The sequence below is a fragment of the Sulfurihydrogenibium subterraneum DSM 15120 genome, assembly GCF_000619805.1.
In the GTDB taxonomy this organism is placed as follows: Bacteria; Aquificota; Aquificia; order Aquificales; family Hydrogenothermaceae; genus Sulfurihydrogenibium; species Sulfurihydrogenibium subterraneum.
Genome location: NZ_JHUV01000008.1, coordinates 173,015 through 288,357, shown reverse-complemented (window position 1 = coordinate 288,357; position 115,343 = coordinate 173,015). Strand labels below are relative to the sequence as shown.

At 32.0% G+C, this 115,343-nt stretch carries 118 protein-coding genes and 1 tRNA gene (2 of these 119 running past the window's edge); 68 read left to right on the top strand and 51 right to left on the bottom strand.

Annotation, left to right across the window (positions count from 1 at the left end; all coding sequences use genetic code 11):
* Positions 1-924: the beginning of a valine--tRNA ligase gene (locus Q385_RS0102220; protein WP_028950104.1), read on the bottom strand. The gene continues 1,998 nt to the left of window position 1, outside the view; only the first 924 of its 2,922 coding nucleotides appear in the window; the start codon lies at positions 922-924; its stop codon lies beyond the left edge, outside the window.
* A 3-nt stretch (positions 925-927) separates the two neighbouring features.
* Positions 928-2,127, bottom strand: a complete 1,200-nt coding sequence (locus Q385_RS0102215; protein WP_028950103.1) for an argininosuccinate synthase — start codon at positions 2,125-2,127, stop codon at positions 928-930.
* Positions 2,128-2,216: 89 nt separating this feature from the next.
* On the opposite strand from Q385_RS0102215, the gene Q385_RS0102210 reads away from it, so the two are divergent.
* The 5 genes from Q385_RS0102210 to Q385_RS0102190 all read left to right on the top strand — a co-directional run bounded on the left by Q385_RS0102210 (position 2,217) and on the right by Q385_RS0102190 (position 6,680).
* On the top strand, positions 2,217-2,846 hold the full coding sequence (locus tag Q385_RS0102210) for an O-methyltransferase (RefSeq protein ID WP_028950102.1): 630 nt from the start codon (positions 2,217-2,219) through the stop codon (positions 2,844-2,846).
* A 223-nt stretch (positions 2,847-3,069) separates the two neighbouring features.
* On the top strand, positions 3,070-4,209 hold the full coding sequence (locus Q385_RS0102205) for a pyridoxal-phosphate-dependent aminotransferase family protein (RefSeq protein WP_028950101.1): 1,140 nt from the start codon (positions 3,070-3,072) through the stop codon (positions 4,207-4,209).
* A 12-nt stretch (positions 4,210-4,221) separates the two neighbouring features.
* Positions 4,222-4,857, top strand: a complete 636-nt coding sequence (gene pspA / locus Q385_RS0102200) for a phosphoserine phosphatase PspA (protein ID WP_028950100.1) — start codon at positions 4,222-4,224, stop codon at positions 4,855-4,857.
* On the top strand, positions 4,847-6,118 hold the full coding sequence (gene hisZ / locus Q385_RS0102195; protein ID WP_211245378.1) for an ATP phosphoribosyltransferase regulatory subunit: 1,272 nt from the start codon (positions 4,847-4,849) through the stop codon (positions 6,116-6,118). The genes pspA and hisZ overlap by 11 nt, the downstream gene beginning before the upstream one ends.
* Positions 6,119-6,197: 79 nt before the next feature.
* On the top strand, positions 6,198-6,680 hold the full coding sequence (locus tag Q385_RS0102190; RefSeq protein ID WP_028950098.1) for an FKBP-type peptidyl-prolyl cis-trans isomerase: 483 nt from the start codon (positions 6,198-6,200) through the stop codon (positions 6,678-6,680).
* 12 nt (positions 6,681-6,692) lie between these two features.
* Here the strand turns inward: Q385_RS0102190 and Q385_RS0102185 are convergent, their stop codons facing one another.
* The 5 genes from Q385_RS0102185 to tatB are packed head-to-tail and all read right to left on the bottom strand — an operon-like array spanning position 6,693 to position 9,514.
* Complete coding sequence (locus Q385_RS0102185) at positions 6,693-7,130, bottom strand: Fur family transcriptional regulator (protein WP_028950097.1); 438 nt, start codon at positions 7,128-7,130, stop codon at positions 6,693-6,695.
* Between the two features lie 5 nt (positions 7,131-7,135).
* Positions 7,136-7,744 carry a flavin reductase family protein gene (locus tag Q385_RS0102180; RefSeq protein ID WP_028950096.1) on the bottom strand — a complete coding sequence of 203 codons (609 nt, stop codon included), beginning with the start codon at positions 7,742-7,744 and terminating at the stop codon, positions 7,136-7,138.
* A 1-nt stretch (position 7,745) separates the two neighbouring features.
* Entirely contained in the window at positions 7,746-8,417 is a 672-nt protein-coding gene (locus tag Q385_RS0102175; protein WP_028950095.1) for an LOG family protein, read from the bottom strand.
* On the bottom strand, positions 8,410-9,171 hold the full coding sequence (tatC, locus tag Q385_RS0102170; protein WP_028950094.1) for a twin-arginine translocase subunit TatC: 762 nt from the start codon (positions 9,169-9,171) through the stop codon (positions 8,410-8,412). The genes Q385_RS0102175 and tatC overlap by 8 nt, the downstream gene beginning before the upstream one ends.
* A 1-nt stretch (position 9,172) precedes the next feature.
* The gene (gene tatB / locus Q385_RS0102165; protein ID WP_028950093.1) at positions 9,173-9,514 is read right to left on the bottom strand and encodes a Sec-independent protein translocase protein TatB; all 342 of its coding nucleotides are present in this window, start codon (positions 9,512-9,514) and stop codon (positions 9,173-9,175) included.
* A gap of 89 nt (positions 9,515-9,603) precedes the next feature.
* Here tatB and Q385_RS0102160 point away from each other — a divergent pair, with 89 nt between their 5' ends.
* A complete protein-coding gene (locus Q385_RS0102160) occupies positions 9,604-10,983 on the top strand; it encodes an RNA-guided endonuclease InsQ/TnpB family protein (protein ID WP_028950092.1) in 1,380 nt (459 codons plus the stop codon).
* A gap of 25 nt (positions 10,984-11,008) precedes the next feature.
* On the opposite strand, the gene Q385_RS0102155 is transcribed toward Q385_RS0102160, so the two are convergent.
* A complete protein-coding gene (locus Q385_RS0102155; protein WP_028950091.1) occupies positions 11,009-13,576 on the bottom strand; it encodes a BamA/OMP85 family outer membrane protein in 2,568 nt (855 codons plus the stop codon).
* Positions 13,577-13,662: 86 nt separating this feature from the next.
* Between Q385_RS0102155 and Q385_RS0102150 the strand changes: the two genes are divergently transcribed.
* Genes Q385_RS0102150 through Q385_RS0102140 form a run of 3 tightly spaced genes read left to right on the top strand, consistent with a single transcriptional unit; the run spans position 13,663 to position 14,944 of the window.
* A complete protein-coding gene (locus tag Q385_RS0102150) occupies positions 13,663-14,067 on the top strand; it encodes a Fur family transcriptional regulator (RefSeq protein ID WP_028950090.1) in 405 nt (134 codons plus the stop codon).
* Positions 14,051-14,641 (top strand): sulfite oxidase-like oxidoreductase, encoded by a 591-nt coding sequence (locus Q385_RS0102145; protein WP_028950089.1) that lies wholly within the window; start codon positions 14,051-14,053, stop codon positions 14,639-14,641. The genes Q385_RS0102150 and Q385_RS0102145 overlap by 17 nt, the downstream gene beginning before the upstream one ends.
* Positions 14,642-14,653: 12 nt before the next feature.
* Positions 14,654-14,944 carry a ferredoxin gene (locus tag Q385_RS0102140; RefSeq protein WP_028950088.1) on the top strand — a complete coding sequence of 97 codons (291 nt, stop codon included), beginning with the start codon at positions 14,654-14,656 and terminating at the stop codon, positions 14,942-14,944.
* 120 nt (positions 14,945-15,064) lie between these two features.
* Here the strand turns inward: Q385_RS0102140 and Q385_RS0102130 are convergent, their stop codons facing one another.
* From Q385_RS0102130 to hemN, 5 genes are read right to left on the bottom strand one after another with little or no spacing between them, the layout of a single operon-like run.
* Positions 15,065-15,922, bottom strand: coding sequence for a YicC/YloC family endoribonuclease (locus Q385_RS0102130; protein WP_028950087.1), 858 nt, complete (start codon positions 15,920-15,922; stop codon positions 15,065-15,067).
* 2 nt (positions 15,923-15,924) lie between these two features.
* A complete protein-coding gene (locus Q385_RS0102125; RefSeq protein ID WP_028950086.1) occupies positions 15,925-17,007 on the bottom strand; it encodes a VIT1/CCC1 transporter family protein in 1,083 nt (360 codons plus the stop codon).
* Positions 16,998-18,182 (bottom strand): 3-deoxy-D-manno-octulosonic acid transferase, encoded by a 1,185-nt coding sequence (locus tag Q385_RS0102120; protein WP_028950085.1) that lies wholly within the window; start codon positions 18,180-18,182, stop codon positions 16,998-17,000. Before Q385_RS0102120 ends, Q385_RS0102125 begins: the two co-directional genes overlap by 10 nt.
* Positions 18,170-18,901, bottom strand: a complete 732-nt coding sequence (locus Q385_RS0102115; RefSeq protein ID WP_028950084.1) for an ABC transporter permease — start codon at positions 18,899-18,901, stop codon at positions 18,170-18,172. Before Q385_RS0102115 ends, Q385_RS0102120 begins: the two co-directional genes overlap by 13 nt.
* Before the next feature lie 9 nt (positions 18,902-18,910).
* A complete protein-coding gene (hemN, locus tag Q385_RS0102110) occupies positions 18,911-20,299 on the bottom strand; it encodes an oxygen-independent coproporphyrinogen III oxidase (protein ID WP_028950083.1) in 1,389 nt (462 codons plus the stop codon).
* A 78-nt stretch (positions 20,300-20,377) separates the two neighbouring features.
* Here hemN and Q385_RS0102105 point away from each other — a divergent pair, with 78 nt between their 5' ends.
* Entirely contained in the window at positions 20,378-21,028 is a 651-nt protein-coding gene (locus tag Q385_RS0102105) for an endonuclease III domain-containing protein (RefSeq protein ID WP_028950082.1), read from the top strand.
* Positions 21,025-21,780, top strand: a complete 756-nt coding sequence (locus tag Q385_RS0102100) for an energy transducer TonB (RefSeq protein ID WP_028950081.1) — start codon at positions 21,025-21,027, stop codon at positions 21,778-21,780. The genes Q385_RS0102105 and Q385_RS0102100 overlap by 4 nt, the downstream gene beginning before the upstream one ends.
* On the opposite strand, the gene dxs is transcribed toward Q385_RS0102100, so the two are convergent.
* The 16 genes from dxs to Q385_RS0102015 form a co-directional block, all read right to left on the bottom strand.
* Complete coding sequence (dxs, locus tag Q385_RS0102095) at positions 21,777-23,672, bottom strand: 1-deoxy-D-xylulose-5-phosphate synthase (protein WP_028950080.1); 1,896 nt, start codon at positions 23,670-23,672, stop codon at positions 21,777-21,779. The genes Q385_RS0102100 and dxs overlap by 4 nt on opposite strands.
* A 109-nt stretch (positions 23,673-23,781) precedes the next feature.
* A tRNA-Leu gene (locus Q385_RS0102090) sits at positions 23,782-23,865 on the bottom strand.
* Between the two features lie 15 nt (positions 23,866-23,880).
* Complete coding sequence (gene infC, locus Q385_RS0102085; RefSeq protein WP_281169357.1) at positions 23,881-24,372, bottom strand: translation initiation factor IF-3; 492 nt, start codon at positions 24,370-24,372, stop codon at positions 23,881-23,883.
* Positions 24,373-24,389: 17 nt separating this feature from the next.
* Positions 24,390-25,967: an L-aspartate oxidase gene (gene nadB, locus Q385_RS0102080; protein ID WP_028950078.1), complete on the bottom strand. Its 1,578-nt coding sequence runs from the start codon at positions 25,965-25,967 to the stop codon at positions 24,390-24,392.
* Positions 25,957-26,952, bottom strand: a complete 996-nt coding sequence (locus tag Q385_RS0102075; protein ID WP_028950077.1) for a gluconeogenesis factor YvcK family protein — start codon at positions 26,950-26,952, stop codon at positions 25,957-25,959. Before Q385_RS0102075 ends, nadB begins: the two co-directional genes overlap by 11 nt.
* A gap of 1 nt (position 26,953) precedes the next feature.
* Positions 26,954-27,976 carry an S-methyl-5-thioribose-1-phosphate isomerase gene (gene mtnA, locus Q385_RS0102070; protein ID WP_028950076.1) on the bottom strand — a complete coding sequence of 341 codons (1,023 nt, stop codon included), beginning with the start codon at positions 27,974-27,976 and terminating at the stop codon, positions 26,954-26,956.
* Complete coding sequence (rimO, locus tag Q385_RS0102065; RefSeq protein ID WP_028950075.1) at positions 27,973-29,265, bottom strand: 30S ribosomal protein S12 methylthiotransferase RimO; 1,293 nt, start codon at positions 29,263-29,265, stop codon at positions 27,973-27,975. The genes mtnA and rimO overlap by 4 nt, the downstream gene beginning before the upstream one ends.
* 286 nt (positions 29,266-29,551) lie before the next feature.
* Complete coding sequence (dtd, locus tag Q385_RS0102055) at positions 29,552-29,995, bottom strand: D-aminoacyl-tRNA deacylase (RefSeq protein WP_028950073.1); 444 nt, start codon at positions 29,993-29,995, stop codon at positions 29,552-29,554.
* Complete coding sequence (locus Q385_RS0102050) at positions 29,992-30,588, bottom strand: TetR/AcrR family transcriptional regulator (RefSeq protein WP_028950072.1); 597 nt, start codon at positions 30,586-30,588, stop codon at positions 29,992-29,994. The genes dtd and Q385_RS0102050 overlap by 4 nt, the downstream gene beginning before the upstream one ends.
* Before the next feature lie 14 nt (positions 30,589-30,602).
* Entirely contained in the window at positions 30,603-31,460 is an 858-nt protein-coding gene (locus tag Q385_RS0102045; protein ID WP_028950071.1) for a DHH family phosphoesterase, read from the bottom strand.
* 279 nt (positions 31,461-31,739) lie between these two features.
* Complete coding sequence (locus Q385_RS0102040) at positions 31,740-32,408, bottom strand: helix-turn-helix domain-containing protein (protein WP_028950070.1); 669 nt, start codon at positions 32,406-32,408, stop codon at positions 31,740-31,742.
* 4 nt (positions 32,409-32,412) lie between these two features.
* Positions 32,413-33,330, bottom strand: coding sequence for a KaiC domain-containing protein (locus Q385_RS0102035; RefSeq protein ID WP_051524376.1), 918 nt, complete (start codon positions 33,328-33,330; stop codon positions 32,413-32,415).
* Between the two features lie 52 nt (positions 33,331-33,382).
* Positions 33,383-35,788 carry an ATP-dependent DNA helicase RecG gene (recG, locus tag Q385_RS0102030; RefSeq protein WP_028950068.1) on the bottom strand — a complete coding sequence of 802 codons (2,406 nt, stop codon included), beginning with the start codon at positions 35,786-35,788 and terminating at the stop codon, positions 33,383-33,385.
* On the bottom strand, positions 35,766-35,987 hold the full coding sequence (locus Q385_RS0102025; RefSeq protein ID WP_028950067.1) for a hypothetical protein: 222 nt from the start codon (positions 35,985-35,987) through the stop codon (positions 35,766-35,768). Before Q385_RS0102025 ends, recG begins: the two co-directional genes overlap by 23 nt.
* Before the next feature lie 4 nt (positions 35,988-35,991).
* Positions 35,992-36,474: a 2-C-methyl-D-erythritol 2,4-cyclodiphosphate synthase gene (gene ispF / locus Q385_RS0102020; RefSeq protein ID WP_028950066.1), complete on the bottom strand. Its 483-nt coding sequence runs from the start codon at positions 36,472-36,474 to the stop codon at positions 35,992-35,994.
* Complete coding sequence (locus tag Q385_RS0102015; RefSeq protein ID WP_028950065.1) at positions 36,465-37,304, bottom strand: NAD(+)/NADH kinase; 840 nt, start codon at positions 37,302-37,304, stop codon at positions 36,465-36,467. Before Q385_RS0102015 ends, ispF begins: the two co-directional genes overlap by 10 nt.
* A 116-nt stretch (positions 37,305-37,420) precedes the next feature.
* On the opposite strand from Q385_RS0102015, the gene Q385_RS0102010 reads away from it, so the two are divergent.
* The 3 genes from Q385_RS0102010 to Q385_RS0102000 are packed head-to-tail and all read left to right on the top strand — an operon-like array spanning position 37,421 to position 40,614.
* Positions 37,421-38,134 (top strand): C40 family peptidase, encoded by a 714-nt coding sequence (locus Q385_RS0102010; RefSeq protein WP_028950064.1) that lies wholly within the window; start codon positions 37,421-37,423, stop codon positions 38,132-38,134.
* Entirely contained in the window at positions 38,121-38,657 is a 537-nt protein-coding gene (gene hslV / locus Q385_RS0102005; RefSeq protein WP_028950063.1) for an ATP-dependent protease subunit HslV, read from the top strand. The genes Q385_RS0102010 and hslV overlap by 14 nt, the downstream gene beginning before the upstream one ends.
* A gap of 7 nt (positions 38,658-38,664) precedes the next feature.
* Entirely contained in the window at positions 38,665-40,614 is a 1,950-nt protein-coding gene (locus Q385_RS0102000; protein ID WP_028950062.1) for a primosomal protein N' family DNA-binding protein, read from the top strand.
* A gap of 88 nt (positions 40,615-40,702) precedes the next feature.
* On the opposite strand, the gene mscL is transcribed toward Q385_RS0102000, so the two are convergent.
* Together mscL and hemH are read right to left on the bottom strand one after the other, a co-directional pair.
* Positions 40,703-41,080 (bottom strand): large conductance mechanosensitive channel protein MscL, encoded by a 378-nt coding sequence (mscL, locus tag Q385_RS0101995; protein ID WP_028950061.1) that lies wholly within the window; start codon positions 41,078-41,080, stop codon positions 40,703-40,705.
* Between the two features lie 146 nt (positions 41,081-41,226).
* Positions 41,227-42,228 (bottom strand): ferrochelatase, encoded by a 1,002-nt coding sequence (gene hemH, locus Q385_RS0101990; protein WP_028950060.1) that lies wholly within the window; start codon positions 42,226-42,228, stop codon positions 41,227-41,229.
* 99 nt (positions 42,229-42,327) lie between these two features.
* On the opposite strand from hemH, the gene Q385_RS0101985 reads away from it, so the two are divergent.
* The 4 genes from Q385_RS0101985 to Q385_RS0101965 all read left to right on the top strand — a co-directional run bounded on the left by Q385_RS0101985 (position 42,328) and on the right by Q385_RS0101965 (position 45,195).
* Positions 42,328-42,816: an HIT family protein gene (locus tag Q385_RS0101985; protein WP_028950059.1), complete on the top strand. Its 489-nt coding sequence runs from the start codon at positions 42,328-42,330 to the stop codon at positions 42,814-42,816.
* Positions 42,806-43,129 (top strand): LapA family protein, encoded by a 324-nt coding sequence (locus Q385_RS0101980; protein WP_028950058.1) that lies wholly within the window; start codon positions 42,806-42,808, stop codon positions 43,127-43,129. Before Q385_RS0101985 ends, Q385_RS0101980 begins: the two co-directional genes overlap by 11 nt.
* Positions 43,130-43,158: 29 nt before the next feature.
* Positions 43,159-43,965 carry a 2-amino-3,7-dideoxy-D-threo-hept-6-ulosonate synthase gene (locus tag Q385_RS0101975; protein ID WP_028950057.1) on the top strand — a complete coding sequence of 269 codons (807 nt, stop codon included), beginning with the start codon at positions 43,159-43,161 and terminating at the stop codon, positions 43,963-43,965.
* A 165-nt stretch (positions 43,966-44,130) separates the two neighbouring features.
* Entirely contained in the window at positions 44,131-45,195 is a 1,065-nt protein-coding gene (locus Q385_RS0101965; RefSeq protein ID WP_028950056.1) for an AI-2E family transporter, read from the top strand.
* On the opposite strand, the gene Q385_RS0101960 is transcribed toward Q385_RS0101965, so the two are convergent.
* Entirely contained in the window at positions 45,192-45,908 is a 717-nt protein-coding gene (locus Q385_RS0101960) for a succinate dehydrogenase/fumarate reductase iron-sulfur subunit (RefSeq protein WP_028950055.1), read from the bottom strand. The two genes, Q385_RS0101965 and Q385_RS0101960, sit on opposite strands and share 4 nt — an antisense overlap.
* Positions 45,909-45,984: 76 nt before the next feature.
* On the opposite strand from Q385_RS0101960, the gene Q385_RS0101955 reads away from it, so the two are divergent.
* From Q385_RS0101955 to Q385_RS0101845, 23 genes are all read left to right on the top strand, one after another.
* Complete coding sequence (locus Q385_RS0101955) at positions 45,985-46,611, top strand: Crp/Fnr family transcriptional regulator (RefSeq protein ID WP_028950054.1); 627 nt, start codon at positions 45,985-45,987, stop codon at positions 46,609-46,611.
* Positions 46,612-46,668: 57 nt separating this feature from the next.
* The gene (locus Q385_RS0101950) at positions 46,669-47,142 is read left to right on the top strand and encodes a nitrous oxide reductase accessory protein NosL (protein ID WP_028950053.1); all 474 of its coding nucleotides are present in this window, start codon (positions 46,669-46,671) and stop codon (positions 47,140-47,142) included.
* Between the two features lie 24 nt (positions 47,143-47,166).
* The gene (locus Q385_RS0101945) at positions 47,167-47,667 is read left to right on the top strand and encodes a c-type cytochrome (RefSeq protein WP_028950052.1); all 501 of its coding nucleotides are present in this window, start codon (positions 47,167-47,169) and stop codon (positions 47,665-47,667) included.
* A 246-nt stretch (positions 47,668-47,913) separates the two neighbouring features.
* Positions 47,914-49,872 carry a Sec-dependent nitrous-oxide reductase gene (nosZ, locus tag Q385_RS0101940; protein WP_028950051.1) on the top strand — a complete coding sequence of 653 codons (1,959 nt, stop codon included), beginning with the start codon at positions 47,914-47,916 and terminating at the stop codon, positions 49,870-49,872.
* A 76-nt stretch (positions 49,873-49,948) separates the two neighbouring features.
* Positions 49,949-50,518 (top strand): hypothetical protein, encoded by a 570-nt coding sequence (locus Q385_RS0101935; RefSeq protein ID WP_028950050.1) that lies wholly within the window; start codon positions 49,949-49,951, stop codon positions 50,516-50,518.
* Complete coding sequence (locus Q385_RS0101930; RefSeq protein ID WP_028950049.1) at positions 50,515-50,994, top strand: nitrous oxide reductase accessory protein NosL; 480 nt, start codon at positions 50,515-50,517, stop codon at positions 50,992-50,994. Before Q385_RS0101935 ends, Q385_RS0101930 begins: the two co-directional genes overlap by 4 nt.
* A gap of 19 nt (positions 50,995-51,013) precedes the next feature.
* Entirely contained in the window at positions 51,014-52,255 is a 1,242-nt protein-coding gene (locus tag Q385_RS0101925; RefSeq protein ID WP_028950048.1) for a nitrous oxide reductase family maturation protein NosD, read from the top strand.
* Positions 52,252-52,956, top strand: coding sequence for an ABC transporter ATP-binding protein (locus Q385_RS0101920; protein ID WP_028950047.1), 705 nt, complete (start codon positions 52,252-52,254; stop codon positions 52,954-52,956). Before Q385_RS0101925 ends, Q385_RS0101920 begins: the two co-directional genes overlap by 4 nt.
* Positions 52,938-53,705: an ABC-2 transporter permease gene (locus tag Q385_RS0101915; RefSeq protein ID WP_028950046.1), complete on the top strand. Its 768-nt coding sequence runs from the start codon at positions 52,938-52,940 to the stop codon at positions 53,703-53,705. Before Q385_RS0101920 ends, Q385_RS0101915 begins: the two co-directional genes overlap by 19 nt.
* 125 nt (positions 53,706-53,830) lie before the next feature.
* Positions 53,831-55,915 (top strand): TonB-dependent receptor, encoded by a 2,085-nt coding sequence (locus Q385_RS0101910; RefSeq protein WP_028950045.1) that lies wholly within the window; start codon positions 53,831-53,833, stop codon positions 55,913-55,915.
* Positions 55,916-56,069: 154 nt separating this feature from the next.
* Complete coding sequence (locus Q385_RS0101905) at positions 56,070-57,068, top strand: malate dehydrogenase (RefSeq protein ID WP_028950044.1); 999 nt, start codon at positions 56,070-56,072, stop codon at positions 57,066-57,068.
* A 17-nt stretch (positions 57,069-57,085) separates the two neighbouring features.
* Positions 57,086-57,931, top strand: a complete 846-nt coding sequence (locus tag Q385_RS0101900; protein WP_028950043.1) for a fumarate hydratase — start codon at positions 57,086-57,088, stop codon at positions 57,929-57,931.
* A complete protein-coding gene (locus Q385_RS0101895) occupies positions 57,931-58,545 on the top strand; it encodes a PDDEXK family nuclease (RefSeq protein ID WP_028950042.1) in 615 nt (204 codons plus the stop codon). The genes Q385_RS0101900 and Q385_RS0101895 overlap by 1 nt, the downstream gene beginning before the upstream one ends.
* Entirely contained in the window at positions 58,538-59,101 is a 564-nt protein-coding gene (locus Q385_RS0101890; protein ID WP_028950041.1) for a Fe-S-containing hydro-lyase, read from the top strand. The genes Q385_RS0101895 and Q385_RS0101890 overlap by 8 nt, the downstream gene beginning before the upstream one ends.
* 17 nt (positions 59,102-59,118) lie before the next feature.
* Complete coding sequence (sucC, locus tag Q385_RS0101885; RefSeq protein WP_028950040.1) at positions 59,119-60,285, top strand: ADP-forming succinate--CoA ligase subunit beta; 1,167 nt, start codon at positions 59,119-59,121, stop codon at positions 60,283-60,285.
* Between the two features lie 3 nt (positions 60,286-60,288).
* Positions 60,289-60,825, top strand: a complete 537-nt coding sequence (locus Q385_RS0101880) for a Uma2 family endonuclease (protein ID WP_028950039.1) — start codon at positions 60,289-60,291, stop codon at positions 60,823-60,825.
* A gap of 14 nt (positions 60,826-60,839) precedes the next feature.
* Positions 60,840-61,724 (top strand): succinate--CoA ligase subunit alpha, encoded by an 885-nt coding sequence (sucD, locus tag Q385_RS0101875; RefSeq protein ID WP_028950038.1) that lies wholly within the window; start codon positions 60,840-60,842, stop codon positions 61,722-61,724.
* A gap of 127 nt (positions 61,725-61,851) precedes the next feature.
* Positions 61,852-63,639: a 2-oxoacid:acceptor oxidoreductase subunit alpha gene (locus tag Q385_RS0101870; RefSeq protein ID WP_028950037.1), complete on the top strand. Its 1,788-nt coding sequence runs from the start codon at positions 61,852-61,854 to the stop codon at positions 63,637-63,639.
* A gap of 25 nt (positions 63,640-63,664) precedes the next feature.
* Positions 63,665-64,570 (top strand): 2-oxoacid:ferredoxin oxidoreductase subunit beta, encoded by a 906-nt coding sequence (locus Q385_RS0101865; RefSeq protein WP_051524375.1) that lies wholly within the window; start codon positions 63,665-63,667, stop codon positions 64,568-64,570.
* Between the two features lie 244 nt (positions 64,571-64,814).
* Entirely contained in the window at positions 64,815-65,411 is a 597-nt protein-coding gene (locus tag Q385_RS0101860; RefSeq protein WP_028950035.1) for a 2-oxoacid:acceptor oxidoreductase family protein, read from the top strand.
* A gap of 22 nt (positions 65,412-65,433) precedes the next feature.
* Positions 65,434-65,739, top strand: a complete 306-nt coding sequence (locus tag Q385_RS0101855; protein ID WP_037919409.1) for a 4Fe-4S binding protein — start codon at positions 65,434-65,436, stop codon at positions 65,737-65,739.
* Positions 65,740-65,756: 17 nt separating this feature from the next.
* Positions 65,757-66,947: a pyruvate ferredoxin oxidoreductase gene (porA, locus tag Q385_RS0101850; RefSeq protein ID WP_028950033.1), complete on the top strand. Its 1,191-nt coding sequence runs from the start codon at positions 65,757-65,759 to the stop codon at positions 66,945-66,947.
* A 2-nt stretch (positions 66,948-66,949) separates the two neighbouring features.
* Positions 66,950-67,984: a thiamine pyrophosphate-dependent enzyme gene (locus tag Q385_RS0101845; RefSeq protein ID WP_028950032.1), complete on the top strand. Its 1,035-nt coding sequence runs from the start codon at positions 66,950-66,952 to the stop codon at positions 67,982-67,984.
* Positions 67,985-67,987: 3 nt separating this feature from the next.
* On the opposite strand, the gene Q385_RS0101840 is transcribed toward Q385_RS0101845, so the two are convergent.
* The 10 genes from Q385_RS0101840 to Q385_RS0101795 all read right to left on the bottom strand — a co-directional run bounded on the left by Q385_RS0101840 (position 67,988) and on the right by Q385_RS0101795 (position 75,988).
* Positions 67,988-68,287 (bottom strand): hypothetical protein, encoded by a 300-nt coding sequence (locus Q385_RS0101840; RefSeq protein ID WP_028950031.1) that lies wholly within the window; start codon positions 68,285-68,287, stop codon positions 67,988-67,990.
* Positions 68,288-68,344: 57 nt separating this feature from the next.
* Positions 68,345-70,483 carry a RelA/SpoT family protein gene (locus Q385_RS0101835; protein ID WP_028950030.1) on the bottom strand — a complete coding sequence of 713 codons (2,139 nt, stop codon included), beginning with the start codon at positions 70,481-70,483 and terminating at the stop codon, positions 68,345-68,347.
* A gap of 142 nt (positions 70,484-70,625) precedes the next feature.
* Positions 70,626-70,856, bottom strand: a complete 231-nt coding sequence (locus tag Q385_RS0101830) for a hypothetical protein (protein WP_028950029.1) — start codon at positions 70,854-70,856, stop codon at positions 70,626-70,628.
* Positions 70,857-70,883: 27 nt separating this feature from the next.
* On the bottom strand, positions 70,884-71,051 hold the full coding sequence (locus Q385_RS09365) for a hypothetical protein (RefSeq protein WP_169733159.1): 168 nt from the start codon (positions 71,049-71,051) through the stop codon (positions 70,884-70,886).
* Positions 71,052-71,122: 71 nt separating this feature from the next.
* Positions 71,123-72,520: a sensor histidine kinase gene (locus tag Q385_RS0101820; RefSeq protein ID WP_037919406.1), complete on the bottom strand. Its 1,398-nt coding sequence runs from the start codon at positions 72,518-72,520 to the stop codon at positions 71,123-71,125.
* Positions 72,501-73,175, bottom strand: a complete 675-nt coding sequence (locus Q385_RS0101815) for a response regulator transcription factor (RefSeq protein WP_028950027.1) — start codon at positions 73,173-73,175, stop codon at positions 72,501-72,503. Before Q385_RS0101815 ends, Q385_RS0101820 begins: the two co-directional genes overlap by 20 nt.
* Complete coding sequence (locus tag Q385_RS0101810) at positions 73,147-74,271, bottom strand: site-2 protease family protein (protein WP_028950026.1); 1,125 nt, start codon at positions 74,269-74,271, stop codon at positions 73,147-73,149. The genes Q385_RS0101815 and Q385_RS0101810 overlap by 29 nt, the downstream gene beginning before the upstream one ends.
* Complete coding sequence (locus Q385_RS0101805) at positions 74,268-74,762, bottom strand: metal-binding protein (RefSeq protein WP_028950025.1); 495 nt, start codon at positions 74,760-74,762, stop codon at positions 74,268-74,270. The genes Q385_RS0101810 and Q385_RS0101805 overlap by 4 nt, the downstream gene beginning before the upstream one ends.
* A 3-nt stretch (positions 74,763-74,765) precedes the next feature.
* Entirely contained in the window at positions 74,766-75,695 is a 930-nt protein-coding gene (locus Q385_RS0101800; protein WP_028950024.1) for an OmpA family protein, read from the bottom strand.
* Complete coding sequence (locus tag Q385_RS0101795) at positions 75,692-75,988, bottom strand: hypothetical protein (protein WP_028950023.1); 297 nt, start codon at positions 75,986-75,988, stop codon at positions 75,692-75,694. The genes Q385_RS0101800 and Q385_RS0101795 overlap by 4 nt, the downstream gene beginning before the upstream one ends.
* Positions 75,989-76,068: 80 nt before the next feature.
* Here Q385_RS0101795 and Q385_RS0101790 point away from each other — a divergent pair, with 80 nt between their 5' ends.
* The 12 genes from Q385_RS0101790 to Q385_RS0101735 all read left to right on the top strand — a co-directional run bounded on the left by Q385_RS0101790 (position 76,069) and on the right by Q385_RS0101735 (position 91,650).
* A complete protein-coding gene (locus Q385_RS0101790; RefSeq protein ID WP_028950022.1) occupies positions 76,069-76,482 on the top strand; it encodes a secondary thiamine-phosphate synthase enzyme YjbQ in 414 nt (137 codons plus the stop codon).
* Complete coding sequence (metH, locus tag Q385_RS0101785; RefSeq protein ID WP_028950021.1) at positions 76,483-80,013, top strand: methionine synthase; 3,531 nt, start codon at positions 76,483-76,485, stop codon at positions 80,011-80,013.
* Between the two features lie 42 nt (positions 80,014-80,055).
* A complete protein-coding gene (locus Q385_RS0101780; RefSeq protein WP_028950020.1) occupies positions 80,056-80,979 on the top strand; it encodes a radical SAM protein in 924 nt (307 codons plus the stop codon).
* A 71-nt stretch (positions 80,980-81,050) separates the two neighbouring features.
* Positions 81,051-81,950, top strand: coding sequence for a glycine--tRNA ligase subunit alpha (locus Q385_RS0101775; protein ID WP_028950019.1), 900 nt, complete (start codon positions 81,051-81,053; stop codon positions 81,948-81,950).
* On the top strand, positions 81,931-83,964 hold the full coding sequence (gene glyS, locus Q385_RS0101770; protein WP_028950018.1) for a glycine--tRNA ligase subunit beta: 2,034 nt from the start codon (positions 81,931-81,933) through the stop codon (positions 83,962-83,964). Before Q385_RS0101775 ends, glyS begins: the two co-directional genes overlap by 20 nt.
* 2 nt (positions 83,965-83,966) lie before the next feature.
* A complete protein-coding gene (ppsA, locus tag Q385_RS0101765; protein ID WP_028950017.1) occupies positions 83,967-86,390 on the top strand; it encodes a phosphoenolpyruvate synthase in 2,424 nt (807 codons plus the stop codon).
* A gap of 105 nt (positions 86,391-86,495) precedes the next feature.
* Complete coding sequence (gene pilM, locus Q385_RS0101760; protein ID WP_028950016.1) at positions 86,496-87,428, top strand: type IV pilus biogenesis protein PilM; 933 nt, start codon at positions 86,496-86,498, stop codon at positions 87,426-87,428.
* The gene (locus Q385_RS0101755) at positions 87,425-88,027 is read left to right on the top strand and encodes a PilN domain-containing protein (RefSeq protein ID WP_028950015.1); all 603 of its coding nucleotides are present in this window, start codon (positions 87,425-87,427) and stop codon (positions 88,025-88,027) included. Before pilM ends, Q385_RS0101755 begins: the two co-directional genes overlap by 4 nt.
* Positions 88,028-88,038: 11 nt before the next feature.
* Positions 88,039-88,731, top strand: a complete 693-nt coding sequence (gene pilO, locus Q385_RS0101750) for a type 4a pilus biogenesis protein PilO (protein ID WP_028950014.1) — start codon at positions 88,039-88,041, stop codon at positions 88,729-88,731.
* Entirely contained in the window at positions 88,728-88,967 is a 240-nt protein-coding gene (locus Q385_RS0101745) for a hypothetical protein (RefSeq protein WP_028950013.1), read from the top strand. The genes pilO and Q385_RS0101745 overlap by 4 nt, the downstream gene beginning before the upstream one ends.
* Before the next feature lie 13 nt (positions 88,968-88,980).
* Positions 88,981-90,777, top strand: coding sequence for a PilQ (locus Q385_RS0101740; RefSeq protein WP_028950012.1), 1,797 nt, complete (start codon positions 88,981-88,983; stop codon positions 90,775-90,777).
* An 84-nt stretch (positions 90,778-90,861) separates the two neighbouring features.
* Complete coding sequence (locus tag Q385_RS0101735) at positions 90,862-91,650, top strand: hypothetical protein (RefSeq protein ID WP_156925193.1); 789 nt, start codon at positions 90,862-90,864, stop codon at positions 91,648-91,650.
* A 2-nt stretch (positions 91,651-91,652) separates the two neighbouring features.
* On the opposite strand, the gene Q385_RS0101730 is transcribed toward Q385_RS0101735, so the two are convergent.
* Genes Q385_RS0101730 through Q385_RS0101700 form a run of 7 tightly spaced genes read right to left on the bottom strand, consistent with a single transcriptional unit; the run spans position 91,653 to position 99,578 of the window.
* The gene (locus Q385_RS0101730) at positions 91,653-92,204 is read right to left on the bottom strand and encodes a thioredoxin family protein (protein ID WP_028950010.1); all 552 of its coding nucleotides are present in this window, start codon (positions 92,202-92,204) and stop codon (positions 91,653-91,655) included.
* A gap of 3 nt (positions 92,205-92,207) precedes the next feature.
* Positions 92,208-94,316 (bottom strand): ribonuclease R, encoded by a 2,109-nt coding sequence (rnr, locus tag Q385_RS0101725; RefSeq protein WP_037919402.1) that lies wholly within the window; start codon positions 94,314-94,316, stop codon positions 92,208-92,210.
* A gap of 9 nt (positions 94,317-94,325) precedes the next feature.
* A complete protein-coding gene (locus tag Q385_RS0101720) occupies positions 94,326-95,333 on the bottom strand; it encodes an Rpn family recombination-promoting nuclease/putative transposase (protein ID WP_051524374.1) in 1,008 nt (335 codons plus the stop codon).
* Positions 95,323-96,483 (bottom strand): aspartate aminotransferase family protein, encoded by a 1,161-nt coding sequence (locus Q385_RS0101715; RefSeq protein ID WP_425427185.1) that lies wholly within the window; start codon positions 96,481-96,483, stop codon positions 95,323-95,325. Before Q385_RS0101715 ends, Q385_RS0101720 begins: the two co-directional genes overlap by 11 nt.
* Before the next feature lies 1 nt (position 96,484).
* Positions 96,485-97,168, bottom strand: a complete 684-nt coding sequence (locus Q385_RS0101710; protein WP_028950006.1) for a class I SAM-dependent methyltransferase — start codon at positions 97,166-97,168, stop codon at positions 96,485-96,487.
* Positions 97,153-98,616 (bottom strand): cysteine--tRNA ligase, encoded by a 1,464-nt coding sequence (gene cysS, locus Q385_RS0101705; protein ID WP_028950005.1) that lies wholly within the window; start codon positions 98,614-98,616, stop codon positions 97,153-97,155. The genes Q385_RS0101710 and cysS overlap by 16 nt, the downstream gene beginning before the upstream one ends.
* Before the next feature lie 50 nt (positions 98,617-98,666).
* A complete protein-coding gene (locus tag Q385_RS0101700) occupies positions 98,667-99,578 on the bottom strand; it encodes a protoglobin domain-containing protein (protein WP_028950004.1) in 912 nt (303 codons plus the stop codon).
* An 89-nt stretch (positions 99,579-99,667) separates the two neighbouring features.
* On the opposite strand from Q385_RS0101700, the gene Q385_RS09360 reads away from it, so the two are divergent.
* Genes Q385_RS09360 through Q385_RS0101675 form a run of 5 tightly spaced genes read left to right on the top strand, consistent with a single transcriptional unit; the run spans position 99,668 to position 105,410 of the window.
* Entirely contained in the window at positions 99,668-99,829 is a 162-nt protein-coding gene (locus Q385_RS09360; RefSeq protein ID WP_012674454.1) for a hypothetical protein, read from the top strand.
* Positions 99,801-100,130 carry a hypothetical protein gene (locus tag Q385_RS0101690; RefSeq protein ID WP_169733158.1) on the top strand — a complete coding sequence of 110 codons (330 nt, stop codon included), beginning with the start codon at positions 99,801-99,803 and terminating at the stop codon, positions 100,128-100,130. Before Q385_RS09360 ends, Q385_RS0101690 begins: the two co-directional genes overlap by 29 nt.
* Before the next feature lie 41 nt (positions 100,131-100,171).
* Positions 100,172-101,332, top strand: a complete 1,161-nt coding sequence (locus Q385_RS0101685) for a TolC family protein (protein WP_028950002.1) — start codon at positions 100,172-100,174, stop codon at positions 101,330-101,332.
* Positions 101,329-102,378 (top strand): efflux RND transporter periplasmic adaptor subunit, encoded by a 1,050-nt coding sequence (locus Q385_RS0101680; RefSeq protein WP_028950001.1) that lies wholly within the window; start codon positions 101,329-101,331, stop codon positions 102,376-102,378. Before Q385_RS0101685 ends, Q385_RS0101680 begins: the two co-directional genes overlap by 4 nt.
* The gene (locus tag Q385_RS0101675; protein ID WP_028950000.1) at positions 102,375-105,410 is read left to right on the top strand and encodes an efflux RND transporter permease subunit; all 3,036 of its coding nucleotides are present in this window, start codon (positions 102,375-102,377) and stop codon (positions 105,408-105,410) included. The genes Q385_RS0101680 and Q385_RS0101675 overlap by 4 nt, the downstream gene beginning before the upstream one ends.
* 15 nt (positions 105,411-105,425) lie before the next feature.
* Here Q385_RS0101675 and Q385_RS0101670 read toward each other — a convergent pair whose 3' ends face one another.
* Positions 105,426-106,034, bottom strand: coding sequence for an SCO family protein (locus Q385_RS0101670; protein ID WP_028949999.1), 609 nt, complete (start codon positions 106,032-106,034; stop codon positions 105,426-105,428).
* Positions 106,035-106,212: 178 nt separating this feature from the next.
* Between Q385_RS0101670 and Q385_RS0101665 the strand changes: the two genes are divergently transcribed.
* Genes Q385_RS0101665 through Q385_RS0101645 form a run of 5 tightly spaced genes read left to right on the top strand, consistent with a single transcriptional unit; the run spans position 106,213 to position 110,263 of the window.
* On the top strand, positions 106,213-106,926 hold the full coding sequence (locus tag Q385_RS0101665) for a transporter (RefSeq protein ID WP_028949998.1): 714 nt from the start codon (positions 106,213-106,215) through the stop codon (positions 106,924-106,926).
* A gap of 55 nt (positions 106,927-106,981) precedes the next feature.
* Positions 106,982-107,335 (top strand): RNA polymerase-binding protein DksA, encoded by a 354-nt coding sequence (gene dksA, locus Q385_RS0101660; protein WP_028949997.1) that lies wholly within the window; start codon positions 106,982-106,984, stop codon positions 107,333-107,335.
* On the top strand, positions 107,332-107,913 hold the full coding sequence (locus Q385_RS0101655; protein ID WP_028949996.1) for a nicotinamidase: 582 nt from the start codon (positions 107,332-107,334) through the stop codon (positions 107,911-107,913). The genes dksA and Q385_RS0101655 overlap by 4 nt, the downstream gene beginning before the upstream one ends.
* On the top strand, positions 107,906-109,666 hold the full coding sequence (locus Q385_RS0101650) for a bifunctional 3'-5' exonuclease/DNA polymerase (protein ID WP_028949995.1): 1,761 nt from the start codon (positions 107,906-107,908) through the stop codon (positions 109,664-109,666). The genes Q385_RS0101655 and Q385_RS0101650 overlap by 8 nt, the downstream gene beginning before the upstream one ends.
* Positions 109,667-110,263 (top strand): recombination protein O N-terminal domain-containing protein, encoded by a 597-nt coding sequence (locus Q385_RS0101645; RefSeq protein ID WP_028949994.1) that lies wholly within the window; start codon positions 109,667-109,669, stop codon positions 110,261-110,263. It abuts the gene before it with no gap.
* Between the two features lie 3 nt (positions 110,264-110,266).
* On the opposite strand, the gene Q385_RS0101640 is transcribed toward Q385_RS0101645, so the two are convergent.
* Positions 110,267-111,247 (bottom strand): GDP-mannose 4,6-dehydratase, encoded by a 981-nt coding sequence (locus Q385_RS0101640; protein WP_028949993.1) that lies wholly within the window; start codon positions 111,245-111,247, stop codon positions 110,267-110,269.
* Positions 111,248-111,305: 58 nt separating this feature from the next.
* On the opposite strand from Q385_RS0101640, the gene Q385_RS0101635 reads away from it, so the two are divergent.
* The 5 genes from Q385_RS0101635 to Q385_RS0101615 form a co-directional block, all read left to right on the top strand.
* Positions 111,306-112,247 carry a dihydroorotate dehydrogenase gene (locus tag Q385_RS0101635; RefSeq protein WP_028949992.1) on the top strand — a complete coding sequence of 314 codons (942 nt, stop codon included), beginning with the start codon at positions 111,306-111,308 and terminating at the stop codon, positions 112,245-112,247.
* Positions 112,248-112,568, top strand: coding sequence for an antibiotic biosynthesis monooxygenase family protein (locus Q385_RS0101630; RefSeq protein WP_028949991.1), 321 nt, complete (start codon positions 112,248-112,250; stop codon positions 112,566-112,568). It begins immediately after the preceding gene.
* A gap of 103 nt (positions 112,569-112,671) precedes the next feature.
* Complete coding sequence (locus Q385_RS0101625; RefSeq protein ID WP_028949990.1) at positions 112,672-113,436, top strand: c-type cytochrome; 765 nt, start codon at positions 112,672-112,674, stop codon at positions 113,434-113,436.
* A gap of 18 nt (positions 113,437-113,454) precedes the next feature.
* Entirely contained in the window at positions 113,455-114,864 is a 1,410-nt protein-coding gene (locus tag Q385_RS0101620) for a cbb3-type cytochrome c oxidase subunit I (RefSeq protein ID WP_028949989.1), read from the top strand.
* Between the two features lie 15 nt (positions 114,865-114,879).
* Positions 114,880-115,343: the 5' portion of a cbb3-type cytochrome c oxidase subunit II gene (locus Q385_RS0101615; RefSeq protein ID WP_028949988.1), read on the top strand. It continues 211 nt past the right edge of the window; only the first 464 of its 675 coding nucleotides appear in the window; the start codon lies at positions 114,880-114,882; its stop codon lies off the right edge, out of view.

The following is a 115,343-nucleotide window of genomic DNA, read 5'->3' as shown; positions in this document are numbered from 1 at the left end:
TCCTTCATCCATAACGATAACCATTGGAAGATTATGCCTTTTTCCTACTTCAAAGTCGTTAGAGTCGTGGGCAGGGGTTATTTTTACAACACCTGTTCCAAAAGCTGGGTCTACATACTCATCTGCTATTATTGGAATTAGGTTGCTTACTTTATTTCCGTTTATGTCTGTCCTTTTTTCTGGAGCTAATGGAAGTATAACTTTTTTACCTATTAGATGTTTATATCTCTCATCGTTTGGATTTACTGCTACAGCTGTATCACCTAACATCGTTTCAGGTCTGGTAGTTGCTACAGTAATGTAACCACTTCCATCTTCTAATGGATACTTTATATGCCATAATTTTCCTTTTCCTTCGTAATACTCAACCTCTAAATCTGATACTGCGGTTCTTTCTTTTGGATCCCAGTTTACGATGTAAGGTGCTTTAAATATAAGTCCTTCTTTGTAAAGTCTTACAAATGCTTCTCTTACAGACCTTGAAAATCCTTCATCAAGGGTAAATCTCTGCCTTGACCAATCACAAGAAGCTCCAAGTCTAATAAGCTGATTTTTTATAGAATCTCTTGATTGGGGTACCCACTGCCAAACTTTTTTAATAAAGTTCTCTCTTCCAAGGTCAAATCTACTAATACCTTGTTTTTGAAGCTCCCTTACAACAACCCATTGGGTAGCAATTCCTGCGTGGTCAAATCCGGGAAGCCAGAGTGTATTAAAGCCTTTCATTCGTTTGTAGCGGACTATTATATCTTGTAGTGTAGCATTAAGGGCGTGCCCTATATGGAGACTTCCTGTTACGTTTGGAGGAGGTAAAACGACAGAAAAGTACGGTTTTTTTCCTGTTTCTCCTTTAAAAATATCAGCTTCTTGGTATATTGAAGACCATTTACTTTCTATTTCAATGTGATTGTACTCTTTCAGCATCTTTTACCTCTTATTTGATCTTGCAAATACTTTTAGTGGTAAAGCCCATACTTTTGTAAATGCACCACCTGCTTTGTGGTCAAAAGCATCTTTAGGGCTGTAAGTTGCAAGGTCTTCACTGTAGAGAGAGTTTGGAGACTGTCTTCCTACTATTTTAAAGCTTCCTTTGTAAAGTTTAACTCTTACTTTTCCGTTGACTATTTTAGCTATTTCATTGTTAAATGCGTCTAAAGACTCTCTTAGTTTAGAAAACCAAAGTCCTTCATAAACTAATTTTGCATATGGATGGGATATGTGGTCTTTTTTATAGTGGTAGGTAAATCTGTCTAAGACTATACTTTCAAGGTCATCGTAGGCAGAGATAAGTATAAGCCCTGCAGGAGATTCATAAACTTCTCTTGTTTTTATTCCTACAAGTCTGTTTTCTACCATATCTATTCTACCAACGCCGTGTTTTCCTGCTATCTCATTTAAATCCCAAATAAGTTTCCAAAGTTGGTCATACTCTTTTCCGTTTAACTTAATTGGTGTTCCTTCTCTAAATTCTATTTCTATATACTCTGGAGTGTCTGGAGCTTTTTCTGGTGATACTGTAATTTCAAAAGCATCTTCTGGAGGCTCTGTCCAAGGGTCTTCCAGTGGACCAGCTTCTATTGCAACTCCCCACAAGTTTCTATCATAAGAGTATGGCTTTTCTTTTGTAGCTTTTACGGGAATACCGTGTTTCATCGCATAATCTATCTCTTCTTCTCTTGACTTAAATTCCCACTCTCTAACAGGTGCTAAAACTTCTATATCTGGGTCTAATGCCCATACAGAAGCTTCGAATCTGACTTGGTCGTTTCCTTTTCCAGTTGAACCGTGAGCCACGTAGTGAGCTCCTTCTTTATGGGCAACTTCAACTAACTTTTTTGCTATTAAAGGTCTTGATAAAGATGACAGTAATGTGTATTTACCTTCGTATAAAGCTGTTGCTCTCATAAGTGGCATACAGTAATCTCTTGCAAACTCCTCTTTTATATCATCAATTATAGCCTTTACAGCTCCTGCTTTTAATGCTTTTTCTTCTATTTCAGAGAGCTCTTCTCCTTGACCTACGTCAGCTGTATAGGTGATAACCTCAAAACCTCTGTCTGTAAGCCATCTAACTATTACAGAAGTATCTAATCCTCCAGAGTAAGCAAGTACAACTCTTTTTTTCATAAAATTTAGCCTCCGATATGTTAAAAATTTTTAAACTATTATACCATTTATGTTATAATCCCGATGTATCCTTATCTGCGAGGTATAGTATGATTTTGTTTGAAGATATTCAAAGGTATATAGATAAATTAAACTACCTTTCAAAAGTAGAAGATGAAGATGTTTTAAAACCAATGGAAGAGTTTGCACAAAAGGTAGGATTTCCAATAGTTGGCAGGTCTGTTGGAAGGTTTTTGTATATAATTACAAAACTCAAAAATCCGAAATTGATTGTTGAAGTAGGTTCAGGATACGGATACTCTGCTTACTGGTTTGCAAAAGCTATCGGTAATGGAAAAGTAGTTTTAACAGATTACAATCAAGATAATTTAGATAAAGCAAGAAATTTTTTATCCAAAGCCGGATTAATTGAAAAAGTTGAAATAAGGTTGGGCAATGGGGTAGAAATTGCAAAAGATTACAAAAATATTGACATTCTGTTTTTTGACCACGAAAAGGCAAAGTACTTAGATAGTATTTTGATGCTAAAGGATAACTTAAATTCTGGTGGAATTGTTATAGCGGATAACACTCTTTGGCATGGTAAAGTGTTAGAGGAAGCTCCTGACAGGCAAACTAAGAAGATTAAAGAGTTTAATGAGTATATGTTTTCATCACCAGAGTTTTTTACAACTCTAATTCCGTTGAGAGATGGTTTGATTGTTGCAATAAAATTTTAGATTTGTCCCAAAAGGGACAGAGTTGTCCTAAAATAGACTTTACATATTTTAAACATTACATATTTACAAATTAAAAATTTGGCATAAATTTTGTATATCTACAAAGGCTCCTGCTGCTAAACCTTTCGACCTACCTCCTCCAAAATTTTGGGAGTTAGATTTAGTCTAACTCCCCCTTTTTATGTTAAAATATTTAAAAATTTTTAGCTTTGGAGGAAATCTTTTGATTAAAGAGAGGCTATTTACTCCCGGACCTGTGCCACTTCCACCGCAAGTTATAAAAGCACTTGGTCAACAGATAATCCACCACAGAACTCCAGAATTTACAAATATATTTTTACAAACAAGAGAGAAGCTCCAAAAGCTCTTAAATACAAATAGAGATGTTTTAATGTTTGCTTCTTCTGGAACAGGAGCTATGGAAGCTTCTATAGTAAACTTTTTTAATGAAAAGGATAAAGTTTTAGTTATAAATGCAGGAAAGTTTGGAGAGAGATGGAGAGATTTAGCTAAAACCTTTGGACTGCAGGTAATAGACTATCAGATAGAGTGGGGAAAAACTTACGATAAAGATAAAGTAAGTGAGTTTGTAAAGAATAATCCAGATTTAAAAGGAATACTCGTTCAGCACTCTGAGACTTCAACTACAACCCTTCACGATTTAAAGTTTTTAGCTGAAATGTCAGCCTCTTTAGAGGACTGTCTTTTAGTTGTTGATGGTATCACTTCTGTAGGCGTTTACAAAGTTTTTCCAGAAGAGATAGGTATAGATATCCTTATAACAGGAAGTCAAAAAGCTTTAATGCTTCCTCCTGGACTTTCTATATTGTACTACAGTGAAAAAGCTGAAAAGAGATTAGAAAAAAGTAATCTACCAAAGTACTACTTTTCTGTAAAAGCAGAGAGTAAAAAGCAAGGAAAAGGTCAAACTGCCTACACACCTGCTATAAATCTGATAATTGCTCTTAACGAAAGTCTTAACCTTATATTAGAAGAAGGACTTGATAACTTAGAAAAAAGACACTTTATTTTAGCCCAGATGACACGACAAGCTATGAAAGAGCTTGGATTAAAACTTCTCTCTGAAAGCCCTTCAAACTCTGCAACAGGAGTATTTACTCCAGAAGGTATAGATGCGGATAAATTTAGAAAAGATTTACTAAAAATAGGTGTAAGAGTAGCAGGAGGACAAGACCACTTAAAAGGAAGAATAATAAGAATAGCCCACATGGGATACTTTGATTATCTTGATATGATAGAAGTTATCTCTGCAATAGAGATAGCACTATATAAAAATGGTTATAAGGTTGACCTTGGAAAAGGTGTAAAAAAAGCTCAAGAAATATACATAAACAGTCTTTAAGGAGATATAAAAGTGGTTAGAATCATCTTTGTAAGGCACGCAGAGAGTTTGTGGAATCCAATCGGAAGATACCAAGGAAGACTTGACCCTGAATTAAGCGAAAGAGGTCATAGACAAGCAAAACTTATAGGAAAGGCTTTAAAAAAGTATAACCCTTCTGCCTTGTATTCAAGTCCACTTAAAAGAACATATCAAACTGCAGAGTATATAAGTCAGGAGCTGAATTTACCAATAATTAAAAATGAAGATATTATAGAGATTGACCACGGAGATTGGTCAGGGTTGTTAGTTGATGAAGTGAAAGAAAAATACCCAGATATGTTTAGACAGTGGATATACCAGCCTCACGAAGTTAACTTTCCAAATGGAGAATCTTTAAAGGACGTTTTTGATAGAGTTAAAAAATTTTTAGCTGATATGCTGTCAAAACATGAAGGTGAAACGGTAGTGGTTGTATCCCACACAGTACCTATAAGAGCATGTTTAACATCTGGTTTAAATCTTGATATGGATAAGTTCTGGAGCTTTGGCTGTGATAATGCATCTTACTCAATATTAGACTACGACCCAGTAAGACCTATATTATACAAACTAAACAATACTTATTATCTTGGGGAAGAGTTTGTTCCCGCTTTAGATGCACTTTAAGGATAGTAAAGTGAAGATAGATTTACCAAAAGGTGTTAGATGTTTTAGCGTAGAAGACAGCTTTCTATTAGATTATATAGAAAAAACTGTAGAAAAAATCTTTAAACTTTGGGGATATGATAAAATTATCCTTCCTACGATTGAGTACTATGATGTTCACAGCCACATTTTCTCTCCTGATATAAGAAAAAATCTATTTAGAATTATAGATAGATTTGAAGGGGAAATACTTATACTACGAGCAGACTTTACAACTCAGATAGCAAGATACATTGCATCTTTAAAAGATAAAGACTTCCCTATTAGACTTTATTATAGTGGAGATGTATTTAGATATACTGTTCCAAAAGGTAATAAACTTTATGAAAGAAAACAGATAGGTATAGAGTTAATAGGTGTTTCACAGCTGGAAGCTGATGCAGAAGTTTTAGCAGTTGCAACCTCTTGCCTAAAAAGCTTAGGAATAGAAAACTTTCAGATAGATATAAACAACGTAAAACTATTGCAAGTTTTAAAGCAACTTTTAAACCTTTCTCAAAGTGAGTATCAAGAATTTTTAAGTTATATTAAAAACAGGGAGATTTATAAGTTAGAAAATTTCGTAAAAGATTTAAACATAGATGAGAAATTAAAGAGTTTTATTATCTCTTTGCCTACATTAAACGGAAGTATTGATATGATAAAAACTCAAGCAGACCAGCTTAAAGATTATCCAGAAATTTATCAAGTTTTACAAGAACTTATAAAAATATACACAATTTTACAAGAATACGACCTTCACAAACATGTATTTTTTGACCTATCAGAACCCAGAGAGTTTGATTACTACACAGGAATGGTTTTTGAGATTTTCATTAAAGATTTTCCAAAGCCAGTTGGCTACGGTGGAAGGTACGATAGACTGTTAAATCAGTATAACGGTAATTATCCTGCTACAGGTTTTGCCTTTGAAACACTGTATCTTTTTGATTACTTAAAAAAGTTAAATTTAGATTTGAACCTTCAGAAAGATTATTACATTATAGATACAACAGAAGATAAGACTTTGGCTTATCAGATAGCTAAGTATTTAAGAGAAAAAGGTTTTTCTGTTGCAAGGGACATAGTTAAAAGAGAAGTTGATAAGTCTATGGATTTTGCATTTAAAAACGGTTTTAAAAAAGTTATACTTATTACCCTTGAAAATTCAGAAAAAAAGGTTTATATTTTTAACAAGAAAAAAGAAAAAGAGATATTTAATCTTGAGGGTATTTTCAAATAAAGGTAGTTCGGGGTTATCTTTATCTGAGAGTATCCGTATAGCACCTTAAGGTGCTAAATATTTTTAAAGGAGTTATAGTATGGAAGTAGGAGACAGAAAAGTTGTGTCTTTTGAGTACACACTCAAGGACAAAGAAACTGGAGAAGTGATTGATGCAAGTGCAGGTCAACCACTAACATTTTTAACAGGTGTGGGAGAAATAATTCCCGGTTTAGAGTCAAGAATGTACGGAATGAAACAAGGAGAAAAAAGAGTTATAGAAGTTCCAGCAGAAGAAGCTTATGGTCTATCTGATCCAAACTTAATTCAAAAAGCTCCAAGAGAGTACTTCCAAGGTATTGACCTTGAAGTTGGATTACCTTTACAAGCTCAAACTCCAGAGGGTCAAATTATTAGTATGGTTGTAGTTGATTTTGATGAAAACACTGTTACAGTCGATTTAAACCATCCTTTAGCTGGAAGAGATCTTGTGTTTGAAATTGAAGTTGTAAATGTTAGAGAAGCTACTCCAGATGAGATATTACATGGACATGCTCACGGAATAGGTGGTCATCATCACTAATAAAAAAGGGGGTTAGCCCCTCTTTTTTAACTTTTTTTGACATTCATTACATATACCAAAAATTTCAAGTCTGTGGTAAGAAGGTTTAAACTTAAACTTTTTACAAATTTTATTTTGAATTTTTTCTATTTTTTCGTCCTGAAACTCAATTATTTTCCCGCAGGATAAACACACTAAATGGTCGTGATGTTCTTTTAAATTTACTTCATAATAGGTTTTATTACCATGTTTTATAACTTCGTTTATAAGTCCAAGATCTTTTAAAATAGACAAAGTTCTGTAAACTGTTGCCCTTGAAGCTTTAATCTTTTTATCTTTAAGTTTGTAGGCAAGCTCTTCTATTTCAAAGTGTCCTTTTATTTTCAATAATTCTTTGAGTATATCTTTTCTTTGTTTTGTTAATTTTAGATTTTTTTCTTTTATTAACTTTTCAATTTGCTCGCTGTTCATCTTTCTTACCTCTTATCAGGTCTTTTTAAAGTAAATATATTTTCATAAGATATATAGCAGTAGTCAGCTCCTCCTAACCTTCCAACTATTTTTAATTTTTTATTATCCACATAACCTTTTTCATTTAAAAGTGAGTCATCTATATGGTATCTTAAAATTTCTCCAAAAATCAGTCCCATATCTGCTATTTCTAAAATCATGTACTTTTTACACTCAATGTTAATGGGAGATTCTTTTATCCTTGGTGCTTTTACTAAATCAGACTGTATAGGTGTTAACTCTGCCTCTTTAAACTCGTCAATCTCTTCGTCAAATGGAAGAGCTGTAATGTTCATTTTTTCTACTAAATCGTATGTAACAACGTTTATAACAAACTCTCCTGTTTCTTCAATGTTTTTCCATGTGTCTTTTTTCTTTTTTTCATCTTTTTTACCAATAGAGATAGCTACTAAAGGTGGAGATGAAGATATACCCATATAAAAGCTAAACGGTGCAATGTTGTATATACCATCTTTTGAGACTGTTGAAATCCAAGCGATAGGTCTTGGAACTATAGTACTAATCATTAACTTGTATATTTTGTCTTCTGATAAATTTTTTGTATCAAAAACCATATTAAAACTCTCCTAACTCTTTTGAATGTTTAATATACCAACTTTCTATGTAATCTACAACTTCATCTATATTATCCATAATTTTAAATATTTCTAAATCTTCTTCATCAATATAACCAATTTCTAAAACATTCTTTTTTAACCACTGTAAAAGTCCGTCCCAATACTCTTTTCCAAATAATATCAATGGAAATGGTTTTAGTTTTTTAGTTTGTATAAGTGTTAAAGTCTCAAATATTTCATCTAAGGTTCCATATCCACCTGGAAAGAGTACAAAAGCAGTAGCATACTTGACAAGCATAACTTTTCTTGCAAAGAAGTAGTTAAAGTTTAATGTTAATGTTAAATATGGATTAGGTTTTTGTTCTTTTGGTAGTTTTATGTTAAGTCCTATAGAGTTTCCTCCTGCTTCAAAAGCTCCCCTGTTGGCAGCTTCCATTATTCCTGGACCCCCTCCTGTGACTATTGTAAATCCTTTCTTTGCAAGTTTAAATCCAAGTTGTCTTGCAGAGTCATAATAATTATTTCCCTCTTTTACCCTCGAAGACCCAAATACAGTTACACTTGGCTGGTAATCTGGCATTACTTCAAAGCCATCTATAAAGTCTCCGATAATTTTAAAAAGTCTCCAAGACTCTTCTTTTTTAAGCTCATTTATGATGTAGTTATTCATTTTGTAGCTCCTTGTACTTTGTACTTTTTGGATAAAGTATCTTTGCCATAATTATGGAAATCTCATAGAATAAAATCAATGGTATAGCAAGCATTAATTGGCTAAATACGTCCGGAGTTGGGGTTAATATAGCTGCAACTATAAAAGCCAGAACGATAAAGTAAGGTCTTGATTTTTGTAAAAACTCTGGCGTTATTAAACCAAGCCTTGCAAGTAATGATAATATTACTGGAAGTTCAAATGTTAACCCAAAAGCTAAAATCATTCTTAAAATAAAAGAGATATACTCTTTTACGGAAAAAATAGCCTCAGCTCCAAGTTGGATATTACCAAAGTTAATAAAAAATCCAATTGCTACAGGTAGAACAAGGTAAAATGAAAACAAACATCCAATAGCAAAAAACAATGTAGTGAAAAATACAAATGGTAATGCTAATTTTTTTTCATGTTCGTATAAAGCAGGTTCAATAAACTTCCAAACTTGATAGAAAACAAAAGGAGAAACTATTATAAACCCTGCTAAAAATGATATTTTAAATGCTGTAAAAAAAGGCTCTGTAGGTGATAGGAAGTATAGTTTTAGGTTAGGGTTAACTTTTAAAAGAGGCTGTTTTAATAATTCAAATAAATAATTTGCTTTAGTGAAGGCTACAACAGTTCCTATTATTAAAGCAAGGACTATTCTTATGAGTCTTGTTCTTAACTCTGCAAGATGTTCTGTTATTGGAGCTTCTGGAAGTTGCTGGTTTTCCATCTTATACCTCTTTTGATTCTTTTTTAAAGCTTATTTTTTCTCTTTCTACTTCTTTTTTATTTTCAGATTTTTTTATCTCTTTTTCAAACTCTTCATCAAAAGAAGTTTTTAAAGTTTCTTCATTTTTCACAGGTTTATAATCTTCTACTTTTATCTCTTTTTCTATATTTTTAACAGAAGACAGGTCATTTACTACAGAAGACTTTACTTCATCAACAGAAGATTTAATTTCTCTATAGAATTTACCTAAGGCTCTTGCTACCTCTGGAAGTCTTTGAGGACCTAAAACTATTAAAGCTACAATCATTATCAATAAAAGCTCTTGAAACCCTATACCAAACACTATATTTTGCCTCCTTGACTCTATTAATAAAAATTCTTATAATTCATTATAGGATAATAAAAAATATTATTCAATTAAGTTCCTAAAGAATGGACACAATAACATTAACTTTAAACATTCAAATAAGCAAAAAATCAGCAGTCAATAAACTATCAAAAGCATCTAAAACATTCCAGCATTTTAAAAACCTAATCTATATCACTGCATACGAGTATTTTAAACACACAAAAAACATAACACCTTTTTTATCTGTAAACTTTTTAGAAAAATACATAAAAGGAAAAGAAAAACTACCATTTGAAAATCAAAAAATAAAAGATATGCAAAAGCAATTAATAGACCTGTGGCAAAACAAAATAGGCTCTGATACAGCAAAAATGCTTATAAACGTAATTGTTAGAGAGTGTAAATCTATAATTGCCAAATGGAAAACAGAAGAAAAAGCAAACCTACCACTTCCAAGAAAATTATCTAAACTACACTTTTACACAATAGAAACAAATCCAAATATGATTATAGATAAAAGAAATCTAAAAAGAGGAAAATCAAACCATATAGTAGTCAGAATAGGAAAATCATTTGGATCGATAAAGATAAAAGTTCCTGAAGGAATAAATACAAACCATTTAAAAATAATCTGGAGAAAAGAAGGGTTTATAGATGTGTTTTTAACATATCAGCAACCATTAGAAAAACTAAAACTCAATAAAGATAATTTTCTATCAATAGACATAGGAATTAACAACTTTATATCTACAATATCAAACAAAGAAAACGTAAGAAGTTTTATAATAAACGGAGAACCATTAAAAGCATTTAATCAATGGGTAAATAAACTATCTGCAAAACTACAATCAGAAAACAAAGAAAAAGAGCACAAATTACTGTGGAATTATAGAGATAAAAGAATAAGCCAATTTTTTGCAAGTGTATCAAACCTATTAGTCTCATTAGCATTAAAAGAAAACATAGGAACAATAGTAATATCAAAAGGATTAATGGAAGAATATCAGAAAGAAAGTGATAAAGGAAAAAGATTTAATCAAACCTTTAGAGCTATTCCATTTGGGAAATTTATACAGATGCTTAAATACAAATGCCAGATAGCAGGGATAGACTTAATAATAACAGAAGATGAAAGCTACACGTCAAAAACATCAAGTATAACTGGAGATTTAAAAGCAAAAGAATTTAATGGAAAAAGAGTAAAAAGAGGTCTTTTCAAAGACCATATTACTAACAAAGTCTACAATGCAGACTTAAATGGAGCGTTAAACGTAGCTATTAAAGGAATAGGTAGAAAGATAAGAGAGCAGTTTTTAAAACTGCCAAACTGGTTAGACAAATTATCAAGACCAATAAAAGTGAATTTATTTAACAAGTATTCGGCGAGTGTTTTAAAAGACATAGCCGATAGTATTTCCCTATCGAAAGATAGGCGAAGGACACCTTTGGAAACAGTTTGTTAGATTTTGTTATGTTTTCAAGGTGTCCTTAAAAATCAAGTCCTATACTAAGCTCTATTCTGTATCCACTTTCTCCCACTTTTCTGTCTAACTTTTTTGCATAGTCTAAAATAAGTGAACCTGCAGGAGTAGGGACATAGATTCCTATTCCAGCTGTTTCTCTAAATTTATGACTTTTATACTCTTTAAAATCTGTATAAACATTTCCTAAATCATAGAATGTAAGTAAATAAATATTATACTTTGGATAAACTAAAAATCTTAAATCGTTGTTTATAAGTATATAGCTGTTTCCTCCAATCCCTTTTTCCCCTGCAACCTCATCTATACCAAAACCTCTTAAAGATGATATACCACCTAAAAAGTATCTTTCTGATGCTGGTAAGTAGTTGTTGTTTTTAAATATATATCCCGTTGAAAATCTTGGAGAGAAAACCACATAATTTAAAAATTCCTGATAAAACCTTAGAGAAAGCTCTCCGGAAAAGTAGTTTACATCTTTAAAAGATTGAGAAATTTTAGATATAAACAGATAACCTTTTTTAGGGTCTATTTTAGAGTTTCTATGGTCGTCAGTCAAAGATAAGGATATTTTAAATTGAGAATAACTTTTTACAGGGCTTGGTAAGGTTAGTTTATCTAAAGAACTGTCTTTACTTTCAAAGGTTATCCTTGATTTTACAAACTTGTTGTGAAACTTTTCTACAAAAAAATCAAATCCTTGTGAAGAAAGGTCAAAGTATCTTCTATACTGTGTGTTTTTATATACAGATACAAAAGAAGTCAAACTATATGGAAGAAGTCTACTGCCAAAACTTAGTCTATAGTTTGTTTGGAAGTTTGACCTTTCCAAATAGATTGAGCTTTCAAGTCCATATTTAAAAAGATTTTTAAGAATTAATGCTGTAGATACTTTAAACTGCTGGTCTGTACTATAACCTACACTACCTTGGAGTAATCCCCTTTTGTCATCGTGGAGAATTATAGCTTTATCTAAAACTTTTTCTTCTTCGTTTTTTAAAAATACAGGATTTACATAATCAAATAGTCTGGAATCGTATAGTCTTGTTATTGCCATATCTAATACCTTAGGATCAAAGGTATCTTTTACTCTTAACTGCCACTTTACTACTTCTGTATTTAAGTGATTACTGCCGTATATAAACGTTATTCCATTTTTATAAATAGAACCTTTTTCGTATATAAAGTTAGCAATTACTTCTACTTTATCTTCTTTTTCTTGAGTTGTAATGTTTAATAACACATCACCATCTAAAAATCCATCTTCTTGAAGACTCTTTTTTAATGTTTTTTGGATCTCTACTATCTCACTTGGATTGTAAACCTTAGGTAGTTTACCATCTATTTTTGTTTTGTAATTTTCTTGATTTATTTTTGTAAGTAAGTATTTTTTTCCTTTGAAAAAGGATATTTCAATATCAACTAAACCTTTATCTTTAATAGTCTCTTTTAAAGAGTAGTTTACAGAAAGATAACCTTCTGAGTAGAATTTCTGTTCTATTTTTTCTAAAAAATCTTTTAATTCTTTCTTGTTATAGTAATCGCTTACTATTTTGCTAATGTTATCTTTAATCTCTGGAGTATCTGTTTTTATTTCTAATTTATCAACTTTATACCTTTTTCCTTCTTCTATGTTTATGTTTATTATAGAAAACAACGAATAAAGACCTTTATAAAGGTCTTCTGACTCTGATACTTCGTAAGACACGTTTACATCTAAAAATCCATTACCTTTATAAAAATCAATAATCCTTTCTTTAGATTGATTTAACTGATAGTAGTTAAAGCCGTTCTCTTCAAGGGTCAGAAGCTTTCTTAATTCATTTTCATTGAAAGTTTTATTTCCTATAAAGTTAACATTGTACTTTGTTCCAAAATTTATAGCTATATAAAGGTTTGCATAATTTTCATTTACTTGTTCTATATCTTGAAGGTTAATAAAAGCATCGTAATAACCACTTTTTCTAATAAATGTCATTAGATTGTCTATCTTTTTTTCTATCTCGTCAAAGTAAAGGTAATCTCCATTTTTTAACTTAAGAACTTTTAAAAAAGTTATTTTGTCAAGCTCGGAAATATTTTGGTCTGAAAGAAAAATTATATCGTTTAGTTTTGTTTTTTTACCTTCGTTTATTTTTAAGTTTATGGTTGCATAGCCTTCTGGAGTGTAATTAGATGTTATATCTACGGTAGCAAAGAGAAAACCCTTATCAGCGTAAAATTGTCTTATTCTGAGAGGTATACTTTGAAGTAAAGATGAGTCAAAAGTGTAGTTTTCATTCAAGCCGGTAATTGCTTTTATTTCTGATTTCCAAAAGCTTTTGTTTCCTGATATATTTAAAGCTTTAAGTATTGGTTTTCTTTTTAAAACTAGTTTGTTATCTTTTATCTCTACACTTTCAAAATCATCTGTTTGTTGGAATAAAGTTTTTAATAGCTCTAAATCCTTTGTTTTTTCGTAAACCTCTAAAGCGTTGTTTTTAGGAAGCTGATAGTTTGAGATTATAATATCATCACTACAATAGGCATCTCCTAAGAACAACATTAGTATAAAAAAAATAGATTTAATCCTCATTAACTCTCCGTATGTTTAAAATCATTTAAAATCTGTTAATAAATTATAATATTATTGTACTTGGAATTTTTGTATGAGGTAAAGTGGTGCAAAGAAGAAACACTAACCAAAGAAAAATTATATATGAGATAGTTAAAAGTACAAATATACATCCAACTGCAGACTGGATTTATGAAAGGGCAAGGTTTTACATTTCAAACATCAGCTTAGGTACTGTTTACAGAAACTTAAAAATATTAAAAGAAGAAGGCTTTATTATTGAAATAAACGACGGAAAACAAAGCAGGTTTGATGCAAGGACTGACAGACACTACCACTTTAAATGTGTAAAGTGTGATGCCATATACGATATTGACCTTGATATAATACAGATTAATATGGATTTAAAAAGGCTTTCAAAAAAAGGTTTTAAAGTAGTAGATGTAAACATAGATATAGAAGGTATATGTCCAAAATGTGCAAAAGGAGATAGGCTTGAGAAGAATAATTAGCCCTATAAATTTTAGACCTGATAGACTTCCACCAGGTCAACATTGGACTGATAAGCTTATTATTTTAGGTATATCAGACCCTCCTGAGCTGAATTTATCTGAATATAGGCTTAAAATATTTGGAGAGGTTGAAAAACCTGTTGTTTTAACATGGGAAGATATACTGGATTTAGAGCCTGTTGAACTTGTTGCTGACTTTCACTGCGTAACAAGATGGAGCTGTAAAGACGTTGTATGGCAAGGATTTCATGTAGATGAATTAAAAAAGATAATTAATATAAAACCAACTGCTAAATCAGTTATGATACATTCTTTAGATGGATATACAACTAACGTTCCCATAGAGTACTTTTTTGATGAAGATGTAATTTTTGCCTATAAACTTTTTGGAAAACCTATACCACCAGATAATGGTTATCCTTTAAGACTTATTGTCCCAAAACTTTACTCTTGGAAAAGTGCAAAGTTTGTATCTGGTATTGAATTTATGCCAGAAGATAGACCTGGCTTTTGGGAAATGAGAGGTTATCATATATTAGGAGAGCCTTGGAAAGAACAAAGATACTCATATTAACGGAGGTTTACGATGGTAAAGCTAAAAGTAGTTGTAGATAGAACTCTATGTGAAGGTATTGGCGTATGTGTTCCTGAAGCTCCTAAATATTTGGTTTTAGATAAAAGACATAAAGCTGTAATATTAGAGCCTGGTAAAGATAAAGAAAAGCTATTTCAAGAAGTAGCAGAAAAGAAAAGACAGGAAGTTGTTTTAGAGTTATCAGATGATGAATCAGAAGATATGTTTAGGGCAGCAGAAGCCTGTCCTGTAAAAGCAATATTCATATATGACCCTGACACAGGCGAACAACTTTACCCTTAGGAGATAAAAATGCTTGATAAAATATACGGTTTATACGAAAGGAACATAAAAGTAGTGCTAATAGTTATACCAGTAATTCTTTTTGCAGTAATGGCTTATCTTTACATAAAAGCTGGATAACTACTCTATGTTTTGAACTTGCTGGCGAATTTTTTCCAGCTGAGTTTTCATCTCAACAGTGTAATTACTAAAGTCTGGCATTTTGTTCCCAAGAGTATTTATCTCTCTATGCATCTCTTGACATAAAAAGTCTAACTTTCTGCCTACAGGTTCATCTAACTTTATTAGCTGATAAAATCTTTCTAAGTGAGTTTTTAACCTTATTACTTCTTCTGTAATATCCATTTTATCTGCAAGTAGTGTAGCTTCTATAAAAGTTCTTTCTGAGTAATTTTCTCCAAGTAGTTGTTTGACTTTTTGATAAACTTTTTCTTTTGCTTTTTCTAATATAACTTCTTTTTCGCTTTCTATTTTTTCTGTGTAATCTTTTATTATGTTTAATCGGTTTTCTATATCTAAAATTAATTTGTCTCCTTCTCTTTTTCTCTCTTGTTTTAAAAGTAAAATACTTTCTTTTACTGTGTTTATTACGTCCTCTTTTAACTGATTTGGTAGTTCCTCAGAATTATTTGAGTTTAATTGATAACTTAAAATATCGTATATTTTGTCGTCTGTAAGGTTTAAGTTTAGATTGTTTATTAAATCCTTTATTTGAGAGAGAATAGTTTTTAATTTTTCTACATCTAAAACGCTGGATAGACTTTGATAGGTTATATTTATCACTACCTGAAAAGTTCCTCTTTCAAAATTTTCTTGAAAAAGTTTTCTAATATCTAAGTCTAAGTACATTACAACATTTTTATCTCCTTTTAGAGACAAATCAAAACCTTTACTGTTTAAAGATTTTACACTTACAGCTATCTCGTAGTTTGAAAATGTTTTTTTAACAAAAGCAAATCCTGTCATACTGTATGGCATAATCACACCTCAATTCCAAAAAAGTATTGGACTATTTTACCAAAAGAAAAAGAAGCTGCAGCTGCCAATGAAGCAGCAACTACCATCTCTGTTATTTTTTTCTTAATAGAAATACCAGAAAATATAGCTACAAAAGAAGCTACAAAACTTAGTATCAATAGTGCAAAAATCAAAGAAAAACCAAGGGCGGTAAAAGAATTACCAAATAAGAAAAACGGTAAAACTGGAAAAAATACACCTAATAGATAAGAAAAACCTGTAAAAAATCCAGATTTTATCTCATTTTCTTCTACTTCTTTTTGAAATACACTTGATAAACTTACATTTTCTTTTTTTAATTTTTCTATCACTTCTTTAACTACGTTATCAGGAATCTCGCTTTCTTTTAACTTCTCTTCAAAGATTTCGTAGCTTTTTTCTGGGAAAATGTCCATTATTATTCTATTTCTTTCGTTAAATGCTTCACTTATCTGTCTTTGAGACCTTACAGATATGTAAGCTCCTATACCCATAGATAAACTTCCTGCTACACCTACTACACAACCGCTGATACCTACTAAAAAAGGATTTGTTGGATAAACTGCAGAAAGACCCGATACTGTTCCTAAAATTTCAACAAGTCCATCGTTCATTCCCAGTATTAAATCTCTTACGTTTGTAAGTCCTAATTTTTCTGCCTCTTTTGAGAAAAATGTCTCGTGCTCTATTTCATCTAATATTATGTTTTTTAAAGAATTTTTTTCATAATCGTTTAAATCAGCTTCTTTTAAAAATGTGTAGTAGTCTTTTAAGGCATTGCTTTCTCCTTGCTCTAAGATAGATATTAAAAGGATAGGGTTAAATATAGTTGCAAAAAACTGCCAGAATTTATTTTTTGTATAACCTTGTGGTATCTCAGGTAAACTATAACCTCTTGAGGTTATAAAGTGTTTCCAAAAGTTTGAATGTTTTTCTTCAGCTTTTGCTATTTTTAATAGATTTTCTTTTAAATCTGGATTTTTTGTTTTACCTGCTAAAAATGAGTAAAAATTATAATCAGAAATCTCGCTTATGTAAAACTCTTTTGCCTTTTCTACTAAATCCATTTCTCTAACTCCTTCTTATAACAGTTATAAATATCTGTTTTTATTTGTTCAATATCAACGTTTAACTTTGAGTCTTTTAAAAGGTCTAAAATAGCGTTTTTTAACTGATTTTGGTCTTCTACCACTACAACAGCTCCCATTTTTTGAGCTTGTAAGACTAAGTCTTTTATTTTAAAGTAATTTTTTCCTATTATAACTTTTTTACCTGTAAGTATAGGTTCAAAGATGTTATGTCCTCCTACTTTTGAAAAAGTTCCTCCCACAAAGATAACATCTCCGTATTTATACAAAGATGACAGTTCTCCCAGTGTATCCATAATATACACATCACTGTCTAATGTGTAAGTTTTAGACCTTAAACTGTATGATAGATTGTGATTTTCAATAATCTGTATAATATCGTTTACCCTTTCAATGTGTCTTGGAGCTATTATTAGGCATGTGTTTGGATAAATCTCTTTTATCTGTTTAAAGACCTTTATTAGTATCTCTTCCTCTGGATGGTGAGTACTTCCTGCTAAGATAACTTTTTTATCTTTTTTATCTAATTTGACTTGTTTTAAATTAACTTTAGACAGTAATTTAAGATTGCCACAAACAGCTATTTTATCCTCTTTTACAATGCTTTTAAGGAGCTGTTTATCTTCTTGAGTCCTTACTATAAAAAAAGAAAATCTTTTAAGTGTTTCTCTGTAGTAGATGCTGTTTACTTTTTTTGGTAGTTTTGTATTTATTGATATAACAGGTATCTTTTTAGATGTGTGATAAATAAAGTTAAACCAGAATTCAGCTTCCTCTATTATCAGTAGTTTAGGGTTGTATACTTTTAAAAATCTTTTTATTAAAAATCCAAAATCAAAAGGTAAAAACATTACTGGAATATCTTTCAAGTTGTTGACTGCAAAGTTGTAAGCTCTTGGTGAGAAAACTGTAAGCAATACCTTTTCTTTTGATTTTATATATTCTATGATAGGTAGAGCTGTATTTATCTCTCCAGTACTTGCACAGTGAATCCATACTGGCTGATAATCTAATTTTTTTGTCCTTAAAACAAATCTTTCTAAAAGTCCAACCTTATAACCTTTTTTAGCGTTTAAAAAGTACCATACAGGGACAAAGAATATAACTGCAAAAAATAAGATTAGATTATAGAAAAATTTAATTAAATAGACCATAGTATTTTTTTATAGCTTAAATTTGTTGCAAAGTAAGATGTTAAAACTGCCACCGCAACCATACTAAACATTATTACAAGCTGGAAAAATACTGCGTGAATAGGGTTTGCCCCTGCTAAAACCATTCCAGCAGTTATTCCAGGAATCCATATTATACCTAAGGTTTGCAGGTTGTTAAGTATAGGTATGAGAGCTGCTTTTATTGAGTTTTTTATCTGAAATCTAAAAGCCTCTTTAAGTGGTAGTCCAAGAGCTATAAGATTTTCTATAAGGTCAACGTTATTTTTTACATCACTTCTAAATCTTTCTATAGTTTGAGTATAGGCATTTAACGAGTTTCCTATTATCATTCCACCTATGGGTACTATCTCATTTGCTTTTAAGCTAAGTACACCTGTTAAAATTAGCGTTCCAATTATTATAAATGATGATAAAAATACAGATAAAAAAGCTATCTTAATTCCGTCATATATGCTTACCCTTTTTACAGCTGTGTAAACTGCAAAAATAACCATAATAAACAAAATCCCAAAAAGTTCAAATACGTTAGACAGCTTTAAAATAAAAATTAAAGCATACCCTAATATAAGTAGCTGAATAAAAGCTCTAATACTGTTTATCAGTATCTCTTTCTCAAGTCCTATTTTTTCTTTATAAGAAATGTAAACAGAGATTAGGATAAGAATGTATGCAAATAAAAACTTATACTCTAAATTCAAATCTTATCCTCATATTGCTTTAGAAAATCTTCTCTCTTTTTTATTTCTAAGATACACGTCAAAGGTTGAAGCTATGTTTCTTATTAAAAGTCTTCCTATAGGTGTAATATCTATTCTGTCTGGATAAAGCTTTAATAATCCATCTTTTTCCATATCTTGAAGCTGATTTAACTCTGTTTCAAAGTATGTATCAAAGTTTATATTGTATTTTTCACTTATTTCTGATTTAACAAGTCTAAAGTGGCACATTAGTTTCATTATAACATCTCTTCTTATTATGTCATCTTGGTTGAGATATACACCTCTTTCTATTGGAAGGTTTCCTGACTCTATAGTTTCGTAGTAATCCCTTAAAACTTTGTAGTTTTGCACATAACCATCGTAAAGCATGCTTATAGAAGTTGCTCCAAAGCCAAAGAGTTCCGCTTGGGCTTTTGTTGTATAACCTTGAAAGTTTCTATGTAAAGTTCTTTCCCTTTGGGCTATTGCAAGCTCATCGTTTGGTTTTGCAAAATGATCCATTCCTATAAATACATACCCAGCATTAGTTAGTTTTTCTATTGTCATTTGAAGGATTTTTAGCTTTTCTTCTGGTGGTGGAAGTGTTTTTTCATCTATGTTTCTTTGAAGTCTTTTAAGCCACGGGACGTATGCAAAGTTAAACACTGCTATTCTATCTGGGTTTAATTTAATGGTCTTTTCTATTGTTTCTGAAAAAGTCTCTAAAGTTTGGTATGGAAGTCCGTAGATAAGGTCTATGTTTACACTTTCAAACCCTGCGTGTTTTAACCAAGACATAACGTTAAATATCATTTCTTCAGGTTGTATTCTGTTTACAGCTTCTTGGACTTTTGGGTTAAAGTCTTGAATACCAAAACTTACTCTATTAAAACCTATCTCTTTTAGTAAGAAGATTCTGTCTTTATCAACGTGGCGAGGATCTATCTCAATGCTTACTTCTGCTTGTGGGTCTATTATGAATCTTTTTTTTATCTCGTTAAAAAGCTCAACTGTTTCCTCGTCTGATAAGTAGTTAGGCGTTCCACCACCCCAATGAAGCTGAACAACCTTTCTGTTGTTTGTATCTATAAGATTTTTGTATAAGTCCATTTCTTTATAAAGATGGTCTAAGTAAGGTTTTACAACTTCTTTTCTTCTGGTTATTATTACGTTGCAACCACAAAAGTGGCAGGCATTTTCACAGAAAGGTATATGGAAGTATAAAGATAAAGGTGTTTTTCTTTCATTTGACTGAATTATCTTTTTAACGTACTCTTTTTTGTCTATATTGTGAGTAAACTCTGTTGCAGGTGGATAACTTGTGTATCTTGGTGCAGGTTTATCATATTTTTTTATCATATCTAAATCAAATTTTACTTCTTGAGTTAAAAATTCCATCTTCATCACCTTTAGGTTTTTGTTAATATTATATACCTTAAATTTTGTTTTTCATTAATTTTTGTCATAGGAGATTTTATGGACGGTAAAACTTTTGTTAAAGTGTTAAACATATTGAAAAAAGAAAGTAAAAACTGGAACGCTCCTGTGGTAGCTTTTATGGGTAGAACGGAGAATAATCCTTATAAAGTGTTGATAGCTACAATTTTAAGTCTAAGGACGAAAGACCAAACGACAGCTCTGGCATCAGACAGGCTATTTAAGGTTGCTGATACACCAGAAAAGATGGTAAAGCTGTCAGAAGAGGAAATTGCAAAGCTTATATACCCTGTAGGTTTTTATAAAAATAAAGCTAAAACGATAAAAGAAATATCTAAGATAATTCTTGAAAGGTATGGAGGTAAAGTACCAGACAACCTTGAAGACCTTTTGTCTTTAAAAGGTGTAGGAAGAAAGACCGCAAATCTTGTTCTTTCAGAAGGTTATGGAAAACCAGCCATTTGTGTAGATGTACACGTTCATAGAATATCAAACAGACTTGGGTTAGTTAAAACAAAAACTCCTGAGGAAACAGAGTTTAAACTTATGGAAATTTCGCCGAAAAAGTACTGGAGAGATATAAATTGGGTTTTAGTTGCCTTTGGACAGACAATATGTAAACCTGTTAAACCTATGTGTGATAAATGTCCTGTATCAAAATTTTGTGAGTTTGGTAAAATAAAAAAATGAGTTTATACGAAAACAGACTGTTTATTATAGGTTTTCAAGTATCTTTGATAATCCATCTTCTTATCTTTATACTTCTTCAGCTTCTTCCTATTAAAGTTTTAGACTTTTCTTTTAATCAACCTATAGAAATAAAGATAGAACAGGAAGAGATAAAAAAGACTGTAGAAGAAAAAGTTCAAGTCAAACCAAAACCTGTCGAAAATAAAGAAGAGAAAAAGTTAGTTTCTTCTGAGAAAAAGATAACTAATAAGCCAGAAAGTCAGGAAGTAAAAGAAAAACAACCTGTTGTATCCAGACAACCTGAAATAAGTAATCAGCAGACTACAAATAAACAGCAGTTAAAACCTTCAAATCCTGACGTTTTAAAGATAGACGATGAGAATCTAAAACTACTGGGACAGCTTCCGTCTGTCTCTACCAATAAGAAAGAGAGTGAAACTTCTACTCAAGAGATATCATTTGGAGAGAGTTTATCTAAAATAGACTCTGCTGTAAGTGGAACTGGGTCTTCAAGGTCTGTGATATATAAGCCTCAGCCTCCCAAAATAACGACTTCAGAAACCTTACCTTCTGTAAAAGTAAAAATATGGATAACCCCTGACGGGTCTGTCTCAAAAGTGGAGCTCCTTACAACCACAGGAGACCCCGAAATAAACTCAGCTGTTATATCTTATATGAAAAGATGGAAGTTTAACAAAATCTCATCAACGGAGCTTCAGTGGGCTATCGTTACTATAAAGTTTAATCATTAAGCTGTATTTAAAGCAGGCTGTTTTTTCACTATAAACTCAGATATTCTCTCTGTCATAGAGGAAACGTCAAGTCCAAGGTCTTTTTCTAATATTTCTACTTTTCCATGTTCTATAAATCTGTCTGGAATACCAAATCTAAGGAGTTTATTTGAAAAACTTTTATCAAGTATGTATTCTGCAATAGCAGAACCAAACCCACCGTTTAAAACACCATCTTCCATCGTTATGATAAACTCGTGAGTTTTTAAAATTCTTTTTAAGAGTTCTTCATCCATTGGTTTTATAAATCGTGCGTTTATAACTGTTGGGTTGAAGCCTTTTAGTTTTAGATTCTTTTTAACTTCTAAAGCCCTGTAAACGTATTTACCTACTGCCAAGATAGCTATATCTCTTCCACTTACAAGCTCTTCCCACGAACCTATTTTAATTTCTTTAAAATCTTCAAGTTTAACACCGTATCCATTTCCTCTTGGATACCTTAGTGCAAACGTTTTTCCACTGTTTAATCCTGTGTATAATAAGTCTCTAAGTTCTTGTTCATCTTTTGGAGCTGCTATTATTATGTTTGGTACTAATCTTAAGAATGCTATGTCGAAAACGCCGTGGTGTGTTGGTCCATCATCTCCTACTAACCCTCCTCTGTCTATTGCAAATAAAACAGGGAGCTCTTGAAGAGCTATGTCGTGTATAACTTGGTCGTAAGCTCTTTGTAGGAAGGTTGAGTAGTAAGCTGCCACTGGTTTGAAGCCTTCTAATGCAAGACCTCCTGCAAAGGTTGCAGCGTGTTGCTCTGCAATTCCTACGTCAAAAAATCTGTTTGGAAATCTTTTTGCAAACTCTACAAGTCCTGACCCTTCTTTCATAGCAGGTGTAATGGCTACTATCTTTTCATCTTTTTCTGCAAGTTCTACCAGAGCATCTCCAAATACTTTACTGTAAGAAGGAGCTGTAGATGTTTTGTTAAATACTCCTGATATTTTGTCAAAAGGAGATACACCGTGGAACACTACTGGATTTTCTTCTGCAAATTTGTATCCTTTTCCTTTTTGAGTGATTACGTGAATGAGAATAGGACCTCTCATAGATTTTACATTTTCTAATGTTTGCTCAAGGTCAAACAAGCTATGTCCGTCTATAGGTCCTACGTAAGTAAATCCAAGTTCTTCAAAAATGATGCCAGGAGCAAATAAACCTTTTGTATATTCTTCAATCTTTCTGAAAATTTTGACTCCTTGTTCTCCGAATATTTTGTTTATAGCATCTTTTAGTTTTTGTCTTGGTTTTTGAAATACTTGCTTTGTTATTATTTTGTTAAAATAGGTGTATATTGCTCCAACGTTTGGAGATATTGACATTTGGTTATCATTTAAAATAACTATAAATCTTGAAGGGTCAAGCCATCCAGCGTTATTTAAACCTTCAAAAGCCTGACCTGCAGTCATCGCTCCATCACCGATAACTGCAATAGTGTATGCATCATCTCCTTTTAAATCTTTACCTACTCTCATACCAAGAGTTGCAGATATGGAAGTACTGCTGTGTCCAGTTCCAAAGTGATCGTACTTGCTTTCTTTTATCTTAGAAAAACCTGATATTCCTTTGTACTGGCGGAGTGTTTTGAAAGACTCTTTTCTATCTGTTAAAATTTTATAAGTGTAAGTCTGGTGTCCTACATCCCACACTATCTTGTCTTTTTCAGGGTCAAAAGCAATAAGGAGTGCGATTGTTAATTCAACAGTTCCTAATGATGGTCCTATATGACCTCCATTTATAGATGTTACTTCTATAATGTAATCTCTTATCTCTTGACATAGAGTTGTAATCTCTTCTTTTGTTAAATTTTTCAAATCTTTATAATTTTTAATCTTACTTAAAACTCTAAATTCACTCATATTTAAAAACCCCAAAAAATATTTAAAAACATAATTTCCATTATACAGATTTTTTCAAGGATTTTTTTGAGATTTAGAATAGATAGGTTTTAATTTAAACATGTTGATATGCCGAAGGCGGGAGTCGAACCCGCACGCCCTTGCGGGCGGGGGATTTTGAGTCCCCTGCGTCTGCCAATTCCGCCACTTCGGCTTTATATCTATTATACTATTTTTTAGGAATGAGTGTAAACATCATATTTCTACCTTCTTTAACAGGTGCTTTTTCTACAACTGCTATATCTGTAACATCTTCTATGATTTTTTGAGCTAGTTTGTCTCCAAGTTCTGGATGGACGTTTTCTCTTCCTCTAAACCAAATCCAGACTCTTACTTTATCTCCGTCTTGTATAAACTCTCTTATGTGTTTAATCTTCGTTTCATAGTCGTGTTTTTCTATATTGAGTTTAAACTTCATCTCTTTAACTTCTTGAACGTGTTGCTTTTTCTTTGCTTCTTTCTCTTTTTTCTTCTGCTCAAACTTATATTTGCCATAGTCCATTATTTTACATACAGGTGGATTTGCGTTTGGAGATACTTCTACCAGGTCTAGATTTTTCTCTCTGGCACGTCTTAGAGCTTCTTCAATAGGAACTATTCCTACGTTTTTACCTTCTTCATCAATAAGTCTTACTTCCCTTACTCTTATTTGGTTGTTTATTCTTAGTTCCTGAATGGCTAAAACCTCCTAAAATTTATTTCAAAGTTTTTTTCTAAAATAGTGTGTCTTAAAAATTCGTCTGATTGAGTTGGATAATCTTCTCTAAAATGGACTCCTCTGCTTTCTTTTCTTGCCATTGCAGACAAAATTATGCCCTTACATAAAATAGTTAAATCTTTTAGGTATCTAACATTACAGTATGGTGATAGAGCATCATATACAGATTCTATTTCTCTTATGGCTGTTTCTAAACTTTTTTGGGACCTTATTAAGCCTACGTTCTCCCACATTATAGTTTTAATTCTTTTTAAAATATTTTCTCTTTCTGGTTTATCCATCTGTTTTTTTGCGTCATTATCGTTATCTATGTTAGTATAATCTATTCTACTACACATATTATTTATGTAAACATTATATGCCGTTTTGTATCCAGATACAATACATTCAAGTAATGAGTTGCTTGCAAGCCTATTTGATCCATGAACACCACTACAAGCAGTCTCTCCAACTGCAAAAATACCTTTTATGTTAGTTCTTCCATCTAACTGGGCTTTTATTCCACCGATAGTGTAGTGGGCAGATGGACTAACAGGTATTTTTGTAGAGTTTTCTAAACCAAACTCTTTTAACATATTAAAAATATTTGGAAATCTTTCTTTAAAATCTATGCCTTTATCAATAAGAGGTTTTATGTCTAAAAATACTTTGTGTCCTTCTTGATATTTTTTTAATATAGCTCTGGCAACTTCATCTCTTGGTCTTAGCTCATCTATAAATCTTTCTCCGTTTTCATCTACAAGTATAGCACCTTCTCCCCTAACGGCTTCTGATATCAGCCAACCGGGTTTTCCTTCTAAGTAAATAGCGGTAGGATGGAATTGGATAAACTCTAAATCCATTAGTTCACAACCTGACCTGTATGCAGCTGCTATACTATCTCCCGATACATTGTATGCAGAAGTGTTTCTCAAGAAAACTCCACTATAACCTCCCGTTGCTAAAACGAGAGATTTAGACCTTACAACTTTTTGATTCTTTCCGTCTGATAAAAGGATTCCTACATATTTATCTTCGTCTGTAAGTATTTCCTCTAAATAAAAACCTTCTGCTAAAAATACGTTATCTTTTACATGCTCTAAAAGTTTTTTACCTATCTCGTAGCCTGTTTTATCTTTAGAGTGTAGCACTCTGTTTATACTATGAGCTCCTTCTCTTGTAAGTTTAAAAAAACCGTTTTCGTCTCTGTCAAACTCAACACCAGCTACTATCAGGTCTATTACTCTCTCTAAACCTTCTTCTACCAGTATTCTGACATTTTTTTCTATACAGAGTCCCTTTCCTGCATTGATAGTATCTTGAAAGTGTAAATCTACAGAGTCTAAACATCCTATAGCAGCTGCTATTCCTCCTTGAGCTAAGAAAGAGTTAGATATACCAGGTTTTTTCTTTGTTATAATTAGGGGTTTTATACCTAACTTTAAAAGGTAGTAAGCGGAAGATATTCCAGCAAGTCCACTTCCAACTATTATAGTATCAACAACTTCGTTAGGTATATTTTTTGTGTCAAAACAAGTTAAATATCTGTCAATGTGCATTTTTTACTTTTAAGTTTTGAATTATTTCTAAAATTACGTTGTTCAGTTTTTCTGGGCTGTGTCTTGCATAATTTCCTTCATCTAACAAGTCTTTTGCATAGACAGTTAATCCCATTCTTGATAAATTTCCTGCATCTGCAACAACGGGTTCAGAATTTTCTTTAAGGTATCTTTTAAGTACTTCATCAGGTGGTATTGTAGTATTGAGTATAACTGCATTTAAAAAGTTTGTATTGGGGTCTCCTGTTACTACTTCGTTTAAAGCTTTCACATGGTCAGAAGCTGTAAAGTCATCTGTCTCTCCAAATTGGGTCATAACATTACAGATGTATATTTTATAAGCTTGACTTTTTAATATAGCTTCTTTGATATCTCCTATTAAAAGATTTGGAATAATGCTTGTAAATAAACTACCGGGTCCAAGTATTATCATATCAGCTTCCATGATTTTTTCTACAGCCTCAGCTGGTGCTTTTATGTTTTGAGGTTCAAGCCATATTCTCTTTATTTTGGCTACAAGCTTTCTTCCGTATTCTGTTATTTCTACTTCTCCCTTAATTATCTTACCATCTGTAAACTCTGCAACAAGGTTTACCATAGAGTCTGTTGAAGGTATGATTTTACCTTTTATCTTAAGAATTTTTGACGTTATCTCTATGGCGGTTAAAAAATTGCCGGTTATTTTTGTCAGTACAGTTAAAAAAAGGTTTCCAAAACTATGTCCTTTTAATCCTTCACCTTCTGTAAATCTATACTGCATAACTTTTGTAAGTATGTCTTCATCTTCTGCCAATGCTGTTATACAGTTTCTAACGTCTCCAGGTGCTGGAATGTTCATTTCTTTTCTAAGTATTCCAGTACTTCCACCGTTGTCCGATACTGTTACAATTGCTGATAACTCATCCATATAATCAGGTACAAAGTGTTTTAAACCCCTTAAAAGTGTAGATAATCCAGTTCCTCCTCCTATAGCTATCACTTTCATATCACTTTCTCCCAAAAAATTTTAAAATCTTTTCTTTATTAGGTTTATCGATTATACCTTTTTCTGTTATGATGGCGGTTATGTTATCAGCTGGAGTAATATCAAAAGAATAGTTTAAGGCTTTTGAGCCTTCCGGAGCAACTGGACAGCAATGGCAGTTTTTTACCTCTTCTTCCTTTCTTTCTTCTATATGAATATCTTTTCCACTTTCTAACGATAAATCAAATGTAGATGTAGGAGCTGCGACATAAAAAGGAATGTTGTGATGTTTTGCTAATACAGATAAAGAGTAAGTTCCTATTTTGTTTGCCACATCTCCGTTAACAGTTATTCTGTCCGCACCTACTACAACCGCATTTATAACACCTTTTGACATTAAAAATCCAGCTGAAGAGTCTGTTATTATGTAGTGGGGTATTCCTTCTTCTAAAAGTTCCCAAGCAGTTAATCTTGAACCTTGTAGATAAGGTCTTGTTTCATCTACATAAACAGTTAAGTTTTTACCATTTTCCCAAGCTGACCTTATTATACCTAAAGCAGTACCCCATCCTGCTGTTGCCAAAGCACCTGTATTACAGTGGGTAAGTACATTTGAGTTATCAGGAATTAAAACTTCACCATATCCACCTATCATTCTATTGGCGTGATAGTCTTCAAGCTCTATCCTTTGAGCTTCTTTTAAAAGTTTTTGTAAAATATCAGAATCTTCTTTGTATTTATTATAAAAGTTAAGAATTCTATCTAAAGCCCAGAAGAGATTTACAGCTGTGGGTCTTGTATTTTTTAGTCTTTGATAGACTTCTTGAGCAGGCAAACCGTCTTTTATACCTTGATAAAAACCGTAGGCTCCTACTATTCCTATAAGTGGAGCTCCCCTTACTATCATATCTTTTATAGCTTTTTCGTAATCTTCTAAATTAGAGAGTTTAAGCCACTGTATTTCATGGGGAAGTTTCAGTTGATTTATAACAAACAAAAATCCATCTTTAAACTCTAACGGTCTTATATCTTTTAATTTCCTCAAACCTCTACTCCAACTAAGTCATATTTGTCTGCTACTTCTTTAATTTGGACTTTTATTATATCACCAGTTTTTAAAGGTTGAGTAGTTTCTATGTAAATTATTCCATCTATATCGTAAGCTGACCTGTATGACCTTCCAATAGGCAAGGTTTCCCACTCTTCAGAAAAGCCATCAATAATTACCTCAAACTCTTTTCCAACTGTTTGAAGGTTTTTTTCGTAAGTTATATCTTCTTGAAGTTTAACAACTTCGTTAAATCTTCTCAACTTTTCTTTTTTAGAAATTTTATCTTTGTGTTTCTCATACGCAGGCGTTCTTTCTTCGTGGGAATATGTAAATACTCCAAGCCAGTCAAACTTTGCCTCTTTTAGAAACTCAAGCATACTTAAAAAGTCTTTTTCTTTTTCTATTGGATAACCTACTATTACAGAGCTCCTTACTGCCATATCTGAAGTGTACTTTTCTTTCCATTCTAATATCTGATAAAGTTTTTTCTTTCTATAACCTCTCATCATATCTTTTAAAATGTGGTCTTCTGTGTGTTGAATAGGCATCTCTATGTAAGGTAAAACTTTTTGACTGTCTTTTACGAATTTAAAAAAGTCTTCGTTAACTGTTGTAGGATAAAGGTAGTAAAGTCTTATCCATTTTATACCTTCTATTTTTTCTATCTGTCTTAAAAGTTCAAAAAGCATAGGTTTGCCATAAATATCCGTTCCGTAGTAGCTTGTATCTTGAGATACTACATTTAGCTCTTTTACTCCTTGGTCTGCTAAATATTTTGCTTCTTCTACAAGGTCTTGGATAGGTCTGCTTTTATGCTTTCCTCTAATGTTTGGAATAGCACAGAAAGAGCAAGTATGGTCGCATCCTTCTGATATTTTTAAGTATGCTAAATGTTTTGGTGTTGATATAATTCTTTTACTTTCAGGTTTTACTTCTATTGATAGTTTCTGTGGAATAACTGTCTGATTTTTTAAATCTATAAACTCATCAACTTCAGGAATCTCTTTTTCTAACTCTTGTTTGTATCTTTCTACTAGACAACCAGTTACTATTATCTTTTTGTCTGATTTTTCTTTTAAGGATACAGCTTCTAATATTGTGTTTATAGACTCTTCTTTTGCTGCATCTATAAAACCACAGGTGTTTATAAGTATTACGTCAGCTTCTTCACTACTTGGCGTAAACTCTACATTTGTGGTATTTAATGTTCCAAGTATATTTTCTGTATCTACCAAATTTTTAGGACATCCTAAGCTTATTACGTTTATCTTTAACCTTTTCAGTTTTCCCTCCTTGAAAAAAGTTTAAAATAAGATATACTTTTTATTAGAAAACTGCAAGGGTGGAAGTAGTTATGGTTGACCCATCTGCCTTTAATCAAATGGAAAAACAGGCAACGGAGTTATTAATAAAAATTCTTATTCCTTTGTGGATAGTTCTATCTGTGTCTGTTTCTATTTGGGCTTATAAATCCACACGGGCTAAAGTTTTTTGGAAAAATTTGTATAGAAGTATATTCCCTCCTCGAGAAGCCAAGGGTGAGAAAAAACCTTGGTTTAGAAGGTAAGTTTAAAGTAGTTTTGAATCAAGTATAAATGTGACAGGTCCATCGTTTAAAATATACACTTTCATATCAGTTGCAAATATTCCTGTTTTTGTAGGTGCAAATTTTGAGATTTTTTTCACAAACTCTTGGTAAAGAAATTTGGCTTTTTCTGGGTCTGCTGCATTTTCAAAAGACGGTCTTCTGCCTTTTTTTAAGTTTGCAAGGAGTGTAAATTGAGATACAACCAATATCTCTCCTTTTATATCAAGTAGTGAAAAATTCATCTTTCCTTTTTCATCTTCAAATATCCTTAAATTAACAATTTTATCAACAAGTTTATTTATATCTAAGATTTCATCTTCTTTTCCAATGCCTAAAAGTATATTTAAACCTTTTCCAATCTCTCCTACTACTTTACCTTCAACTTCTACTTTTGAATGCAAAACTCTTTGGACAACTGCTATCATCTTTTCATAATTCCATAGAATAACTCTGATATTAAGCCTTCTGGATTTCTTATTATTGGACCTTCTCTGTTTTCCATCACGTATGCAAATACTTTTGCCTGTATTAAACCAACAAAAAGCATTGCAGTTTCTTTAGGGTCTATATCTTCCCTTACTATTCCTTCTTTTATACCTTTTTCTATAATCTGAGATAATTTTTCTTTGTAACTTTCTACAAATCCATGGAGTATATCAAAGAATTTTTTATTTCCAGAACGGCTAAACTCAAAACATAAAACAGGTACAGCGCCTTTTGTCTCTTCTAAGACTTTTATATGCTCTCTCATAACCTGTTTTAACGTCTCTTCTGTAGACAGATTCATAGATACTGCTCTATCTACACTTTGAGAACATCTTGATATATACCTGTTTATAATTTCAATAATAATTTCATCTAAAGATGTAAAATGCTTGTAAATAGCTGCATCTGTAATTCCAACTTTATTTCCTATGTTTTTGGCCGTGAACTTTCTTATTCCTTCCTTTATTATGATTTCTGCACCTGCTAATATTATTTTTTCTTTTGTTGAAAGGTCTTCACCTGCTTGAAGCATAACTACACCTCACTTTATATTAGTAATATATTACAAAACTCTCTTAAATTTATAGAAGCTCCAGCTGCATTTCTGTGCCCGCCACCATTTAACATTTTTGCTAAATCGAGTGCAGAAGGATTATGGTGGTCTAGGCTTCTAAAACTTAGTTTTACATAGTCTCCGTTAATAGAAAACAGACAGACGGCTTGGTCGTGTAAAGTTGCTAACTTGTTCCCTATCTCTGATTGGAATAGTCCTGTGTTGTAAGCTCTTACTTTATAACTTCCAATTTGTATATAAAGGTCTTTTGATTTTTCTACAAAGCTATCTATAAGGTATGTAGTATATTGATTTATTATCTTACCTTTTTCTGTAATTTCGTTTACATCTTTGTCAAAAAATTGTTTTAACTCTTCTGGTTTATTGGTATATAAAAATAGGTAATCGTTGACGTATTTTGTTGTATCTCCAAAAGTCCATTTCCATATATCTTTATCTTCAACATACTTAACAATAGGTGGTGGTTCATTGCCAAACAAATAATACCAAGTTAAAGATGCACCTGATTTGTCGTTATCAAAAACTAATTTAAAGTTATTATATTTTTTAGTAAACTCTTCTAACATATCTTTTGCGCTTATGTGGTGGTCTATATTTATAACTTCTTTTGCCTTACTTATCAGCTTTTCAAAGTATGGTTGTTTAATTGAAAAATCTACTATATAAACTGTAGTGTTTTCATCTACTTCTTCTAATATTGGTTGAAACTCTTCATCTCTATAGTTGTGGTCTAATGGGAATGCTTTACAATCAGGATATTTCAGCAGCAATATTGCAGCTGCTGTAGTTCCATCGGTACAGTTTTTATGATAAATACAAACAGTTTTCATTTTAAACCTCCATACAATATTTTAAGTTAATAATTGCTAACTGTAAAGTATTTAATTCTAACATTATTATAGACAATTATAGACATGGCATAGATTATATAGGCATATCTATATATGATTTTCCATAGTGAAATTAAGAAAGCTTAAAATAAATACCTAAAGTTTTTTATTATCAAGTTCTTAGGGTTATAAAACAGGATTGGATTAACTAAGATTAAAAATCGGCAGAGGTATATAAACCCCACCATTATTGATTAAGAAGCTGATTTTGATATCTATTTAGATACCGTAAGTAGCTTCTTCTTTACTACTTAATACTTGCTTTATTTCGTGTAAAAGTGTAGCTGGATTTTTAATTGGATACTGTAGTTTATTTAAAATTTCAGCTGCGTCATGACCTTTTATTTTTACGTCTTTTAATCTTTCTAATAACTGATTAGCTTCAGTTATTGGATACTTTATACCTTTTATATGTTTTAGTACCATATAAGCCCATGGAACATCTAATATTTGTGCAACTTCTGTAGATACAATTTGACAGTGGTGAACAAGTGTTTCTGCGTCTTGACCTTCTTTTATCATTTTGTATGCAAGTTTTGTTATACCACCTGCAGTGTGAACTTTCATTCCTTTAAGCTCTTCTTTAGCAAGCTCTTCCAACTTTTTAATCTTTTCTAATGCTAAAGTAGGGTCTGCTCTGAGTATGTTTCTTACAGTGTTTTTAGTAAGCCCTACTTTTTCTGCTATCTCTTCTTCTGTTTTTAGATACTCTTCTCTTAAAACAATAACATAAGAAGCTCTTGCCAATGATGGAAGCCAAGTTAACGTTCTAAACTCCGCTAACTTACTTAATCCTCCCAGTAGGTCAATTGATTTGAAAAAAACTCTACTTACTAAGTGTTCTACATCTTGTGTGTTTTCTGGGATTGATGTGATTTGAATGACCATTTTTTCAACCTCCTATAGGTTGTTTTATTTTTACTAATCCTGTTTGTGTTATTTCTAAAAAGTGTGTTTTTGTATCGTGTCCAGACATTCTACAACCATCTATTCTAAAAAGTCTTACAATATCTCCTATCTCTTTTTTGTACATTTTTGCTTTAAATGGAGAGTCTATCAGCTCTTTTGCCAATACCATAGTTCCATCTACTATGTGTCCTACCGCATAACCACCTGCAGCTTCTGCTGTTAATTCTTCGTGTCCACTTCTCTTTTGAGACACAAATAAAGCAGTTTGATACCATTTTTTCATAAAGTTAAACAATCTTCTTACTATGGCTCTTGCCATCATCTCTTTGTTTTCAAAAAGTCCAGTTACTGAGTCTATTACTGTAAACTTTACTTTATACTGCTGGATAACGTAAGCAAGAGTTGCAAGTAAATCAGGAACATTTTCTCTTATTTTAGTAGAAGAAGCTGCATCTATTAGAATAATATTATCTTGAAAGTCGTCAAAGTTTAATCCCATTGCAGAAGCTCTGAGTTTTAAAGAAGCTACTACAAAGTTAGCAGGAGATTCAACTGTTATAAATGTAACTTTATTTCCTTTACTTGCTTGGTGGACTGTAAATTGCTCTACCATAAGAGATTTTCCTGTATCTGATACACCTGTAATATTCATTACAGAGTAAGCTGGAATGCCACCTAACGTTTTCTTAACGATTTTTCCTCCTTCACTTGTTACAATAAAAAATAAATCATCTAACCCTTCAACCCCCGTAGATACACCATAAATCTTAGGAGCTTTTTTTAGAGCTTCCGATCCTGTAAATACAGCTTCTAAATCTGGTTCTGGTTTGTGATATTCCTGCTTTTCTGATTCTTCAAACTCTGTTTCTTCTATTGTTTCTACTTTTTTTCTTTTATCCATTTGTCCCCCCGATATTTGATTGATTTAATTAATTATAGATTCTGTGTTTTAACTATGCAATATTTACCAAGTCAAATCTATCAGCATACATTTTGTAAATTATATCTTTTAACTCTTTATATTTACTAAGTGTTGGGTCTTGGTTTATAATCTCTTGAGCTTCTTTTGTAGCTATCTCTAATAACTCTTCATCTCTTTTTAAATCTGCTAACATAAAGGCACTTTCTCCAGACTGTCTTGTTCCCGCTATATCTCCTGCACCTCTTAGCTCTAAATCTTTTTCTGCAATTTCAAAGCCATTACTGGTTTTAACTAATATTTTCAACCTCTCTAACGCTTTTAGTCTTGATTTTTCTTTTGAGGAGTCTTGCTGTGGTTGAGACAGTTCATCTGGAGCCATTAAAAAACAGTATCCTTCATACTGTCCTCTTCCTATTCTACCTCTTAACTGGTGAATTTGAGAAAGTCCAAATCTGTGAGCTTCTTCTATAACCATTACTGTTGCGTTTGGTATGTCAACTCCTACTTCTATAACTGTTGTTGATACAAGTATATGAGCTTTTCCTTCTTTAAACTCTTGCATTATTCTGTCTTTTTCTTCCTGTTTCATCTTACCATGTAGTAAAACCACCTTATAATCTGGAAAAGCCTCTTGATAGTGTTTAAATCCTTCTTCAGCTGATTTTAAGTCTGTCTTTTCTGACTCTTGGATTAAAGGATAGACTACAAATACTTGTCTTCCTTTTTCTAACTCTTGTTTTATAACACTGTAAAGTTTATCCCTTTCTCTTTCAAAAAGAATAACTGTTTTTACAGGTTTTCTACCTTTTGGTAGTTCATCTAATTTAGAGATGTCCAAGTCTCCGTAGTATGCAAGGGCTAATGTTCTTGGTATTGGTGTAGCCGTCATAACCATTACGTGAGGTTTTTTCTCTGACCTTTCTATTAAAGACTTTCTTTGCTCTACTCCAAATCTATGCTGTTCGTCAACTACTACTAAAGCTAAATCTTTAAATTTAAGTTTTTCTTCAAGTAATGCGTGAGTTCCAATAACTACTTTTACTATACCACTTTCTACAGCTTTGTATATCTTCTTTTTTTCCGATGAAGAGAGACTACCTGTTAAAAGTGCTATTTCATAGTCTTTTAAGAAAGGTTTTAAGAAGTTTTTAAAGTTGTTATAGTGTTGCTGTGCAAGTATTTCTGTTGGTGCCATTACTGCTGATTGGTAATTATTTAAGGCAGCTGCCAAAGATGCTATTGCAGCTACAACTGTTTTCCCACTTCCAACGTCTCCCAGAATCATTCTGTTCATTGGTATGTCTTTTTCTAAATCCGATAAAATCTCTTTTATCGTTCTTCTTTGAGCGTTTGTAAGCTGGAAAGGAAGGTTTTTTTCTACCTCTTGAAGAAAATTTTCTTTTACCTTTATACTATAAGATGGGTGTCTTTGTAGAAGAGCTTTTCTGTATTTTTGTGCAAGTTGCAGTAAAAATAACTCATCAAATATAAGTCTTTTTTGGTGTATATCCTGAAAGTTGTTTAAATCGTCAACGTCAGCGTTTTCATCTGGATGGTGGACAAATTTTAACGCTTTTGATAGAGGTGGAAATCCATATTTTTCTAAGATATAAGAAGGAATGAAATCTTTTACGTCTGAAAACTTTTCTACTATCTTAAATATTCCTCTTCTTAGATGATTTATAGTCTGTCCTGTAGTTTTTATGGAGCTGTCTCCACGAAGTGAATAAACAGGAGCTATAGTATCTATAGAGTCTTCTTTTACTTCAAGCAATTCTGGCTGAACTAAAGAGTATGTTTTTTTATAGACATTCACTTTTCCAAAAAGTTTTACAGTTTTGCCTTTTCTAAAATATGTGTAAAGGTATGGTTTGTCGTAGAAAAACAAAGCAGAAAATGAGACATTGTCTTGTTTTAAAATAACTTCAACTTTCAGCTTTCCTCTGTTTACTCTTTTTATATCTTCTACCTGTGCGTAAAACGTCCCTGTCTCTCCATCTTTAACTTTAAGTATTTTTTTAACTCTTCTGTCTTCATACTTTTCAGGAAAGTTGTAAAGAGCTTGGTAAACATTTTTTAACATGATTTTTTTAAAAGATTTTTTTTCTAAAGTTGTGAGAGATGAGAGGTTTTCTATCTGATACTTTTCAAGGTCAAAAATTGTAAATCTATTTTTAGGTTTTTCTTCTGTTTCCGTGGGTTTAACTTCCTTATAAGGTTGAGAGTTTAGATGAGAGAGTATTATTCTTAAAAAATTTCTTTTTTTAGTTGGGTTCATACTGTCTAAGAAATGTAAGTCTTGAATTATACCCTCAGGAACTTTCCCTTTTAACAGTGTAGTTAGAGTATCACTTAAATTTTTTACTCTACTTAAATAGGTATCGTCTGCATTTATAAGTTTTTCTATAAGATTTTTAGCTGGATTGTTGTTTTCCATACTCTGCTATAAACTGCTTTAACTCCTCTACAAATTGTTTTGGGTCATGACCGTAGTTTATTGCAGCTATCTGCAGTCTTTCGTGAGGTTTACACGCACATATATTACAGTACATATTTTTAGATTCAAAAAATCTTCTTGTAAATGGATACTTCCTTAAAACTTGCTCAACTGTTGTATCTAAGTTTATATCTTTCATAATATTAATCCTCCTTTTTTAATAATACCACAACATAACAAGCAGCTGACTCTCGTCTTCCTATACTGTCCATCTTTTCGTTAGTCTTTGCTTTTAAAAATATTCTCTCTTTTTCGATTTGTAGTATTTTTGCTGTATTTTCTATCATTTTTTCTCTGTAAGGCAATAATTTTGGTTTTTCTATTATTATAACGCCATCTATATTAACAATTTTATATTTTTTATCATCAATAATCCTCTTTGCTTCTCTTAAAAATATCTCACTTGGAGCATTTTTAAACTTTTCATCACTGTCAGGGAATAGCTGTCCTATATCACCATAACCGATAGCACCTAACAGAGCATCTGTTAAAGCATGGAAAAATATATCACCATCGGAATGGGCTAAAAATCCTTTATCAGAGGGAATCTCTACACCTGCTATTATTAACTTTCTTCCTTCTTCAAGTTTGTGTAAGTCGTATCCTATTCCAACTCTTATTTCCAATTTAGCTTCTCTCTTAGTATGTCAAAGTAATTTTTGTAAGGAGTTCTAACTATGAAAGTATAGTACGGAGATTGTTTTACTATTATTTCATCACCGTAAAAAAGTTGTGTTCCTTCCTGACCGTCTAATGTAAGCCAAGCGTCTTTTTCTTCGGATACTATTTTTATTGTAATTGGCTCTGTTGTTGGTAGTATAATAGGTCTATCTGTTAAAGTATGTGGACATATAGGTACTAAAACAAACACTTCCAAAGGAGGATATACGATTGGACCTCCTGCAGAAAGAGCGTAAGCAGTAGAACCATTTGGCGTAGCTACTATAATACCATCGCCGTTATAGGTTGTTATATATCTATCTCCTACGTAAACTGCTACATCTACAATCCTTGCTAAAATTGCTTTATTTACAACAACATCATTCAGTACATCAGCTGTTAAAATTTCTTTACCGTTTCTTTTTAATGTTGCTCTAAGCATCATTCTTTTTGATACACATAAAGGTTTAGAGAAAAGCTCCTCTAATTTTTCGTAAGCTTCTTCTTTATTTATCTCAGTTAAAAAACCTAATCTTCCAAGATTTATTCCTATCAGTGGAATACCATACTTGGCTACTCTTCTTGACGCTATTAAAAGAGAACCATCTCCACCTACAACTATTAATGCATCTATATCTTTAATCTCTTCTTTTTCTAAATCTTGAACATTCTCTATTATTTGAGATTCTATTCCTTTTTTTATGAGCCAATCGTTTAAATTTTTGGAAAAATATTTAGCTTCTTCACTTTGTTTAGAAAATATTTTAAGTTTTTTATATATAGGTAGCATTACCATTATTTTAATTAACTCCGGGATTTTAATAGTTTTATTATAATTTAAAGTAAAAAAGTTTACAAACCGAAAATAGAGTGTTATAATTTTTGAGAGGTAGAAAGAATAGGGGGAAGCAGATGAAAGCATTAAGAAAAATTATAGGTATTTTCCTGACTTCTGCAATACTAATAGTACCATCGGTTGCAGAAGCTAAAACAAAAAAAACAGGAAAAAAGCACACTAAAAGTGTAAGTTATAAAAAGTCACATAATATCTCAAAACATTCAAAACATTCAAAATTGGATTTAAAAGTTAGAAAAGTTTCTTACTCTTATGGACCAAGAGTTTACGGAGATGATTTAGAACCAAACAAAGATATATACAAGTACGCAATAGGATTGTTAGGTACTAAATACAGTTTTGGTGGAAATAGTATAGATGGTATAGATTGCTCTTCATTTGTTCAGCACGTTTTTGAGCTTGCAGGCTACAAAATGCCAAGAACTGCAAGGGAGCAAGCACTATATGGATACTTTGTGAGAAGAGAGAACCTAAAACCGGGAGACCTTTTATTTTTTGCGACATATGCTAGTTATCCTTCCCACGTAGGTATATATATAGGTAATGGAAAAATGATTCACGCTTCATCAAGAGGAAGAAGAGTTGAAGTTGCAGATATAAATCAAGACTACTATATAAGAAGATTTTTGTTTGCTAAAAGGATACCTGCAAACATGAAAGAGTTAATTACGCAAGATTCAATGGAAAGTATTCAAGAGTATATTTCTGAAAATTCAAAAAAAGAAGACCCTATAGCAAAAATTATAAAGGAAAAAGATGGAAAAAATTAGAAGTACAACTATATTGGTTGTCCGCAGAAATGGTAAAACCGTTATGGCAGGAGATGGACAGGTTACACTCGGCTCTTCTGTAATGAAACAAACAGCTAAAAAAGTCAGAAAATTAAACGAAGGAAGAGTAGTTGTAGGATTTGCAGGTAGTGCTGCAGATGGATTAGCACTTATGGAAAGGTTAGAAGAAAAGTTAAACAAACACAGAGGTAATCTTATAAGAGCTTCTGTAGAACTTGCAAAGGATTGGAGACTTGATAAATACTTACGAAGGTTAGAAGCTGTTATGATTGCAGCTGACAAAGAAAATATACTGCTTTTATCAGGAAACGGAGACATTATAGAGCCAGATGAACCAGTTTTGGCTATTGGGTCTGGAGGAGATTATGCAAGGTCTGCAGCACTTGCACTGTATAGAAATACAGATTTAGACGCAAGGAAGATAGTAGAAGAAGCTATGAAGATAGCTGGAGAAATCTGTATATACACAAACACAAACTTTATTATTGAAGAGATTCAGTAGAGAAATCTTGGAAGAAATTTTTGTAGAAGTTGCAGTCCCAGTCCCTATTTTTAATGCTTTTATTTACAAAATACCTTTACACTTAAATAAAACAGACCTTATAGGCAGAAAAGTAAAAGTCCCTTTTAAATCAAAAAAACATTACGGAATAATTTTAGATGTAAAAAGTCGCTCTGATTTACCTCAAATAAAAAATGTTTTCTCTGTAGAAGATAAAGTTTTTACAGAAAAAGAGATAAACATAATAAAAGATATCTCACAATTCTATATTTCACCGATAGGTTTAACAGTTGATTATTTTGTACCAAATAAAATAAGAGAAAAAAATATAAAAGACCCTTTTATCGGAAAAGTTTTTTTCTTAAAAGAAGATTTTGAAGTAAAAAAATTAAGTTTAAAACAAAAAGAGTTGTTAGAATTACTCTCTGAAAATGACTATCTAACCTATGAAGAACTTAGAGAGTTAGGATTTGATAAAAAAACTATAAAATCTTTGATGGATAAAGGATATATTGAAGTAAAAGAAGGTTTGAGTATAGTAAAAGATTCTTTTGTCTTTTCTGAATACAAAGAAGTTTATGATGGGATTAACATACTAAAAGACAAAATCTATCTTTTTGATGAATTCTATCCAGAAAAAAGGTTGAACTACTATTTACAGCTGGCACATAAAATAAAAAATGGTAGTATTCATATAATACTTCCTTCTGTTGAGCTTTGTAATATTTATTATAAAGTTCTTTTTAAGAGTTTTAAGAATGTTTTTGTTTATAATGACTCAATCTCTCCTTCTATCCAGTGGCAGATATGGAAAAGAGCTATGGAAGAAAATGTTATTCTTATAGGAACCGTTTCATCTGCACTTGTACCTGTAAAAAACTTGAAAGTCTTAATCATAGAGGAGGAAGAGTCAAAAGTCTACAAAACCAAAAGAACGCCTAAAATAGACATCAAAAGAGTTGCCTATTATATTAATAAAGAGAAAAAAATTCCAATTATATTTGCATCTTCTACTCCATCAATAGAAAGCTTTTTATCTTTACAAAAAAAGCAGATTTTACATTTAAATAAGAAACCCCAAATAAATCCACTTAATATTCAAACTATACCTCATAAAAATATAAATAACGATTTATACATAATAAAAGACTTTATTACAAAAAGCAGAAGCTGTCTAATTGTGGCAAATAAAAGCTACTATTCAAGTTTACTTGTATGTGAAAGATGTGGCTGGCAAGCTGTTTGTCAAAAATGTGGTTATCACCTAAATGTTCATCTAAAAGATGGAAAGAAATACTTAGAATGTGGCAGATGTAAAGCAAGGTATGAGTATTTTTCTTTATGTCCTGAGTGTGATTTTAAGACTACAGAAACAGGATTTGGAAAAGAAAAAGTAGAACTTTATTTAAAAAAATCTCTTCCAGCTAACTTATGGAATAAGTTTAAGGTAATCAGCAGTTTAGAACTGAAAACTTTAACGATAGGAAAGTTTGAGACAGTTATAAATGTTTACCCAGATTTTGTATTAGATTTTCCAGATTTTAGGTCAGAATATGAATTTTTCAAAAAAGTAATGCTTCCTATAACAGTTTGTGAAAAAAATTACGTTATAATTACAAATCAAGAGAAGGAAATAAAGAATTTTAACTTTGATATTTATAAATTTTTGACTTGGGAGTTGAGGAAAAGAAAAAAACTGAATCTTCCTCCGTTTATAAAAACTATAAAATTAGAAATATTTACAAAAAATTTAAAAAGCTCATTATTTTCTAATTATGTAGAAGAGTTTTTTAAAGGGTTAAAAATTATCAAAAAAGTAGTTTTAGACAATTATCTTATGTACGTATTTGAGTACAAAACTGAAGAGGATAAAAAAGTATTTAAAGATTTTTATGAAAAAACACTTAATAAGTCAAATGTTAGGGTAATAATAGAAATAAACCCAAGTAGTTTTTAGATAAAGAACTAAGGATTAAAAAATAAAGTTGCTACCCGTTTTAGTGGGTAACAACCTGTATAAAAAAACTTGGATATATTATTCCTTTTTATTTCTTTCTTAATTCTTCTAATATTTCTCTTAAAAGCTTTACTTCTTCTGATGGCTCAGGTGGTGGAGGAGGTGTTTGTTCTTGTTCTTTCTCTCTTCTTTGTTTAATAGCATTCATAGGAACTACTACAAAGAAGTATATTGCTCCTGCTACGATTAGAAAGTTAACTACTGCGTTGATGAATTTACCTAACGCTATCGGTCCTAATTTGATTGCTGAAAAGTCTGGAGCTCCAAATAAAGCTCCTATTAATGGAGTTAAAACGTCTGCAACCATCGATTCAACAATTTTGTTGAAAGCTGCACCTATAATTACTGCTACTGCCAAGTCCAGAACATTCCCACGCATAATGAACTCTTTGAATCCTTTTAACATTTTTTTAACCTCCCATAGTTCATTTTTTCATTTTAATGAATAAATATTATATTAAAATTTTTAAGAACTTGCACTTGTTTTTCATAATTTACTAAAAATACTATTTATAAACTTTTATAACATCGTATTAGTTTAATATTTAGTTTTTAACCACACTGTAAAACTAAATTTTTTAATGTTTGTATAAATTTAGGGTGGGTTTTTAGGGTTGGAATTCTTATATAGTTTTCTATGCCTAATTCTTTGGCAAGGTTGCCGTACTGATAATCAAGTTCATACAGCGTTTCAGAATGTTCGGAAACAAAGCTTACAGGTATTACAACTAAATTTTTTACTCCTTCTTTTGCTAACCTTTCTATTTCTTGGTCTGTAAAAGGCTCTAACCACTTTACTGGTCCAACTTTAGACTGATACGCCAGAGAGTAGCTAACCCCTTTAAAGTTTTCCATTATCAGCTTTACAGTTTCTTCTGTCTGATGTTTGTATGGGTCTCCATCTAAAATTATCTTTTCTGGAAGGCTGTGGGCACTAAATAGAAAGTAATATTTTTGATAATCTTTTGGCAGATTTTCTTTTATATTTTCTACCATAGCATTTATATATTCTGGATTGTTGTAATAACAGTTAATTTTTTTGATGGGAATGTTTGAAGGGTAGTAGTAAGAGTTTTTTACACCTTTTAATGTTGATAAGACGGTGTATTTTCCTGCTTTTATATACTTTTTTATCTGTCTGTCAAACTCATTAAAAGATGAACCAGTGGTTGTCCTGCTGTATTGAGGGTATAGAGGTAGCAGTATCATTTTCTCTAAATCATACTTAAATAATTCTTCCAATGCTTCGTGTGTAAACGGATGCCAATATCTCATTGCAACAACTACCTTGTAATCTTCTCCAAGAGCTTCCTGTAAAGCTGAAGCTTGCTGTAAGGTTTGTTCCTTTTGAGGAGATTTTCCTCCTATTATTTCATAGTATTTTTTTGTCTTTTTTGACCTTATCTTTGATATTAAAAAAGCAACTGGTTTTTGTATTGGTTTTGGTATCTGTATAATGTCGTGGTCGGAAAATAGATTGTATAAGAATGGCTGTATAGCATCTAAGCTATCAGGACCACCCATATTGAGTAAAATTACACCTATCTTTTTCATTGCTTACCTCTTATTTTTGTTGTTATAATTTATACCATACAAGATAGTTTAAAAACATACAAAATGTAAAAATTTGTATATGAAACGGAGGTTTATGAGATGGAAAGGCTGTATTCTCCTTGGAGGTCTCAGTACATAGAAGGTCTTAGTAAATCTGATGAATGTTTTCTCTGTAGAGCTTTTAAAGAAAATGACGATGAAAAAAATCTTGTGCTTTACAGAGGAAAAAATGCCTTTGTTATAATGAACCTTTTTCCTTACAATGCAGGGCATTTGATGGTATGTCCAAACGACCATATAGGAGATTTTACGCAAATAGATAAAGAGACTATGTGTGAAATATCTTTGCTAACTCAAAAAATGGTAAAACTGCTTAAAAAAGTACTTAATCCAGATGGTTTTAACATTGGTTATAATATAGGAAGGTCAGCAGGAGCAGGTCTTGAGACCCACATTCACAATCACATAGTCCCAAGATGGAACGGAGACACAAACTTTATGCCAGTTTTAGGGGAAGTTAGAGTTATATCACAAGATTTAAAAGAAATTTATTACAAATTAAAAGAAGGGTTAAAAAATGTTGAGTAAGATAAGATTCGTTATATGGCTGATTATTTTATTGTTGGTGGCGTATTTTGTGGCGATGAATACTACTTCTGTAAGTGTTAACCTTATTCCAGGATACCAAACCGTCCCTATGCCTTTATCTATAGTTATTATTTTTAGTGCTGTTATAGGTGCAATATTTGCCTTAACTTTAACAATAGGAGACTGGATTAAGTTTAAAATGGAAATAAGTAAACTAAACAAACAGCTTCAAAACTGTGAAAAAGAAAAGCAAGTTTTAATGCAAAGCAAGAATTTAGCAAATCAACAAGAAAACTCTCAAAGTAGTGTATAATAATAAAAAAATCATACATGGAGGAATAAATGTCCATAGGTAAGAGAGTTAGATTAGAAAGACTTATAAATAGAGATACAGGAAAAACTGTTTTAGTTCCTATGGACCATGGTGTTAGCTCTGGTCCAATGAAAGGAATTGTAAACTTAAAAGAAACAGTTCAAAAGATAGCAGAAGGTGGTGCAAATGCAATAATACTACATAAAGGTATGGTAGAAGCAGGACACAGAGGTAAAGGTAAAGATTTAGGTCTTATCATCCACATGTCTGCATCTACTGATTTATCCTTAAGAAAAAATGATAAAGTCTTAGTATGCACTGTAGAAGAAGCTATAAAGTTAGGAGCTGATGGAGTTTCTATACATGTAAACATAGGTGCTGAAGATGAAAAACAGATGTTAAAAGATTTTGGAGAAGTATCTAAAAAATGCCTTGAATGGCAGATGCCTCTTCTTGCTATGATGTACTATAGAGGTCCAGAAGTAAAAAACCCTTATGACCCTAAAGCAATAGCTCATATAGCAAGAATAGCAGCAGAGCTGGGAGCTGACATAGTAAAAGTTCCTTACACAGGAGACCCTGAATCTTTTAGAGAGGTTGTGGAAGGATGCCCTGTTCCAGTTGTGATAGCTGGAGGTCCTAAAGTAGATTCTGATGAAGCTCTTTTAAAAATGGTTTACGATGCTGTTGTAGTAGCTGGATGTGCAGGACTATCTATAGGAAGAAACATATTCCAGCATGACAACGTACCTTTAATAACTTCTGTGTTGGCTAAAATAGTTCACGAAGGTATAAGTGTAGAAGAAGCTTTAAATTTTATGAAAAATGTTGCTTAAAAAGTAATTATGAATTATAATTTTGAGTAAATATTCAAGGAGGTGTGTGTGATGGAAGCTTGGTTAGCGTTTATCATTATGACAGCTTTTACAATCTTAACAGGTATTATTGCTTTTGTTGGTGGAGCTTTAAAGAAAGGAGAAGAATAATAAAAAGGAGATTGATTGTTTTCTAATTATGAGAAGTTAGGAAATATATTTTTTATTATTTCCTTTCTTCTTTTTCTTTTTTTAGGTTATATTATATTTAGTCCTTTTGTAGGATTAATACTTGTATCTCTTCTTTTTGTGGTAATCTTCTATCCATTTCATCTTAAAATTAAATCGAAGGTGAAAAATGATATTTTATCTTCTTTGATATCAACTTTAATAATTTTAACTTTTATACTTCTACCTTTAAGCTTGATTGTGTTTTTCTTGACAAAAGAGATAATAGACTTATACCCATTGGTATCTGAGTATATATCCAATTTAAACTATTTTGTTGAAAAGTTAAAATCTGTGCCATATTTATACGATTTATATTTAAAAGTTCAAAATGAATTAGTTAATAAGGTAAATAGTAATCTATACGAAAATTTTATAAATTATCTAAAAGGTTTTGCTTCTACATTTTTTGATATTGCAAAAGGATTTTTAACAAACTTAGTATTGTTTTCCATAGGTATTTTTATTTTGATTTTAAACATTTTCTTTCTTTTTAAAGACGGTGAGAAGCTCTACAAGTTGGTTTATTCCGTAATACCATTGGATAAAGAAGAAAAGGATTATCTGTTTAAAAATTCTTACTTAGCAGTTCAGGCTGTTATCTTAGGAAGTGTTTTTGTTGCAGTAGCTCAGGCTGTTGCGACGTTAGTAGGTTTAATAGTAGCTGGAGTAGATTACGCAATAATAATTGCTTTTATCACATTCTTGGCTGCTTTTATACCTTTTGGAGGAGCTTCTTTAGTATGGATTCCTGTTTCAATTTACCTTTTTACTACTAAAAGCTTTATTACAGGATTATTATTTTTCTTATATGGAACTTTTGTGATAAGCACAGTTGATAACATTATAAGACCTATAGTTGTAGGAAGTAAGATAGATATTCATCCTATGATTTTGTTTTTCGCTATATTAGGTGGCTTAAAGGCGTTTGGGTTTTTAGGAATATTTATAGCTCCTGTTATAGTCGCGATAATAGATGCTTTTATAATGCTTTATAAAAAAAGGTATAACATTTCCGATTAAAAACCAAAGTTAAATCCGAAGTTATCTTGTGATTGTATAATCCCTTTTTGTTTTCCAAAAAACTCTATCTGCATTATGTCTGATTCTACTGGAATTTCTTTTGGGCAGGAAAAAGTACAGTACTTACAGTGTATGCAGGAAGTAATGTTGTTTTCTTTTGCAATCTCAATTCTAATGTCGCCAAGAGCATCATTTTTATCTTTCCAAAATCTAAAAATTTTTACAAAGTTAATAGGTCCACCAAAATTTTTATCATTTTGAAATGCAGGGCAAACGCTGTAGCATATTCCACACAGGATACAGTCTGTCTCTTTTTCAAACAAAGATAAATCTTCTGGATATACTTTTTCAAAGTTATCTTTAGGCTCTAACCACGCTTTTGCTTTTTTTAGTTTGTTTAGGTACTCGTCTTGGTCTACAACCAAGTCTTTAATAATTGCCATGTTATCAACAGGTTCTATCTGTAAAGTGTTATTTTCTGCTAAATCTAAAGCTTTTGTTTTACATGCCAAAACAGGCTTACCGTTTACTTTTACAGCACAAGTTCCACATATAGAAGCCCTACATTGAGACCTGTAAGATAGACTTGTGTCTAAGTAGTTTTTTATGTAATCTAAAACCTCTAAAATTGTTGTTCTTTTTTCTATATTTGTTATTTCATAATTGAATGTTTTCTTTACGTTTCCATCAGACCTTAAAATTTTAACTATCAAACCGTCCTCTTGAAATTAATTTGTATTAATATAAATTAACCAAAAATATTAACTTATATGTTAAAATAATTTTATGATGGAAATCATTAATGAATTTTTAGACAAAGCAAAAACTATAGGAAACATAAAAATCTTTGAAAAAAACGAGGTTATTTTTAGGGAAAACGACAATTCTATCAATGTTTACATACTTTTAGAAGGTTTGGTTAGCCTGCATAAATTAAGGTTTGATGGAAAAGAAATAGTTGTAAACTATCTTTTACCAATTTCATTTGTAGGGGAATATTGTAATTTTTTAAATATTCCGTATAATGTTTCGGCCAGATTTGAAACTAAAGGTAAAGTTTTAGTAATAGAAGATTCTCAATTTAGGAAAGTATTTATGAATGACGTTAAAAATCTAATAAATATTATAAAAATAATGTCTAATGAAATCAAGTACGTTTACTCTTATACAGAGGAAAAATCTTTGAAAAATGCAAAAATTAAAATTGCTAGATTTCTTATAGGTCATGGAGATATTTACTCAAAACTTAATAAAAGTAAACTGGCATCAATTCTTGGATTAACACCTGAAACTTTGTCTCGAACGCTAAAAGAGTTTAAAGACAGAGGAATTATAAAAAACAAAACATTTATAGATAGAAAACTACTTTACGAATTCATCAAAGAGGAATTAGAGGAAATTGACATTAATCAATGAAAAAACAGTTTATATGAATTAAAGTTAGTTTAAAATTTATTTCACAGGAGGAGAAACATGAAAACTCTAAAAAGTTTAATCTTAATTTTAATGTTCATCGTTATAGGAAGTTTTGCGGGAGAAAAAATCCTAATTGACTATGGAAAAGACAAATGTAGCTTTTGTTCTATGCCTGTAAAAAATGGAAAAGTTGGAAGTTTGGCAATAACTGCTGATGGGAAAAAATTAACATTCTGTACCATTGAATGTGCAGTAGGCTATTATATTCAAAATAAAGACACTATAAAACAGTTGAAAGTGCCAAATTATCTAAATCCTTCTGAGTTTTTAGATGCTAAAGATGCTGTATATCTTCAAAGTGAAAAATTAAAAACCCCAATGGGGATGAATATATCAGCATATAAAACAAAAGAAGATGCATTGAAAATGCAAAAAGAGTATGGTGGTAAAATAATGAATTGGGAAGAATTACAAAACGCAATAAAAGAGGGTTTTTTGCCAAGATTCCAACATAAGATGCATCATCACTGAAAAATTATTTGCAGGAGGTATACTATGAAAAAAATTCTTATTAGTGCTTTATGTTCATCTATCTTGTTCCTTTCGTGCCAAAAGAAAGAAGAAACAACACAACCAAAAGAACCCGAAAAACCTTCACAAACACAAACATCTCAACCCTCTACATCTCCTACTTCACAAACACAACCACCAACATCGGATATAGGAATTGGTCCAATCAAAAAAGTTGAAATAAGTACCTCCATAGACAAAGAGATGGTTAAAAAAGGCGAAGAAATATTTAAAATGAAGTGTAGTATGTGCCATAAAATCGATGAAAATTATGTAGGACCAGCACTTAGAGGAGTCACCTTAGCAATGAAACCAGAATGGATAATGAATATGATCCTTAATCCTGTTGAGATGACTCAAAAAGATCCTGTTGCAAAAGCACTATATGAAACATACTTAACCCAAATGACACCTCAAAACCTTACAGAGCAAGAAGCAAGAGCAGTTCTTGAGTATTTAAGATCGATTGACCAACAGTCAAAATAATATCCTTATCTCCCACCTTATGGTGGGAAATTCACTTTTTAACTCATAAATAACATTTTTAAATACTGTAATACTAAGGATTCCTAAGATTATTATCGTTATGTTAAATTAACATGAATTTAAAATATATATTTTTCAATAATTTAATGTTGAATAAAATCTATGATTTTTGACATAAATCAAGGTAAATTTGCTTTTATAAAAGTAAATTGATACTAACTATTAACATTAGGAGGTTTATGTGCCATGAAGAAATTGATTTTAGGAGGTGGGATATTAGCCCTCTCCTCTTTATTCCTTTTTGGTTGTCCAAAAAAGGAACAGGTGCAGTCCGGAGCAGGTGCAGAAGATGCAGCAAGAAAGGTTTATGTACCGCCAGGTCAGTATGATGAATTTTACGCATTTGTTTCTGGGGGTTTTTCTGGACAGCTTACAGTTTATGGATTACCTTCTGGTAGGTTATTAAAAATTATACCGGTTTTTTCACAGTTTCCTGAAAATGGATATGGATATTCAGAAGAAACAAAGCCTATGCTTATGACATCTTGGGGATTTGTTCCATGGGATGATTCTCACCATCCAGAATTGTCTCAAACTAACGGTGCTCCCGATGGTAGATGGGTTTTTATCAACGCGAATAACACCCCAAGAATTGCAAGAATTTCTTTAGATACTTTTGAAACTGAAGAAATTATAGAAATACCTAATTCAGGTGGTAATCATGCCTCATCCTTTACGACAGAAAATACAGAATATATAACAGCATCAACTCGTTTTAGTGTTCCAATATCTCAAAAAGATGTTTCTATAGCATCTTATGCAGAAAATTTTAAAGGAACTATCTCTTTTATAAAAGTAGATCCAAAAGAGGGACATATGAGTTTGGCTTTCCAACTTCTTGTACCGGGATATAACTATGACCTTGCACACTGTGGTAAAGGACCTTCCCATGATTGGTGTTTCTTTACATCCTATAATACAGAACAGGCACATACGTTACTTGAAATAAACGCTTCTAAAAATGATAAAGATTATATTGCTGCAGTTAACTGGAAAAAACTTGAACAGTGTGTTGCAGAAGGAAAAGGAAAAGATTTTCCTGCTGAATATTATCATAACATTTATGACCATACAAAACATATGGCTAAATCCGAAGTACTTAAATCTGTTAAAATGCTAACTCCACAAGATTGTCCTGGATCTATATATTACCTGCCTACTCCTAAATCTCCACACGGTGTTGATGTAGATCCAACCGGAGAATATATAATAGGTGGTGGTAAACTTGCAACAGTTTTACCAATTCATTCATTCTCTAAAATGTTAAAAGCAATAGAAAATAAACAGTTTGAAAAAGAAGTGGATGGTATTCCTGTTATAAAGTATGAAGCTGTTAATTATTGTGAGGTTCCAAAACCATGTCTTGGTCCATTACATACCGAATTTGACGGAAAAGGATATGCTTATACATCTTGTTTCGTATCATCTGAAGTAATTAAAACCGACTATAAAGCTTGTAAAGTGGTTGATAGAATACCTGTTTACTACTCAATAGGCCATTTAATGATCCCGGGTGGAGATTCAGCTAAGCCATGGGGTAAATACCTTCTTGCTATGAATAAAATAACTAAAGATAGGTATTTACCAACTGGTCCGGAATTAAACCAATCAGCCCAATTGATTGATATTAGTGGAGATAAAATGAAAATGCTCCTTGATTTCCCTACAATAGGCGAACCTCACTATGCTCAAGGTATAGCTGCTGATTTAGTTAAAAATAGATCTTTAAAAATTTATGACTTGAAGACAAATGCACACCCAGAAGCAGTTAAATCTGAAGCTGATGCAAAAGTTGTAAGGAAAGGACCTAACGAAGTTCATGTTTACTTAACAATGATAAGATCTCACTTCACTCCCGACAACATAGAAGGTGTAAAAGTTGGAGATAAAGTTTACTTCCATATTACAAATTTAGAGCAAGATTGGGATATACCTCACGGTTTTGCTATTCTTGGAAATAATAACGCAGAATTACTTGTTAAACCAGGGCAAACTCAAACATTGGTATGGGAGCCTAAAAAACCAGGCGTATATCCATTCTACTGTACTGACTTCTGTTCTGCTTTACACCAAGAAATGCAAGGCTATGTGAGAGTATCTCCAGCTGGAACAAATCCTGAGATAAAATATTCAACTGGAAAGTAAATTATCTAAGAAGGGGAATTTTCCCCTTCTTTTTTTTTATTTTAGGTTAATATATACTAACCAAGGAGGATTAAAAATGATTAAAAGAATATTGATTGGATTGGCAGGTTTCTTACTTATAGGAGTTTATTTTTTTCCTTTATGGATAATAAAATTTTATGCACCTCAGTATCCTGAAGGTTTAGGAATGCTTATTTATATAAATAAAATTGGTGGATTACATGAACATGATATTGAAATTATCAACGATTTAAATCATTATATAGGTATGGCAATCATAGACGAGAATTTGATTCCGGAATTGAAAATAATGCCATACATAGGTGCATTTTTAATCTTTTTTGCTTTTGTAACTGTCTTAATTAACAAAAAATTTGTTGCTTTAATGTGGACATTAACAACCACGATACTTGGAATTGCTGGTTTGGTAGATTTTTATATATGGGAGTATAATTATGGACATAATTTGGACCCTTCCGCGCCTATAAAAGTTGAACCTTTTCAGCCAGCCTTTATCGGACATAAACCTTTTTTAAATTTTGATATTTACTCTTATCCTCACATTGGTGGTATTTTACTTGGTATTGCTATAATACTTGGTTGGATCTCTGTATTTCTATATTTTAGAGAAGGTAGAAAAAAATGAAGAAGGTTCTTATATTTGCCTTTTTTATGAATTTTATCCTGCTATTTTCATGCTCACAAAGAGGTCCTGAGCCTGTAATTCCGGGTAAAGATGTATGTGAATACTGTAAAATGGTAATAACAGATATAAAATTTGCTGCTGAAACAATAACCAAAACTGGTAAAATTTATAAGTATGACTCTATAGAATGTGCAGGAGCAGATTACTTGGCAAAAAAAGACAGTATTAAACATGTATATGTTCCAAACTATCTTAATCCTAATGAATTTTTAGAAGCAGAAAAGGCTTACTATTTAATAAGTGATAACCTTAGAAGTCCTATGGGACTTAATGTTTCAGCATACAAATCCTTAGACGATGCACAAAAGATGCAAAAAGAAAAAGGTGGTAAAATATATGATTGGGAAGGACTTTTGGTTGTAATTCAAACAGATTATATACCAAGGTTTAGCAATATGCATTTACATATGCATTAAATTTATATAGAGAAAGGTTATGTATAGGTATAATCTAACTTTGATTGTTTTTTGTATTTTGGTTATGTTAGGATATGGAAATGAGATTACTGTCTGTAAATCTGGGTGTGATACAGATAGTATACAATATGCAATAGATGTTTCTATGCCGGGAGATAAAGTAATAGTAAAAAAAGGTATCTATAAAGAAAAGATATTATTAGACAAACCTGTTTCTTTAATAGGAGAAGATTATCCAATAATAGATGGAGAATTAAAGTATCAAAATATAACAGTTAAAAATGTATACGGTTTTAAAATAATAGGTTTTGATATTAGAAATTCAGGGATGAGTTATGTGGATGATATTGCAGGATTGAAGATCGAAGAAAGTGGGAATTGTGAAATTTCTAACAATAAATTCTATAACAATTTTTTTGCTTTGTATCTTGCAAGTGTATACAATTGTAAATTAATAGGAAATAGGATTATAGGTCAAGCAAAATCAGAAGGATCTTCTGGAAATGGAATTCACATTTGGAATTCGAAAAATATTTACGTTTTTAATAATTATGTAAAAGGACATAGAGATGGGATATACTTTGAATTCGTCCTTGATAGTAAAATTGAAAACAACTTTTCTGAAAAAAACTTAAGATACGGTCTTCATTTTATGTTCTCAGATAACGATGTATATATTAACAACACTTTTAAAAACAATGGAGCAGGTGTTGCTGTTATGTATTCTAAAAACATAAAAATGTATAAAAATAAATATATATATAACCGAGGACCTGCCAACTATGGGTTGTTGTTAAAAGAAATAGTAAATAGTGAACTTAAAGAGAATCTTTTTTATAAAAACACTATTGGTGTCTATATGGAAGATTCAAACCGAAGTTATTTTGAAAGAAATACATTTAAAGAAAACGGTTCTGCTGTAAGATTACTTGCAAATTGTGAAAATAATGTTTTTAAGAAAAATAATTTTATTAATAATATATTTGATGTTACGACAAACAGTAGGCAAAATTATGGAAACGTTTTATCGGAAAATTACTGGAGTAGTTATGAAGGATTTGATTTGAATAAAGATGGATTTGGAGATTTACCTTATAAGCCTGTTACTTTATCATCTTATCTATTTGAAAAATATCCACCTTTATTTATCCTCCTAAAAAGTTTTTTCATGTATTTGTTAGATTTGTCCGAAAGAGTTGTTCCAACTTTAACACCAACTACATTAAGTGATGATAAACCATCGTTAAAGGTGATAAAATGATAAAAATACAAGATTTACAAAAACGATTTGGAAAATTTGTTGCTTTAGAAAATATAAATATAGAAATAGAAAAAGGAAAAATAACTTCTATCATAGGACCCAACGGGAGTGGAAAAACAACACTGATAAAATCAATTCTTGGTCTTGTAATACCCACAAAAGGGAAAATATATATAGATGGAGTAGATATTAAAAAAAACTATAACTACAGAGAAAAGATAGGTTATATGCCGCAGATTGCTAATTTCCCTGAAAATGTAACTGTCAGAGAATTCTTTAGTATGATGCAAGATATTAGAAATAAGAAAAACGAAAAAAAATTAAGTGAGTTAATAGAAATTTTGGATTTAATACCCCATTTAAATAAAAAAATAAAAAATTTATCTGGTGGTACTAAACAAAAAGTAAACGCTATTTTATCTTTAATGTTTAACCCAGATATATTGATATTTGATGAACCAACTGTCGGTTTAGATCCTGTTACGGCTATTAAATTAAAAAAAATAATATCTAAAGAGAAAGAGGAAGGCAAAACTATAATATTTGTTTCCCATATTGTTAATGAAATAGAGTCATTGGCTGATAATATCGTTTTTATGGTAGAAGGAAAATTAACATTTGCGGGTACAATTATAGATTTAAAAGAAAAAACACAAAGAGAAAGTCTGGAGGACGCAATAATATGTTTGTTAAACTCTTAAAATACGAAATTTATAATATTACTCGTAGTTTTTGGATTCTTTTTTATACAGTTTTGGTTGGATTGATAGAAATGGTTTTATTAAAATCCTCCGATGATCTTGACAAAGTAGTTGTTAGTTTAACAAACATAGATATAATTATAGTACCTTTGATAAGTTTAATTTTTTCATTAACTTATTTCTATTCAAATAGACAATTTATAGAAGTTCTTTTAACACAACCTATAAATAGAAAAATAATATATTTATCTGACTATTTTTCTGTAGCACTCTCTTTATCTTTAGCTTTTGGAATTGGTAGCATAGTTCCTTTTGCTTTTTATGGATATATATATGATAAATTTATAATTTACTTTATTAGTCAGATAGTATTAACGTTTATATTTACTTCTATCGGCTATTTTATTGCTATTTTAAATGACGATAGAGTGGTTGGAATAGGTGTTTCACTGATTTTATGGTTTTTCTTTTTGGTAATTTTTGATTCTTTGATTTTTTACATAGTTGTTTTCTTTTCAGATTATCCTATTGAAAAATTCATTGGATTTTTAATAATGTTTAATCCTCTTGATTTAGTTAGAATCTATATTTTTTACAATCTTGGTCTTTCTGAACTTTTGGGTGTATCAGGGATTATCTTATCTGAATTTATTCAAAAATATCCATTCTTTCCAATATTTTTACTTTTAGGATGGAATATTCTTTTTATTACTCTTTCCCTTCTCAAGTTTCTTAAAAAAGATTTCTAAATTTATTTTTTGATTTAAATCAATGATTTTTATTTAAAAGAGTTTTACAATTTTGTTTAAAATTTGTTTATTTTTATTATATAATAAATTATAATTTTTAAGTTAAATTAACAAGGAGGTTTGCCATGAAAAGGTTGGCTTTAGGAGTGTTGTTGTCTACTACAGCAATTGTGTATTATTCACAGGCAGAAGGTATTAGAATTGAAAAAATCACAGTTGAAGAGAAAGTTTCTAAGGAAGAAGTTGCATCTAAAAAAGAGCTTACCCAAGAAGAGGCGAAAATTACAAGGCAGATAGACCTTGGTGAGATTTTGTCTGAGTTTTATCCAGAAATATGGTTCATGAGAAAGGCAGGAATTGCTAACGACCTGTACATAAGAGGATTTTCAAAGGATAACATTAACGTTTTAATTGATAACTCAAAAATCTACGGTGCATGTCCTAACAGAATGGACCCACCTGCTTTTCACGTTTCAAGTCCACAAATAGATAAAATAACAATTAAAGAAGGTCCATTTGATGTAGAAAACGCTGGTTCGTTGGGAGCTGTTGTAAACGTTAAGACAAAAGACCCCAAAGAAGGAGTAGGGGGAGAGTTGGGGGGAACTTATGGAAGCTGGAGTTATAGGACGCTTTACGGCTGGGGGTATGCTGGAAATAAGTTTATAAAAGTGTTAGTAGGAGCTTCTAACCAGTACTCTAAACCTTATGAAAGTGGAGAAGGAAAGAAATTAACTGAGTATGCCGTTTATTCTACACCTGCTGGACCAACTGCGGGAAGATATAAACCACAATACATAAATGATAAAGCGTTTAATATAGACAGGGTTTGGTTTAAAACTATTTTAACACCTAACGATAACGCAGAAATTAAATTTTCTTACGCTTTTGAAAATGCAAGGAATGTTTTATACCCAGCTTTAAAGATGGATGCTCTTTATGATAGAACAAATAGGTTAAACGGTGATTTTACATTAAAAGATATAGGATTAAAATTTAGTATCTATTACAACGAAGTAAAACACGATATGAGAGATACCTTCAGAACTACTTCTAATCCTTTCCCTGCTCTTGGATACAGTATGAAAACCTATGCAGAGTCTAAAATGTTTGGCTGGAAACTGTCTAAAGATTTAAATCTTTTTGGAGTTGATGCTACAGTAGGACTTGACTCTTATTTAAGAAACTGGCTTGCCGATAACGTGCAGAATGGTGGTTCTAACGTAAATAATGGTATGATTCCAGACGTTAACATTAAAGATATAGGACTATTTGTAAAAGGTAGTAAAAACATAGATAGATGGACTTTATCAGCAGGATTAAGGTATGATTATAACTATTCAAAAGCAGACCCTAACTCTATGAGTGCAAGTAACAGAAATTTATTTATCTCTAAAAACGGTAATAAATTTTCCAACAGTGATAACTATCTATCTGGATATGTAATAGGAAAGTATAACTTTAACAAAAAAGATAACGTTTACGTAGGATTAGGACACACTGTAAGAGCTCCTGACCCTGAAGAGAGATTTATAGCATTATCAGGAATGTCTCCTTGGTATGGTAATCCAGATTTAAAACCTACTAAAAACACAGAGCTTGATTTAGGTGGAGAGTTTTTCCCTGTTAACAATTTAGGTATAAGAGCTAATCTCTTTTACAGTAGTTTAAAAGATTACATTTATTTGTATCAGTATAAAATTGGTACTACTACTTACACAACTTATAAAAACATTGATGCAGCCATATACGGCGGTGATATAAACGGCGTTTATGGATTTAACGATAAAATATCGGCAGAGCTTGGACTTGCGTATCAAGTAGGTAAAAAGACAAGTAAAAAAGGTATATATACAGATAGTGATTTAGTTGAAATGCCACCTTTAAAAGTGAGAGCTGCTGTTAAATACGATGATGGAACATTTTACGGACTAATAGAAGGAATATACTCTGGAAAACAATCAAAAGTAGACTCTGATTTAAAAGAGCAAAAAACAGGAAGCTGGTTTATAATGAACGTAAAAGCTGGATACACTTATGCTAACAGACTTTTTGTTGGAGTTGGTGTTGATAACGTATTTGACAAGTTTTACTACAACTACCTCTCTTATGTAAGAGACCCATTTAGAGGAATTTCTCAATCTGGAGTGCCTGTTAAAATACCAGAACCGGGAAGATTTATATACGCAAACGTATCATACAGGTTTTAGCCTGCTGCGGCTAATAACCTCCTAACTTGATTCAAGGGAGCAAAAGCTCCCTTTTTTATTTTTCTGTTTAAATAAAAATCAAACACTGTTTGATTGACAAATTTATAATGTCGTTATATTCTAATGTATGCAAAAATCATCAAGGAGGAATTTTATGGCAGACTATAAAAGACCTACAGTATCAATAGTAGGAGCGGGGAACGTAGGTGAACACGTGGCAAACTTAATAGCCATAAGAGAACTTGCAAACGTTAGACTTTTTGATTTACCAAGGAAAATAGATGATAAAACTTTTGAAGTCGTAAAAGGAAAAGCTTTAGATATAAAACAGATGGCTGCAGCAATAGGAGTAGATGTTGACGTTAGAGGCTATAACGTAACTGCTGATGGGCAAGGATATGAACCTTTAAAAGATTCAGATATAGTCGTTATTACAGCTGGATTTCCAAGAAGACCGGGAATGAGTAGAGATGACCTTTTAACCGCAAATGTTAACATTATTAGAGTAATCGCAGAGAGAGTTGCTCTTTACGCTCCTAACGCTGTTGTTATTGTAGTTTCTAATCCGGTTGATGTTTTAACTTATGCAGCATTAAAAATAACGGGATTTTCAAAAAATAAAGTTATTGGAATGGCAGGAGTTTTAGACACTGCAAGGTTTAAAACTTTTATATCTCAAGAGTTAAAAGTATCTATATCAAATATTAACTGTTTTGTAATAGGTGGACACGGTGATGATATGGTTCCACTTCTTTCTGTATCAAACGTAGGAGGAACTCCACTTAAAGATTTATTTACAAAGGAAAAGTTAGAAGAGCTTATAAATAGAACAAAATTCGGGGGAGGGGAGATTGTTAACCTAATGGGAACTTCCGCTTACCATGCTCCGGGTGCATCTGTGGTTCAAATGATTGAAGCTATTTTGAAAGATAAAAAAGCTATTATGCCTTGCTCTGTATATCTTGATGGAGAAGATGCAAGATTTTATGAGGCTTACGATGTTTGTGTAGGACTACCGGTAAAAGTAGGAGCTCACGGCTGGGAAGAGGTTATTAAAATAAATCTTTCAGAAGAAGAAAAACAGATGTGGCAAAAGTCAGTAAAATCTGTAAAAGAAGGCATTGAAAGAATAAAAGAGTTAAAATTAATATAAAAACTTTGAGGTAAAAGATGAGAGAAGTGCATGTTGATGAAATAGTAGAAAAAGTAAAAAACTTAGTAATGGACAGTGAGTATAATCTCCCTCAAGATTTTATTCAGGCGATAAAAGTAGCCGTAGAAAAAGAAGAATCACCACTAGGAAAAGAGATACTTCAAGAAATACTTAAAAATGCAGAAGTGGCAGAAAAGGAGCAAGTTGCATACTGTCAGGATACAGGTTATCCAGTTTTCTTTGTAGAAGTAGGACAAGACGTAAAAATTGTAGGTGGAAGTCTAAGGGAGGCTATAAACGAAGGAGTAAGAAGAGCAACAAAAGAAGGCTATTTAAGAGCTTCTCTGGCATACGACCCTATTTTTGATAGAAAAAATACTCAAGATAACACACCTGCCTTAATATACTTTGATATTGTAGAAGGAGATAAAATAAAGATAAAATTTGCAGCAAAAGGTGGAGGTTCTGAAAATCAAAGTAAGCAAGCAATGTTAAAACCTGCTGATGGTCTTGAAGGAGTTAAAAAGTTTGTTTTACAGACTATAGCAAATGCAGGACCAAACGCCTGTCCACCATTTACAGTAGGAGTTGGAATAGGCGGAACTTTTGACTACTCTGCAGTGCTTGCAAAAAAAGCACTTTTTAGACACATAGGAGAAAGACATCCCGACCCAAGAATAGCGGCATTAGAAGAAGAACTTTTAAACCTTGCCAATCAACTTGGTGTAGGACCATTAGGATTTGGTGGAACTACTACAGCTGTAGATGTTAAGATAGAAATTGCACCTTGCCATATAGCATCTTTACCTGTTGCTGTTAATATTCAATGCCACGCAGCAAGACATAAGGAGATAGAAATTTAATGGAAGTTTCTACAAAAAAGAAACTTTTAAATAAGAAAAAAACAGGAATTCCCAGAGCTCTTATATACGAGATGCGTTATGGCTCCCCTATTTATTACAAGGACTATGATAAAGTGCTAAAAGGAGAAATTTCATTAGAGGCGGTTATGGGAAGTAGTGGATTACAGGCATGGTTGATAAAGATTATTTTAAAGTTCTTACTCAAAGGTTTAAATAAACAATACGAAGTTCTTTCAAACGAAGTAGGATTTAAGTTTGCTAAAAAAAGTTGGTATAACCTTGATATAGCAATTTGGGAAAAAGAAAAGATAAAACCGTATTTAAAAGAAAATAAACTTATTCCCGTTCCTCCTGAATTAGTAATAGAAGTAGATACAAAAGCAGACTTGAGAAAGTTTGAAAATTCACAAGACTATTTTCATAAAAAAACTCAAGATCTATTAAATGTAGGAGTTAAAAAAGTTATATGGATATTTACTCAGGATAAGAAAGTATGGATAGCTCATCCGAATGAACCATGGCTTATTGTTGATTGGAATTACGACATTCCAGTTTTAGATAACTTGAAAATGAATATAGAAAAACTAATAAAAGAGGAAGAAGAAAATGGGTGATGTAAAAAGAATAACTACCCCTTTAACAGATGAAGTGATAGAAACATTAAGAGCTGGAGAGAAAGTTTTAATAACTGGTTGGGTTTATACCGCAAGAGACGCAGCTCACAAAAGAATGCTTGAAGAGTACGAAAAAACTGGAAAACTACCTTTTGATATCAAAGGTCAGATTATATACTACGTTGGACCTACTCCTGCAAAGCCCGGACAGGTTATAGGCTCAGCTGGACCTACTACAGCCTATAGAATGGATAAATATACTCCTAAACTTTTAGAGCTTGGTCTAAAAGGAACAATAGGAAAAGGATGGAGAGGATCTGAAGTAAAAGAAGCTTTGAAAAAGTATAAAGCAGTTTATTTTGCAGCGTATGGCGGAACTGCAGCTTTACTGTCAAAACATATAACAAAAGTTGAGATGGTTGCTTACGAAGATTTAGGACCTGAAGCTATTAGAAAACTTTACTTTGAAAACTTTCCAGTTATTGTAGCAAACGATATTTACGGTGGTGATGTTTTTGAAGAAGGGCAAAAAAAATACAGAAAATTAGTAATATAACAGCAGGAGGTTAACAGATGAAAGTACACGAGCATCAGGCAAAAGAGATTTTTAGAAAGTATGGTCTTCCAGTGCCAAGAGGTTATCCAGCTTTTGATGTAAAAGAAGCGGTAGAAGCAGCTGAAGAGCTTGGAACTTGGCCAGTAGTTGTAAAAGCTCAAATCCACGCAGGAGGAAGAGGTAAAGCTGGAGGCGTAAAACTTGCAAAATCTATAGAAGAAGTTCAAGAGATAGCATCTCAGCTTTTAGGAAAAAGGTTAGCTACGTTCCAAACAGGTCCTGAAGGTTTACCAGTAAGCAGATTATACATCGAAGAAGGAACAGCTATTGATAAAGAATATTACGTAGCAATTACATTAGATAGAAGTAAATCAAAGCCTATAATAATGGTTTCAGCTGCAGGTGGAATGGAAATAGAAGAAGTTGCAGCAACAAACCCAGAAGCTATAATAACCCATACAATAGAACCTTTTATAGGACTTAGAAGTTATCACGCAAGAGAGTTAGCCTTAAAGTTAGGACTTCCTAAAAATCTTTTAAACAAAGCAGCTAACTTATTCATGACTTTATACAAAATTTATATAGAGCTTGACGCTTCAATGGTAGAAATCAACCCGTTAGTACTTACAAAAGATGGTAATTTAGTAATTTTAGACGCAAAAATAGATTTTGACGATAACGGACTGTTTAGGCATCCAGAAATAATGGAGATGGATGATCCAACCCAAATATCATCGTTAGAAGTAGAAGCTAAAAAGTTTAACCTTAATTACATAAAACTTGATGGAAACATCGCTTGTATGGTTAACGGTGCAGGACTTGCAATGTCAACAATGGACACAATTAAGTTGGCAGGAGGAGAGCCAGCTAACTTCCTTGATGTAGGCGGGTCTGCAAACGCAACACAAATAGCAAACGCATTTAAAATAATACTCTCTGACCCTAACGTAAAAGCAATCTTTATAAACATCTTCGGTGGAATCTTAAGATGTGATAGACTTGCAGAAGGTATCATTACAGCTGCAAAAGAAGTATCTATAAATGTTCCTGTTATAGTAAGAATGGAAGGAACAAACGTAGAATTAGGTAAAAAGATGCTCCAAGAGTCAGGTTTACCACTTATAACTGCTGATACAATGTGGGAAGGAGCTTTAAAAGCAGTGGAAGCTGCAAACAAAGGGTAAAAAATGGGATATTTCACAGATAAATACCTTCCTTACTACACGGTTGAAGAGAGAGATAAATGGGAAGGAGACTGGGAACTCATAGAAGGTATTCCTTACGCCCTTGCTTCTCCTTCTATTATTCATCAAAGAGTGTTGACTAACATAATTTATCAAGTTAGAAATAGCTTAGAAGAATGTTCTAATGAATGTGAGGTACTTGCTGATATAGATTATTACATATCTCAAGACACAGTAGTTAGACCTGATGCTGTTATAGTATGCCAAAAACTTGAAGATAGATTAACATTAGTGCCAGATGTCATATTTGAAATTGTTTCACCATCATCTGTAAAAATGGATGAGCGTATTAAATATGAGTTATATCAACGAGAAAAGGTTAAGTATTACATTTTGGTTTATCCTCAAGGGTTGAAAAAAGTTAGAGTTTACAAACTTGAAGGAGATGTTTACAAAAAAGATTTTGAAGGTTTTGAAGGAGTTTATCAAGTAGACTTACAAAAATGTAAGATTAATTTAGATATGTCTAAAATAATTTAAACAAGGAGGTTAAAATGAGCGTTTTAGTAAATAAAAATACAAAAGTAGTAGTACAAGGAATAACAGGAAGAGAAGGGTCTTTTCACGCTACACAGTGTAAAGCATATGGAACTCAAGTAGTAGCAGGTGTTACACCGGGAAAAAAAGGAGAAAATGTAGAAGGAATTCCAGTTTTTGATACAGTAAAAGAAGCAGTATCAGAAACGGGAGCTGATTGCTCTTTAATCTTCGTACCACCACCATTTGCAGCAGATGCAATATTAGAAGCTGTAGACGCAGGAATAAAAACTGTTATCTGTATAACAGAAGGAATACCTGTAAACGATATGCTTCCAGTTAAGCAGTACATTAAAAAGTACTATCCAGACACAGTTTTAATAGGACCAAACTGTCCCGGCGTTATAACTCCAGAAGAAGCTAAAATAGGCATAATGCCAGGACATATATTTAAAAAAGGAAACGTTGGAATAGTATCAAGAAGTGGAACACTTACCTATGAAGCTGCTTACCAGCTTACAACAAGAGGAATAGGACAGTCAACAGCAGTAGGAATAGGGGGGGACCCTATACCGGGAACAGTTTTTGCAGATGTACTAAAATGGTTTCAAGACGACCCAGAGACAGAAGCTATCGTTATGATTGGAGAAATTGGTGGAACAGCAGAAGAAGAAGCAGCAGAATTTATAAAATCTTACGTTAAAAAACCAGTTGTGGCTTACATAGCAGGAGTTACAGCACCACCAGGAAAAAGAATGGGACATGCGGGAGCTATAATAGCTGGAGGAAAAGGAACAGCTGCAGAAAAGTACAAAGCCTTAGAATCAGCTGGCGTTATCACTGTTAAAAACCCATCAATAATAGGGGAAACTGTTGAAAAAGTTTTAAAAGGAAATACTTGATAAATCAATAGAATAAGATAAAAATCATAGTTAAAAATATAACAGCGTTATAAAATTCTTGACACAGAGATTAAAACAGTGTTATATTCTTTAAGTAGTAAGTGAAATTTAATTAGGAGGATTTACGATGGCGTTTGATTTAACAATTAAGTTTGCAGGTGAAGGTGGAGAAGGTGTAATATCTGCAGGTGACTTTACTATGAGAGCTGCTACCTACCTTGGGCTTGAGGTTGTAACATTTAAAAGCTTCCCAGCTGAGATTAAAGGTGGATATGCGCTTTCACAGGTAAGAATGTCTGATGAAAAGATATTATCTCAAGGTGATGGATTTCAAATACTTTTTGCATTTAATGGTGAAGCATATGAAGTAAATAAACCCTTATTAAAGCCAGGAACAGTTTTAGTATGGGATGGTCCAGAAGGTGGAGATTTTGAACCTGAATTTGATTGGTTAGAAAAACAAGGTGTAATAGCTTATGCAGTTCCTATGTCTAAGTTGGCAAAAGAAGAAGTAGGTGCATACATAACAAAAAATATGGTAGCCTTGGGAGCAGCTTCAGAATTATTTAATATTCCAATAGATGTTTATAAACAGCAAATTATTTCTAAATTCTCCAAAAAAGGACAAGATGTAGTTGATTTAAACTTTAAAGCTTTAGATGCTGGTATTAACTGGGTTAAAAACAATATTAAAAAAGTAGACCCTTACAGATTACCAGAAAGAAGACCACAAAAAGATGTTATTATATTAGAAGGTAATGAAGCGATAGCTTTAGGTGCAGCTGTTGCAGGTTGTAAAGTGTTTGCAGCATATCCTATTACACCAGCTACAACGGTAGGTAACTATTTATCTGAAATTATATTGAAGGCAAACGGCTATGTTTATCAAGCAGAGGACGAAATATCTTCTATGGCGATAGTGATAGGTGCTTCCTTCTCCGGGGTAAAAGCTATGACAGCAACTTCTGGACCTGGTATATCATTAATGCAGGAATTGATAGGTCTTGCTTCAATGACTGAAATTCCGTGTGTGGTTGTAGATGTTCAAAGGGGTGGACCATCAACAGGAATGCCTACAAAACACGACCAGGCAGACCTCTATGCTGCAGCAATAGGTGGTCACGGCGATGGTCAAAGAATAGTTATAGCTCCTACTAACGTTGAAGAAAACTTTTATTTGACTATAGAAGCATTTAACCTTGCAGAAAGGTACCAATGTCCAGTTTTATTCTTAACAGATGCTTCATTATCTCTAAGGGCAGAAGCTATTTCTACTCCTAAAATAAAAGAAATTCAATCTAGACTTATAAATAGACCTCTTATAACTAAAGATATGGATGTAAACTTAGATGAACTCCTCAGATATAAAGTAACAGATACAGGAATATCTCCTATGCTTGCACCAGAAGTATCTCCTAAACCTTATACTGCAACAGGATTAGAGCACGGAGAAGACTCCTCTCCAAGAACAAGACCTGATGTTAGAGTAATGATGATGGAAAAAAGATTTAGAAAGTTAAAAAATATAGAAGATGAAAATCAACATCTTTTAGAATGGGATTTAGGAGATCTTCAAGAAGGGGAGAAAGCAGATATATCTGTTATTGCTTGGGGTCTAACAGCATCAATTACTAAAGAAGCAATCCAAAGGTTAAGAAAGAAAGGATACAAGATAGCTGCCCTCTATCCTAAATTACTATATCCAGTTCCTGTAAAAGCTATTGAAAAAGTTGCAAGTATGTCAGATATTGCTCTAGTTCCTGAGGCTAACTACACAGGTCAGTTTGCAAGATTTATTAGAATGTATACCGATGTTAAACCAGTTCAGTACAATATTTACAGAGGAGAGCCATTCATACCTGCTGAAATAGAAGCTAAAATAGAAGAGTTAGTTGGAAGTAAAGTAAACGCTTAATTAATTTTAAAAGGAGGTAAATATCATGTCATATCAGTTTATAAAACTACAAGAAAAGCTACAACCAAAAGACTACAGAAGTAATATTGAGCCTACATGGTGTCCTGGTTGTGGAGACTTTGGTGTCGTTTCTGGACTTGCCAAAGTTTTTAGTGAAGAACAGTTTGATCCAACTGCTTTAACTCTCGTATCTGGAATTGGTTGTTCGTCAAGATTGCCTCTTTGGATGAACGCTTTTGGTATGCACACTTGCCACGGAAGAGCTATTCCAGCTGCAGTAGGAGCAAGACTTGCAAAGCCTGAAATTCCAGTTGTAGTTACAGCTGGTGATGGAGACTTATTCTCTATAGGTATGGAACACTTTCCTCACGCTGCAAGAAAGAATTTTGACTTAACTGTAATATGTATGGATAACAGAATGTACGCTCTTACTAAAAATCAACAATCTCCCACTTCAAGAAGTGGATATAAAGGTTCTTTAACACCTTACGGAAACATTGAAGAACCTATAAACACAATTGCTTTTGCTATTGCTTGTGGTGCAACGTTTGTAGCTCAAACATATTCAGGAAATCCAAAACATGAAGCAGAAATTTTACAAGCCGCTGTTGAACATAAAGGATTTTCATTTGTTAATATACTATCTCCTTGTCCAACTTTCAATAAAATTGATACATTCCAATATTATAAAGGAAGAACTATTGATATAAATAAAGAATTAGGACACGATCCTTCAGATTATGTAAAAGCGGTTGAACTTGCAAGTCATGCATTAGACCACGATAAAGATCCAAACGCAAAAGTACCTTTAGGTATATTCTTAAAGATAGAAAAGCCTACTTTTGAAGATAAAGTCTTGGCGTTAAAACAAAAATACGGTGCTTCTGATAATCCTGATTGGGATAAAATTTTAGAGAAATATAGACCATAACACATCAAAGCCCCCTTTCTGGGGGTTTTCTCTTAAATCTTATAGTTTTCTCGTTATATTATATTCTATTTTCAAAAAATATCATCTTTTTTAAGATAATACTTTTTTTTATGCTTTTTATCATTACTTCAAGGAAAAAATAGGTTATAATTTTAATACGTAAGACCAAGAAATAAGTTGATTTTTTATTGTTTTAATGATAAATTATTAAAACACTGTTTTATAAATTTTAGGAGGTTTTACAATGACAACCGCAACATATAAAGCTACAAAAGAAATCAGATGGCACGGTAGAGGAGGACAAGGAACAGTTACTGCTGCTAAAATGCTTGCTTCTGCAGCAATTATTAGAGGTAAATACGGACAAGCAATGCCAGAATTCGGACTAGAAAGATCTGGAACACCTGTTAAGGTTTCAACAAGAATATCTGATAAACCTATAAATACGAGAGCGCCTGTTGACAATCCAGAAGTAGTTATTATAACAGATCCTTCTTTGATATTTACTATAAGGGATATAATAGTAAGTGGAACAGATGAAAATACTGTTTTCGTTGTAAATACAAACTTTCCACCAGAAAAAGTTAGACAAATTTTAGGAATAGGAAATAATGAACTTTGGATAGTAGATGCTTCAAAAATAGCTCTGGAAGAGTTTGGAAGAAATATACCAAATACTGCTGTTTTAGGAGCTGTAGCAAAAGCAACAGGTATAGTTGATTTAGAAGCCTTAGAAGAAGAAATTAAAGATGCTTTTGGTGCGAGTTCTAAGTTAAGAAACGTGTTAGATCAAAACTTAAAAGCTTTAAGAAGAGGATACGAAGAGGTTTACAAAACCTAATTAAAACAGGAGGTTGATTATTATGTATCAGTTAAAAAAGTGGTTTGAAATTCCTATAGGTTCAATAGTTTCAGAAGCTGGTTCAAGTATGATGAACAATACAGGCTCATGGAGAATGCTTAGACCAGTTTTGAATACAGAAAAGTGTACAAACTGTCTTATCTGCTGGATATTCTGTCCTGATGACAGTATACCTGTTAACAGAGAACAAAGATTTGAAACTGATTTTCAATACTGTAAAGGTTGTGGAATATGTGCAGTAGAATGTCCTTACGATGCATTAGAAATGGTTCCAGAAATGGAAATTAAACTAAAAGAGCTTGAGTAATATTAGGAGGATTAAATATGTCAACAAAAGTAATTGCGTTAACAGGTAACCAAGCTGCTGCTGAAGCTATGAGACAAATCAACTTTGATGTTGCAGCAGTTTATCCAATATCTCCTCAAACAGAACTTATGGGATTTTTTGCTGAGTATGTTGCAAATGGTGAAGTAGATACTGATATGGTTGCAGTCGAAGGTGAACACTCAGCTATGGCTGCTTGTATAGGTGCTGCTGCTGCTGGAGCAAGGGTTATAACTGCATCTGCAGGTCCTGGAATTGCTTACATGGTAGAAAACTTATATATAGCCTCTGGAATGAGACTTCCTATCGTTTTAATAGATGTAAATAGGGCTTTATCAGCACCTTTATCAATACACTGTGATCATGGCGACTCAATGCTTACAAGAGATTCAGGCTGGATATCTCTATTCTCAGAAAATGCACAGGAAGCTTATCATAACCTTATAATGTCAGTAAAAATTGCAGAAAAAGCAATGTTCCCTGTAATTGTTAACTACGATGGTTATATAGTGTCCCACTCAATAGAAAACGTTGAAATATTTGATGATGAAACTGTAAGAGAGTTTGTTGGACCTTCAGGAATACATAGAATTCCTTATCCTTTATTAGATGTCTCAAAACCAGTAACTTATGGTGCAACAGCACAGCCAGATTATTATACTGAATGTAAATATCAACAACACGTAGATTTCTTAAAAGTTTACGATATAGTAAGAGAAGTATTTAACGAATTTGAGTCAATAAGCGGTAAACGTTATGACTTTATAGAAGAGTATATGACAGAAGATGCAGAGTACATTGGTATTTCTATGGGATCATCTTTCGGGACATTAAAAGATGCTGTTAATACTCTTAGAGCTCAGGGAAGAAAAGTAGGGGCAATTAAAATTAGATTATACAGACCATTCCCTGTAAAAGAGTTAGCACAGGCTTTATCTAAAGCAAAAGGTATTGCAGTTTTAGATAGGGCAGATTCATTTGATGGTATCGGTGGGCCATTATTTAAAGACGTATGTACAGCTATTTTACATAATCAAAATAGATCACTTGTTCATAACTTTATATACGGTCTTGGTGGAAGAGAAATACACGAAGAAGAATTTATAAAAGCCTTCGATAGAGTTGAAAGATTAGAAAAAGGTGTTGAAACAAGAGATAATTTAGTAGAATACTTACAAGTGAGGGCGTAATCATGGCAAAAAAAGTAACTATACAAGTTTTAGCAGATTTAGCTCAAGAAAGAGATGAAAAGTTCCACGGTCATAACCCACTTGCTCCTGGACACAGAATGTGTATTGGATGTGGTATTCCACCTATTGTAAATGAGGTTCTGCTTGCTATAGATAAACCAACTGTTGTATCTACTGCAACAGGATGTCTTGAAGTTACAACAGGTGTTTATCCTTATACTGCATGGAATACTCCATGGATACACGTTAACTTCCAATCTGCAGCAGCTGCAATAGGTGGTGTAGAAGCAGCTTACAAAGTTTTAAAGAAAAAAGGTTTGATAAATGAGGACATAGCATTTGTAGCATTTGGTGGAGATGGTGGAACATATGATATCGGTTTCCAATCACTTTCTGCTGCTGTTGAAAGAGGACATGACTTTTTATACGTATGTTATAACAATGAAGGATATCAAAACACAGGATATCAAAAATCTTCCGCTACTCCAATAGGAGCATATACAAAAACAACTCCTGTTGGTAAAGAAAAAATAGGAAAGCAAGAGCCTAGAAAAGATCTTACTATGATTATGGCTGCACATGGAATACCGTACGTTGCTCAAGCATCACCACATATTTACAGAGACTTAACAAGAAAAGTTAAAAAAGCAATGACGTTTAAAGGTCCGAAGTTTATAAATACGTTACAGCCTTGTACACTTTCATGGAGATTTGCTCCAGAAGATACAATGAGACTTGCAAAATTAGCAGTTGAGACAAGATACTGGCCTGTTTATGAAGTTATAAATGGAAAGTACTGGAAAGTAAATGTTAAGCCAAAAAGACCAAAACCTATAGAAGAATATATAGAAGCCCAACCAAGATGGAGACACGTTTTAAAATATCCAGAAATTGTAGCTCAAATTCAAAAAGAAATTGATGATAAGTGGAATCATCTCTTAGCTTTAGAAGAGATGTCTAAAGCTTTAGCTGAGAAAGAAGGTATAGATTACGAAGCTTTATTTGCCAATCCTGAAGATAAAAAAGGAGAAGAATAAATTTTACTGGGAGCTTTTATGCTCCCTTTTTTCTTTCTCTGCATTTTGAATTTTTTCTTCTAATTCTAAAAGATCTGTTTTTGGTTTTTCTATATTTCTAAAAGCACCTCTTAAAAACAATGCGGACATTATAGCCAAAAAACCCAGTAGTGTAGAAAGTCTGGCAAAAACTACTACTAAGAAAGGTGCAAGATCTGAACCTTCTTTAAATTCTTGTAAAGCTCTTATAACTATTGCTGTTCCTATAGAGAAAATTATTAAGAAAATGATAGTAAAAATTAAAATCTTTTCACTTTTTCTCATAGTTATCACCTGATTAATAATTTAAGATTTAGATTGATTATTTCAAGGTGGTTAATTTCAAATTCTTTCTACTTTAATTACATCAGAGAAACTTTTTATTGAGTTTAATATGGTGTTTAAATGGTTTTTGTCTTTTACTTCTAATGAAAATTTTATTAATGCCTTTTTATCTTTTAAATCTGAAACTTTAACGTTTTTAATATTTGATCCTGCAGATGCTATAGCATTAGATATATTTGCTAAAACTCCTGGCTTATCTTCAGCTATTACTTTTATATTTGTCAAATATTTTATTTTTTCATTTGGGCTCCATACAACGTTAACTAATCTTTCAGGTTCTGTGTTTTCAACAACTTTAACATTATTACATTCCTTATTGTGAATGGCTATCCCTTTTCCCTTTGTTATTATACCTACAATATCATCTCCTGGTATAGGATTACAACATTTTGCTATAAAGCTTAAAACATTATTTATTCCATCTACTTCTATAGATATTTCTTTTTTTGATTTTTCTTGAGTTGTTAGTTTTTCTGGTGTTTGACTTTGTTTTTCTTCTTTAAATATGTTTACTATTTTTATTGGTGATATTTTTCCATCACCTACTGCAATTAATAGGTCTTCAAAGCTTTTGTAGTTATACTTTGATAGTATTTTCTGCTTATCTTCCTCTGTTAAAGAGGAGATTTTCAAGTTAACCTTTTTTAAAAATTTATCTAGTAGTTTTTCTCCAAACTTTAAGCTTTTCTCTCTTTCTATTTTTGATAGGAACTGTTTTATATTTGTTTTTGCCTTAGAAGTAACTACAAATTTTAACCAATCTCTTGAAGGGTAATGTCCTTCTTTTGTTATTATTTCTACTAAATCACCACTTTTAAGTTTAGTATCAAGAGGAACAAACTTTCCGTTTACTTTTCCTCCAACTGCTTTATGACCTACCATTGTGTGAATGGCATAAGCGAAATCAACAATCGTAGAACCTGTAGGTAATTTTATTAAATCTCCTTTTGGAGTGAATACATATATCTCTTCTGAAGATAAATCTGTACTAATATCTTCTAAAACTTTAGAGTCTTTTGTTTCTTTTAAGGTTTCTACTATATTTTTTAACCAGTTAAATGCTTCAACGTCTTTTTCAGTTAGATGATTTCCCCCTTTATATCTCCAATGGGCTGCTATACCTTCTTCTGCGATTTTGTGCATTTGATAAGTTTTTATCTGTATTTCAACAAACTTACCATCTGGAGCTACTACAGTTGTATGAAGGGCTTGATAAAAGTTTGATTTAGGAAGTGAGATGTAATCTTTAAACTTTCCAGGAACAGGTGTCCAGATAGAATGTATAAGTCCAAGTGCTAAATAACAGTCCTTTATATCTTCTACTAATATTCTTACCCCAAAAATGTCATAAATATCGCTAAGTTTGAGATTTTTTCTTAAAGTTTTTTCGTATATACTGTATATGTGTTTTGACCTATACTGGATTGTTGCATTTATGTCATGTTCTTTTAACACTTTTTCTATCTGAGGAATTACTTTTTCTTTTAGATACTTTTCACTTTTTTCTTTTGAAGTAGCAAAGTAAGAGACTACTTTTTTATACTCTTCTGGATGAAGATACATAAAAGACAGGTCATCAATTTCTCTTTTTATATTCCATAGACCCAATCTTCCTGCTAAAGGTGAGTATATTTCAAGACTTTCTTTTGCTATCCTTTTTTGTTTATCCTCTCTAAGATAATGAAGCGTTCTTAAATTGTGTAGTCTATCTGCAAGTTTAACAAGTATCACTCTAATGTCGTTTGATGTTGAGATTATTAATTTACGAAAATTTTCTATTTTTGCATCTTCTAAGTTTTCAAAGTTATACTTTCCTATTTTCGTAACACCGTTAACTATCTGTGCAACTTTCTTACCAAACTTTTCTTCTATATCTTGAATGGTTGTATCTGTATCTTCAACTATATCGTGTAAAAGTGCTGATATTATTGATATTTTATCTAATTTTAAATCTGCTAGTATTTTTGCAGCTTCTATTGGATGAATGTAGTATGGTTCTCCTGATTTTCTGTATTGATCTTTATGTTTCTCCACTATAAAGTCTATAGTTTCTATTACTTCTTCTTTTTCATTGTCAGGTAAATAATTTATCTTATCAATAAGCTCTTTTGCTTCTTTAAATTCTATTGTTTTCATTTTTTAAACCTAAAGTTTACTTATAAAGATAATATACCGATTTAACAGAATTATCAAGGATTTTTTTGGATATCTTAAGATTTATGAAGATGATTATGGATTATATGATTTGAAAACAGGGGCATAAAGCCCCTGTATGAGATTACTTCTTCTCTTCTTTCTTTTCTTCTTTTTTCTCTTCTTTCTTTTCTTCTTTTTTCTCAGCTTTTTTCTCAGCTTTCTTTATGTGTTTCTTTTCAGCTTTTTTCTCTTCTTTAGCTGGAGCTTCTTGTTTTGCTCCTTCTGCTGCTGGAGCTGCTTTTTCTTCAGCGATAGATGCAAATCCAAGACCTAAAACTGCTACTGAAAGTGCTGATAATACTAACTTCTTCATACTACTACCTCCTATAAAAGATTTAAATTATTTGCCTGCTGGTTGTTGAGCAGGTTGTTGCTCAGCTGGAGCTGGTGCTGCTTGTTGCTCAGCTGGTGCTGGTTGCTCAGCTGGTTGTTCTTCTTTCTTTTGGCAGCTGAAAAGTAAAGATGCTGATAATACAGCTGCTACAGAGCCAAGTACTAATTTTTTCATTACAGTACCTCCTTTTTTAATTTACATTAAATACTTTACTTTAAAAAAATTACAAATCAATTAAAATAAAATTACAAATTTGTAATTTTTGGAAAAGTAATTATAAAAGTTGTTCCAACATTTTCTTCACTAAAAACTTCTATTTTTGCATCGTGTTGAGTTAATATCGCTTTTACTAAACTAAGTCCAAGACCGCTTCCAGCATATACTCCTCTGCTTTCGTCAACTCTATAAAACTTTTCAAAAATTTTGTCTATCTTCTCCTGTGGTATTCCTATTCCTGAGTCTTCTATTTTAAGGACTACTTCTTTTTCGTTCTCAAGTAGGTTAATTTTTACATAACCATTTTCTTTATTAAACTTAATTGCGTTGTCTAACAAATTAGCTATTGCTCTTGAAATATACTTTTCATTTCCATAGATGTAAATATTTTCTTGAATATCTAGGATTATGTCTATCTTTTTTGTTTGGGCATAATCTTTAAAAAGGTTGTATATTTTTTTTACTATTTTAGACAGGTTTATCTTTTCTTTTTGTAGCTGAAATGTTCCAGATTCTAACTTTGAAATGGTAAGTAAATCTTCTATCATTTGAGTCAAAGAGTCTGTCTCTTCTATAATGTAAATTAGCAAGTTTCCGCAATCGTTAGATAAATTACCTTTCATTAAAAGATTTTCTGCAGAGCTTCTTATTCTTGTTATGGGTGTTTTTAAGTCGTGAGCTATACTTTCTGTAGTTTCTTTTAAAGTTCTTATAAGTGTCTCTATTCTATCTAACAAATCATTTATAAGCAAAGCTAAATCATCTAACTCATCTTTACTGCCTGTAATTGCCACTCTCTTGTCAAGTTTCATACTAGATGTGATATCTTTTGCAGTGTTTGATATGTTTTTTATCTTCTTTGTTATTGAGTTTGTTATAATAATTCCACCTGTAAGAGATAAGAAAAATACAATAATACCTGATACGTAGAATATTTCCATAAGACGATTTAATAGTTTGTTATTGTCTAACTTTGATTTTCCTATTACAAGTATATACTTGTTAGATAATTTATATATTATTACATCAAAGTACTCTATGGTTGCTAAAGTGTATGTATCAGGTTTTAGTTTTCCATAGTTTTCCAAATTTATGACTAAGTCCCTTGTACGAATCCCAGTGTTTGTATTTAGTATAACATCGCCTTTTTTGTCGTAAATTTTAAAAAACAGCTCAACACTTTTTATTATTTCAGCTTCTTTTGTTATTTGGTTTTTAAGTCCGTTTATTCCTTCTTGTTTGAATAATATTTTATAAGCTTTTGCTTTTTCTATAAGTTCTTCTTTTGTTTTATTTTCTAAGTAAAGTTCAAAGAAAGAGTAAACCATAAAAAAAGATATTAAAAGGGAGATAAGTAATGTAAGAGAGTATAGAAGAATTATCTTTATAGATATTTTGTTAAAAAATTTAATCAGATTTGAAAACATAACCAAATCCACGGACTGTATGAATAAGTTTTTTTTCAAATCCTTTATCTATTTTCTCTCTTAATCTATGGATATGAACGTCTACTACGTTGCTATCTATATCAAAGTCTATATCAAAAACATTTTCCAAAATCATATTTCTGGTAATAATCCTTTCTGCATTTTCAACTAAGTATTTTAAAAGTTCAAATTCTTTTGCTGTAAGGTTTATCTTTTTTCCATTACGGTATACTTCTTTTTTTAGTAAATCTATGGTAATGTCTGCATATTTAAGCTTAGATATCTCTTCTATGTTTTTTGTTCTACGGATAAGTGCGTTTATCCTTGCTATAAGCTCTGGGAAGCTGAAAGGTTTTGTAAGATAATCATCAGCTCCAAGCTGTAATCCTTTTACTTTGTCTTCTATTTCTCCTTTTGCACTTAAAACTAAAATAGGGGTTTTGATTTTCTTTTTTCTTAACTGTCTTATTACTTCATAACCTGACATTTTAGGAAGCATTATATCTAAGACTATAACGTCGTACTCTTCGTAAGTAGTATAACTTATACCTTCTTCTGCATCAAATGCCTGCTGAACGGTAAAACCTTCTTCTTTAAGTCTTTTTGCTATAAGATGGGAAAGCTCTTTATCGTCTTCTATGATTAGAACTTTCATTTATATCCCTCAAAAATCTTGTTATTATATCTTCTATATCTGATCTTCTTAGTATTCCTAAAAATGTATTGTTGTACTTAACAGGAATTTCTTCAAGATTGTTTTTCCTCATATAGCTGTATGCTCTTGATAATCTTTCATCTGGTGAAACATATATATCTATAGGTTTTGCAACATCGGTTAAGGTTAATTCTTCCTGTTTGTAGTAAGGTATTGTAGTTAAATCTCTTGTATCTAAAAATAGTATTCTTCCATCTTTCAGTAAAACGGGATAAAGTCTTGTAATAGGTCTCTCATATGTGATAAACTCTAATAAAGGCAGCTGGGCAGGTACAGGATTCATAACGTTCATTATATTCTCTACTCTAAATTTTGATAGTATGTAATTTAATTTTGTTGACATTAGAGCTTCCCTAGAAGCTCTCTTTATAAAAAATCCTAAAAATGAAAGCCATATACCATTTACTACATTTCCTGTAAATAGGCTAAAAATTCCAATTAGAATAAGAATTATTCCAAAAATATTTCCTAACTTTGATGCTATCTCTGTAGCTTTTAGTATGCCGTATTTGTGCCATAGTATTGACCTAAAAATTCTTCCACCATCTAACGGAAAAGCTGGAATAAGATTAAAAGCTCCTAAAAAAAAGTTAACCATAAATACATAGTTTAAAAAACCGTTAAAAAGGTCATTTTTAGGGTAAAAAGAGACTATTGTAAAAAACAAAGATGCTAAAAAAAAGCTCATTAAAGGTCCTGCTAAAGCTATTTTAAATTCTTGGGAAGAGGTTTTAGGTTCATCTTGAAACAGAGCTACTCCACCAAATATAAACAGGTATATGTCTTTTACTGGTATTCCATACCTAATTGCTACTAATGAGTGGGAAAGTTCGTGAAGAAGTACAGATATAAAAAGAGCAAAAGCTGATAATATAGAAACTAAATAATAGTTTAATTTTGGTGAATCAGGATAGATTGAAGGATAGAAGCCTTCAGCTAACGTTATTGTTATTAGAAAAAAAGCAATAAACCAGCTATAATCCAGATTAATTTCTATTCCAAAAATTCTAAAAAGCTTTATTCCGCTAAAATTCATCTTTTCCTTCTTTTAGGTAAAAACTTTTTAAATGTAGAGTAAATTATATCAGTAAATATATGAACAATTTCTGCTAAAACTATACCTGGAAAGAAAGATAGAGTAAATTGATTTAAAAGTAGAGATTTAAAATCGTTTAAATTAAAAAAGAACCGTTTTTCTGGATAAATTTGCTCAAATAAGTATTTAAAACCGATTAAAATTAGTAGAAAAATAGCTGACAAGTACAATATCTTAAAAACTGTTCCGTAAATAGGAATGTGAGAAACACCTCTGTGTTTAAAAATTTTTGTATAAGGATACCATACTATCTTTAAAATGTTCCATCTTTTGTTTGGTTTTGATAAGTATATATCGTTATCTGGAGTTAAAAAAAAGGTACCTACTAAGTATCCTGCAGTAAAACCAAAAAAATCGTTAGGTTGGAGAAAATAAACAGCGGGAGGCAAAACTAAAAGATTTACTATATCGTGAGTTTTCCCGCTTGCCAAACCTCACTCCGCTAAGTTTATAACGTAAAATTCTGTCCTTCTATTTGTAAATCTATCTATTTCGTTTTTGTTAGACACTATGTATTTATCTTTTCCAATACCTTCTATAACTATTCTGGTTGGCTCTACACCCATCTTAACTAAATGTTTTTTAACAGCTTGAGCTCTTTTTAAAGCTAATTTATCGTTATAAGATTTAGACCCTATGTTATCTGTGTACCCTACAATTTTAACTTTAACATCAGGATGTGTTTTTAAATATTTAGCTACTAAATTTAAGTAAGGAAGGTACTCTTTTTTAATTGAAGCTTTGTTAAAATGAAAGTGAACTCTTACAGGTTCTTCTATAGCTTGAGTTTGCTTTAATTTTTCTTTAGTTTTAGTTTCTGTAATGACTTCTGTTGATTTTGTCTCTTGTGGTTCTTTTACTACTTTGACTTCATTTTGTAATTTATCAGGTGTATTTGGATTTAAACCAAGCTCTATCTCTTTATAACAAGGAATACCATCACCATCTTTATCACTGTTTATGTTTTTTTCAATAACAGACAATAAATATTTTATCTTAACTGGATAATTTACAGTGCTAACTCCTTCTATTTTTATAAATCTTGAATCTTGAGCGTTTTTTTTCACTTTATATTCTTCTAAACAGTGTTCAACATATCTATTTTCTAATGGATTATCACATTTTTTTATCTTTGATTGGACAGTATACGTCTCTACTTTTCCATTTTCTATCTTTTTTTCATCTTTTAAACTCTCAATATAACTTTCAAGCATACCAACTTCAGTAGGAGAGCATTCAAGGGCATGTTTTTCTTTTAAGATTTCTAACTTTTTTTCTACTTCTTCAAGGTTAAAATCAGTATCAGCAAAGGAAGGAAAGGTTAAGCAAGTTAATAATCCAGTAATTAAAATTCCTTTTCTCATTTTATCTCTCCTGTATTTGTTTTTTCTAAGGCTTTTAATGACCACTCAATTGATTCTTTAGCAGCTTCTATTGCATTTTCTGTTTGAAAGTCTGAAGCCTGTTCTTTTGCTATGTTATAAAATCCAAGAGCTTTTCCGTATTCATACTGAGCTTTTATGTGAGCTCCCGATTCGTATGCTATCTTTAAAGCTTTCTGAGCTTCATCAAGATACTCCGACATTGTTATATTCTTTTCTAAGGCAAAACTAAACCCAAAAATAACCATTAAAACTGCAACTACCTTTTTAACCATTTCTCTCACTCCTAAATTTTTATAATATCTTTTCGGCAAAAGTTTAAAATATATTATACATTTATTTTAGGAGGTTTGATTTGAAAACTTATACAAAGTATTTAACTTTCAATACAAAATATAGAAGGGAGTTGATAAAAATAACTAAAGATGTTGAGCAGGCTGTAAAGGAATCTACAGTGCAAGAAGGTTTATGCTTAGTTTCTGCCATGCATCTTACTGCATCTGTAATTATTCAAGATGATGAAGAAGGATTACACGAAGATATATGGAAATGGCTTGATACTCTTGCACCTTTTAAACCAGATTACAACCATCATAAAACTGGCGAAGATAACGCAGATGCACACTTAAAAAATCTTCTTACACATCTTCAAGTAGTTTTACCTATAACAAATGGAAGACTTGACCTTGGACCTTTGCAGGAAATATTTTATGCAGAGTATGATGGACAAAGACCTAAAAGAGTAATAATAAAAATTATAGGAGCATAAATGGATTTAAGAGAGTTAATAAAAGAGAGAGTTTTGGTTATAGATGGTGCAATGGGAACTATGATACAGTCTACCCTTATCCCTATGTCTGCTTGGGATGGAAAGGTAGGCTGTAATGAGATTTTAAACATAACTGCACCCAAAATAATACAAAACATCCACGAAAAGTACTTACAAGCAGGAGCTGATATTATAAAAACAAATACGTTTGGGGCATTATCGTGGGTACTTGAGGAGTACGATATTGCTGATAAAGCCTATGAACTTGCAAAAGCAGGAGCTTCATTAGTTAAACAGTTATGTGAAAAGTACTCAACAAAAGAAAAACCAAGATTTGTAGCAGGTTCTTTAGGACCAGGAACAAAGCTTCCTTCGCTTGGTCATATAGATTACGATACTATGTATGAAGGATATAAAGTTGCAGCTTACGGGTTAATAAATGGTGGTGTAGATGTTTTTCTTGTTGAAACCTGTCAAGACCCTCTTCAAATAAAAGTAGCACTTCACGCTCTTCAAGATGCTTCAAGGGAAAAAGGAAGAGATATACCTATTATGGTTTCGGCAACAATAGAACTTACAGGAACTATGCTTATAGGAACAGATGCACAGACGCTGGCAACTATAATGGAACCTTTTGACATTCTCACCCTTGGTTTTAACTGTGGAACAGGTCCAGACCAGGTAGAACAACATTTAAGAAAGTTGTCTCAAGTATGGAAAGGATATATATCAGTACACGCAAACGCTGGACTTCCAGAAAACAGAGGAGGACAGACATACTATCCAATGAATGCTGAAGAGTTTGCGGAAAAAGAAAGTAAGTTCTTAGATATAGATGGAGTTGCTATAGTAGGAGGATGTTGTGGAACAACTCCTGCACATATAAAAGCACTTTATGAAAAGGTAAAAGGTAGAAAGCCAAAGAAACCTGTAGGAAAACAACCTAAATCTCTTGCTTCACTATTTATGACACAACCTTTAAAACAAGACCCACCACCATTTTTAGTAGGAGAAAGGACAAACGCAACAGGCTCTAAACAATTTAGGGAGCTTCTATTAAAAGAAGATTATGATGGAATATTATCAATAGCTCAGGAACAGGTAAAATCAGGTTCCCACGCTCTTGACGTCTCTGTTAACTATGCAGGTAGAGATGAAATAAAAGATATGAAGGAGATTATAAAACGATTTAACGAAAAAATTCCTATACCTTTAATGGTAGACTCTACCCAGCCAAAAGCTGTAGAAGCTGGATTAAAACATATAGGCGGAAAACCAATCATAAACTCAGCTAATTTAGAGGACTCAGAAGAGAAGTTTGATAAAATCTGTCAACTTGCAAAGAGATTTGGAACTTCTTTAGTCCTTTTAACCATAGATGAACAAGGAATGGCAAAGACAAAAGAAAGGAAGTTAGAAGTTGCAGAGAGAATGTATGAAAGAGCAACAAAAGTTCACGGGTTAGACCCAGAAGATTTAGTTTTTGACTTACTTACATTTACAGTTGGAAGTGGAGACCCAGAGTACAGAGATGCAGCAGTTCAAACAATAGAAGCTATCAGAGAGTTAAGAAAAAGACATCCAAAAGTTGGAGCTGTTCTTGGGATATCTAACGTTTCTTTTGGTCTTGATATGCATGCCAGAAAGTACTTAAACTCTGTCTTTTTACACCACTGTGTAGAAGCTGGCTTAACTATGGCTATAGTAAACCCAAAACATCTTATTCCATTTCATAAAATATCAGAAGAAGATAGAAAAATCTGTGAGAACCTTCTATTTAATGTTTGGGAAAACGGAAAAGACCCACTTTTTGAATTTATCAACTACTTTTCTAAAAAGAAAGAAACAACATCAAATGAAGAAAGTAAAGACTTTGAAAATCTTCCTATAGAAGAAAAAATAAAAAAACTCTTGATAGATGGAGAGAAAGAAAAACTTATAAAAGCTGTAGAAGAAGCAAGACATAAGATTCCACCAGAAAAGATTATTAATGAAATACTTATAGATGCGATGAAGACTGTAGGAGACCTTTTTGGAGAAGGAAAAATGCAGCTTCCTTTTGTCCTACAGTCGGCAGAAAGCATGAAAGCAGCGGTTGATTACCTAAATCAATATTTACCAAAAACAACCAAAAAGAAAAAAACCACCCTTGTACTTGGTACAGTAAAAGGAGACGTTCATGATGTAGGAAAAAATCTTGTTGATATAATACTAACAAATAATGGTTTTAATGTGGTAAATCTTGGAATAAAAGTAGAACTTGAACAGTTTTTAAAAGCAGTTGAAGAGCATAAAGCCGATGCCATAGGAATGAGTGGATTACTTGTAAAATCAACCCTTGAGATGAAAAACAACCTTGAAGAGATGCAGAAAAGAGGAATAAAAATCTCTGTTTTACTTGGAGGAGCTGCTTTAAACAAAAAATTTGTAGATGAATACTGTAGACCCGTTTACGATGGTACTATCTTTTACTGTAGAGATGCCTTTGATGGAATAGAGGCAATGACCAGAATAGAAAAAGGTATTTTTGATGCAGACTTAGGTTATAAAGAAGAGGAAGAGTCTAAGGTAAGAGTTGAAGAAAAAGTAGAGATACCTCCTTTAAAAGATATAAAAATGCCCCCTATGGACATTGTTGTACCAACGCCTCCTTTTTGGGGTAGAAAAGTATGGATACATCCAGACAGTCCAGAATACGAGGAAATAAGGGAACTTGCTTTTAGCTGGATAAATAAAGGATCTCTCTTTAAAAGAGCTTGGGGATACACCAGAGGAGACAAATCAAGAGAAGAGTATGAAAGATTAAAAAAAGAAGAGATACTACCTAATTTTGAAAGATTGAAAAAATTATTGATAGAAGAAGATTTATTTACACCAATAATAATATACGGATATTATCCTTGCAGGTCTGACTTTCCTATAAGGTTAAAAAATAACGATAATAAAGAATCATCTTTACTTGTATTCTCTCCTCAAGAAGGTTGGAAGAGTGAAGAAGGTTTAAACAGAGAACCTTTAGAAAATATTTTAGATAGAGTTTACAAAAAAATAGATTTTCCAAGGTCTTCAAAACCTTCTTACAGGTCTTTACCTGATTACTTTCACTATGATAGACACGACTTAGTCGCGTTTACGGTGGTTTCTGCTGGAATAAATCTATCAGAATACGAAAGGGAGCTATTTAAACAAGGTAAATATAAAGATTACCATCTTATACACGGTCTTGGAGTTGAACTGGCTGAGGCTCTTGCTGAGATAGTACATAAAAAAATCAGAATTGAACTTGGTATTGCAAAAGAGGAAGGAGAATCTTTATACGATGTTAACTGGCAAATAAGAAACTATCAAGGTGCAAGGTATTCTCCTGGTTATCCTGCTTGTCCTGACTTGTCTATCAACGATATAATCTTTGATATACTAAAACCGCAGGAGTACGGAATAACCCTTACAGAAAACCACCTCATAGTTCCAGAGCAGTCTACAGATGCTATAGTTGTTTACCATCCTGAAGCAACATACTTTAGCGTTTAAATTAAATTTAGCATATATTAAAAGGAGAATAAAAGTTTTAAAATGAATGTTATGTATAAATACATATTTGGACCTGTTTTATCAAGAAGGTTTGGTTTATCTCTCGGGATAGACCTTTCTCCCGAGAAAAAAAGTTGCAACTTTGACTGTTTATACTGTGAGCTTGAAAAAGCAAAACCCGTTGATAAAATAGAAAAAGAGCCACCACCAGATGATATTATAAAAGAAATACAGGACTATCTTTCTAAAAATCAGTATCCTGACGTTATTACAACAACAGCAAATGGAGAGCCTACTCTTTACACCAGATTAAACGAGCTTATAGATAAGTTAAATAAGATAAAAGGTTCATCAAAAACTTTAATTTTATCAAACGGTAGCACAATAAATAACCCTACTGTAAGAGAAGCTCTTAAAAAGTTTGATATAGTAAAACTTTCTTTAGATGCAGCAGACCAAAAAACATTTGAAAAAATAGACAGACCATTAAAAGGAATAAAGATAGATGATATTATTAAAGGAATGATATCTTTTAGAAAAGAGTATAAGGGAAGCCTTATCTTAGAAGTCCTTGTAGTAAAACATATTAACGATAAAAAAGAAGTGATAGAAAAGATAGTAGAAACTGCTAAAAAGATAAATCCAGACAGAATAGATATATCTACAGTGGATAGACCTCCTGCTTACAGAGTTTTTCCAGTGGACAATCAAACCCTTTACGAAATTGCTAAAATGTTTGAAGGTTTAAACGTAAACGTTGCAACAAGAAAAGCAGGTGGATTAGTCCAAAAAGTTCACTTAGACAAAGAAGACATTATAAAAACTTTTAAAAATAGAGCTTATACCGAAAACGATATAGAAACATTGTTTGATGAGGAAACGAAAAAGTACATATCAGAGCTTCTATCTCAAAATCAGCTTAAAATCTACTCTGTAGCTAACTTAAAATTCATAAAAGCAGTTTAACATATCAAAATCATAAAATCTAAATGTGTTAAAATATTTTAAAAGTATTTTGAGAATCTTGGAGAAAAATTATGACATTTCAGGATATTATACTGTCATTACAAAGGTTCTGGGTGGATAAGGGATGTATCTTATGGCAACCTTACGATATAGAGGTAGGAGCTGGAACGATGAACCCAGCTACCTTTTTAAGAGTGTTAGGACCAGAGCCTTGGAACGTTTGCTACGTAGAACCTTCAAGAAGACCTAAGGACGGAAGATACGGAGAAAATCCAAATAGATTACAACACTACTACCAATTTCAAGTTATTTTAAAACCAGCTCCTGAAAATCCTCAAGAGTTATACTTAGAAAGTCTTACACACCTTGGAATAGACCTTACAAAACACGACATTAGATTTGTAGAAGATGACTGGGAAAGTCCAACTCTTGGAGCTTGGGGACTTGGATGGGAAGTTTGGCTTGACGGAATGGAGATAACCCAGTTTACGTACTTCCAACAAGCAGGTAGTTTAGACCTTCCTCAAATTAGTGTAGAGATAACTTATGGTCTTGAAAGAATAGCAACTTACCTACAAAAAGTTGACAGCGTTTACGATATAGTCTGGAGTGAAGGACTTACCTACGGAGATATTTATAAAGAAGCTGAAAGACAGTGGTCTATTCATAACTTTGAAGTTGTAGATATTGAGTTTCTGTATAAGACTTTTGATATGTACGAACAGCAGGGCTATAAACTTATAGAAAAAAATCTTCCAATACCTGCATATGATTATGCTTTAAAATGTTCTCATACGTTTAATCTTCTTGATGCAAGGGGAGCTCTATCTGTAAACGAAAGGGCAAGGTATATAGCAAGGGTTAGAAACCTTGCAAAAGAGTGTGCAAAAGCCTTTGTATCCCACAGAGAAGAACTTGGTTATCCTTTAATAAAAAAGTCAAGGAGCAGTAATGAAAACGTACCTGCTTGAAATAGGTTGTGAAGAATTACCTCCAAAAGTAATTCTAACATATAAAGAGTTTTTAAAACAATATGCAGAAGAATCTTTTAAAGAATTTTTTGAGTATGGTTCTCCAGAGAATATAAAAATTTTTGCAACTCCAAGAAGATTAGCAGTCTTAATAAAAAACCTAAAAGAAAAACAACCACCAAAACAGCAAATAATACTTGGACCTCCTTATAAAGTAGCAGTTGACCAAGAAGGTAAGTTTACAAAAGCAGCTCTATCCTTTGCCCAGAAAAACAACATTCCTCTTGAAAATCTTCAAAAAATCCAAAACGAAAAAGGTGAGTACTTAGGAGCTGTAATACTGCAAGAAGGTAAAGATTTAAAACACCACGTATCAGAAGTTATCCCTAATCTGTTTAAAAGTTTTCCACAACTTAAATCTATGGTTTGGAACGATTCAGGATATAGATTCCCAAGACCGATTAGATGGATTGTGTCCCTTTTAGACGATGAAGTTATTCCCTTTTCTGTTGCAGGTGTAAACGCAGATAGATACACGCATCTTCACAGATTTATGACAGCTTCCGTTGGAAGAGGAGAGAAAAAACAGATAAACCACAGTCTTGAGTATGAAGAGATAACAAAACTTGGATTTATAATAGCAAATTTTGAAGATAGAAAAAACGCTATAAAAACCCAATACGAAGGTTTTGCAAGGTCTTTAGACGCTCAAATTATAGAAGATAGCGATTTAATAGATGAGATAACCTGCCTAACAGAATTTCCAGTAGGTATATTAGGAGATTTTTCTCCAGAGTATCTTACATTGCCTGATGAGGTTATTATAACAGTGTGTAAACACCACCAAAGATACTTAAATTTTAAGAAAAATGGAAGATTAATTCCAAAATTCTTAGCCTTTTCAAACATAGCTGTAAAAGATAGGGATATTATAAAAAACGGATATGAAAAGGTTTTAAGAGCAAGACTTGAAGATGCATTATTCTTCTACAAAGAAGACCTAAAAGTAAAGCTTGAAGAAAACATAGAAAAGTTAAAAGGTATTCAATTCCACGAAAAGTTAGGTTCTCTTTACGATAAAGTGTTAAGGAACCTACAGCTTGCTAAAACTATAGCAAAGGAGCTGGGTTATAAAGAAGAAGCAAAAATAGAAAGAGCTGTTTTACTTTCTAAAGCAGACCTACTTACAAATATGGTTAAAGAGTTTGATGAGCTTCAAGGAATAATGGGAATGTACTATGCACTAAAACAAGGGGAAGATGAAGAAGTTGCAAAGGCAATATACGAGCATTATCTACCTAAGACAGCAGATGATGACCTTCCTCAGACAATCCTTGGAACAATCCTTGCCCTTGCAGATAAAATAGATACAGTGGTGTCATTCTTTAGTATAGGTGAAATACCAAAAGCTTCAGCAGACCCATTTGCAGTCAGAAGAAATGCAATAGGTATAGTTAGACTACTTGTAGAAAAAGAAATAGATATAGACTTATCTAACATCATAAAAGATGAAAAAGTTTTAGACTTTCTAATAGGAAGACTTGAAAGCTATCTTCAAGGTAAAGGCTATAGAACTGATATTATAAACGCAGTCATATCTTTGAAAGATGCTAACCTTTACAGAAATTATCTAAAGGTAAATGCCTTAAGTAAAATCACAAATCTACCTGATTATGAAAGTATTATTCAAGTGTTTAAACGAGTTGGAAATATAATTCCAGAAGGTTTTAAAGCAGATTTGGATAAATCTTTACTACAAAATCCTTATGAAAAAGAACTCTCCGATAAAGTATCAGTTGTAAAAGATGAATACTTAAAATTAATTGAAAATAAAAACTACGAAGAAGCCTTGGGAAAGTTGATAGAGTTAAAACCGTTTATAGACAGATTTTTTGACAACGTTATGATTATGGTAGAAGATGAAAAAGTAAAGCAAAATAGATTAGCCCTATTAAAACAGATAGACGATTTATTTAAATACATAGGAGATTTTACAAAAATAGTAGGAGGTTGATTATGAAAAAGTTAGTAATGTGGCTTAATGAAGTAGGAATGGAAGATATAGAGCTTGTTGGTGGTAAAAATGCTTCTTTAGGAGAGATGATTAAAGGTCTTTCTTCTATCGGAATCAAAGTTCCTATGGGCTTTGTCGTAACTTCAGCGGCCTACTGGCATTTTGTTGATCACAATAATCTCAGGGACAAAATTAGAGAAATTTTAACGGGCTTAGATCCAAACAATATAGGAGATTTGTCAAAAAGAGGGCTTACAATAAGAGAGCTTATAAAAGGTGGAACTTTTCCTGAAGATTTAAAAAATGAAATTTTAAAAGCTTATGAAGAGTTAAGTAAGATGTACAACCAATTTAGAGTTGATGTTGCTGTTAGGTCTTCCGCCACAGCTGAGGACTTACCAAACGCATCTTTTGCAGGTCAGCAGGATACTTACCTTAACATAAAAGGAGACGAAACTTTACTGTCTGCCATTAAAAGTTGTTTTGCATCTTTATTTACAGATAGAGCTATCTCTTACAGAGAGGCATTTAAGTTTGACCACTTTGCAATAGGTCTTGCTGTTGGCGTTCAAAAGATGGTTAGGTCAGACCTTGCATCTTCTGGTGTATCTTTCTCAATAGACTCTGACAGTGGATTTAAAGACGTAGTCCTTATAAACGCTTCTTACGGACTTGGTGAGATGGTAGTTCAGGGTGCTGTTACTCCAGATGAGTTTTTAGTATTTAAACCAACCTTAAAAGAAGGTTATGAAGCAATTATAGAGAAAAAGTTAGGTAGAAAAACCCATAAAATGGTCTACGGAACAACTCCAGATGAAAGAACAAAGATAGTAGCTGTTTCAAAAGAAGAACAGATGAAGTTTTCTCTTACAGACGAAGAAGTTTTAAAACTTGCCAGATGGGTTATGGCAATTGAAGAGTATTACTCTAACAAGTACGGAAAATGGACTCCAATGGACGTAGAATGGGCAAAAGATGGAGAGTTAAATGAGTTATTTATAGTTCAGGCAAGACCAGAAACAGTTCATTCTCAAAAAGACCACTCTAAAATAGTAACATACAAAATAACAGAGCCTTACGAATCAAGGATAAATAAAAGAGTTATAGAAGGAATAGCTGTTGGAGATAAAGTAGCCTTTGGTAAAGTTAGAATACTTCATGACTTAGAAGATGCGAAAGATTTTCAACCAGGAGAAGTATTAGTGACAGATATGACAGACCCAGACTGGGAACCTATAATGAAAAAAGCTGCTGCAATAGTTACAAACAAAGGGGGAAGAACGTGCCACGCAGCTATTGTTGCAAGAGAATTAGGTGTTCCAGCAGTTGTAGGGGCTGGTAATGCAACTGAAGTACTTGAAAATGGAGATAAAGTAACCGTATCATGTGCAGAAGGTGAAAGAGGATATGTATATAGAGGAAAAGTTGAGTATGAAATAGAGGAATTTGACTTAAGAAATCTTCCAAAAACAAAAACTCCTATTATGATGAACGTTGCATCGCCAGAAGGAGCATTTGACTTTTCATTTTTACCTAATGCGGGTGTAGGACTTGCAAGGGAAGAATTTATAATAAACAACTACATATCAATACACCCTCTTGCTCTTATTAAGTTTGACGAAATAAAACAAAAAGACCCACAGTTAGCAGAAAAAATAGAAGACTTGACATTTGGATATGAAAACAAAGAAGAGTATTACGTTAAAAAACTATCTTACGGTATAGCAAAAATAGCAGCAGCATTCTATCCAAAACCTGTAATAGTAAGATTCTCTGACTTTAAATCAAACGAGTATGCAAACCTTTTAGGTGGAAAATATTTTGAACCAGAAGAAGAAAACCCAATGATAGGATTTAGAGGAGCTTCAAGGTATTATTCAGACTTCTTTAAACCAGCTTTCGGATTAGAGTGTAAAGCTATTTTAAGAGTAAGAAACAAGATGGGATTAAAAAACGTTATAGTTATGGTTCCTTTCTGTAGAACTCCTGAAGAAGCAAAGAAGGTCCTAGAAGTAATGGAAGAGTATGGTCTCAAAAAAGGAGAAAACGGTTTACAAGTATACGTAATGTGTGAGCTTCCATCTAACGTTATACTTGCAGACCAATTTGCAGAGTATTTTGATGGATTTTCAATAGGCTCTAACGACTTAACACAGTTAACTCTTGGATTAGACAGAGACTCCTCCTTAGTAGCTCATTTATACGACGAGAGAAACGAAGCTGTTAAAAGAATGATAGCACAGGTTATAAAAGTAGCAAAAGAAAAAGGTAAAAAGATAGGAATATGTGGTCAAGGACCGTCTGACTATCCAGAGTTTGCACAATTTTTAGTAGAGCAAGGAATAGATACTATATCCATAAACCCAGATTCAATAATAAAAACAACAATCGCAATTCACGAGATAGAACAAAAGTTAGGAAAGTAAATTTAAAGGAGGGTAAATATCCCTCCTTTTGTAAAGTTTACAGAAATTTTGACGAAAGTATAAATAAGATTAAAAAAATAAAAATAGAATAGAGGATATGCAAAAATGATTAATCTACCTAAAATAGGATTAGGGAGATCCAGTGATTTTTATAACGGTATAGAAGTTGATACTGATTATGTAAGAGTAGGGATCTTAAAAAAAGAAAATGAAATCATAGAAATCCCTATAATGCCTTTTGAGTTTGAAGTAACTGGAGATAATAACCAAGATGGTAGAATCTTAAAAGATGAGTTGGAAAGAAGAGGTTTAAAGATAAAATCTGCATCTTTTAGTATACCTATGTCATCTGTTTTATATAAAACCTTACATCTTCCCAAAGTTAGTGAGAAAGAGTTAATCGATGCTATAGAATGGAATATAAAAGAAGACATAGAAAATTTTAAAGCGGAAACCCACTATGATTGGGATATTATTTCATCAGATAGTGAATTTTTGAATATTTTAGTAGTTATTACTAAAAAAGAAGCCATAGAAAGAATTATAGAAATTTCTGAAGTTTCTGGTGTTGGTGTAGATATTATTGACACTGTTGGTACTTCTTTATTAAATTTAGCATTAATGCAAAAAGGGAAGATTGAAAAAAATAGAGAAGAAAAAAATATATGTATTATTCATCTTGACAAAAATGACTCATTTATGATTTTTTCTAATAATAATTTAGTTCTTCAACCTTTGGATTTTAATCCTAGAATGTATGAAAACTTTAATCCGGATGAAAAAGAACAGGAGGTTATAAGACTAATAAACGAAATTAACTATTTTTTCTTAACTATTAACGAACCTAGAATAATATATACATCCGGATACTTTGCAAAGTACCCTGAGATAAAAGCGTATATGCAACTTAAATTTTCTACAAGGTTTGTATTAGAAGATTTAGATCCGGTTTTAGCTTTGAACATAAACTATCAAGGTTCATTTCCTTTAGGGATTTATAACAACGTAATAAGTTTAGCATATAGAGGTTTGCTATGATAAAAATAGATTTAAATCCAAAAAGAAAAAAGAAAGCAATTCCTTTAAAAAAAATCCAAATACCAGCTCTAAAACTACCAGAAATAGGAAAAAATAGTTTTTTAATTGTAATTGTTGGAGGAATATCTTTTATATTAATGGAATTTGCTTATCTATTTTATTTAAGTAATAGGATATCTTCCTTGCAAGAGAAAAAAATACAAATAGGATCAGAAATTAGTAAATTAAAAGAATATGAAAAAAAATTAAAAGAAATAGAAAAACTTGTTTCTTCATTAGAACAACAAAAAGAAAAACTTTTATTGAAAATCAAAACTTTTGAATACGTTTCTCAATATAAAAAACCTTTAACTCCTAAATTAAATTTATTAGTACAAAGTTTACCGGATGGAGTTTGGTTAGAAAATATAGAGTTAGCTTTCGCAGAAGCAAAAGTGAAAGGTAACAGTCTAAATCCAGAAAACATATCTGTTTATTATAAAAATTTAAATGCTTTTTATAACATCATTAGTTTTAACGGAACTGAAAAAAAAGTATCACCTATTAATAATATTTATTATAGCTTTGAATTTAATTTAAAAGGTTTTAAACAGAAGTGAGGTGAATAAGTATGGATATAAAGCAACAATGGGAATCAACACCACAATGGCAAAAGATTTTCTTAGTATTGGCCACCTTTGGAGCGATAGCGTATTTGATTTTCGCGTCTTTTATTTCTCCAAAATTAGAAGAATACTCGAACTTAGAACAGGAAGTAAATAATTTAGAAAGTACTCTTAATAATTTAAAAGCTATTTCTAATGTAAAAAAAGAAGAAGCTCTTAAATTAAAATTAGAAACTTTAAAAAAAGAAATAGATGAAAACAATAAAAAATTAGTTGATTTATCAAAAATAATACCCTCTGATCCAAAAATAGAAGATGTGTTGAGATCAATAACAAATTTTGCATTGTCATCTGGTTTGGTAATAAACTCTTTTAAAATAGAAAAAGAAGAAGATGTTTACTTGTTTTATGATAAAGAAAGTGATACTTTAAAAACAGTTTCTAAAAAACAAGAAACAGGGAATGCTAAAGAGTCAACTCAACCAATTCCAAAAGAGGCTTTAACTGTGAAAAAAGTTTATCTTTCATCAAACTTAAGTGGAGGAATAAATCAGGTTAGGAACTTTTTGAATTATTTATCAAACTCTGAAAGGCTTATAATAGTTGAATCTCTATCTATTAAAAAAGAGGTTTCTAAGTCATTAAACTTTAATGTAAACTATGTTATTTACTATATGCCTGAGGAGGTAAATCAATGAAATTAAAATTCATTCTATCTATAACGGCTTTTTATTTTTTAATTGGGAAAGCTGAAAATCTGAATTTGCCACCAATTCAGGATGTGACTCCTTTTGTTGGTTTGGAAAATGCTGTTGGTTATATTCAAAAAGAGAATGGAGAAAAATTTATTGTAGTAGAAACTCCAGAAGGAACAAAGTTAGTTAAAGTAAAAACAAACCCTAAAAAATTGATAGAAAAATCCGAAATAAAGTAAAATGGAGAGAGTCATGAAGAAAGTAAAGAATTATTTATTAGCCCTAGCAATAGGTTCAGTAACACCATTATCTTTATCTTTTGCAGAAAAAATCTCTATAGAACTTAACAATGCCAAGTTATCAACAGTTGTTGATGCTATTTCACAAGTTTCCAGTATAAATGTAATCTGGGATAAGGATGCTATAGCACAAAAAGATAAGTTAGTGTATGTATCTATAAAAAAGCCTTATGATGTAGAAAAGCTTTTAAATTTAATTTTGATAGAAAATGGACTTATTGCAATTAGAGAAGGAGATGTTTATAAAATTAGATTATCTGATGAATATTTTGTATCTATTCCTCCAGAAGTTATAAAAACATTAGGAAAAGATATTTTTGATGAGATTGTTTTAACTATTAAAAAGAATGCTTCTTCATCTGCTTTGATAGAGGCAGATAGGAATACTTATACGGTGTATTTAAAAGATCAAAAAGACAACGTCTATAAGATAAAGAATATAGTTTCAGCATATTTAGATAATTTAAAAAAGCAAGCTGAAGAGATTGCAAAACTGCAAAAAGAGCAAGGTCAACTTGTAAAAAAAGAGTTTAATATATCTTATGAAGATTACAAATTAATTGAAGATAAAATTATTGAAAATATTGGTCCTTTTGGTAGATACGATTATAATAAAGAGAAAGGTATCTTAACTATTTTAGATACAAAGGATAACATTCTTAACCTCACGAGAGTCATTGGGAAGGCAACAAAAGAAAAAATTGAAACAAAATGTTTTTATGCTAGAGGACTTGAGCCCGGGGAAATTATTATGAATATTAAAGAAAATTATTTATCAGAAAACGGAACAGTAATATTTAAATCTAAAGAATCATTGGAAGTTGGGGGAACAGAGTCAAGGCAATTATCTACGACAGGTGGAACTCAGACAGGTATAACAGCTGGTTTAACTAAATCAACTTCTCAACCAGCAACAATAATAACATCATTACCAAAGATATGTATTACAGATAGACCTGATATTGTAGAGAAGATAAAATATAAGTTCTCTGAATTTCTTTTAGATAGACCATACCAAATATCTATTGAAGCAAGAATTGTTCAAATTGAAAGTAAAAGCATAAAAGATTTAGGAATTCAATGGGGAGGACAAGTTCAAAGTACAAATATGGTTTTAGGTGGTACTAATTCTCCAAGCGTAATGGGAATGCCTAGTGGTTATGCGGTAGATTTTCCTGCAACAAGCTCTGTTCCACTAGGAGGTTTTTCTTTTGGTTTTGTTTTAGGAAATTTGAATAACTATTTAGATGTTAGATTATCAGCATTGCAAAAAATTGGTAAATCTAAAATTTTATCAAAACCATCAGTTATAACAATAGATGGGGAAACAGCAGAAATTTCACAAGGTTATGAAATACCTTATACTACAGCTGTCGCTGCTGGTGGTGGAACTGTTTCCTCAGTATCGTTTAAAAAAGCAGTATTAAAATTAAATGTGACTCCAAGAACCACAGCAGATGGAAATATTATCATGGATTTAATTATAACTCAGGATATACCAGATTTTAAAAACCTATTACTTGGTAATCCACCTATACAAACAAAGACTGTTACTAGTAAAGTTGTTGCAAAAGATGGTTCTGTATTAGCAATAGGTGGTATTTTAGAAAAAACAGAAGATGAACAAAAAACAGGTGTTCCAGGACTGATGAATATTCCTTTATTAGGTGGGTTTTTTAAAAGCAATTTTAAACAATTATCAGATAAAGAACTTTTAATATTTCTTTCACCCAAAATTTTATATGAATAAAAAAGGAGGACAAATATGTTAACTAAAAAAAGTTTAATTTGTGGTTTAATATCTTCAACTTTTTTAATATCGTGTGGTGGAGGAATGAGTTCCCCTGGTGCAAGTGCAAAAGGATTTTATAGCTTATCTATGAATATAACATCTGCGCAGATTATTTCACCAGCTATAGACGATACTACAAATCCAATATCTTTTCCAGTGGATACTATATCTGGAAGTTTATCGTTATATTACAATGGACCTACAAATACAAACCCTTTAGACGGTATGATTGATAATGCGGAGATTTGTTTTGAAGAACCTACAAATAAATGCTTCCTTGTTCCTCTTTCTGGTATAGTTAAACCGGGGGATAGTTTAAAGTTTGATATTTCATTAAAAGTTCATAAATTTGAATCTCCTTGGATTATATTAAATCCATATGAAGATTCAACTGTAATACTTAATCCGGTTAAGGTACAAATAGGAACAGGAGATGGGAATAAAACTATTTTCGGTTATACTTTACCGCAAAACGTTAGGGATACTGATTTAGGATATATAACCTACGGCGATGAAATAACTGTTTATAATAATGGAAGCTTTGCTTGTTCTTTGAATAGTTCGTTGGAATGTACTATAACAAAAAGTGGACAGAATATTACCGTTACTTTTAGTAATCCACCGGCGAATGGAAATAATATAGAATTAGAGTATTCTGTACGTAAACATTATGATTGGAACCCTTCTGTAAATGCAGGAAATCATTTATATAATGGAAAGAATTATACTATAGTTAATGCAATACTTAAGGTAAGAGTTAAATTTTACAACGGTGACCACTTAGATGTAAATCAACCTATACAATTCCAAGTAGTACCCAAAGTTATGTAATCTTAATCTCTCCACTTTATAGAACAGCCCATAGACGGATACTGAACAGGGTCTATGGGTTTTCCTTTTGCTAAGTTTGTAATAGCTTCTTTTAACTCCTCTCTTTTTACTTTTGTTTCATCTAGCCAGTTATCGTCTATCCTTCCGTGATAGACGAGTTTATGGTCTTTGTCAAAAAGGTATATATCTGGAGTACATTGAGCTTTAAAGGCTTTGGCAACTTCTTGAGTCTCATCTACAAGATAGGGAAATGGTATTCCCCATTCTTCAATCTTTTCTATCATCTTTTCTGGAGCGTCGTCTGGATAGTTTGGATGGATGTTTGGGTTTATTGCAACTGTATTTATTCCAAGTTGTTTAGCATATTGGGATAGTTTTATTAATCTTGGCCATACTGCAATAGCATAAGGACAGTGATTGCAGGTAAATACTACTAATAACCCTTTTTCTCCATACAACTCATCACTTTTGTATAATTTTCCAAAAGGGTCTTTTAGTTCAAAATCTGGCATTTTACTTCCAAGGGGAATGTCTACAGAGTATGTTAAAGCCATTTTTCATACCTCCTTACTGACAAATTTTAAATCTATTTTTTTACTGTCTTCATCTACTTTTGCTATTTTAACTTTTATTTTATCACCTAATCTAAATCTTATTTCTTCACCTACCAACTGATGATTTTTTTCGTCATACCTCATCTTTTCTGGTAAGTCAGAGATGGATATAAGTCCTTCTATTATGTATCTTTCTATCTCTACAAACAGACCAAAAGGCATTACACCGGTTATTATTCCTTCAAACTCTTCTCCAATTTTTTCTTTTAGTATTCTAAGTTTTAGGATGTCAAGGGCATCTCTTTCTGCATCATCTGCAACTCTCTCCATCTGTGAACACTGCTGGGCTATAATCTCTAATTTTTTTGGTAATTCTTCTAAATCTTTTTTAGTAAACTTTTTCTTGATAGATTTTTTAAGCAGTCTGTGAACCCAAACGTCAGCATACCTTCTTATTGGAGAGGTAAAGTGAGTATAACACTCAGAAGCAAGTCCAAAGTGTCCTATGTTATAAGGAGAGTACTTTGCCTGTTTCATAGTTCTTAAAGCTAAAAATCTTACTAAAGATTCTTCTGGAGTACCTACAGCCATCTCTATAAGTTTTTGTATAAATTTTGGTTCTACTTCACCTTTTGGATATTCTACTTTATAGCCAAGACCTGCCATTATGTCTACAAAGGCGTTTACTTTTTCTATTTTTGGTTTTTCGTGGACTCTGTAAATAAACGGAAAGTTATGTTTCTCCATGTGTCTTGCTACTGTTTCGTTTGATATAATCATAAACTCTTCTATAATTCTGTGTGCCAAATGTCTTTCGTAAGGAACTACGTCGTATGGGTCTCCTTTTTCGTCAAACAGTATTTGAGATTCTGGCATATCAAAATCTATACTGCCTCTCTCTTCTTTTGTTTTCATAAGTATTTTAGCAAGCTCTTCCATATGTTTTAGAGGCTCTACTAAATCTGGAAAAGCTTTTACATGTTCTGGTTCTCCAAGTATTATTGCCAGCGCTTGGTCATAAGTTAATTTTGCTTTACTTTCTATAACGCTTTCATAGATTTTATAATCTATAACTTCTCCTTTTTTGTTTATTAACATTTCACAGGTAAATGCGTACTTTTTTTCATAAGGTCTTAAACTACAAAGATTAGATGCAAGTCTTTCAGGGAGCATATGTAGAGCTCTTTCTGGAAGGTAGTAAGTATTTCCTCTTTGGAATGCTTCTTTATCTATTGCTGATCCTTCTTTTACGTAATGAGAAACATCTGCTATGTGAACATAAAGCCTGTAGTTTTCTCCTTCTTTTTCTATTGCTACTGCGTCGTCGTGGTCTCTAGCACTTTCAGGGTCTATTGTAAAACATATCTGTTTTGTTAAATTTTTTCTGTTTTTTGTTATTTTTACAGTTGAAGATAAGCTTTCAGCTTCTTTTATCGCTTCTTCACTATGAGTTAAAGGTAAATCATATTTTCTTGCTACTATTTCTGCAACTGTCTGTGTATTTTTAACATTTCCAAGGTCTTTAATTATTCTTCCTTTTGCTTCTACATTTCTATCTGGATACTGTGTTATTTCAACAACTACATAATTTCCAAGAGGATACTTTTTAGCTTCTTTTTTGTTAACATAAATTTTGTGAGGTATTACAAAATCTAAAAGATAGATAAAATACCTGTTTTTTTCTTTTTGAAGTTTACCTACAGCTGTCTTAATCCTTCTTTCTAATATTTTAACTATTTTAGCTTCTTTTTTTCCTCTGTATATCTTTTCTTCTGCTAAGACTACATCTCCATCAAAGAGATAATCCATTTCAATTGGAGGAATGAATAAATCTGGCTCTCCATCTTCTCTTATTAAAAATCCAAATCCACTTTCGTGAGCTTCTACTTTACCTTTTATGAGATTTTTATCTTCTTTTAATTCGCCTTTGATTTTATATAAACCTTTTGAATAGACTATTGTTTTGTTTTTCTGTAATTTTTTTAATATTTTTTTCAGCTGCTTTTCTTCTTTTTTTTCTAAATTAAAACTTTTGGCTATCTGTTTAAAAAATAAACCTTTTTTATTTCTTTTTAATAATTCTAATACTTTTTCTTGTGTTAATTCCAACATTTCCCCCTCTTATAGGTTATTTATGTAATTTTCTAATTCTTCTAAACTAGATGCCTTTATAATACTTCTGTAGATGTTTTTTAATACTTCAACAGAATCTATACTATCAATTTTCTTGTAAATATCTTCTATCACTTCTCCAAATTTTATTTCTATAGCTTCCTTTATATCATCTTTAAGCTGTTTTTTGATTCCTTCCTCTAACCCTTGCTTTAGTCCTTGTTGTAGTCCTTGTTGTAGTCCTTCTTCCCATCCTTTTTTTAATCCTTCCATTTTCCACTTTTCAGTTAAGGTCATCATTTTTTCTTTCCCTCCTACTTCTTCAAGGATGTTCTCAACAGTTTTTAAATCTTTCTTTGCAAGTACGATGTAATCAATAATAATATAAATACACTTTTTTGTTTCTGCAACAAGTAAATTTTTTAGAATAGGTTTTAAGTCTTTGAAATCTCTAAAAATATTCTTTAGTGTTAAAACAGCTGATAACAGGCAAATGTCGTCGTAAAATTCTTTAACTATCCTTTTAGAGCTTATCTTATTTAAGTCCACTAGGACATAGTCCAATGAATGTATGTATAATTTCATGTTAGATGGATAAGGCTTTAAATCTGGTATAGATTTAGGAATGTTCCAGTCTTTACTTCCGTGATAAAAGACTATAGGTATTACTGGTGTGTATGGTCTGGACTTTTTTTCATCTTCTTCCATTATTAATGCTTTATAGTATGCTATCTGTGAAGGAGTTCTTTTATCTGGAAAAGATTTGTGTTCAAATACAAAATAAAGTATAGCGTTGTTATTTGGTGAGTTTATGTTTAGTTTACACTCAAAGGATAAATCTAAGAAAAATTTTTCTCTCTTATCACTTTGTTTTTCTGTAGGTAAAAGTTTTAAAGAATTTGGTTTTATTATCTTATAAATGTTAGGTAGAAAGCCTTTTAAAAATCTCTCTGTGTTTTCTTCCTTAGAGAAAATTGTTTTAAAAAACCAGTCGTGAGGAGATTTTTCAATAGACATTCAAAACCTCTTTTAGTATATCTACAGCTTCATCTACTTGCTTTTCTGTTATTATTAATGGTGGAACAAATCTTAAGGTATTTTCTCCAGCCGTTCCTACTATTAATCCTTTTTCTAAAGCTTTTTTCATAACTTCTTTTGCAGGAATATCTTTTGGTAAATCCATACCTACCATAAGACCTAAACCTTTTACAGGGTATCCAAATACTTTTAAAGACTCTTTTAGATAATCTCCTACTTTTTGTACTTTATCTAAAAATCCTTCTGATAAAACTTCTTCTAAAACTACTTTTGCTGCAACTGTTGATAAGTAGTTTCCTCCAAATGTAGATGCGTGAGTTCCTGGGACAAAAGATTTTGCTATTTTATCTTTTGCTATGATAGCTCCTATAGGTACTCCTCCACCAAGTCCTTTGGCAAGAGAGATAATATCAGGTTGTATCTCAAAATGCTGGTAAGCAAACAGTTTTCCTGTTCTTCCTATTCCAGTTTGAACTTCGTCAACTGTAAAAAGTATATCTTTTTCTTTGCAGAGATTATAAAGATCTTTTATAAACTCCTTATCAGCAGGATTTACGCCACCTTCTCCTTGGACTAACTCTATTAAAATAGCAGCTGTTTTGTCTGTTATAAGATTTTTAACTGAATTAATATCATTAAACTTTGCATATTTAAATCCTCCCACTAGTGGATAAAATCCTTCATGGTACTTAGGCTGAGCTGTTGCTGTAACTGTTGCAAGGGTTCTTCCGTGGAAACTTCCTTCAAAGGTTATTATCTCATATTTGTCTTGTTTTTTATCGTAAAAGTACCTTCTTACAAGTTTTATAAGAGCTTCGTTGCTTTCTGCTCCAGAGTTGCAGAAGAAAACTTTTCCTCCAAAGCTGTTTTCAGACAGTATTTTTGCAACTTCTATCTGTGGCTTTATGTAAAATAAGTTAGATATGTGGATTATCTTACTTACCTGTTGACAGATGGCATCGGTAAGTTTTGGATGGTTGTAGCCAAGTGCATTTACGGCTATACCTGATAGCATATCTAAGTACTTTTTCCCTTTTTCGTCATAAAGGTAGCAACCTTCACCTTTTTCGAAAAAATAAGGTAATCTTCCATAGTTTTGAAAAAGATATTTATTAGCTTCTTCTATCAAATTAATCCTCCGTATATTTTTTGAAAACTGCTATATGAATAAGCCCTAAAAATCTTGACTGATAAAAATGTGTATCAAATCCGTTTGATTTAAAAAACTCTAATAACTCCTGTTTTGTCATGCTGTTTTTGATAGAATCTACAAAGTAATCCCACTCTTGTTTTGAGAATATTAGCCTGCCAATAGGTCTAAAAATCTTATCTGCAAATAGAAGTATAAAACTGTATAAAATTTTACTCTTTGGTTTTGCGATTTCTAATATTGATACATAACCGTCCTTTTTTAGGACTAATTTCAGCTGATTTGTTATATCCTGAGGTGGAAGATGTCTAAAAACTAACGAAAAATATACATTATCTAAAGATTTGTTTTTAAAAGGGAGCTTCAAAGCATCTGACTTTATAAAGAGAATATTTTCACTGTTTAACTTTGATTTTGCCACTTTTAACATGTTAAAAGATATATCAAGGGCGTATATGTAAGAATTTTCGTTAACTTTTTGATGTATTTTTTTAACTATCTCTCCTGTTCCTGTACCTACATCTAAAATGTTTTTTCCGTTTGGTGTAGCGTTTATTAAAGTTTCTTGCCAGCTGTTAATTTTGTTAAATGTGGCAAGATTTAAAAATTTATCGTAGGCTCTATGTACACTGTCAAATATTTTTTCTGCTACGCTTTTTTCCATTTTGTTCCAAAAGGTGTGTCTTCTATTACTATTCCTTTTTCTGCTAACTTATCTCTTATCGTGTCTGCAATGGCAAACTGTTTTTCTTTTCTTGCTTTATCTCTTACTTCTATCAGTATGTTTATAAGGTCTTCGTCTAACTTTTCTTCTTGTTTTTCTATTTTCATTTCTTCAGTTTTTGTACAAGGTTGTAAGCTGTCAAAAAATCCAAATATGTCTCTACCTATATTGTGAAGTGTGTCTGCAGCTTCTTTGTAGGAGTTAAGTGCTTTTTTTGATATTCCACCTTGTTTTATAGCTTTATCTTTCAATATGTTCATCTCTCTAACAAGTCCAAATAAAGATGCTAATGCTTCAGGAGTGTTAAAGTCATCACTCATTGCAGAGTAAAATCCAGACTGTGCTTTTTGGATTGCTGAGTATAAATCTCCTTCAAAGTTTTCATCTACAGGTAGTTTTTGCAGTATTTCATACTCTTGTATTGCATTTTTTAATCTTTCGTAGGCTTTTTTAGTCTCTTCCATCTTTTCCCAAGAAAAATCTAATGGACTTCTGTAATGTACTGATAAAACAAGGAGTCTTAGAATGTCTGGCTCATACCTTGAGTAAATCTCTTTTAAAGTAACGTAGTTTCCTAAGGATTTTGACATTTTTTGACCATTAACAGTAACAAGCCCGTTATGTATCCAGTATCTTGCAAAAGGTTTTCCTGTTAAGCTTTCAGCTTGAGCTATCTCGTTTTCGTGGTGTGGAAAAGTTAGGTCTAGACCGCCACCATGTATGTCTATTGTTTCACCTAAATGTTTAAATATCATTGCACAGCATTCTGTATGCCATCCTGGTCTTCCTTTCCCCCAAGGAGACTCCCAGTATGGCTCTCCTGCTTTTGCTGACTTCCACAGAGCAAAATCAAGAGGGTCTTTTTTCTTTTCTCCTGGCTCTATTCTTGCACCTGCTAAAAGCTCATCTATACTTCTTTTTGATAACTTTCCGTAATCTTTAAACTTTCTAACAGAAAAGTAAACATCTCCGTCAACTTCGTAGGCATAACCTTTGTCAATCAGCTCCTGAATAAATTTGATTATATCTGGAATGTGAGTTGTTACTCTTGGCTCTATGTCTGCAGGTTCTATTCTAAACTTTTCAGCATCGTCAAAGTACTCTTTTATATATTTATCTGATATTACTGTGAAGGGAAGACATTCGTTTTTTGCTCTGTTTATAATCTTATCATCAACATCTGTAAAGTTTCTTACAAAGATAACATTGTATCCTAAGTATCTTAAATATCTTCTTATCATATCGAAGACTATAAGACTTCTTCCGTGTCCTACGTGGTTGTAATCATAAACTGTAACACCGCAGGTATATATCTTTACTTGTGGTGGTTTGATAGGGGCAAAATCTTCTTTTTTTCCAGTTAAAGTATTGTATATCTTTAAACTCATAGTTGACAGCTCCCCAAATTAAATTAAATTGTAAAAAAATTTTATCACACTTACTCTTTTGATTCCCGTTTAGATATAAGCCAAAATACAATTCCAAGAGACAGTATTACAGCACTGTAAGACAGCAGGTCTATAGCTTTTTTTTCAGAGTCCGAGCCTAAAGATGCTATAAACAGTTTTCTTATTATCGCTGCTAATGCGATACCAACAAACACGGTGATGGCAAACCTACCACCTTTAAGGTGTCTTAGCTCTTCCGTCATAAGCTCTCCAACAGCCCAAAGAATTAATAGACTACCTAAAATAGATAGAATACCTTCTTCCAGTTCAACGATGTTAAAAGTAAGTTTATACAAATCATATCCAAAAAGGAAAAATACTGATAGAGCTACTATAACTAAAGCCATTAAAATAAATAAATCTATTACATCGGAAAACTTTTTAGCAAAACCGTATATCTTTTTTTCCATTGCTGTCATTTCAGCATACTTTGAAAGTTCTTCTTCTCTGTAAGAAACAGTTAAAATATCAAGATTAATATCAAGAAGTTTTCCTATTGAAGCTACATATAAATTCCTTTCTTTTCTGTCTTCAACTTCTTTATCAATAACATCAATTATGTATCTTCTTACGAAATTCATACTGGCATTTACGTAATGAGTAGGAAGCCCTATTTGAACGTGAACTTCTCCTATTCTTTTTAATTTTAAAAAGTACTCTAAATCATAATTTCCACTAAAAAGATCTAAAAACCACTTTTTTACTTTTTCTCTGTGTCTTTTTATAATTTCTTCGTTTTTTAAAAAATCTTTTGCTTGAGGGAATCTTAAAATAAATTCGTAGAATTTTTCTATAAAATCATCAGGGTACTTTTCAAATATAGGTTTAAGTTTTACTATATTCTTTACATCTTCTTCTGTAAATTGAAAATCTTTTTTTATCTGAGAAAACTCTTCAATCATACTACAGCTCCCTTTTTTATAAAATTATATCACTTGAATTTAAATTTTTGTAAGCATATACTTATAAATATATTTTTGTGAGGATTAAAATGGAAGAAAAAGAATGTTTAAAGTGTGGTAGTAAAATAGATTTGAAAGAAGACCCTAATATTCCCGATATTTACTTTTGTGCTGTGTGTTGGGAGGAGAGAGAAAAAACTGAGATAAATGAAAAATGGGGTTATGATGAATCTCTTCCAGATGATGGTTAAACATAAAAGCAAAATTTTGTTAACTTTTCTACTTGCTATTGTATTTAACACTTTCCACGACTATTTTCTTCAAGCTTTAGATGATAAAAAAATAGATGTAGTGCTTTTGGAAGATTTAAATCACAGCTGTGATAAAAATGTAGATATCCATAAAATTTTACATTCTCCATTTTTAGTTTTAAATAACCAGATTAAAATAGATTTTAATCAAGAAACATCAAAAAATATATACTCTCCAACTTTAGCTCTCAAACCTTCTGTGAAAGAAATCTTTAAACCCCCAATTTTTCTATATAACTAATCAATTTTAGTCTCAATCTCAAATAAATCAGGAGGTTTAAAATGCAGTATGTTATTTTTATACTAATATTTTTTGTATTTGCCAAAGCAGAGACTTTTGATGAAATTGTAAGCAGAATTGATAACAATCCTTACATATTAAGCAACAAAAGTTTAGTTGAGTCTTACGAAGGAGAAGTCATAAAGGCAAAATCTTTTTCTAATCCAGAAGGATACATACAGTTTGGAAGACTTGTAGGAGGAAACTCTTCTGCTACAATTACAGAGTTTTACATATCACAACCCCTAAAACTTTACAATCAGAGAAGGTATAACATAGAATCTGCTGTAAGTGAGAAGCTGTATCAGTCTTTACAGTTTGAGTCTCTTAAAAGAAAGTATTTATCAGTATTATATCAATCATTCTATGAAGCACTCTATAACAAAGAGCTTTTAAAAATAGCCGAAAATGAGGCTAACTTGTCTAAAGAGATTTTTAACTTTACAGAAAAAGTTTATAAGTTAGGAGAAGCTTCTAAACTTGATTTACTTAAAGCTCAAAGGGAATATCAGCTTTCAGTCTCAAAGTTAAATCAGCAAAAATTACTTTACCTTGAAAGTCTTAAATGTTTGTCTTCTTTGGTTGGGTATGAAATTAAAGACGTAGAAGGAGATTTTTATCATGTTAGAGATATCAAAGAAATAGACTTTTTATCCCTTCCAGAAGTTAAAAGCTTTGATGAGAAGATAAGGTCTCTACAAGCTTTAGAAAAGTATTATAAAGCATTGTCTTATCCACAGATCAGCGTAGGAGTAATAGCTAAAGAATACTCTAATAACAAGTATGAAAGTGGCTTAGTGGTTAACTTTACACTGCCTGTCTTTTACAGAAACCTTGGTGAGATAGTGTCTGTAAAAAGTCAAAAAGTAAGCTATACTTCTTTAAAGGATTACACAGTAAACAGTTTAAAAATTAAGTATTCATCTATTTTAGAAAGCTACAAATCTGACCTTGATTTAATCTCCCAGCTTAACGAGAGTATTGAGACTGCTAAAAACGAGTTAAACTTAGCAGAAAAAAGTTATAAGTTAAAAACAATCTCTCTTTTTGAATTTTTCAATACAAAAACCCTTTATTTTGAGACTTTAAAATATAAGCTGGAAATCTACAAAAACTTACATCAGCTGTACAGTAAATACTTAGAAATAGGAGGTTCATTATGAAAAAGGCACTTTTATTAATTGCATTGCTATTTTCTTTTAGCTTTTCTCAAGAAGTTGTTGTAAGTAAAGATAAAGCTGAAAAACTTGGCATAAAAACTGTAGTTGCAAAGTATAAAGAATATTCTTTAACTAAAACCTACCCAGCTGTAGTAAACGAAGACCCAACACTTTCTTACAGCGTATCTTCAAGTGTGGATGGTATTGTTGAAAATTTATACGTAAAGCAGGGAGACCTTGTTAAAAAAGGTCAAGTTTTGCTTACTTTATACTCTCCAAAGATAGTAGATATTCAGGCAAACATAGAGATGGCAAAAGTCAAAGTAGATACTGCAAGACAAGTTTTAGACAGAGAAGAGATGCTTTATAAAGAAGAGGTTATTCCATACGTTAGGTATTACAACGCAAAAATAGAGTATCAAAAAGCTGTGGGAGAGTTAAACGCTTTGAGAAAAATACTGTCTTCTTACGGAGAGATTAAGGGAAATTCTGTCATTTTAAGGAGTAAAATAAATGGTTTTATAGCTGATTTAAAAGCTATAAAAGGAAGTCCTGTAAATGTAGGTCAGGAGATAATGTATATCCATTCCCACGAAAGACTTTGGGTTATAGCTCAGCTTCCTTTCCAAGATGCTCAAAATCTTAAATTAGGACAGAAAGTTTATATTAAAACGCCTACTGGGAAAAAGGTTGAAGGAATCCTTACTTACATAAACCACGAAATAGACCCTAAAACAAGAAGAAACGACGTTAGAATAGTAGTTAACAATGTAGGAGATTTATTGAAACCAAATCTCTTTGTAGATGTTGAAATTCCTGTTTCTTCTGTAAAAGGATTAGTTATACCTTCTTCTTCTGTGTTTAAAGAAAATGGTAAAGATTACTGTTTTGTAAGGGTGGGAGATAAATTTGTTTTAAGGGAAGTTCAGATAGGTAGTAGAGACGATAAAGAAACAGTTATTCTGTCTGGAATAAAAGAAGGTGAGGAAGTTGTTTACAGTGGAGTTATTTTCTTAAGGTCTTCTGTGTTTGGAGGTGGTGGAGAATGATAGACTTATTGTTAAGATACAGAATTTTTGTTTTATTTTTGCTTGTTTTAATAGTTTCTTTTGGATTTTACTCTTATAAAACCCTTCCTATAGATACTTTTCCAGACCCTACGCCTGTTCAAGTAAACATATACACAGAAGCTCCAGGACTGTCTGCAGAAGAAGTAGAATCACTCATAACAAAGAAGATAGAAACAGTAATGTCAGGAATTAAAGACGTAAGTACAGTTAGAAGTGTTTCACTGCCTGGGCTGTCTTACATATCCGTATTTTTTAAAGATGGGACAGATATTTACTTTGCAAGAAGGTTGGTTATGGAGAAGCTCTCTGATGCAAAATCCCAAATACCTTCCCAGTATAATCCTGTTATGGGACCAAACAGCTCAGGACTTGGAAATGTTCTGATATACGCATTAACTTCAAAAGATAAACCTTTAACAGATTTAAGGACTATTCAGGAATGGAAAATAAAACCACTTATAAAGTCTGTTGACGGAGTAGAAGAAATAAGCCAGTGGGGTCCAGAAAAAGCTTTTTTAGTGAAGATATATCCTGATAAACTTTTATCTTATGGACTTTCTTTTAATGATGTAAGCGATGCAGTTGAAAAATATGGAATAGTAACTCCTGGAGGATTTTCAAAAACACCTCAAGGAGATTTGATAGTTAGAGCTGTAAATTACATCACTTCTGTGGAAGATATAAAAAACATAGCTATTAAAACAGAAAACGGCTCTTATCTTAAACTTTCAGACGTGGCAGATGTTGAAGAAGGAGAGATTCCAAACAGAAGAGGAGCTTTTACACTAAATGGTCAAGAAGTCCAAGGTAATATAATCTTAAAAAGGGTTAACGTAAATACAAAAGAGCTTGTTGACAGGCTTTACAAACAGTTTGAAGAAATTAAAAAAATCCTTCCTAAAGATGTTGATATAAAAATTCTGTACGACCAGTCTTATCTTACACAAAAAGCTGTTTCAACGGTAGAAAAAGCGTTAGTTGAAGGTATAATCTTAGTATCCATTGCTATGATTTTTTACCTTGGAAGTGTAAGGTCGGCTATTTTAGTTGTTTTGTCTATTCCAATTACTCTTTTAATGGCGTTTATATTTATGAAAGAAATTGGACTTTCTGGAAATCTTATGTCTTTATCAGGACTTGCAATAGGAATAGGACTTTTTGCTGATGCAACAGTTGTTGTAGTAGAAAACACATTCAGACATATGTTTCACGGCAAAGAAGCATCAAAGTTAGAGGTTATAAAAAATTCTGTTAAAGAAGTTTTCAAACCCGTTGCTTTTGCAATATTGATTATAACAGTTGTCTTTATACCTATATTTAGTTTTGAGTCAGTTGAAGGTAAGTATTACAAGCCCCTTGCCCTTACAATTATATTTGCCCTTGTATCTTCTTTAATAGTTGCTTTTGTGTTTATGCCTGCTTTATCCTACTACTTTTTAAGTAAACCAAAATCAGAAGAAACAAAAGCGATGGAAATTTTAAACAAAGTTTACCACAAAATACTTAACAAAACTTTAAAACATGGTAAAACCGTTCTTATTTCTGTTGTTATTGTTTTTTTATTCTCTCTATTCCTTTTTACACGAATAGGTACAGAGTTTGCACCAACTTTAAATGAAGGGTCTGTTTTAGTAAAAAGTTTTCTAAATCCTAATGTAAGTCTTGATGAAGCAAAAAGAGTTGCAAGTATAGTTGAACAAACTGCAAAAGATTTTCCAGAAGTAGAAAATGCCTTTTCTAACATTGGTAGAGCTGAAAAAGGAGAGCCTGAAGAGGTAAATTATATAGAAACATTTATTATTTTAAAACCTTACGAAGAATGGAAAAACTTCAAAAAAAGAGAAGAGTTTGAAAACATTTTAAGGGAAAAGTTAAAAGACATTCCTGGAGTTAGCTTTGGATTTACACAGCCTATTCAGATGAGGATAGATGAGCTCTTATCAGGAGTAAAGTCAACTGTTGCTATAAAAGTTTTTGGAGATGACCTTGAAAAAGTAAATCAAATAGGACACAAAATAGAAGAAATTGTAAAAAATACAAAAGGGTCTGTTGACGTAGAAACAGAGGCACAATCAGGAAAATTACAACTAAAAATAACCCCTAAAAAAGAAGTTTTAGCTAAGTACAACATCAAACCCGAGGAGCTGTTGTCTATAGTTGGTAGATACTTTACAGGTTATGAAGCAAACTACTTAAAACAAGGTTTAATAACTTTTCCTATCATTCTTAGACTTCCACAAGATACCATAAACAGCATTGAAAAACTGTCTCAAATTCCAATAACAACAAAAGATGGTTATCTTTTGAGCTTATCAGAGTTGGCTGATATAGAGATTACAGAAGGTTTCTTTAAAATAAGACATGAAAATGGCTTAAGATACGCTTTAGTTCAATCAAACCTTGAAGGAAGAGACCTTGGAGGATTTATACAAGAACTTAAACTGAAAATAGAAAAAGAAGTCAAACTTCCTCAAGGGTACTTTATACAGTTTTCTGGGCAGTTTGAAAATCAAGAAAGAGCAATGAAAAAACTTTCAATAATCATTCCTATCGTTATACTTTTGATTTTTATGATCCTTTACTTAAACTATAACTCTATAAAAGATGCCTTAATAGTTATACTAAATGTTCCATTTGCTACTATCGGAGGAATAATCTCTTTATATTTATCAGGTTTTAATTTATCTGTTCCTGCTGCGATAGGATTTATAGCAGTTTTTGGAATAGCCACTTTAAACGGAGTAGTTTTAATATCCTACATAAGGCAACTTATAGCCGAAGGAAGAAACATAGACGATGCTATTAACTTAGCCACAAAACTAAGGCTCCGTCCTATACTAATAACAGCAACAGCTGCATCTTTAGGACTACTTCCGATACTGTTTAGTGGAGATATTGGTTCAGAAACTCAAAAACCAATAGCAATTGTCGTTATAGGCGGAATTTTCACTTCTACAATGCTAACTTTACTTATCCTTCCAGTTGTTTATAGAATGTTCAACAGGGGCTAAAAGCCCCTTCTTATGCTAATTTTTTATGAGATATTCAATATCCTGTATCATTTTGTCTTCTGGTAGGTATATTCCTTTGTAATCTTCAACAATTTTACCATTTTTGTCTATTATAAAGGTTATAACAGGAGTATGAGAAATCATTTTGTGCTTCATAATGTGGTCTCCGTGTTTCATCTCCATTTCTTTCTCTTTGACTTCTATACCGTAAGCTTTCCAAACTTTTTTTAGGTCTTCTTCTTTACCTGTTAAAAATGTGAAGGTGTCAAATTCGTGAGATTTTTTATACTCTTTTAAAACTTCTGGAGTATCTCTTTTAGGGTCAACTGTTATAAAAACAATCTGAAACTTGTCTTTTAATCCTTTTTGAACTAATGCATCAGAAACTCTTTTTAACGATGCACTTACTGTAGGACATACGTGTTGACAGTTTGTAAATCCAAAATAAAGTATAACAACCTTTCCTTTAAAGTCTGAAAGTTTTGTAGGTTTACCTTCTTCATTAACAAGATTCTCCACTTCAATCACAGGTTTAGGGTATCCCTTTGTACTTCCCTGTAAAGTATAAGCCATAGATAAAGCAGATAAAACAAAAACAAGCAGTAAACTTTGGAGCTTCTTCATCTTCACACCTCCTGAATATTTATTGATTTAAATCATATATTAATTTTGTGTTAATTTCAACTTGAAATTTAACATGATTAACTTTCTAATTTTATCATTGAAATTAAGTCTCAATTACAATAGAATAAAACTCAAATTTTTGAGGGTTAATTTAAAATATTTAGGTAGGAGGTTTTACATGAATAAAAAATTAATATCAGGGTTTCTAGTTATTTTAACTCTATCTATAAATGCTTTTGCAGGTAAAAAAGCTTTAATATGGGATGACACGGAAACCCTTGGAACAGGCAACTATCAAAATGAAAACTACTTCTTTTATAAGAAACATACGGATGAATCAGATGGTAGCTACATATTTAACTTTACTTACGGCTACAACGACAAAACAGACTTGGCTTTAAATATACCTTTTGGATATTTAAAAAACTATGAAAACGCATACTCTGACATATCTGACCCGTTTGTAGAAGTTAAATACAGATTTTTCGAAAAAGATGGATTAAAATTTGCAATAAAACCTTTTTTAGGTATTCCTGTAAAGAAAGACAGTGATTTTAGCGAACATCACCTTAGCTATGGTATAACTCTCGTATCTCAAGCAGATTTTGAAAGATTAACTTTCTACGCTAATACGTCTTTTATGGTACATAAAAATAGAATATCGGGGCAGAATGAGTTTTTTCAATCTATTTCCGCAGAATACTACTTAACAGATGCTTTAAGTGTAATTACAACTTTCTACCTAAGTTCCTATGATAAAACAGAAAAAGGTGGATTGATAGGAATAGGATATAGTAAAGGAAAAGTAGAAATTGGTATAGGGTTAGGAAAGATTTTTAATCCAGATAATAATTACTCATTTTACGGTGGAATAACTTTTAAATTTTTCTAAATTTATGTTATAATTAGCCTCTTAGTATAAAAAAATTTAGCTAAGAGGTAAAATTATGAACCACTTAACACCACAGCAGATAGAAGAGTTAAAAAATATACTTATTGAGTGGAAAAATAAAATCATAGAAGATACGAAACAAAATACTGGAGAAGCTTTATCCTTTGAAGGTGCAGATGAAATGGAAAGAGCAGAAGCTGAAACCGAAAGAATCCTTACATTAAGGACTTTAGATAGAGAAAGAAAACTCCTTAAAAAGATAGAAGATACTCTTTTGAAAATAGAGTATGGTGTTTATGGTATATGTGAGTCTTGTGGTGCAGAGATTCCTTATGAGAGATTAAAAGCACGTCCTGTTGCATCTTTATGTATTAACTGTAAAGTTAAGCAGGAGGAAGATGAAGAATGAAAGTAAAGATAACAGACAAAGATGCTTTAATAGTGGTTGATATGCAAAACGATTTTATGCCTTATGGCGTTCTTCCTGTAAAAGATGCTGATAAGATAGTACCTACTATAAACAGTTATATAGAGCTTTTTGAAAAAAAATTAAACCCTGTTTTCTTTACAAGGGACTGGCATCCGGAAAATCACATATCTTTTAAAGGTTTTGGTGGTATCTGGCCTGCCCATTGCGTTCAAAACACAGAAGGTGCAAAATTACATCCAGATTTAAAAATACCTTCTGACAATAAATTTATAATTTCAAAAGGGATAAGTCCAGATTTTGACGCATACTCTGGATTTCAAGGTACAAATCTGCACTCTCTACTACAAGAAAGGGGTATAAAAAGAATTTTTGTTTGTGGTGTTGCAACTGATTTTTGTGTTAAAAATACTGTAATCGGCGGTTTAAACTTAGGTTATCAAGTTTTTATATTAACTGATGCAGTAAAAGCAGTATTCCCAGAAAAAGAGCAGGATATTATTAAAGACCTTTTAGAAAAAACTGCTACGGCTTTAACTTTAGAAGACATAGATGGTTAACTATATAACACAGTCTCAACAGCTTGAGCCATTAAAAGAAAAATTAAAAAACGTTCCTTTCATTTACTTAGATACTGAAGTAGCTGTAAAAGACTTTGAAAAGGTAGATTATTTTAACGATAGAGTAAGACTTATCCAGATAGGAACAGAAGAAGACATCTTTGTTATAGATGCTTTTAAAGTAGAAAAAGAAGCTCTTACAGATTTTTTAAAAGAAGTTTTAGAAAGTAAAGGTATTGTAGGGCATAATCTTAAGTTTGATTTAAAGTTTTTAGCAACTAATTTTAACGTGTATCCTAAAGTTGTATTTGATACATTTATAGCCTCTAAAATCCTTGCTAAAGGAGATAACTCTCAAAAACATTCCCTTTCTGCAGTAGCAATGAGATTAACAGATGAAGAAGTAGATAAATCTTTTCAAACTTCACCTTGGTGGATAGAAAACCTAACAAAAGAACAGATAGAATACGCAGTAAAAGATATAGAAGTTTTAAGGTCAATTTTTAAAGAACAAGTCGTAAGACTTAATGAGGAACAATCTAATTTAAAATCCTCAGGAGACACTTATAAAGTCTTTGGAGTAAAAAATGGGACAGCAGCTTTAGAAATGGCTTTTTTACCATGTTTAGTATCGATAGAGCTGTCAGGAATACCAATAGATGAACCAGAGCTAATCAGTCAGATAAAAAAGTCTAAAACTAATTTTCAAAACCTTTACATAGAATTTAAAAGAAAGTATTCAGTAGACCCCTTTTCTCCACAGCAAGTAGCAAACTTTTTAACAAAAAAGTTAGGCTTAAAACTACCTAAAACAGAAAAAGGCTCTTTCTCATCTCAAGATGTACACTTAAAACCTTACGAAGATAGACCAGAAGTAAAAAATCTTCTTTCTTTAAGATATGAGAAAAAAACCCTTGATAAGTTAGAAGAACTTTCTAAGTATGTTAAAAACTCAAGAATTTACGGAGAGTTTAAACAGATAGGTGCTTCAACTGGTAGAATGTCCTCTTATAAACCAAATCTTCAAAACATACCAAAAAATTTAAAAAGCATTTTCAGAGCATCTGATGGATACTTATTTATAATTGCAGACTACTCTCAGATAGAGCTTAGAATAGCGGCAGAGTATACAAAAGACGAAAATATGATAAACGCATTTAAAGAAAAGAAAGACCTTCACAAACTTACAGCTTCCGTAATCACAGGGAAAGATTATCAAGATATAACGAAAGAAGAGAGGAATCTTGCAAAAGCTATAAACTTTGGACTTATCTACGGGATATCTCCAAAATCATTGGTAGAGTATGCAAAAAACAACTACAATATAAATATAACACTTTCTCAAGCAAAAACTTTCCACGAAAACTTTTTTAATTTTTATCCAAAATTTAAAGAGTGGCACGAAAAAGTTAAAAATTACTTAGAAAAACACAAGTTTATTCAGGTTGAAACACTACTTGGAAGAAAACTTATAGCTTATAAATTTACAGACGCAGTAAACTACCCTATACAAGGGACTGGAAGTGATTTACTTAAAATGGCAGTAGTATTATTTTACAAGAGTTTATCAGACTTAGACGCAAAGGTTGTCAATCTCGTTCACGACGAGATAGTTGTTGAAGTAAAACAAGAAGATGTAGACAAAGTTAAAGAAATACTCTCTAAATCTATGGAAAAGGCAGGAAAGTATTTACTAAAAGAAGTTCCAGTTGAGTTCGAGATAAATGTATCAAAATCTTGGAGTAAAGAGTAGTTGTACACACTTTTCAAAGACCAAGCCATAGTCTTAAAAAGAACATTTGTTGGAGAAAAAGATTTAAGTTTAACTGTTTACACAAAAAAGTTAGGTAAAGAAAGTATTTTTATTCAAAACGGACAACTGATAAAAAATTTACCGATAGTATCCCTAACAGAGTTTAACTGGTTTTCTGGTGTTTTTTTCAAGATAAAAGACAAACTTTATATAAACGAGATTGATAATTTTAAAAATGTTGCTATTGAAATTGTAAAAGATTATAACAGATTTTTATCAGCTTATAATGTTATTAGCTGGATTTATAGTTTTGCTCCTCATCAAGATGAGAAAATTTTTATACTCCTAAAAAAAACTTTATATTATCTTACTTTAACAAACGACACTGATTTGTTAGAACTTTCATTTTTAGTAAGACTTATGTATTTAAACGGCGAACTAAATTTAAACATTATTGACCTTGAAAATCAGGAAAAAGAACTGTTAATTCATCTTTTGAAAACTCCCATCTCACAAATCTCTTCTATCTCAAATAAAGAAAATATTAACCTTCAAAAAATAAAAGAGAAGCTCCTGTCTTTTGCTCACTCTTTATAAATGTTATTCTTTTCCAACCTCTATATCTTTTAAAAACTCTCTGTTTTCTAAGTACCATTCAACAGTCTTCTTTATTCCCTCTTCAAAGCTTACATTTGGTTTCCAGCCTAAAAGTTTCTCTGCTTTTGTTATATCAGCCCATGTTTCTTTTAAGTCTGCTTTGTGGAAAGGTCTGTAGTCTATAACTGCCTTTTTGTTAAGATATCTTTCTATAGTTTCTATTACCGTTTTTAAACTTATAGGATTTTTACCACCACCTAAGTTTATTATCTCATAACCAACCTCTTTAGTTGCTAAAATTGTTCCTTCTGCGATATCGTCAACGTATGTAAAATCTCTTGATTGAGAGCCATCTCCGTAAAGTATTATAGGCTTTCCTTCATCTATCCATTTTATAAATCTAAAAATGCTCATATCAGGTCTTCCAGCAGGTCCATACACAGTAAAGTATCTTACAACTGAAACATCAATACCGTATAGGTAGTGGTAAGTATAAGCCATCACTTCAGCTGCCTTTTTTGAAGCAGCATAAGGAGATATAGGAGTGTTTACAGGGAGGTCTTCTTTAAAAGGCATTGGTTGACCTGCATAAAGTGAAGATGTTGAAGCCAAAACCATCTTTTTAACTTGATACTTTTTCATCATTTCCAATAAATTTAAAGTCCCATTTGCATTTGTAGTCATATAAACGTGAGGATTTATCATACTATACCTTACTCCAGCTCTTGCAGCAAGATTGATAACACAGTAAAATTTGTGGTCTTTAAATATCACCTCTAAAGCTCCTAAATTTTCTATATCAACATGGTAAAATTTAAAGTTTTCATACTTTTCTAAATCTTTTTTCCTGTATTCTTTAAGTCTTATGTCATAGTAATCGTTCATATTATCAATACCTATAACTTCAATACCTTTTTCTAACAAAAATTTTCCTGTTTTCCAGCCTATAAATCCTGCAGCTCCAGTTAGAAGAACTTTTTTCATTTGATACTCCTTTACTTTTAAGGTATCATATTATTTTATCATTAAATGAGGGCAGAGAATGGAAAAAGATGTTTTAAAACATACGTTATTTGGAATAGAGTTTAAAAATCCTGTTTGGACTGCTTCGGGAACTTTTAGTTATGGTCTTGAAGTTGCAAAACTGTATGATTTATCACTTCTTGGTGCCATAGTTGTAAAAGGGCTTTCTTTAAAACCAAGAAAAGGTAATATGCCAGAAAGGATTGTTGAGACTCCTGCTGGAATGCTTAACTCTATTGGACTGCAAAATCCAGGAGTAGATTACTTTATAAATGAGACATTACCTAAATTAAAAAAGTACGATACAAGGATATTTGCGAACGTTTTTGGAGAAGATGAAGAGGAATATTTAGCTGTTGCAGAAAAGTTAGACAAAGCAGATGGTGTTGATGGACTTGAGCTAAACGTTTCCTGTCCTAACGTGAAAAAAGGTGGAATAGCTTTTGGTAGCGACCCACAAGTCCTTTATGACCTTGTTTATAAAATGAAAAAGATAACAAAAAAACCACTTTTAGTAAAACTCTCTCCTAATGTAACTAATATTCTTGACACTGCGGATGCCTGCGTAAGTGCAAACGCTGATGGATTAGTTTTAATAAACACTCTTTTAGGTGTGGCCATAGACGTAGAAAAAGAAAAACCTATACTTTCAACAATAACAGGTGGATTATCAGGACCTGCAATCTTACCTATAGCTGTTAGAATGATATGGCAAGTTTATGCAAAGTATGGCAGTAAAGTATCTATAATAGGAGTTGGTGGTATATCAAACATACAAGATGCTCTTCAACATATATTAGCCGGAGCTTCTGCTATACAAGTAGGAACTGCAAACTTTTATGATCCATACTCTCCATTAAAAATAATCGATGGGTTAAAACAGCATGTAAAAAGAAAAGGTTATAAACATTATTCTGAAATAATAGGAAAAGCTCATAAAATGATTTTAAAGGAGGTGTAAATGGTTGTAGTTTTAACAAAATTCCCAATCAAGCCAGAGTTTATGAAAGATTTTGAAGAAAGGTCTAAAGAAAAGTTTGGACAACACGGAATTGATAAGATGGAAGGCTTTTTAGGTATGAAGATTTTAGCCGGAAGAAGTTTTCCTTCTATGCCACCTAATAATCAAGTTGTAATTATTACATATTGGAAAGATATGGATAGTTTTTTAAACTATACAAAAAGTCAAGCATTTGCGGAAGCACACAAAAACCCACCACCAAAAGAATGGTTTGCTGGTAATCCTTCTGTTGAGATATATGAGACAATTAAAGAAATTTAGTCGTGTTAAATTTTACAAAATTTAACATTAAATTATAAGCTTGAAATTTATTTACAATTTGTTTAATATTGATTTAAATCATATTCTATAGGAGGTTGTTTTCATGGGAGAAAACACAGCTATCAGGTGGATCCTGTTCTTCTTCTTCCCAGCACTTTTTGTGTATGGGCTGCTCCACGTTTACTCTTCCAAACCAGCTCAAGCTAAAAAGACAGCTGAGCTGACAGAGATGGAAGAGGCAGGTCGCAAGGTTTACAACAAGTTCTGCGTTGGTTGTCACGGTGAAAATGGAGACGGTAACAGTATGGCGGCTCCTTTCTTCAAGGACAAACCACCAAACTTCCACACTGGTGTGTTTAGATGGAAGTCAACTCCAGAAGGTACACTTCCAACAGATGAAGACCTTTTACACGTGTTAGATTGGGGTATACCTCAAACTCCAATGCCATCTTTCCACTTAGTTCCAGAAGTTCAAAAGAGAGCTGTTATTGCTTACATCAAAACATTCTCTGACAGATGGAAAAAAGAACAACCAGGAGAATCTGTCTACTCACAAATCAAACAAATACCACCTTACTTTGCTACGAAAGAATCTATTGAGAAAGGAAAAGAGTTATACGCTGCAAACTGTACTGCTTGTCATGGTGAAAATGGAAAAGGAGATGGTCCAATTGCATCAACTTTACCAGTTCCACCAACAAACTTAACATATCCTGTAAGAGCTGCAGGTCCTTCTCCAAAAGATACCTTTAGAGTTTTAACAGTAGGTTTAGAGGGCTCTCCAATGCCTAAGTTTGACCATTTATCAGAAGAAGACAGATGGCATTTAGTTTCTTACATTGCGTATCTAATGAATCAAGGAAAATAATAAAAGGAGGTGCTTAAGATGGCAACTGCTACTTCAACAGCAGGTGAAGTTCAGTTAACCAATTTGGTTAACTACACCCTTGTTAAGCTTCATGTTGCAATGGGTTTGATTTTCTTCATTATAGTAGGTTTAATGGGTTTCCTCTACTCTTTACAGCTTGACGGTATATATCCTTTCCCTGGAATTGAATTTTTATCCCCCGGTAGAGTAAGAATGATTCATACTGCTGGTGCAGCTTATGGATTTTTAGTAAACATGTTTACTGGGTTGCTTTACTGGGCTGTTCCAAGATTTACCGGTTATAAAGTACTTAATGAAAAGTATCTTGGTGGATTTATGTTTATAGGTCTTCAAGCAGCCGTTTTAATAACTGTTGTAGCTATACTTTTCTTAGGTCAGGCAGATAACGTTGAATGGGGTGAAACTCCATGGTGGCTCGATCCAATAATAGTTGCTTGGTTATTATTGCACGCTATACAATTTGGAGCTCCTATAATTAAAGCATCTCAAAAAGCTCCACTTTATGTTACAGGTTGGTATGTTTCTGCAATGTTAGTATGGACTCCTCTCGTTGTATTTATGGGTAACTTTATACCAAGATTCTGGTCTGCAGGTTCTGGAGCAGGAGCTGTACAATCTACATTCATTCATGACTTAGTTGGTCTTTACGTTACTCCAGTTGCTTGGGGATTAATGTACTACTTCGTACCTGTTATAATGAAAAAACCAATGTGGTCTCATGGTCTTTCTTTACTTGGTTTCTGGGGATTAGCGTTTTTCTACCCAATGAATGGAGTTCACCATTTCTTATGGTCTCCAATTCCAATGTTTGCTCAGTACTCAGCAGTATTTGCAACAGTTGCTATTGAGTTTGCAGTAACATCAGTTTTAATTAACTTTATGATGACTTTAAGAGGTTCTGCAGAAGTATTAAAATACAACGTTCCACTAAGATATATGTACACAGGAGCTATCTTCTACTGGATTACTTGCTTCCAATGTGCATTCCACGTTACATTAACTTTCCAAAAAGTTATCCACTTTACAGACTGGGTTACTGGACACGCACACCTTATAATGTTTGGAACATTTGGTATGTGGGTTCTTGGAATGGCTGAGTATGTATGGCCAAGATTATTTGGTAAAGAGACAATGTACTCAAAAGGTATGTCAGAGGGTGCTTACTGGTTATTAACAATAGGTGTTATAGCTATGTTTGTAGACCTTACAGCCGCTGGATTAGTACAAGGATTTGACTGGATAGGATTAAACCCTTGGATCGACTCTGTAAACTTCTCTAAACCTTTCTGGTACTTTAGATCTGTTGCAGGTATTATGATGTTAACTGGATTACTAATGTACGCTATGAACTTCTACAAAACAGCAACTGCTGGAAAAGGTTTAGAAGCTCAACTCAGAAATGCTTAATGGAGGTGGTTAAAAATGGGTAAAATGGAACGTTTTCCGTTTATAGTATTAGTAGCAGGGCTGGGCTTCTTCCTATTTGCTGACTTTATATCTTGGGCTTTACCTATGTTTGTTTTGAAAGATATACCAATGAAAAAGGTATCAGACCTTGCTGCAGAAGCTAAGGCTAAAAATACATCTGCATGGGCAGACTTTGAAAGATTAGCAATGTACTATCCTGAACAGTTTAAAAAGTATTATGGCGAAGTAAATGAAAAGTCTTTTGAAAAAGCTTTAAGAATTGGGCATCACTGGTATGTTGCAGAAGGATGTTGGAACTGCCACTCTCAAATGATAAGACCGGTTTCTAACGAAACTCTCAGATTTGGAATCCCCGGTGTATCTAATACTGTATCTTATCCTTCTGAGTATCAAAATGAACTACAAGCTCCAGTTCTATGGGGTACAAAGAGAATCGGTCCAGATTTAATAAGAGAAGC

Bases quoted from the DNA above. Each gene is read 5' to 3' on its own strand.
- Q385_RS0101900 (WP_028950043.1), top strand. From the start codon at position 57,086: ATGAGAGAAGTGCATGTTGATGAAATAGTAGAAAAAGTAAAAAACTTA.
- Q385_RS0102130 (WP_028950087.1), bottom strand. From the start codon at position 15,922: ATGCCATACAGTATGACAGGATTTGCTTTTGTTAAAAAAACATTTTCA.
- Q385_RS09365 (WP_169733159.1), bottom strand. From the start codon at position 71,051: ATGAAAAAATTAGTACTTGGCTCTGTAGCAGCTGTATTATCAGCATCT.
- Q385_RS0101845 (WP_028950032.1), top strand. From the start codon at position 66,950: ATGGCAAAAAAAGTAACTATACAAGTTTTAGCAGATTTAGCTCAAGAA.
- Q385_RS0101910 (WP_028950045.1), top strand. From the start codon at position 53,831: ATGAAAAGGTTGGCTTTAGGAGTGTTGTTGTCTACTACAGCAATTGTG.
- Q385_RS0101650 (WP_028949995.1), top strand. From the start codon at position 107,906: ATGGTTAACTATATAACACAGTCTCAACAGCTTGAGCCATTAAAAGAA.
- Q385_RS0102180 (WP_028950096.1), bottom strand. From the start codon at position 7,744: ATGGTTTTTGATACAAAAAATTTATCAGAAGACAAAATATACAAGTTA.
- Q385_RS0102155 (WP_028950091.1), bottom strand. From the start codon at position 13,576: ATGAGGATTAAATCTATTTTTTTTATACTAATGTTGTTCTTAGGAGAT.
- Q385_RS0101905 (WP_028950044.1), top strand. From the start codon at position 56,070: ATGGCAGACTATAAAAGACCTACAGTATCAATAGTAGGAGCGGGGAAC.
- Q385_RS0101670 (WP_028949999.1), bottom strand. From the start codon at position 106,034: ATGAAGAAGCTCCAAAGTTTACTGCTTGTTTTTGTTTTATCTGCTTTA.
- Q385_RS0101795 (WP_028950023.1), bottom strand. From the start codon at position 75,988: ATGGTTAAAAAGGTAGTTGCAGTTTTAATGGTTATTTTTGGGTTTAGT.
- Q385_RS0101700 (WP_028950004.1), bottom strand. From the start codon at position 99,578: ATGATTGAAGAGTTTTCTCAGATAAAAAAAGATTTTCAATTTACAGAA.
- Q385_RS0101840 (WP_028950031.1), bottom strand. From the start codon at position 68,287: ATGAGAAAAAGTGAAAAGATTTTAATTTTTACTATCATTTTCTTAATA.
- Q385_RS0101620 (WP_028949989.1), top strand. From the start codon at position 113,455: ATGGCAACTGCTACTTCAACAGCAGGTGAAGTTCAGTTAACCAATTTG.
- dxs (WP_028950080.1), bottom strand. From the start codon at position 23,672: ATGAGTGAATTTAGAGTTTTAAGTAAGATTAAAAATTATAAAGATTTG.
- hemN (WP_028950083.1), bottom strand. From the start codon at position 20,299: ATGGAATTTTTAACTCAAGAAGTAAAATTTGATTTAGATATGATAAAA.
- rnr (WP_037919402.1), bottom strand. From the start codon at position 94,316: ATGTTGGAATTAACACAAGAAAAAGTATTAGAATTATTAAAAAGAAAT.
- Q385_RS0101755 (WP_028950015.1), top strand. From the start codon at position 87,425: ATGATAAAAATAGATTTAAATCCAAAAAGAAAAAAGAAAGCAATTCCT.
- Q385_RS0101665 (WP_028949998.1), top strand. From the start codon at position 106,213: ATGAATAAAAAATTAATATCAGGGTTTCTAGTTATTTTAACTCTATCT.
- Q385_RS0101800 (WP_028950024.1), bottom strand. From the start codon at position 75,695: ATGAGAAAAGGAATTTTAATTACTGGATTATTAACTTGCTTAACCTTT.
- Q385_RS0101740 (WP_028950012.1), top strand. From the start codon at position 88,981: ATGAAGAAAGTAAAGAATTATTTATTAGCCCTAGCAATAGGTTCAGTA.
- Q385_RS0102185 (WP_028950097.1), bottom strand. From the start codon at position 7,130: ATGAACAGCGAGCAAATTGAAAAGTTAATAAAAGAAAAAAATCTAAAA.
- Q385_RS0101830 (WP_028950029.1), bottom strand. From the start codon at position 70,856: ATGAAGAAGTTAGTATTATCAGCACTTTCAGTAGCAGTTTTAGGTCTT.
- metH (WP_028950021.1), top strand. From the start codon at position 76,483: ATGGATTTAAGAGAGTTAATAAAAGAGAGAGTTTTGGTTATAGATGGT.
- Q385_RS09360 (WP_012674454.1), top strand. From the start codon at position 99,668: ATGGAAGAAAAAGAATGTTTAAAGTGTGGTAGTAAAATAGATTTGAAA.
- Q385_RS0101775 (WP_028950019.1), top strand. From the start codon at position 81,051: ATGACATTTCAGGATATTATACTGTCATTACAAAGGTTCTGGGTGGAT.
- Q385_RS0101880 (WP_028950039.1), top strand. From the start codon at position 60,289: ATGGGATATTTCACAGATAAATACCTTCCTTACTACACGGTTGAAGAG.
- Q385_RS0102125 (WP_028950086.1), bottom strand. From the start codon at position 17,007: ATGGATTTAGTAGAAAAGGCAAAAGAGTTTTACATAAGCGAGATTTCT.
- Q385_RS0102040 (WP_028950070.1), bottom strand. From the start codon at position 32,408: ATGGTCATTCAAATCACATCAATCCCAGAAAACACACAAGATGTAGAA.
- nosZ (WP_028950051.1), top strand. From the start codon at position 47,914: ATGAAGAAATTGATTTTAGGAGGTGGGATATTAGCCCTCTCCTCTTTA.
- Q385_RS0102075 (WP_028950077.1), bottom strand. From the start codon at position 26,952: ATGAAAGTGATAGCTATAGGAGGAGGAACTGGATTATCTACACTTTTA.
- Q385_RS0102045 (WP_028950071.1), bottom strand. From the start codon at position 31,460: ATGAAAACTGTTTGTATTTATCATAAAAACTGTACCGATGGAACTACA.
- Q385_RS0101925 (WP_028950048.1), top strand. From the start codon at position 51,014: ATGTATAGGTATAATCTAACTTTGATTGTTTTTTGTATTTTGGTTATG.
- Q385_RS0101835 (WP_028950030.1), bottom strand. From the start codon at position 70,483: ATGAAAACAATAGAATTTAAAGAAGCAAAAGAGCTTATTGATAAGATA.
- Q385_RS0101815 (WP_028950027.1), bottom strand. From the start codon at position 73,175: ATGAAAGTTCTAATCATAGAAGACGATAAAGAGCTTTCCCATCTTATA.
- Q385_RS0101865 (WP_051524375.1), top strand. From the start codon at position 63,665: ATGTCATATCAGTTTATAAAACTACAAGAAAAGCTACAACCAAAAGAC.
- Q385_RS0102140 (WP_028950088.1), top strand. From the start codon at position 14,654: ATGGTAAAGCTAAAAGTAGTTGTAGATAGAACTCTATGTGAAGGTATT.
- dksA (WP_028949997.1), top strand. From the start codon at position 106,982: ATGAACCACTTAACACCACAGCAGATAGAAGAGTTAAAAAATATACTT.
- Q385_RS0101780 (WP_028950020.1), top strand. From the start codon at position 80,056: ATGAATGTTATGTATAAATACATATTTGGACCTGTTTTATCAAGAAGG.
- porA (WP_028950033.1), top strand. From the start codon at position 65,757: ATGTCAACAAAAGTAATTGCGTTAACAGGTAACCAAGCTGCTGCTGAA.
- sucC (WP_028950040.1), top strand. From the start codon at position 59,119: ATGAAAGTACACGAGCATCAGGCAAAAGAGATTTTTAGAAAGTATGGT.
- Q385_RS0101895 (WP_028950042.1), top strand. From the start codon at position 57,931: ATGGAAGTTTCTACAAAAAAGAAACTTTTAAATAAGAAAAAAACAGGA.
- pilO (WP_028950014.1), top strand. From the start codon at position 88,039: ATGGATATAAAGCAACAATGGGAATCAACACCACAATGGCAAAAGATT.
- Q385_RS0102100 (WP_028950081.1), top strand. From the start codon at position 21,025: ATGAGTTTATACGAAAACAGACTGTTTATTATAGGTTTTCAAGTATCT.
- Q385_RS0102015 (WP_028950065.1), bottom strand. From the start codon at position 37,304: ATGGTAATGCTACCTATATATAAAAAACTTAAAATATTTTCTAAACAA.
- Q385_RS0102105 (WP_028950082.1), top strand. From the start codon at position 20,378: ATGGACGGTAAAACTTTTGTTAAAGTGTTAAACATATTGAAAAAAGAA.
- Q385_RS0101820 (WP_037919406.1), bottom strand. From the start codon at position 72,520: ATGTTTTCAAATCTGATTAAATTTTTTAACAAAATATCTATAAAGATA.
- cysS (WP_028950005.1), bottom strand. From the start codon at position 98,616: ATGAGTTTAAAGATATACAATACTTTAACTGGAAAAAAAGAAGATTTT.
- Q385_RS0101730 (WP_028950010.1), bottom strand. From the start codon at position 92,204: ATGGCTTTAACATACTCTGTAGACATTCCCCTTGGAAGTAAAATGCCA.
- Q385_RS0101675 (WP_028950000.1), top strand. From the start codon at position 102,375: ATGATAGACTTATTGTTAAGATACAGAATTTTTGTTTTATTTTTGCTT.
- pilM (WP_028950016.1), top strand. From the start codon at position 86,496: ATGATTAATCTACCTAAAATAGGATTAGGGAGATCCAGTGATTTTTAT.
- Q385_RS0102035 (WP_051524376.1), bottom strand. From the start codon at position 33,330: ATGGATAAAAGAAAAAAAGTAGAAACAATAGAAGAAACAGAGTTTGAA.
- Q385_RS0102010 (WP_028950064.1), top strand. From the start codon at position 37,421: ATGAAAGCATTAAGAAAAATTATAGGTATTTTCCTGACTTCTGCAATA.
- Q385_RS0101735 (WP_156925193.1), top strand. From the start codon at position 90,862: ATGAGTTCCCCTGGTGCAAGTGCAAAAGGATTTTATAGCTTATCTATG.
- recG (WP_028950068.1), bottom strand. From the start codon at position 35,788: ATGGAAAACAACAATCCAGCTAAAAATCTTATAGAAAAACTTATAAAT.
- tatC (WP_028950094.1), bottom strand. From the start codon at position 9,171: ATGGAAAACCAGCAACTTCCAGAAGCTCCAATAACAGAACATCTTGCA.
- hisZ (WP_211245378.1), top strand. From the start codon at position 4,847: ATGCACTTTAAGGATAGTAAAGTGAAGATAGATTTACCAAAAGGTGTT.
- Q385_RS0101710 (WP_028950006.1), bottom strand. From the start codon at position 97,168: ATGGAAAAAAGCGTAGCAGAAAAAATATTTGACAGTGTACATAGAGCC.
- Q385_RS0101930 (WP_028950049.1), top strand. From the start codon at position 50,515: ATGAAGAAGGTTCTTATATTTGCCTTTTTTATGAATTTTATCCTGCTA.
- sucD (WP_028950038.1), top strand. From the start codon at position 60,840: ATGAGCGTTTTAGTAAATAAAAATACAAAAGTAGTAGTACAAGGAATA.
- Q385_RS0101950 (WP_028950053.1), top strand. From the start codon at position 46,669: ATGAAAACTCTAAAAAGTTTAATCTTAATTTTAATGTTCATCGTTATA.
- Q385_RS0102025 (WP_028950067.1), bottom strand. From the start codon at position 35,987: ATGAAAGATATAAACTTAGATACAACAGTTGAGCAAGTTTTAAGGAAG.
- Q385_RS0101640 (WP_028949993.1), bottom strand. From the start codon at position 111,247: ATGAAAAAAGTTCTTCTAACTGGAGCTGCAGGATTTATAGGCTGGAAA.
- Q385_RS0102120 (WP_028950085.1), bottom strand. From the start codon at position 18,182: ATGGTCTATTTAATTAAATTTTTCTATAATCTAATCTTATTTTTTGCA.
- Q385_RS0101860 (WP_028950035.1), top strand. From the start codon at position 64,815: ATGACAACCGCAACATATAAAGCTACAAAAGAAATCAGATGGCACGGT.
- nadB (WP_028950078.1), bottom strand. From the start codon at position 25,967: ATGCACATTGACAGATATTTAACTTGTTTTGACACAAAAAATATACCT.
- dtd (WP_028950073.1), bottom strand. From the start codon at position 29,995: ATGATAGCAGTTGTCCAAAGAGTTTTGCATTCAAAAGTAGAAGTTGAA.
- hemH (WP_028950060.1), bottom strand. From the start codon at position 42,228: ATGAAAAAGATAGGTGTAATTTTACTCAATATGGGTGGTCCTGATAGC.
- Q385_RS0101810 (WP_028950026.1), bottom strand. From the start codon at position 74,271: ATGAATTTTAGCGGAATAAAGCTTTTTAGAATTTTTGGAATAGAAATT.
- Q385_RS0101975 (WP_028950057.1), top strand. From the start codon at position 43,159: ATGTCCATAGGTAAGAGAGTTAGATTAGAAAGACTTATAAATAGAGAT.
- Q385_RS0102160 (WP_028950092.1), top strand. From the start codon at position 9,604: ATGGACACAATAACATTAACTTTAAACATTCAAATAAGCAAAAAATCA.
- Q385_RS0101915 (WP_028950046.1), top strand. From the start codon at position 52,938: ATGTTTGTTAAACTCTTAAAATACGAAATTTATAATATTACTCGTAGT.
- Q385_RS0102190 (WP_028950098.1), top strand. From the start codon at position 6,198: ATGGAAGTAGGAGACAGAAAAGTTGTGTCTTTTGAGTACACACTCAAG.
- Q385_RS0101680 (WP_028950001.1), top strand. From the start codon at position 101,329: ATGAAAAAGGCACTTTTATTAATTGCATTGCTATTTTCTTTTAGCTTT.
- Q385_RS0102175 (WP_028950095.1), bottom strand. From the start codon at position 8,417: ATGAATAACTACATCATAAATGAGCTTAAAAAAGAAGAGTCTTGGAGA.
- Q385_RS0101690 (WP_169733158.1), top strand. From the start codon at position 99,801: ATGATGAATCTCTTCCAGATGATGGTTAAACATAAAAGCAAAATTTTG.
- Q385_RS0101630 (WP_028949991.1), top strand. From the start codon at position 112,248: ATGGTTGTAGTTTTAACAAAATTCCCAATCAAGCCAGAGTTTATGAAA.
- Q385_RS0102210 (WP_028950102.1), top strand. From the start codon at position 2,217: ATGATTTTGTTTGAAGATATTCAAAGGTATATAGATAAATTAAACTAC.
- Q385_RS0101855 (WP_037919409.1), top strand. From the start codon at position 65,434: ATGTATCAGTTAAAAAAGTGGTTTGAAATTCCTATAGGTTCAATAGTT.
- Q385_RS0101685 (WP_028950002.1), top strand. From the start codon at position 100,172: ATGCAGTATGTTATTTTTATACTAATATTTTTTGTATTTGCCAAAGCA.
- Q385_RS0101955 (WP_028950054.1), top strand. From the start codon at position 45,985: ATGGAAATCATTAATGAATTTTTAGACAAAGCAAAAACTATAGGAAAC.
- Q385_RS0101870 (WP_028950037.1), top strand. From the start codon at position 61,852: ATGGCGTTTGATTTAACAATTAAGTTTGCAGGTGAAGGTGGAGAAGGT.
- Q385_RS0101985 (WP_028950059.1), top strand. From the start codon at position 42,328: ATGGAAAGGCTGTATTCTCCTTGGAGGTCTCAGTACATAGAAGGTCTT.
- Q385_RS0101980 (WP_028950058.1), top strand. From the start codon at position 42,806: ATGTTGAGTAAGATAAGATTCGTTATATGGCTGATTATTTTATTGTTG.
- Q385_RS0102050 (WP_028950072.1), bottom strand. From the start codon at position 30,588: ATGCTTCAAGCAGGTGAAGACCTTTCAACAAAAGAAAAAATAATATTA.
- glyS (WP_028950018.1), top strand. From the start codon at position 81,931: ATGAAAACGTACCTGCTTGAAATAGGTTGTGAAGAATTACCTCCAAAA.
- mscL (WP_028950061.1), bottom strand. From the start codon at position 41,080: ATGTTAAAAGGATTCAAAGAGTTCATTATGCGTGGGAATGTTCTGGAC.
- Q385_RS0101625 (WP_028949990.1), top strand. From the start codon at position 112,672: ATGGGAGAAAACACAGCTATCAGGTGGATCCTGTTCTTCTTCTTCCCA.
- ppsA (WP_028950017.1), top strand. From the start codon at position 83,967: ATGAAAAAGTTAGTAATGTGGCTTAATGAAGTAGGAATGGAAGATATA.
- Q385_RS0101635 (WP_028949992.1), top strand. From the start codon at position 111,306: ATGGAAAAAGATGTTTTAAAACATACGTTATTTGGAATAGAGTTTAAA.
- hslV (WP_028950063.1), top strand. From the start codon at position 38,121: ATGGAAAAAATTAGAAGTACAACTATATTGGTTGTCCGCAGAAATGGT.
- Q385_RS0101920 (WP_028950047.1), top strand. From the start codon at position 52,252: ATGATAAAAATACAAGATTTACAAAAACGATTTGGAAAATTTGTTGCT.
- Q385_RS0101720 (WP_051524374.1), bottom strand. From the start codon at position 95,333: ATGTCTATTGAAAAATCTCCTCACGACTGGTTTTTTAAAACAATTTTC.
- Q385_RS0101745 (WP_028950013.1), top strand. From the start codon at position 88,728: ATGAAATTAAAATTCATTCTATCTATAACGGCTTTTTATTTTTTAATT.
- Q385_RS0101655 (WP_028949996.1), top strand. From the start codon at position 107,332: ATGAAAGTAAAGATAACAGACAAAGATGCTTTAATAGTGGTTGATATG.
- Q385_RS0101890 (WP_028950041.1), top strand. From the start codon at position 58,538: ATGGGTGATGTAAAAAGAATAACTACCCCTTTAACAGATGAAGTGATA.
- Q385_RS0101945 (WP_028950052.1), top strand. From the start codon at position 47,167: ATGAAAAAAATTCTTATTAGTGCTTTATGTTCATCTATCTTGTTCCTT.
- Q385_RS0102215 (WP_028950103.1), bottom strand. From the start codon at position 2,127: ATGAAAAAAAGAGTTGTACTTGCTTACTCTGGAGGATTAGATACTTCT.
- Q385_RS0101935 (WP_028950050.1), top strand. From the start codon at position 49,949: ATGATTAAAAGAATATTGATTGGATTGGCAGGTTTCTTACTTATAGGA.